This is a genomic window from Rothia nasimurium (genome assembly GCF_928381415.1).
GTDB lineage: Bacteria > Actinomycetota > Actinomycetes > Actinomycetales > Micrococcaceae > Rothia > Rothia nasimurium_H.
This window is the reverse complement of record NZ_CAKMSF010000002.1, coordinates 229,628-344,022: the sequence shown is the minus strand read 5'-3', so window position 1 is coordinate 344,022 and position 114,395 is coordinate 229,628. Positions and strand designations below refer to the sequence as shown.

The window sequence follows — 114,395 nt, the reverse complement described above, 5'->3', positions numbered from 1 at the left end:
GACCCTGCCACCACCGAAGACCGGCCCGCCTGCCAGAAGGCCGTCCGCACCGAGCGCGACAGCGCCAGGGGTACCCTTGCCAAAGAGGCTCTGAGTCTTAAAGCCGGGGTCAACGAAGACCTGGATATCGCCGGTGAAACTGAAACGGTCGATATCGGAGTCGTTAGAGACTACCGGGTGGATACCCAACATGGGCAGCTGCTGCTGCCACTCATCGATTTTGTCGATAACTTCGTGGCAGTGCCCGCAACCGGGGGAGACGAAGAAAAGCACACGGGCCTGCTGCAGGGCCAGGTCACGCAGGCTGGTTTGTTCGCCTGAACCGGCAGGCAGGGAGCGGTCCTCGTGGGGGTAGTAGAGGGGTGCGAAGGGGACAGGGGTACGGACGTACTCGCCCTCCTCATCCACGGGCGATTCAAGGGCCGGTGCGGGCTTCTCTTCCTCGGCAGCAGGAACCAGCTCAGAGCGGTAAATCGCCCAGAGGGTCAGCGAGGCCAGGCCGGCACCAATCACCCAGAGCCAACCGTTGGCGTCGAGGGCCAGGAGCATGGTCAGGGCTGAACCGCCGGTGGCCAGGGCCCCGATGAGGGCGCCGCAGGCAGCCAACAGGAGGGCCGTGTTACGAACCAGGGTGTAGACCGAGACGGGGGCGGTAGAAGCCGACCCGAAACAGTTACAGCTGGCGGTATTACCCTGAACCACAGCCCGTGCGATAACGGCCCAGTAACCAATAAAGAGCAGCAGGGCTGCTATAGCCGCAAGAATCTGGATAATGCCGGGGGCAAAGAAAAGGACGGCCGCCAGGGCCAGCTCTGCCCAGGGCAAGACCCTGGCAATCGGCTTAACCGGCAGCCACTGATCTAGCTTGAGATTGACGATAGCGGTAACCGTGCTGGAAGGCTCTTTAGCCTTGGCGTAACCGCTCACAGCCAGCGTCACAATAATGGTGAGCGTGCATAGCACTAGGGGAGTCATAGTCTGCTTTCATGCGAGTGAGGGAAGATTCTTTGATTTTAAGAGTACGTCTCTTTCTCACAGAATAGAGGGTGGACTACGCCACGCTGTATATAGGGCATCAGCCTGGTGCTGTTGAAGTGCGGTATTTTTGAAGTGTGCTATTTTCTGATCAGGATATCCGCAAAGAAATTGATGCCGGGCGAATTGCCCTAGAGCCCTACGACCCGTCAATGATTCAGCCCGCCTCGGTTGACGTGCGCATTGACCGCTTTTTCAGGCTCTTCGACAACCACAAGTACCCCTACATCGACCCCTCCCAGGCCCAGGAAGACCTCACCCGCCTGGTAGAGGTGGCACCCGATGAGCCCTTCATCCTGCACCCTGGCGAATTCGTGCTGGGTGCAACCTACGAGAAGGTGACCCTGCCCGATAATATTGCTGCCCGACTTGAGGGCAAGTCCTCCCTGGGGCGTCTGGGCCTGCTCACCCACTCCACCGCCGGTTTTATCGACCCCGGCTTCTCGGGCCATGTGACCCTGGAGCTGTCGAATATGGCGACCCTGCCGATTATGCTCTGGCCGGGCTCTAAGGTCGGCCAGCTTTGCTTCTTCCAGCTCACCAGCGCAACCGAGCACCCCTACGGGTCAGGAGCCTACGGCAACCGCTACCAGGGCCAGCGCGGCCCCACCGCCTCGCGCAGCTACCTGAACTTCCATAAGACCCTCATCCCTACCGATACCCCGACCAGCTAAAGGAGCCCCCTCATGCGCGGCCTGTTGCTTCACCCCGCAGACGTTCCGGTGCTGGTGGTCTTTGAGGACGCGTCGGACCGGCTCTGGGAGGACTCCTTACGTGCCTGGGGGTCCCTTGCACCGCAGATTATTGACCCCGTCGCGGATGCCGATGCGGAGGACGTCCGTCTGGTCGTGCTGAGCCAGCGTCCTTCCACTGAGGTTCTAGAAGCCTACCCGCAGGCTCTTGAGCTGACTTCCATTGACAGTTCAGACGAAGCGCTTGCCGCAGAGCGTCTGACGGTACATGTGACGATGCACCTGCTCAAGGCTCATGCAGGTAGTAAACATCTGCTGCATGCAGCTGTGCTAGGAGACGCTGAGAGTGGGCAAGCCGTGGGGCTGGTAGCTGCTTCTGGCACCGGCAAGACCACCGCAGCCAGCGTCCTGGGTGCTTCCCTTGCTTATCTCAGCGATGAGACAGCCGTGATCAACATCGATGATCTGAGCATTATGCCCTACCCCAAGCCCCTCTCGGTGATAGAGACGGCACATGCTCCGAAGGTGCAGTATGACCCGGCTCAACGGGGTCTCAAGGTCGCTGCGCCCGGTAGCACCTATACTCTCTCGCACCTGGTGATTCTTGACCGGGATAAGACCGGGAAGGCGCCGGTGAGTTGGGAACGCCTTCCGCTAGATGATGCCCTTTTTGCGATTATCTTACAGTCGTCCGGGGTGCAGCAGATGCCGCAAGGGTTGGGGGAGCTGGCCCGTCTCATCAACCGCGTGGGTGGAGCTATCAAACTGACCTACAGCGAGATTACTGAGACGCTCCCTTTCTTCCGAGACCTACTTGCGGGGCAGCTGGATATCCCGCCGCTTACCCCAGATTTCGAGTACCTGTGTACTCCTGAACCTGTCACTGATGGGCTAAGTAGCGAAAATCTTTATCAGCGGGTAGCTGGCACCGAGGGCCTGGCGGTGGAGGATAGCTTCTTGCTCACCACATCAGGTAGGCTCTCACGTATCTCTATCATCGGTTGGGATATTTGGTCTTTCTTAGAGACCCCCCAGCGTGCAGACGATATTTACGAGGCCATGATTGAGCTCTACGGGGACATCGCCCGCCTTGACTTTGACACGGCCCTGCGGGGCATGGTCGACGGGCAGATGCTCAAAGTTATCCGCCAACCTGATGCCCCTGAGGACGCCCCGCTCCCCGATACCCGAACCTAGGCCGGTCAGGGCTTACTTCCCTGCGGCCACCTGCGGGTCCTTAATGGGAATCATCAGGAGCAGGCCGGCCAGGAGCACGATGATGATGCCGACGATGCCCCAAATCTGGCTGCCCATGAGGGTGACGAAGATGCCGAAGAGGGCGGGGGCCAGGAAGCTGGCTGCACGGCCGGTGGTGGAGTAGAGCCCGTAGATTTCACCTTCCTGGCCTTCCTCGACCAGGCGACCCAGATAGGATCGAGCCGCTGACTGGGCCGGGCCGACAAAGGCGCACAGGGCGAGGCCGCAGACCCAGAACATGGTGGTGGACGGCCAGACCAGCAGGGGGACGGCTACTGCGATGAGGGCTACCAGCGAGAAGATAATGACGCGTTTGGGGCCAAAACGGTCGTCGAAGAAACCGCCCAGCATGGCCCCTGCCCCTGCCACGATGTTGCCGAAGATGGCAAAGATAATCACCTGGTTGGTGCTAAAGCCGAAGGAACCCGCCGCGAGGATGCCGCCGAAGGTAAAGATACCGTTGAGGCCGTCGCGGAAAACAGCGGACGACACCAGGAAGTAGAGGGTCGTGGGGGCCTGCCGGTAGAGCCTGACGACGGTGGCAAAAAGCTGTTTGTAGGAGGCGAGAACGCCGGTACGGGGGGCGTCCGGACGCACCGCCTGCGGCAGGGAGCGCACCTTGAGAATCAGGGGCAGGGAGAACACTAGAGCCCAGGCCGCCGAGAAGAGGGCCACGGCGCGGACGTTGAGGGCGCCGTCCTCCGTAATACCTATCAGACCGGGGGAGATGAACCCCACGAGCACAAGGAGCAGGGCTATAATGCCGCCAAAGTAGCCAGCTGCCCAGCCGGTTCCGCTCATTTTGCCGATGGTATCTCGGGTAGAGATAGTGGGCAGGATAGCGTTGTAGTTGACCACGGCGAACTCATTGACCAGGTTGCCCAGGGCCAGCAGGGCCACACCCCAGATAAGGTAGTCGGGGGAGGGGGCTACGAAGAAGCACAGGGCCATCAGAAGCACCAGGAGCAGGCTGTTGACGGTCAGCCAGAGGCCGCGGCGGCCGGTCACATCGGCCCGCTGGCCCGAGAGCGGGGCAAGTAGAGCGATGAAGAAACCTGCGATGGTGAGACCGGCGGAGAGGACGGCCGAGGTGTGCTCGGTGCTGCCAAAGCTGGAGCTGGTGAGGTAGACCGTGAAGACGAAGGTCGTCATGATCGCGTTGAAGCTGGCGTTGCCCACGTCCCAGAGGGTCCAGGCTAGGAAAGTGGAGCGGGAGGCCGGGGCGGTGGTGCCGGGGCTACCGGGTGCTGGTGTGGTCATGGCTATATGCTATCGGCCCGACCCCCGCTTTGGGCCCGTGAAACGGTTAAGTCAGGGTAAAAGTAAAGGCTGGTCCCCTTCAGTGAAGAAGGGAACCAGCCTTGGGTGAAGGTCTGTCAGCTAGGTTTAGACCTCAGCCTGGGAGCCGGAGCCAGCCTTTGCCTCAATCTTGTGCTGGGCGCGGGTGATGCTGACCTTGATGATGGTGCCGACCAGGCCGGTAATCAAAGACCAGAGGATGATGTCGCGCCAGCGCTCATCGTCATCGGGGTTGTTTGCGGGGGGTTCGTTGCCGGTGATCTTGGTCCAGGTGGCGCTCAGAATCTTGTTGGAGAGGGCCACGCCGCCGAGTGAAGCGGCGGTTCCTGCGATCTTGATGAGGGGGTTCATGAGGTTCCCTTTCGGTAGCTGGTGGATGCTCTAGAGAGAGCTGCTGGCACTAACACTATCAGTACTGTGTAAATGTGGGCAGTTGGCAGCTGCGTCTGTCATAAAACTTTGTATCTTTTCTTTGCTTCTCTGACCTGCCTATACTACAAAGGCGTTCAGAAGGAACGTCCGCCCACGGCGGAAACGACAGGGGAGCGCCCGCACGGGGCGCTGAGAGTGCACACGCAGACCCTCGAACCTGATCCGGTTAGTACCGGCGCTAGGGAGTCGAAAAGAGCGGCAGGTCTTTGCCTGCCGGTGCATGCCCCCTTTGCTGTATCACACCAAAGGAAGGCTTTATGTCTAAGAAAGCTGCGCTGACATGGCGCGTTAACGATATTGTTGTTGCTTCTGTGCTGGCGGTTGCCTGCGCCGTTCTGTTCTGGGCCTGGAACAATGGTGGCTACAACATGGCTCAAACTGCCCTGGCCCTAGCCCCCGAGTACGCTTCCCTGGTGGGCGGCACCTGGCTGATTGCGGGCGTCCTGGGTGGCTACATCATCCGCAAGCCCGGCGCTGCCCTCTATACCGAGCTTCTGGCTGCGGTGATCTCTATGCTGCTGGGCAGTAGCTACTCTGTGGCCATCATTCTTTCCGGCATTATTCAGGGCTTGGGCACCGAGTTGGTTTTCCTGCTCTTTGCCTACCGGGTCTGGAACCTGGGCACTGCCCTGCTGGCCGGTGCTTCTGCCGGGGCTTTCATGAGCATCTCTGAGCTTTTCATCTACTATGCGGGCGTTTTTGAGGGCTCCAAGGCTGTCACCTACGCGGTGTGCGGCATTATCTCAGGTACCCTGCTCGCTGGTCTGGTCTCCTGGCTGCTCACCCGCGCCCTGGTAACGACCGGTGTGCTGGACTCCCTGGCGGCAGGCCGCAATCGTAGTCGCCGTCGTGCCGCTTCACCCAGCCCCCGGGCTTAGGGCGGGAGCGGACGCGTGCAGGTAGAGCAGGGGGCCCGTTTTGTGGCCCGTGGATTCGGCTGGCATCACCCCGGGCGGGCCGACCCCGCTTTTTCGGGGCTGGACTTCGAGATCCCCCCGGGGCAGAAGGTGCTCCTGGTGGGCCCATCAGGTGCCGGTAAATCCACTCTCCTGCACGCTATGGCTGGCCTGCTAGTTGATGAGGACGGCGAGACCCAGCTAGGTGAGCTGACCGTTAACGGGCAGGCGCCCACCGAGGTTCGCGGGGTCTGTGGGCTTATGCAGCAGGACCCCGAAAGCTCGGTGGTGCTAGCTCGCGTGGGTGACGATGTTGCTTTCGGCCCCGAAAACCTGGGCGTGCCCCGGGAGGAGATTTGGGGGCGCGTGCAGTGGGCCCTCGACGCTGTGGGGCTAGGAAACCTGCCCCTTGACCGCTCTACGTCCGCTTTGTCTGGTGGCCAGAAACAGCGACTGGGCCTGGCCGGAATTTTGGCCATGCACCCTGGCGCCCTGCTGCTCGATGAACCCACCGCCAACCTCGATCCTGCCGGCGTGCTGGAGGTGCGCGACGCCGTCCTTGCTGCCGCCGCAGCATCGGGGGCAACCCTGCTGGTGATTGAACACCGAGTGGGAATCTGGGCTGAACACGTAGACCGCATCCTGGTCCTGGACGCCAAGGGCGGAATCAGCCATGATGGGCCCCCTCAGCAGGTGCTTGACCAAGCCCGCGAGCAGCTCATTGCCGGTGGGGTCTGGGTGCCCGGCTACCTGCCCCACCCGCCTCGTCAGGAGCAGGGAGCGGACGCCAGCCCCGGCTCCGGGGGCGCTCGCAAGAGCTTGCTCCTTGAGGCCCGTGACCTCAGCATTACTCGCCAGTTGCCAACCCGCCGTCAGCGGAAGGAGCGCTCCCGCGCTATCGCCGCGGGGCAGGTGCCCGCCCTTAACCTGCCGGTCGTTGCCCAGGGAATCAACCTGACCCTAGCGGCCGGGGAGCATCTGGCCCTGCTCGGGCCCAACGGGGCCGGTAAATCGACCCTGGCCCTGACCCTGGCTGGCCTGCTCTACCCCGCAGGCGGGCAGGTTCTGGCCCATGAGGCTTTGACCGGTTCCCTGTCAGAGCGTCACCGGGTGAGCGACCCTGCGAGCTGGCCGGCTGCTGAACTGGCTGACCGTATCGGCCTGGTCTTTCAAGAGCCGGAACAGCAGTTTCTGGCCCCCACGGTGCGTGCTGAGCTGGAGTTTGGCCCCAGGCACCTGGCCCGCGTCCGCAGAGAAAATCTTGATGAAGCCCAGCTGGCGGCCCGCACCGATCAGCTGCTTGCCCGACTGCGTCTGACCCACCTGGCCGATGCCAACCCCTTCACCCTCTCAGGCGGCGAGAAACGGCGCTTATCGGTGGCTACCGCTCTTGCTACTGAACCTGCCGTGCTGGTGCTCGATGAACCTACCTTCGGGCAGGACGCCACCACCTGGGCTGAGCTGGTCACCCTCATTAGGGAATTGCTCGACCGCGGGCTCACCGTTATTTCGGTAACCCACGACATTGACTATGTCGCTGCCCTGGGCGGTAGGCGTCTGACTCTGCAGAAAGCGGAACCCACTCATGGCTCTTGATCTTTTTGCCCTTGGCCCGGCCCATCGTAGCCGCGCCGGACAACTCAACGCCGGTACCAAGCTCCTGGCTACCTTTCTGCTGTCGATCGGCTTGCTCCTGATTAAAGACTGGGGCACCTCACTGGCCATCTTGGCACTTGAACTGGTCCTGCTCAAAGCCTGGGGTGTGCAGCCGTTCGCCCTGCTGGCCCGTTTCTGGCCCCTGCTGATTGGCACCCTGCTCACCGGCTGGTCCACCTCGCTGATCGCCGATAAAACGGGGGAGACGGTACTCCAGATGGGGTTCATCTGGATTACCACCGACTCCCTTGCCATGGGGATCTCCCTGATGGTTCGTGGCCTGGCCCTAATCTTGCCCAGCCTCCTGCTCATCACCACCACCGACCCCACCCACCTGGGCGACTCCCTAGCGCAGACGGCTAAACTACCGGCCCGCTTCGTCCTGGCCGCCCTGGCCGCCCTGCGCCTGCTAGGGCTCATGTTCAGTGAATGGCACACCCTGAGGCAGGCACGGCGGGCCCGCGGGCTAGGGGCAAGCGACTCCCTGCTCCGCCGCGTCCGCACCCTGGCCGGGCAGACCTTCGCCCTGCTGGTGCAGGCTATCCGACGGGGCACCCGCCTGGCTGTCACCATGGAAGCTCGCGGTTTCGGTGCCGGGCCCCGCACCTGGGCCCGCGTTCCCGTCTACAGCAGGGACGATTCAACCTTCCTGCTGTGCTGTCTGGGAACGCTCATCATCGGCTACGTGACATCGGGCCTTGCTGGCACCCTCACCTGGGTGTGGCAGTAAAAATATGACCTAAAAAGTCCAAAAATCTTTGAGAAAGCCCCACCGCCCGCGTTAGAGTGAAAGCGTGTACCCGGTCACCAGGCCCCACGCTGGATGACCTCGGGCCAACGACTCCGAGCCTCCGACCAGAGGGCTCGAAGAACGCTCGCATCGTACGCGGTGCTCGCATCAGGTGCTCCCGCCCCGCAGCCCCTAACGCCAGGTTGCCGCGGGAGCATCAGCGTTAAGGGTTAGGCTTGGAAGTATGACTACAACCGTTGTGATGCTAACCAAAGAAAACCCCGCCGGTGAGCTGGCTGACGCCACCGCCCCCCTCATCAACATCGAAGACCAGGGGCTGACCCGTGGCGACGGCGTCTTTGAAACCATGCTGGCCGCTAACCGCCGCGTCCGTAAATTTGAAGCCCACCTGACTCGCCTGGCCGGTTCCGCCCGCCTACTCGACCTGCCCCTGCCCGCTGAAGATAACCTGCGGGCTGCCGTGCAGCTAGCCGTCGACGCCGCTGCCCAGGGGCCCCAGACCGTGCTGGGTGAAGAGCACACCGTCAAAATCATCATCTCTCGCGGTACCGTTGAAGCCGGCCCCCACGCCTGGGTGACCGTGGCCCCGTCCTCACCCACGATTCTGCGTCAGCGCGAGCAGGGGGTGCGAGCTATGCTCCTGCCGCGCGGCCACGACCCGGCCGAAGACTCTGCCTATCCCTGGCTCCTGGCCGGAGCCAAGACCCTCTCCTACGCCATCAACATGTCGGTACTGCGCTATGTGGGCAAACACGGTGCGGACGACGCCATCTGGGTGACCGACGACCGCCGCATTCTTGAGGGGGCAACCTCCTCGGTGATCGTTGCCAAGACCGAGGGGCAGAAGAAGGTGCTCTACACTCCCGAACCGGCCCACGGTATTCTGCCCGGCACAACCCAGGGCGCTATCTTTGCGGGTGCTCGCGCCGCCGGGTGGGAGCTCGGCTACGGGCCCCTCTACCCCCAGGACCTGCTGGAGGCGGACGCCGTGTGGCTGGCGTCCTCGGTGCGTCTACTGGCGCCGGTTACCCACCTTAACGGAACCCCCGTGGCCACCGATAAGGAACTGACCGAAGAACTGCTGGGCTATCTGGCGCGCGGTTAACGGTGGGGTAGATACTCGCTAGGGCTTGGGTCGGTCGGTCGCGTAGTCGCTCTCGGCTCGCGGGGTAGTGGCCAGGCTCAGAGCGCTGAGGGCCGCAAACCCCACCATCGCGCAGGCCATGGGCAGGTAGGCGCTGCTACCGCCCAGGGCAACCAGGGGAGAAGCTAGGCCTCCCATCAGAGCCTGTACGGTGCCGAGCAGGGCGCTCGCGGAGCCCGCAATATGGCGGGCTTCGCCGAGCGCCAGGGCTGAGGCGTTACCAAAGACCATGCCGACCGAGGCTGTGAAGGCAAACAGCAGAACCATGGTGGGGACAAGCGAGGGGGTGCCCAGTAGGAAGTAGCCCAGCAGGAGCAGGCTGACGGTCAGCAGGGAGCTGGTGCCAACGACGAGGAGCTTGCGCAGGGCAATCTTGCCTACCAGGGAGGTCATCACGGTGGAGGCAAGGACGATGGCCAGGGAATTCAGGCCAAAGACGTATGTGAAGTGGGTTTCGCTCAGACCCATGACGTTTTGCAGCAGGTAGGGCGAGCCGGAGATATAGCTAAAGAGGGCACCGAAGGCCAGCACCATGGTCAGCATGAACCCCCGGTAGCGGCGGATTCGGGCCACCTCAATAATGCCGGCATAGGCTGAGAGCAGGGAGCCGGTGCGGCGCTTGTCTGCCGGTAGGGACTCCTTGATGAAAAAGAGAACCAGCACCAGGGAAATAGCGATAATGACGCTAATAACCTTGAAAATATCGCGCCAGGTACCGTGAGCCAGCACGAAGCCGCCGATGAGCGGGGCGGCGACCGGGGCGATACCGTTGATCATCATCATGATGCCCATCAGGCGGGCGGTCTGCAGACCGCTGGTGGAATCGGCCACGATAGCGCGGGCTAGCACCATGCCGATGGAGCCGGTAAAGCCCATCACGAAACGGGCCGCGATGAAGAGTTCAACGGTAGGGGCGAAAACGCAGACCAGGGCCGAGAGGGCACAGAGGGTTACACCGATAAGCAGGGGCAGACGGCGCCCGGTCTTGTCTGAAAGCGGCCCCACGATAAACTGCCCGGTGCCCATGCCCACCATGAAGGCGGTCAGGGTGAGCTGGGCGTAAGCGGTGGTGGTACCCAGATCAACCGCGATAGCCGGGAGTGCTGCCAGGTACATATCAATGGCGAGCGGGCCCACAGCCGTGAGCGACGCCAGGGTAATAATTGCAATCGGTGGTAGGCCCCGATCGGGTGCGGCGGCTGAGGTCATCGGTGGTGGGCCTTCCTCTGAGGGGCGGTTTTCAACCCGTCCATTCTACGCCCACTGGTTTCTTATTTGATAGGGAAACTAATGTGATGTTGCAGAAATGAAAAAATATGACCTACCGCTGAACATAGCGGACGCCCGCCCCCGCATAGGCGCTCGCGTAGGCTGCCAGCAGGTCGGCTTCTTGTTCTGCCCACATGTCCCAGTAGGGGCGGTAGGTTTCTCCGTCCCGGACTAGGGCCCGCTGCCTGCGGCGCGCGGTATCAAGCTCCACGAAAACACCCACATCGTGGGTACCGGTCAGGGCCCCTACCCCCTCAGCGATGAGCGCGCCGCCCGCCGCCTGCTGGGCAGCGGTAAAGGGGTGCGGGCCGGTTGCCTGAGAGCTACCCCAATCCCAGCCAAACCAGTGCGGGGTAGTCTCGGGGGAGCTGGCGCGTCCGTCCGCCACGGCCTCGGCAAGCTGCTGCCATACCAGGGCAGCTTGGGCCAGCCCGCTCCAGCCCTGATAGAGGTCTTCTAGATGAAAGACCTCGGCCGCGATACCTCGCTTGCTCAACCAGGTAGCCAGCTCAGCAGCCAGGGTGGTTTTACCCGACCCGCTGCGTCCGTCAATCGCCACCAGCAGCGGCCGCTCACCCCGCACCTGCTGGTGGGCCTGTGCCACCACCTCACCGAGCGAATCTAGCCCCGTTAGCTCAAGCACCCCGGCCTCCTTCGCCTTTGCCATAACTACTGCCCTCAGGCTACCGCACCGGGGCGCCCCTGCCCGCTTACCCGGCACAGGTTAACTGCTGTGGGTCTGGACCTGCTCGATGACTCCGGGCACGGCGTCCCGAATCATCTGGAAGGTCTCGTAGAAGTCGCTCATATCGCCGTACCAGGGGTCGTAGATGCCCAGCCGGTCAAGGGGCTGGTCTGCGACAGGCGGGTCGAACTCGCGCATGAGCCTAACCTTGGCCGCTGCCTCGTCGTTAGGGGCCATACGCTTAAGCGCCCGGTAATGGTTGGTGTCCATGGCTAGAAGCAGGTCGTAGCGGTCAAAATCGGCCCGGGTGAACTGCTGGGCTCGGTGGGAGCCGGTATTGATGTTGAGCTCATCGAGCACCTTCTTGGCTCGACGATCGATGGGATTGCCCTCTTCCTCATTGGAAATGCCGCTGGAAGCGACTTCTACGGCGAGCCCGGCTTGGGCGGCAGCTTGTTTGATAAGGTACTCGCCCATGGGGGAGCGGCAGATATTTCCGGTGCATACAGTCATGATTCGATACATGCTCACTATGTTCCCATGAAGCTTTCGGGAAAGGTGGGCGGGCAGAGAAGCTGAATAAAAAGTGGTAAAAAGTTCGCTCTAAGGCGGAAAAATAAGGGCAACCTGTGTATAGTCTTACAGGTACACACACTTGATGGTGGCTCTTAGGCAAGAAGGTTTGCCCGGTTCATACAGCAGTGAACTGAGAAGAGTAGCACCAGACACTCAGTTTCTTGAGTTCTTTCGAGATGACAAAAGCCCTGCAGGCCACACACCTGCGGGGCTTTTGCGTACTGCCTATAATGGGTGACATGAGTACCAGCACAACAGTCAACGACGACCGCCCTGAGGAACAGACCCCTAAACCTCGCCGCAGCAGGGGTAACCGCCTAGCTCTTGCCGCTCTACCGCTCATTTTCATTCTTGCGCCCTGGGTTCTAGCGCTGACTGCGCCTGAGCAAGTGGTGATTACTTCGATTCTGGTCGGCACCCCACTCGTCCTTGCGATTCTTGCCGCCTACGATGCGGCAACCTACCGACCTAATCTCACTTTCTGCCTGTTGGCCGCAGCCTGTATGTGGCTGGCTTCCAGGCTTTTTTATCCGGACGGAGCGGGCTGGTACGTTTGGGCGGTAATCATCATCTATATCGTGTCAGTCAGCCCCTGGCACAAAAAATTTGCGGACGAGTGGGGTACAAGTTCCGAGGGTAAAGAAGGCTCTGGAGGGAAAGAGTAATGCTCCGCTGGGAACTGCACCACCCTGTGGCAGGGCATCTGCTTCTGGAGCGTGGATCTGATGCCGAATTCATCGAGATCGACCCGGACTGGCCTATCAAAAAACCAGACGAGAAGTCACTGCACGCCCTTAACGAGTCTCCGGTAGGGGCAAAGATCCGTGAACGTATCGCCGAACGTATCGACCGGCCTAAGCAACGGGTGAGGGTGCTCGTTGACGGTGAAGTAGTGGGCCGGTATGACCATACTCCTACCAGCATTGCACTCAAGAAGAACCTTCTAGACGGAAAGTTCTCCCGGGCTAAGACCGCTGTTCCCACAGACCCCCAGCTTAAACTCACCACAAACTTTCTGGATGAGCTGCTGGTCGTGGCCTATAAACATGGGACAGCTAAGGAATATGTCGAGCTCGACGTGCCAGCCGGTAGCCGGTCAGAAGCCTACCGTGAGGCGCTTGAAAGAAGCCCCTCTCGACGGTTTGTTTTGCCCTTGCTGTTCGGTTTGGGCCGCTCTGCCTGGTTTCTCGCCATGCTGGTGCTTATGCCTGTGCTGGGTAGGGTAGTGCAGTGGCTAGTCGAACGTCTTCCCGATATAAATGCGCCCCAGATAGCCCTGCCTGTCCCAGAATTTACTCTTTCCCTGCCTGCCCCACCCCAGATAAGTCTGCCCGTTCCTTCCTGGCGCGTCCCCTGGCCTACTATTACTCCACCGGACTGGCTGCTTTTTCTTATGGAATACTCCAAAGCCTGGGTTCCTCTCGTCATCGGAATAGTCGCTGCAATTCTGGCTGTACGTAATGGGAAAAAATCTAAGCGCAGGAGGGCCGAGCTCGAAACTGACGGCAAAGAAGTCCAGAGATAGTACAGGGAAAACGCAAACACCGCGCGAAATATAATCAAGCTGACCATTTTCGCCGGTAAAGTTGGCTAGGACACACACTATCTGTATGAAGGATGAGATTGCCATGACTCAGCAGCCTACAAACCCTGAGCCCAACCTCCCTGGTGCAGGTCAGGCGGCGTCCGCCCAGGGGGTCCCACAGCCTGCGCCCGGCACCCAGGCACCCGATACTCTTATCGGCGGCCCTATGCCCCAACCTCCCGCTGACCCGAAAAAGAGAAACATGGGTCTGCTCATCGGCGGCCTGATGGCTATCGGTATTGCCATAGCTATTCTGGCTGGAATCTTCCTGACTGGCGCGTTTGGTGGGTCGAGTAAGGTCTCCAGCTACGACAAGTTTAAGGAAGGGATGCAGGAAGCCACAGCAGGCTCTGCCGCCTCTGTCTGTGCTGATAGCGGTGACACCATCTTGGAGTCAGCTCTTGAAGAGACTAAGCAACAGGGGGCTACCGATCTGGGTGTTGCCCCTGAAGATGTCAATATTTATATTTGCTCCCCGGCTGACTTGAGCAGCTTTGAAGGCATGATGGCTATTGACGATTCTTCGCCCCTCATTATGGGGTTCTACGTCAACGGTGCTTCAGTTGATGAGAATCAGGTTGCTGAATTTTCTCAGTCTGACTTTGAAGACGGCTGGGTTACCTATGGAGAGAACTGGATGGCTGTAGGTATGAACGCTGAAGAGAGCCTTAAGGCCAGCCTGCTCGATACCTTCAATGGTAAGGAAGCTGTGCTCAACTAAGACGTAGAGTCTCCGAAGTATCAGATCTGTCGGTACCCCCTTGTTGCGGGGTGCCGACTTTTTTTGTGTTCACTTTCAGGATTTTAAAAGGTGCGGACGCCGCCACCCGCCTTTGCCTTGCAAGGGCGGGGTGGGCGTCCGTCTACTCCCCACTAGCTTAAACTCTGACTGCGCAAAAAAGTTGAGTCTTTTTGACTCAACTCTGTTGACTTCTGCTCAAAACGTGGCAAACTAGATATCAAGACAAACGAGTTGAGCCTGCACGACTCAACTTGTTTGAAAGATGTACAGATAACCAAACCATAAGGAGTAAATATGTCACGTGCAGTAGGTATTGACCTCGGTACTACCAACTCAGTTGTATCAGTCCTCGAAGGCGGCGAACCCGTCGTCATTGCCAACGCAGAAGGCGCCCGCACCACCCCCTCCGTCGTAGCTTTCTCAAAGGACGGCGAAGTTCTAGTCGGTGACGTCGCCAAGCGCCAGGCCGTCACCAACGTCGACCGCACCATCGCCTCCGTCAAGCGCCACATGGGCACCACCTGGACCCAGGACATCGACGGCAAGGCATACACCGCCCAGGAAATCTCAGCCCGTACCCTCATGAAGCTCAAGGGCGACGCTGAAGCCTACCTGAACGACAAGGTCACCGACGCCGTCATCACCGTCCCCGCCTACTTCAACGACGCCGAACGTCAGGCCACCAAGGAAGCCGGCGAAATCGCGGGCCTCAACGTCCTGCGTATCGTTAACGAACCCACCGCAGCAGCCCTGGCCTACGGCCTCGACAAAGGTAACGAAGACGAACTGATCCTGGTCTTCGACCTCGGCGGCGGCACCTTCGACGTCTCCCTGCTCGAAGTTGGCAAGGACGAAGACGGCTTCTCCACCATCCAGGTCCGCGCAACCTCCGGCGACAACCGCCTGGGCGGCGACGACTGGGACCAGCGCATCGTCGACTTCCTGCTGGAGCAGGTCAAGTCCAAGACCGGCGCTGACCTGTCCAAGGACAAGATCGCCCTGCAGCGTCTGCGTGAAGCAGCAGAACAGGCCAAGAAGGAACTGTCCTCAGCAACCTCCACCAACATCTCCCTGCAGTACCTGTCCGTCACCCCCGAGGGCCCCATCCACCTGGATGAAAAGCTGACCCGCGCCAAGTTCCAGGACATGACCGCAGACCTGATCGAGCGCACCAAGAAGCCCTTCAACGATGTCATCTCTGAAGCCGGCGTCAAGGTTTCCGACATCGCCCACATCGTGCTGGTTGGTGGCTCCACCCGTATGCCCGCCGTCACCGAGGTCGTCAAGGAACTCTCCGGTGGCCGCGAACCCAACAAGGGCGTCAACCCCGACGAGGTTGTTGCCATGGGTGCAGCCCTGCAGGCAGGCGTGCTGAAGGGTGAGCGCAAGGACGTCCTGCTCATCGACGTCACCCCCCTCTCCCTCGGTATCGAAACCAAGGGCGGCGTGATGACCAAGCTGATCGAGCGCAACACTGCGATCCCCACCAAGCGCTCTGAAACCTTCACCACCGCTGAAGACAACCAGCCCTCAGTATCGATTCAGGTCTTCCAGGGCGAGCGTGAGTTCACCCGCGACAACAAGAACCTGGGCACCTTCGAACTGACCGGCATCGCACCCGCGCCCCGCGGCGTCCCCCAGATCGAAGTTACCTTCGACATCGACGCCAACGGCATCGTGCACGTCTCAGCTAAGGACAAGGGCACCGGCACCGAGCAGTCCATGACCATCACCGGCGGCACCTCCCTCTCCAAGGAAGACATCGACCGCATGGTCAAGGACGCCGAGGCTCACGCCGAGCAGGACAAGGCCCGCCGCGAGGCAGCCGAGACCCGCAACGCTGCTGAGAACACCGCCTACTCCATCGAGAAGCTCATCAAGGACAACGACGAGAAGCTGCCCGAGGACGTCAAGACCGAGGTTCAGGCCGACGTTGACGCCCTGAAGGCTGCCCTCGAAGGTGAAGACGATGACGCCGTCAAGGCCGCTTTCGAGAAGCTGCAGGCATCTCAGACCAAGCTGGGCGAGGCTCTCTATGCTCAGGCTCAGGCAGATGCAGCAGCCGGTGAGGGCACCAAGGCTGAGGACGACGACGTCGTTGACGCCGAAGTAATCGATGAAGAAGACGAGAAGAAGAACTAATCATGGCTGAGAACACCAACGAGCCCGTAGATAACCAGCCCGAGGGCGCCGACCCTCTGGAGGAAGCCTTCGCCGCCCCGGCTGCTGAAGGCCACCCCGAGCCCGAAGGTGTAGCTGCTGACGCTGCGGCAGATGAGGATTCTGCCGCAGCCGAGGCTGGCGAAAGTGCAGAGGCAGCTGAGAGCGCTGACGCGGCCCTGGCCGCCGAGCGTCTCGAGGATCTGCGCCGCCTTCAGGCCGAGTTCACCAACTACAAGAACCGCACCGCCAAGGAAAAGGACCAGCTACGCGATTTCGTTATCGCCGACCTGGTTGCCGCCCTGCTGCCCGTCATCGACGATATCGATGCCGCCCGCAAGCACGGCGACCTTGAAGAAGGCCCCTTCGCCGCGATTGCCAATAAGCTCGAAGAAACCCTGACCAAGCAGGGCCTTGAGCGATTCGGTGAGGTTGGCGAACCCTTCAACCCCCAGGTGCACGAGGCTGTACTGCAGCAGCCCACCAGCGAGGTTGAGCCTGACTCAGTCTCCATGGTCCTGCGCAACGGTTACAAGGTGAAGGACCGCGTGGTCCGCACCGCCCAGGTAGCCGTAGCGGTAGCAGAATAAGGACGCGGGCGGGCACCCGGCCTGATACGTCAGGCTGGGTGCCCGCCCCTTCTATCACCATCACCCCTAAAAGAGACACGATCTACCTCGGAAGGAGAGGCATATGGCGAGCGAAAACTGGCTCCATCAAGATTTTTATAAGGTACTAGGCGTAGCCGAGGATTCCTCCGAGGCAGATATCAAGAAGGCCTACCGCAAGCTGGCCCGCAAGTACCACCCCGACCAGAACCCCGGTGACGAGGCCGCTGAGAAGAAATTCAAGGAAGTCTCAGAAGCCTACGACGTACTCTCAGACCCCAAGCAGAAGGAAGAATACGACCAGATCCGTAAGTACGGCGCTGCCGGATTCGGCGGGGCTGGTGGCGGCTTCCCGGGTGGTTTCCCCGGCGGCGGCAACTTCAGCTACTCCACCAGCGGCGGCGCTGGCGGTATCAACATCGAAGACCTGCTCGGCGGCATGTTTGGTGGTGGTGGCTTTGGCGGGGCCGGACGCTCCGCCGGCAGTTTCCCTGGCGGTGCGGGTGGCTTCCCCGGTGGTGGCTTCTCAGCCCCCAAGGGTGAGGACGCCACCACCAGCGCCCGCATCACCATCCAGCAGGCCTACGACGGCGCTGAGGTCTCGGTCTTCCGCCCTGGCGGATCCCAGACCAAGGTTCGCCTGCCGCGCGGCGTCAAGGACGGCCAGAAAATCCGTGCCCGCGGTAAGGGGCACCCCGGTGCTGGTGGGGCAGGGGACCTGATCGTCACCGTCCGCGTGGACTCCCACCCCGTCTTTGACCGCGAGGGTGATAACCTGCTCGTGCGTGTGCCCGTCACCCTGGAAGAAGCCGTCAAGGGCGGCGTGATTGAGGCCCCCACCCTCGACGGCGGGAGCGTCAAACTCCGCCTGGCTGCCGGTTCACCGGCCGGGCGTAAGCTGCGTGCTAAGGGCCGCGGCTTCGTGACCAAGAAGGGCACCGGCGATATGCTGGTTATCCCTGAGGTGCAGCTGCCCACTAACCTCACACCCGAAGCTGAGGCAGCTCTCGACGCCTTCTTCGCGGTTGCGCCGCAGGCCAACCCCCGTGAGGACCTGCTGAGGAAAGCTGGTGACTAAGAATGGCTCTCGAATCTGACCGCCCGGTCTTCGTTATCTCTGTAGCTGCCGAACTGGCCGGTATGCACCCGCAGACCCTGCGCCAGTACGACCGGCTAGGGCTGGTGCAGCCCCAGCGCGCACCGGGGCGGGCCCGCCGCTACTCCGAGCGCGACGTGCAGAAACTCCAGGAGATTCAGGAGCTCTCCCAGTCCGGCGTCTCGCTCGAGGGTATCAAACGTATCATGCAGCTGGAGAACCAGGTGGAGGCCCTGCGAGCCCGCATGGGCGAGCTGCAGGCTGAAAATGAGGCCCTGCGCAACCGTCTGCAGGAGAACTCTCGCATCTTTGCTGCCGGAACCTCAGGTGGGGCTGTGCACCTGGCTCGGGGCAAGCGTCCTGCTGCCCGCCAGACCTCCCAGGCCGTGGTGCTCTACCGGCCGCGCTAAGTCCGCCCCTCGGTCTTGGCTGTAGCGATGGTTGCCATCAGCGCGAAAGAGATTCGCGCTGATGGCAACCATCGCTACATTCAAGACATGGGCTGACCACAGCACCACAAAAAACTTTCGGAATAAAGTAATATAGGCTGATGTTGAACCTCCTGTAAACGATCAACACAGCACCGAAAGGTAAACGAAATGACCAGCATCAGCACCGCCCCCGACCTGCGCCCCAGCCTGCCCAGCGTTGATAACACCGCCTTCCAGATGGGGCTAGACACCTTCGGCGACACCACCGCCGACCTGGCAGGCAACCGCCTGCACCACGCCCAGGTGATTCGCAATGTCCTTGAGCAGGGCCAGCTGGCCGACCGTGTCGGCGTTGACTTCTTCGGTATCGGTGAGCACCACCGTCCCGACTACGCCGTCAGCGCCCCCGACACCATCCTGGCGGGCCTGGCAACCTCCACAGAGCGCATCCACCTAGGTTCGGCCGTCACCGTCCTCTCCTCTGACGACCCCATCCGCGTCTACCAGCGCTTCGCCACCATCAACGCCCTCAGCAAGGGCCGCGCCGAAGCCGTACTGGGCCGCGGCTCCTTCACCGAGTCCTTCCCCCTCTTCGGCTACAAGCTTGAAGACTACAACTCCCTCTTCTCTGAGAAGTTTGACCTCTTCACCAAAATCATCACCCAAGAACCTCTCAATTGGAACCCCGGCAACCGCGAGCCCCTGGTCAACCAGGAGATCTATCCCAAGACCGAGGGTATTCTTAAGCACTGGCTGGCTGTTGGTGGCAGCCCCGAATCTGTTGCCCGCGCGGCCCAGTACAAGACCCCGCTCATGCTCGCTATCATCGGAGGCCCCGCTGAGCGCTTCAAGCCCTACACCGACCTCTACCGCCGAGCCAATGAGCAGCTAGGTAATGGTGATTTGCCTATTGCTGTCCACTCGCCCGGCCACATCGCCGAGACTGACGAAGAAGCCCGCAATCAGCTGCGCGAACACTGGATCGCTAACCGCAACAAGATCGGTGCTGAACGCGGCTGGGGTCCGGCAGGGGAGCGCGAATTTGAGCACGAAATTGAACACGGTGCCCTCTATGTGGGTTCTCCCGAAACCGTCGCCCAGAAGATTGCCGATACCGCCAAGAAGCTGGGCATCAACCGCTTTGATCTGAAGTTCTCTAATGGTGCTCTAGCCCATGAGCACTCCATGAACTCGATTGAACTCTACGGCACCAAGGTGATGCCGCGCGTCCGAGAGCTGCTGGCAGGTCACTAAACCCCAGCTGGCGAGACCAAATAGGGTCTGCCCCTCCCCGGCGATATAGTAGAAGAGCGCCCCACCGGCCATGCGGCTTGGTGGGGCGCTCGTTTCATCACGCCCGTCGCACAGGTTCCCTCACCCAAGCGACGAACCCAAGGAAAACACATGACCGTCCAAGACATCTTGAGTGCGATCAGCTCCCTGATTTGGGGGCCCTTCGTCCTGATACCCCTGCTCCTCGGCACCGGTATCTACCTCACCATCCGGCTGGGCTTTATCCAGCTCACAAAACTAGCCGTCGCCAACCGGCTAGCCTTCCTCGAACGCAAGGACGAGGACGCCCCCGGCGGCGACATCTCCCAATTCCAGTCCCTCACCACCGCCCTGGCAGCCACCGTGGGCACCGGCAACATCGTGGGTGTTGCCACCGCACTCTCTATCGGCGGCCCCGGCGCCCTCTTCTGGATGTGGATTACGGCTCTCTTCGGTATGGCTTCCAAATATTCCGAGGCCTTTCTCGGCGTGCGCTACCGCACCACCGACGCCAAGGGGGAAGTCTCCGGCGGCCCCCAGTACTACCTCCAGCGCGGCATCAAAGGCCCCCTGGGCAAATTCCTAGCCCTCTTCTTCGCGGTAGCCGCCGTGCTGGCGTCCTTCGGCATCGGCAATACCGCCCAGGGTAACTCCATTGCCCACAACCTTGAAGATACCTTCCACCTGCCCGCAGCCCTCACCGGCATCGTGCTGGCCCTCATCACCCTCTTCGTGCTGATGGGCGGTATCAAATCTATCGGGCGGGTAACCAGTGCCTTCGTGCCGGTTATGATCCTCTTCTATGTGGGCGGGGCCCTCTATATTCTGGGTGTGCACGCCGCTGACCTGCCCGCGGCCTTCGGCCAGATTTTTGCGGACGCCTTCACCGGCTCCTCCGCTGTCGGCGGCTTTGTGGGCTCCACCCTCATGTACGCCGTGCAGTACGGCGTGGCCCGCGGTATTTTCTCCAATGAATCCGGCATGGGCTCTGCCGCTATCGCCGCGTCAGCCGCCCAGACCACCCACCCGGTGCGACAGGGCATGGTATCGATGACCCAGACCTTCATCGACACCATCATCGTGGTCTCCTGTACCGGCCTGGTTCTGGTTGTCACCGGTATCTGGCACGCTAGCGACCCCGCAACCGGCGAGCAAATCTCTGCTTCCGTGATGACCAGCCAGGCCTTTGCCTCGGTAATAGGCCCCGCGGGAAGCTGGATCGTGACCATCGGCCTGGTGCTCTTTGCCTACTCCACCATTCTGGGCTGGGCCTACTACGGCGAACGCAACATCGAGCGCCTCTTTGGTCGCCGCGGCGTTACTCCCTACCGCCTTTTCTTCGCGGTGATCGTCTACTTCGGTTGCACCATGGAACTGACAGTGGCTTGGACCTTCTCAGACATCGCCAACGGACTCATGGCCATTCCCAACCTCATCGGTCTACTCCTCATGTCGGGGCTAATCGTTCGAGAGACCAAGTACTACCTGGCCAACGACCCCAAGCTCACCGCATCTAAGGCTGAGATCGACGCCTTTATGCAGGGGCACCCCGGAGCGATTGACTCCTACGAGAAAACGGGGCAGTAAGAAGACCCTCTACCTATAAAAGAGGCGGGTACCCGCACACCTATGGTGTGTTCGGGTACCCGCCTTTTTTACACAGCTAACGAATTTTTACCGACGAATGTAGGTCAGGTCGTGGGCCCGGCGGCCCGCCTCACCTGCCTTGCGTTCGAAGCTGGTGACCACGCGTCCGTCCCAGCGAGGGGCCCAGCCGCCAACAGGGTCTTCATCGGTGGTGTTTTCACCGGCGTGGGCATTGGTGAAATCGGGGTGGGCATCGAGTACCTCGCGCATGACCAGGGCGTATTCCTCCCAGTCAGTAGCCAGACGCCAGATACCACCGGGCTTAAGAACCCGGGCCACCTTATCTGCAAAGGCAGGGGAGACCAGACGACGCTTGTGATGGCGGGCCTTGTGCCAGGGGTCGGGGAAGAAGACCCAGAGTTCATCAACCGAAGACTCTTCGAGCAGGTTATCCAGCAGCTCGGGTGCATTAGCCTGGGCCACACGCACATTCTCAACCCCGGCCTGGCCCATCTTGAGCAGTAGGTCAGCGATGCCGGGGGTATAGACCTCAACAGCCAGGAAGTTAGCCTCGGGTACCTGGGCAGCCCGATTGACGATAGCCTCGCCCAGGCCGGAGCCGATTTCAACTACGAGAGGGGCGCCGGTGCGTCCATAGAGGGCCTGCTGATCAAAGACTGCGCCCTCAGCAACCGAGGTATCGCCGATGTTGCGGGGAAGGTCAAGCACGTGGGTGGGGGCGTAAGTATCCCAGGCCTTCTGGCGGCGGGCAGTCAGGCGGTCGCCGCGGCGGACGAACGAGTAGGGCTGACGGTGGAATTGTTCGGGCACGGGAGCGGTTAGGTCTTCGCCTGCCGCTGCACGCTCGGCCTTAGCGGCCAGGTCCTGCTTTTGCTTGTTGGTTTCCATAACTCTCCTTACGAGGTTGAAACAGATAAACCGGCGCGCACGGAAACGCAAAGTGCCGCCGGTAGGGGAAAGAAAGACTTCCCCAAGTATATCGTCACAGATAGACACCGGGGCAGGCTGAAAACAGCCTGCCCCGGTGGAGGGTCCCTGACGGTTCTACTTAGTAGATAACGCGGCCCTGGGTGACGCCCATGTGCTCAAAGTTATCGTCTGAATCGCCGTCCATCTCATCGATGACAGTAACTGCTACGAACAGCTCGTACTGGACGTTCCAGAAAGGGAAATTCACGTAATAGCGCAGGGGAATCTCTACGGACTCACCGGGCTGTAGGACGCCGGAGTAGGTCCAGGTAAAGGAGGGGGAACCCCAGCCTGCCTGTCCAGCGTACGCGAAGGTAACGAGCGGATCGCTTGAGTTAACGTAGGTACCGGCCCGGTTTGAACCGGTGGCGTCTGTAGCAACATCGTTCATGTCGGTCAGTAGGGTGCCGCTGGGGTTCACTGCGGGCACCGTACCAACGTTGGTGATGGTCATGGTGTTGGGGAAAGACGCGTAGGCAGCAACGTTGGTTCTTGTGGTCGGACCACGATAGATGGGGCTATCGTAGACCGGCTGAAAAGTTGACCAGTCCACAGTGGGATCAGAGAGCAGAATTGCTAGATCGGTGCGGGGGATCTCTTCGAAGCTCGCTGCGTAAGCGGGGATAGCACTGGTAGCCAGGACGGCAGGAGCAGCCCAGGCACCAGCCTTCAGTACGGTGCGGCGTTTGGGAGTGTGCGCAGTCATTGTGTGTGCTTTCTTGTTTAGGCGAAACGGCCTGCTGCAAGCAGACGGTCCATGTTTCGTTCTGCGATAGCAGTAATGGTTACGAAGGGGTTAACACCAATTTTGCCAGGAATCAGGGAGCCGTCCATAACAAAGAGACCGGGAACCCCCTTAACTTCACCGTTGAGGTCGGTGGTTTCACCGATGACGGCACCGCCGAGGGGATGGTAGGTGAAGTAGTCAGCGAAGGTCTTGCCGTCCTTGAAGAGACCCTTGTTGTAGCTGGTTCCTGAGTTAGCGGCGTTCATCTTATCCATGAAGGCCCTAGCTGCTGCAACGCCGGGGGCTGCCTTGGCAGAGTCCCAATCCAGTTCCATAGAGCCGGTTGAGTTGTTCCAGGTGAAGGTGCCCTTGTTGGGGTTGTTGGTGATAGCCAGGTAGAGGCCGATACGCATATCGATACCTGCGGGGAAGGGAGCCAGTTCGGCAAAGACCGAGTTGGTGGAGTTATCCCAGTTGGAGACGCCCATGGCGGGAATACCGGACTGGTAGCCGCCGGTCGCAGCGTTCATATTACGGGCAACCATGATATTGCCGTTGGGGCCCCAGTTGGTACCAAGGGTCGCGGGCAGGTTCTTGATGGTACCGAAGTTCTTGGCCTGCAGGAGCAGGCGGTTGGTACCGACGGAACCGGCGGCCATGATGACGCGGTCATAGACCTTCTTGGTGGTGCTGACCAGGTTGCCCTTGAAGTCGATGGTCTTCAGATCGAGAGTAAAGGTGCCATCGGCCTGCTGGGTAATGGAGGTTACCTCGGTCATGGCGGTCAGGTTGACCTTGCCGGTTGCGAAGGCGGTGGCAAGGATGGTCTTGGGCAGGGACTTCTTGCCGTAGTCGTTACCGAAGATGACCTGGCCGCCCAGGGCTGACTTGGGTACGCGGGCAAAGTTCTCGCGGCGCATGTAGTCCCAGTCGTAGACGTTGGGGACGAACTGGTGCTTGAAGCCGGCCTTGGCTGCCTGGGAGGCTGATACGCGTGAGAACTGGTACCACTTGGAGGTGCCTACGATATCGGTGGGGGGTGCTGCGACGCCCAGGTTGGCGTTGGCGCGGGGGAAGTAGGTTGCGTACATTTCAGCAGCATCAAGCTGGGGGAGGACCTGCTGGAAGTAGGACTGAATAGGGGTAACGGCCATGCCGCCGTTGGCGAGAGAGCCACCACCGACACCCTTACCTACGTAGACCTTCATGTTAGCGAAGCGCTCAACGCCGAGTACGCCGGCTGCACGGCCGATGGATCGGTTGACGAAGTCCATGCCTGCGATGCTTGAGAGGGGCATGTCGGTGCGGTTTTCGAACCACATGGAACGCTCGGTGGGGGAGGTCATCTGGTCAAACTTGTAGCCGTTTGACTTGGCTGCCATGTTTTCCCAGTCTGCACCCATCTCGATCATGTCGACGGTGTAGCCCTTTTCGGTCAGGGCGCGGGCGGCTACAGCGCCGCCGTAGCCGGAGCCGATGATAGCGATACGCTTCTGGCCGTTGGCGTGGGCGTTAGTGGTGGTTGCTGCGGTCAGAGCGGACGCGGCGGATGCAGCTGCGGTCAGCTTCAGGGCTGAGCGACGGTTTGGGGTAAATGACATGGGTGTGTCCTCTTCTAAAAGTACAGGTGCGAGACCGAGTGGGGTGACGCTCGTCAGCCTTGGGGGAGACCGCGAGAGCTTTGTGGGCTATTTCGTGAGTATTCTACGGAATATTTTCAGAATGCGAAAAGTCCTGTCCCCACTTTAGCGGTATTTTGGGTGCGCTTACGTCGCACGATGTAGGGGTAGGAGGGTCTATTACGTTCTTCTGTGCTGGAAAATTTATCGCCAGGAGCAGACGGCGTCGCAGTCCTGTCTAAATATGAAAGACATATAAAGAGGTGGGATGGTTTCCATATTTTTTCAAAAAGAAGTAATGCTTGATGAATCAAGGGAAATTTAAAAAGACAGCCTTTGGGTGCGCGGCTCCTTGCTCTTATTTTTAAAAACCATCTGTACTACTTCATGAGTCAAACTTGTGTGATGGATACGAAAAATTATTTTGAGCTGCTGGCCGAGTCGTCGATGGCTCGCGGGTCGGTGGGGGTGCCAAAAGTGGGCTTTGCCTGCTGAATAATGGGCAGGGAGCCGGTGTGTAGTGGGATGCTTCCCGTATTGACGTCGTCAATGGTGATGTCGTAAACCTCTGGCTGAGTGGACTGGGCGTCGTCAGCCAGCATTTTTTCGGTGATGACTTTAAGGCTGGTGGTATCGGGGTGTTCTAGAACCGGGTTCTTTTGGGTGAGGTCAACTTCATGATCGATTTGGGCGTCCAAGCCGCCCGGGTGGCCGTACATAAAGCTGTCGATGTTATCGACCGTTGCTTCGAAGTTGGGGTCGTGAGTGAGGTACTTTTTGGTTTCGCGGGCTACCAGGCCAGAGAGCAGTAGCAGGCCGATGAGGTTGGGGATGGCCATGAGGCCGTTCATGATATCTGAGAAAGTGAAAACCAGAGTGAGCGGGGCGATGGCGCCAAGCCCACAGACCAGGGCAAAAATCATCCGATAGCTAACGATAGCCTTGGCGCCACCACCGAGTGACTCTAGGGCGCGTTCGCCGTAGTAGGACCATCCGAGCACGGTGGAGTACCCCAGGAGGACCAGGCAGAAGGTGACGACGTAGCCGCCCCAGTCGCCGGGAAGACCGGTAGCAAAGGCAACTGATGTCGAGGTGGCTGGGTCATCACCTTGCCAAGCGCCGGTGGTTAGCAGAATGAAGCCCGTCATTGAGATCACCACGATGGTGTCGACGAAGGTCTGCGTCATGGAAGCTAGGCCCTGGCGCACAGGGTGGGAGGTGGTGGCTACGGCCGCTGGAATGGCCGCGGTGCCCATGCCAGATTCGTTGGAGAACAGGGACCGTTGGGCGCCGACCTGTAAGGCAAAAATCATTCCGGCACCGACAGCTCCTCCGAGGGCGCCTTCGCCGGTAAAGGCACCCCGCAGAATCATGGTGAAAACCTCTGGAAGCATATGGGCGTTGATGGCCACAATGTAGGCCCCAAACCCCAGGTAGAGCAGAATCATGAGGGGTACACAGAAGGCGGTTACCTTTGAAACCGTTTTAATGCCGCCGAGCAGGGCTGCTGCTGTTCCCAGGGTAAGGACACCCGCGGTGAGGTAGGGCGGAATGTTGAAGGAGTGCTCCAGGTTGGCTGAGATGGCGTTGGCCTGGGTCATGTTCCCAATGCCGAAGCAGGCGAAAACACAGCAGACAGCGAACATGGTAGCGAGGAATTTACCAAAGCGGTTGGGAATGCCTCGCTGGAGGTAGGCTTGCGGGCCGCCGGTGAGTTCGCCCATCTTGTCTCGATGGCGAAAGCGGACACCCAGAAAGCATTCGGCATATTTTGAAGCCATACCGAAAATGGCGGTAATCCACATCCAGAAAAGAGCGCCAGGGCCGCCGATGCTGAGGGAAAGCGCAACACCAACAATGTTGCCGGTGCCTACGGTGGCGCCGAGGGAGGTGCTCATGGCCTGGAAGGAGGATATTTCTCCTTTGGCTCCTTCCTGACGGGAGCGCCGTCCGAACTGCAGGCTCATGGCCTTGGTGAAGAGTCTCAGTTGAATGAGGCCTAGCCTGACGGTGAGGAAGATGCCGGTGCCAATGAGGAGGGGAAGGAGTAGAAAAGGTCCCCAGATGAAGCTGCTGGCTGTGTCGAGTGCTTCTTGTAGGGCGCCCACTCTTCTAACCCCTTCTTTCTCTGTGGTCTAACTCTCGTTAATTTATCATAAGGCTGATGATTAGCCTGCTTCCTGTTGGTTTATTAAGGATAGAAAAACCGCCTTCACTCCGTAGGGGTAAAGGCGGTTAGACAGAAGAGATCTGGGGTTACTACTTCTTGCTGGAGAAGAGTAGGGCCAGGCCTGCGCCGAGTAGTACGGCGTCCTTGGCCATTGCGGTGCCTTCCTGGGTGGGGCGTATGCCGTCTTCCTTGGTGAGCGAGTCAATGTTGAAGTACATGCTCAGAAGGCCTGCTGAGAAGGCGGTCAGGCCCAGGCCTGCCAGCTTTGCGGGGACGAACGGGGTCAGCAGGGTGGCGCCGAGCAGGGTTTCACTGGTTGCCAGTAGCTTGCCGAACTGCTTGTCAGAAAGCTTCGATACCTGGGGGACGCCGTTGGCAGCCATGCCCTTGAGGTGGCTGTAAGTCTCTTCGTCCATGGAGAGCTTGTTGATGCCCTGATCAAGAATAAGGGCACCAGCGGTGAGGCGGAGGGCGGCGTTAGAAAGCTTAGGCATGAGAATTCCTGTCCTAGTGGGGCTCGGCTGCGGTAACAAACCGAGAAATTTTGTTTCCGTGTAAACATTCTAGCGTGTGGAGAGCCACTTAGATAGTGGGATTAAGCGACTCTCAAGGGGGCAGCTATCAACATTAACGGAACAAATACCCCTGCTAGAAGGACTACACTTGAGCTGAACTATAACAAAATACCGGTCTGGAAAGGCGCGTTACCCCCTGTTCTTATCGAATATGAAGGGTCGCGTTCGCTCCTGGCAGGACTTTGACTCTTATAAGGGGGCGCTCATGGCTACAGCCGAGCACACACCTGATGCGCAGGCAACCGAAGGTCTGCAACGAGGTTTATCAAACCGTCATATCCAGCTCATCGCTATCGGCGGTGCAATCGGCACGGGCCTCTTCATGGGCTCAGGCAAGACCATCTCGCTGGCAGGCCCCTCCCTGCTCCTGGTCTACGCAATCATTGGTTCTGTTATTTTCTTGGTGCTCCGCGCTATGGGAGAGCTGTTGCTCTCCAACCTCAAGTACAAGACCTTCAACGATTTCATCACAGACCTGCTAGGCCCTAGTGTCGGCTTCCTTATGGGCTGGTCCTACTGGTTTACCTGGGTCGTCATCGGTGTTGCCGATATCATCGCCATCACCAGCTACGTTCATTTCTGGTGGCCTGACCTCCCCGCCTGGATTCCAGCCCTCTGCCTCATCGGCCTGCTGCTGGCCCTGAACCTACCTAGCGTGAAGAACTTCGGTGAAATCGAGTTCTGGTTTGCGCTGATTAAGATTGTGGCTATCGTCCTGCTCATTATCGTGGGCCTGGTGATGGTCTTTGCAGGTTTTACCTCACCCAACGGTGACAAGGCATCCGTGGCAAACCTGTGGAACGATGGGGGTTTCTTCCCCATGGGCGCAAGCGGCTTCTTTGCGGCCTTCCAGATCGGTATCTTTGCCTTCCTGGGAGCTGAGCTCATCGGCACCACTGCAGCTGAAACTAAAGACCCCACCAAGACCCTGCCCCGGGCCATCAACGCGGTGCCGGTGCGTATCATCGTCTTCTACGTACTGACCCTGGCCGTGATTCTCATGGTCACCCCCTGGCGCAACATCGACCCCAACCAGAGCCCCTTCGTTGAGATGTTCACCCTGGCAGGTTTGGGTTTTGCCGCCCACCTGGTGAACTTCGTGGTGCTCACCAGTGCGACCTCGTCCGCTAATTCGGGCATCTTCTCAACCTCCCGCATGATTTACGGCCTGGCGCAAAACGGCAGTGCCCCCGCCATCTTCGGCAAGCTCTCCAAAAACGGCGTGCCCCGCAACGGCCTCTTTCTGACCACCGTGTTACTTTTCTCAGGCCTGATTCTGCTCTATGCGGGTGACTCTCTCATTGCCGCCTTCACCCTGGTAACCACGGTGGCATCGGTGCTGACCGTTGTGACCTGGTCGCTCATCATGATCGCCTACCTCAAGTACCGCAGGACCCGCCCGGAATTGCACGAGGCGTCCGTCTACAAGCTGCCCGGTGGCGTCTTTACCTGCTACGCTGTGCTGGTCTTCTTTGTGGGCGTCATCGTGCTGCTCTTTATGTACGAAGACACCCGCCAGGCCCTGATCGCCATGCCGGTCTGGTATGCCCTGTTAGGTGCTGGCTGGTGGCTGATCTATCGCAAGAACCGCGGCCAGACCCTCACCGCCCGTGCCGAGGAGAAGTCCAAGCACCACTAGCCCGCAAAAGCTGACCTGTAAGCGGGCTGGTCAGGGCAGGTTGCTAGGACGCCCTGCATAGCCCGCTTTTCAGCGCTGGTGACAGTGAGCTGGTAGGCAGCTTTGACTGATACCTGCCGTGCCACATACTCGCAACGGTAGCCTGGCTGGGGGAGCCAGGCGTCCGCGCTCTTATCGGACTTCTCGGTATTGGCCGCCTGCCCCGCAGCCTGTAGGTTGAGAGGGTCGTTAGCGAGCAGGACGCGCTCTTCTGCACTCCACTGCCAGGCCCCCGAAGACCAGGCGTTGGATAGGGCCACTACATGGTCAATGGGGACAGCCTCACTGGTCTTAGGCCCGCGCGTAAAGTCGATAGTCTCAGCCGTATAGGGGTCGATAAAATTCCCCGAGAGAACGTAGCAGTTACTTGCAACGTCAAGATCGGTCAGGTCACGGGTGAGAATATCGTTGCGCTGATCGCAGCCATTGCGGTCAATATCGGCCCACGGGTCTCCGTACGCATCTCGCTTGTACCTGGCCTGGGCGTAGGGCTCAGCTACCGTCAGGGTAGCAAGCACCTCACTTGCTGTGGAATAGGTCTGCACCCCGGATCCAGCAAAACCGGTGCTCACGGCGGTGCCTGCCGGATTGAGCAAATCATCGAGGGCAGCGCGGACGTTCCACTCGTGAGAGCGCAACCAGAGCACACCACCCACCAGCAAGACCATAACCAACAGAAGGGCTAGCGCCCGCCGCAGCCCGCGGGGCAGATCCGCTACAAAGCGGACGCCCGCACGGATTTGGCGGTCACTGGGCGCAGAAAAACGGGGAGCGGACGGACGTTTACGGGAGGCACTCATAGGCAACCCATTCTAGCGCTGGGAGCTGGGCACCTCTCCCCTTAAAAATCGTCAATTGATATGAAACCGCTACCGGTCACCGGAACCATGGGGATAGATCCGGTACTGGGGTGGGCAGTATTCACCGAAAGGCTACCCGTCGGGTCATCTGACTGGTAGTAATCAGGGTGGTCACAGCCCATGCCCCGGTGCATGGCTTCAATGACGCCTTCTGCGGCGTCCGAAACCGACAGGAAATTTCGAGCCCAGCGGCCGCCCGGCGCGGGAGCCGTCCACCCGGCCTTTTCTAGCATCTCCGTATCAAGCTCCACTTCGATGGCCTCAAACTCGTCGGGGGACGTGAGCTCACAGAAGTAACCGGCAGGCGAACGGAAGATACTCACAAAGTTAGTGACGTCCTCCGTTTCCACTATCTCAGGAGAGAGGTAGTAGATCCGCAGTGAAAGGGTCCAGGGCAGTTCATCAAGACGCTGCTTAGTGACCGATAGGAGCTGCTGCCAGGCACGGGCGGTACGCTCACTCTCGGTCAGCACTTTTGGCTGTACCACGCCGATACCCTGGGCCTGAATCTCTTGAATGTTGAGAGGCTCGGTGGGGTCAACCGGGGGCTGGTTAATGGGGCGAGCTGGCAAAGCGGGTGAACCGCCTAAGGCCATCGCGTCGTTGAGCATCTGGCGGCCAGCCTGCAGAGCCAGGTGCCAAGAGCCGTACTTGGCTCGTACCGTACCTAGATGGGGCACGCGTCCGCTCCGGGTAGGGTCTTCAGCCCAGCTGCCGTAGAGCAGAACCGAGGGTTTACGGTCGTAGCGGATACAGTAGTTCAGGAACTCGCCCAGAGTATTGCGGAAGGTGCGCTCGCTCAGGGTGCCAGCCTCGAGTTTAATACCCTGACCCTCAGCATCCGGCGGGCAGGCCCCCACCTTGAGCAGGGCCTTGGACCAGGAACGGTCCCCCAGACGGTCCTCAATCAGTGCCCGGGACGGGGGCCAGGAGAAATCCCCGCGAGAGATATGGGCAATCTCCTGCGGCAGATGAGCGAGAAAGTCGTCGTAGGCCTGCTCTTCGAGCTCGGTATAGGGGTGTTCCGCCATGTATTTGAGGGCCGCACCGATACGCCCGACAATTCCGGCAATTGCCTCAGCGGGGACCGCAAAGGACTCCAGCATACGCGGAAGATCCTGGATGATGGTTGGGTCAAGACCTACCGCCGCGTATTCATAGTCGGGCTCAAAATCAAAACTGATAGCTACTGCGTACCAGATAGCCGAGGCCATGAGCACATTTGAGTGGGTTTGCCCCTGGCTACCGCTAAAGAGCCAGCGGCCAGAATGAACGGCCTGATCTAGTAGGTCGCGATCGATATCGGGGTAGAGCACGGACGCCCGGTGTACGGCTTCAGAGGACGTCCAGCCCATGCGCGCCAGGCCGCTTAACAGAGAATCGTAGCGTTCACAGAACTCTGTATAGGTAAGATCAGCTGCGTCTGGCACGGTGGTTCTCCAAAGCAAGGTTGAATAAGGGCGTGGTAGCGGTACAAGAGACTCGGCGTAGGTCTGGTGATGCCGGTGCCGAAAATATATACCCTGTATGACTACTACTTTATGTGGTGTTAACCCTCTCTGCCCACTGCAAGCGTAACTATTACACACAGGGTTGGTGGTACACGCTGTCTTATGTGAATCAGGTGACTAGAACGCTCTTTGAACCCAGGCCTCTTGCTGAACCCGGTCATAAAACCGGTATGAGAAACTAGAAACTATGACACACGCAGGCCCGGTAGCAGAACCCCACGCCCCCCTTCCCTCAATCGAGGAACGTATCGCTGTAGAACTCGGTGCTCGGGTTGACCAGGTGCGCTCGGCTGTAGCCCTGCTTGATGATGGGGCCACCGTGCCCTTCATTGCCCGCTATCGCAAGGAAGCCACAGGCGGGCTGGACGATGCCCAGCTACGCACTCTTGCTGAACGCCTGCGTTACCTGCGGGAACTCGAAGAGCGCCGGGCAGCTATTGTGCAGACCCTGCACGAGCGGGCCCTGCTCACCGACGAACTGGCCGCCGCGCTGGCGTCCGCGCCCACCAAAAACGAGCTCGAGGCGCTCTATGCGCCCCACAAAACCAAACGCAAGACCCTGGCTTTTCTCGCCCGTGAAGCCGGGCTGGAATCCCTGGTTGAAGATCTGCTCGAAGTTCCCTTTGCCCCCACTGCCGACATCGCTGACGCCTACGTTGAGCCTGAACTGGCCGATGCCGAACCCGGTACCGTTGAGGCTACCGTCGCCTCGGTCGACAACGCACTAGACGGAGCCCGGGCTATCTTGATTGAGCAGGCCATGACCGACCCCGCCCTGGCCGAAACCCTCCGCCAGCGCTTTGTACGCCGTGGCGTTATCACCTCCCGCCTGATTCCCGGTCAGCAGGAGGCCGGGGCGAAGTTCAGCGATTACTTCGAGTTCAACGAAGAAATCCGCCGTATCCCCTCCCACCGGGTGCTGGCCCTGCTCCGTGCCGAAAAAGAAGGGGCCGTGAAGGTCAGCTTCGATGTGGATGTGCTGCCCCCGGCCAAGTCCTCCCTCAAGGGTGCCGCCCGCGAAGCTGCTGAGATTCTGGCCGAAGAATACGACCGGGAACGCAGCTGGTATGAACGCACCGTAGCCGAAGCCCTCGGCATCGGTGCCCAGGTGCTCAACATGGTCTCCGACGAAACCATGGTGGTTGGCTGGCTGGCCAAGACCGTGCGCATTGCCTGGCGCCAGCGTCTGCTGCCCCGCCTGGCTGCTGAGGTCAGAACCTCCCTCTTTGAGCAGGCGGAAAAGGACGCCATCGCTGTCTTTGCCTCCAACCTGCGCGATGTGCTGCTGGCAGCCCCCGCTGGCTCCCGTACCACTCTGGGACTCGACCCCGGGCTGCGCACCGGCGTCAAGGTCGCCGTCGTTGGGCAGACCGGCCAGGTCCTGGCCACCGACGTTATCTACCCCCATGCCCCCCGAAACCAGTGGCAGGCGTCCCTCGATACCCTCACCCAGCTGGTGCGCGCCCACGGTGTAGAACTGATTGCTATCGGCAATGGAACAGCCAGCCGTGAAACCGACAAACTGGCTAGCGACCTCATCAAACAGTGCGCGGCTAACGGCTACCGGGGTCTTGAAAAAGTGGTGGTCTCCGAAGCGGGCGCCTCCGTCTACTCCGCCTCAGAACTGGCCAGCCGCGAACTACCCGGCATGGACGTCTCCCTGCGCGGGGCAGTTTCGATTGCCCGCCGCCTGCAAGATCCCCTGGCCGAACTCGTCAAAATCGAACCCCAATCGATCGGTGTGGGTCAGTACCAGCACGACGTCTCACCGGCAGCCCTCACCCGCGCCCTGGACGGCGTGGTCGAAGACTCCGTCAACGCTGTTGGTGTACTCGTGAACTCCGCCTCACCGGCCCTGCTTGCCCGAGTGGCGGGCTTCAACAAGACCATTGCCGACAACATCGTCACCTACCGCACCGAGCACGGCCCCTTTACCCGTCGTACCGACCTGCTCAAGGTGCCCCGTCTTGGGCCCAAGGCTTTCGAACAGGCTGCCGGCTTCGTCCGTATCACCGGCGGGTCCGAGCCGCTGGACGCCTCCGGCGTGCACCCCGAATCCTACGACCTGGCCCGCAGCATTGTGGCAGCAGCCGGTGGCTTCACCCAGGGTAAGGCCAGCGCAGAAAGCCTAGCTGCCCTCAACCCGCGCGACTTCACCAGCGAAACAGTTGGTCTGCCCACCGTTACCGACATCATCGCTGAACTTTCTGCACCCGGTCGCGACCCCCGCCCCACCTTCCGCACCGCCCGCTTCGAAGAAGGCATTGAAACTATCGCGGACCTCGTTCCCGGCATGATCCTGGAGGGAACCGTCTCCAACGTCGCCGCCTTTGGCGCCTTCGTCGACATCGGCGTCCACCAGGACGGCCTGATCCACGTCTCGCAGATGAGCCGCGAGTTCGTCTCCGACCCCCACACCATCGTCAAATCCGGCGATATCGTGCAGGTCCGTGTGGTTGAGGCCGACCCCGCCCGCAAACGTATCTCCCTCTCCCTACTTCTCGAAGAGCCAGAACCTAAGGCTCGCAAGACGAGAGGACGTCGGCGCCGCTAGATAAGGAATCCCCCCATGCACTCTCTCACCATGAACGATGGCCGCGTCATACCCCAGCTGGGCTTTGGTACCTGCCGTATCGCACCGGCTGCCACCGCAGCAGCAGTAGCAACCGCCCTCGACACCGGGTACCGTCACATCGATACCGCCACCATCTACAAGAATGAAGCGGGAGTGGGGCAGGCCGTGGCCGAATCTGGCTTACCCCGCGCTGAGCTCTTCGTGACCACCAAGCTCTGGAATACCGACCAGGGCTACGACACCGCTATCGAAGCGGCCGAACGCTCCCTGGAACTTCTGGGTCTGGACTACCTCGACCTCTACCTCATCCACTGGGCCCAGCCCGGTCTTGGTCGCTACCGGGCCTCCTGGGAAGCACTGGTCGAGCTGCGCGAGCGCGGGTTGGTACGCTCCATCGGCGTTTCCAACTTCACCGACACCCAGCTGGACCAGATTATCAGCGATACCGGCGTCACCCCGGTGGTCAACCAGATTGAACTGCACCCCTACCTGACCCAAACCCGCATGCGGGCAGAGAACTCGGCCCGCGGCGTCCTGACCGAAGCCTGGAGCCCCCTGGGCAACGGTCTGGTGCTTACCGACCCAACCCTGGAAGAGCTGGCAGGACGCCGCGGTATTGGGGTGGCTGAGCTGGTGCTGGCCTGGCAGCTGACCGTGGGCAACGTCGTGATCCCTAAGACCGAAACCCCGGCTCGTATGGCCTCCAACCTGGCGATGCAGGGAATGGAACTAACCCCTGACGAAATAGCGGCTATCGAAGCCCTGCACCGTAACCACCGCCTCGGCGGCGACCCCGCCGAAGGCGACCTGGGCGCCCCCGAATACAGCGACCGGCGCACGTTCACCCCTACCGAACAGGCTAGGGGCTAAGAGTAGGGAAGACTAGAGTGGGGTGTGACCGTGCATACGCGAAAGGACAAGATATGACTGAGTCACCCCGCCTCACCTTCAACGACGGCAACAGCATTCCCCAGCTGGGCTACGGCGTCTGGCAGGTAGAAAATGACACCGCCGAAAAGGTCGTCGGCCTGGCCCTTGAAGCCGGCTACCGCCACATCGATACCGCCAAAATCTACGGCAATGAAGAAGGCACTGGCAAGGCAATCGCTGACTCCGGCGTAGCCCGCGAGGACGTCTTCCTCACCACCAAGATCTGGAACGACGACCAGGGTTACGAGCAGACCCTCAAGGCAGCGGACGAGTCCCTGGCCCGCCTGGGTACCGACTACGTCGACCTGCTCCTGGTTCACTGGGCTAAGCCCTCCCAGGGTCTCTACACCGAGACCTGGAAGGCCCTGATTGAACTGCAGAAGCAGGGCAAGGCCAAGTCCATCGGCGTTTCTAACTTCCCCGAAGAGCAGCTGCGTGAAATCGTCGCTGAAACCGGTGTTGTGCCCGCTATCCACCAGATTGAGCTGCACCCCTACTTCGCCCAGGAGAACCTGCGCGAGGTCCATGCAGAACTGGGCATTGTCACCCAGGCATGGAGCCCCCTGGGCAACCGCTCTGACCTGCTGGATAACCCCGTGATTGGCGAAATTGCCAAGGCGCATGACGCCACCCCCGCCCAGGTTGTGCTGGCCTGGCACCGAGCCCACGGCATCGTAGCTATCCCCAAGTCGGTAACCCCCGAGCGTATCGTCTCTAACTTCGAGTCCCTGAACGTTGCCCTGACCGGCGACGAGGTTTCAAAGATTGACGCGCTCTCATCAGCTGAGGGCCGCATCGGCCCTGACCCGGCAGATATCGACTTCTAGTAAGGGCTACCCAAGGGGCAGAGCAGGGTCACAGCGAAGCTGCTGGCTCGGGGCTGGCGTGAATCGCTTGTGAGCGCTAGCGAACCAGCGAGAGGGTCGGCAGCGAGCGTGACCCTGCTAGCCCCTGACTAGCGCGACTTCTAGGAGTCAACGATAGGCTGCTGCCGTGTTTCGGGGATAGGCTCCGGTACATAGCGCCAGAGGGCAGGTGCCGCCAGCGTTGCTAGGGCGATGGTGACCATCACCAGGGTTCCGCCGATGACCGCAGCTAAGGGGGAGCCCACCAGCTCGGCGGCACCACCCACAAAGGCCATGCCCAGGTTGGGGCCGCCCGCAACCGTGATGATGAAGAGCCCCTGTAAGCGTCCGCGCAGGGCGTCGGGGGTGGCTACCTGAATAATGGTGGAACGGTAGACCGACCCCAGGGCGTCTGCCCAGCCCATGAAAGCCAGCGCCGCAAAAGCCAGGCTGAGCGGCAGTAGGTTTTCGGTGATGGAGGCGCTGGGCACCCGCCCCTCATAAGCCCAGGCGATGAGCCCGAAGGCGATAAAGCCCAGCCCCCACCCGGTATAGCTGAGGGTGAGGAAGCGCCCCTGGCGGCGGACGTCCTTAAGGAAGCCCGAGAAAGACACCCCGATCAAGGCACCCACGGGGCCGGCAGCTAGCAGCAGGCCGGCCCCGGCTTCACCGCCGCCGAAGGTCAGGGCCGCCAGGGCCGGGATGAGCGGGCGGGCTTGGGCGAAGAACATGCCGAGTAGGTCCACCACAAAGGTCATACCCACGACCGTGTTGCGCCGCACGAACCCCAGCCCCTCGCGGATCGAGGTAAGGACGGACGGACGCGCCGCCCCGCTCTGCTCCGGGAGCATGGCTGGGAGCCGGTAGAGGGCCCAGATGCCTACGGTCATCGCGAAAACGTTGATGGAGTAGGTGAGTTGGTAGCCGACGGAGGCTACGAGCAGGCCGCCGATGAGGGGCCCGGCGCTCATACCCAGGGTGCCTACCGACATCATGAGGGTGTTGGCTGCCGGGAGTAGGCGCGGTTTGATGAGGCGGGGGATAATGGCCCCGCGGGCGGACTGGTTGATGGGCTGGAGCAGGGACTCGGCGGCAATGAGGGCATAGAGCACCGCCACGCTGTGGATGTTGAGCCAGGCGTGTAGGGCGATGAGTACGGTGACGCCCCACATGCCGAGGGTTGCTGTGAGGGCGACCTTGCGCCGGTCGTAGCGGTCGGCGATCACACCACCGTAGAGCCCGCCAATGACCAAGGGAACCACCGATACCAGACCCACCAGGCCCACGGCCCCGGCGGAGCCTGTGAGCGCGTAAATTTCGAGGGCGATTGCCACGCTGGTGATGGCAAAGCCGATGGTTGAGAAGAGCCCGCCGAGCCAGATACGTCTGAAGTCGGGGGAGTAGGTGAGCGGGGTGAAGTCCATGAGAATCTTGCCCACGGTTAATCTCCTGTCTTCTCTGGGGCGGTGCCCTGCCCGGCGTCCGGTTCGGGGGCAGCCAGCAGGTCGCGGATTTGGGCGGCGGTGAGCTGGGAGGCAAAGAAGGCCCCTTCATCGACCACAGCATCAAAGAGGGCGGCCTTGGACTCCTTGAGTTCCATGACCTTCTCTTCGATAGTGCCCGCCGATACCAGGCGGTAGACCATGACGTTCTTGGTCTGCCCGATACGGTGCACGCGGTCAACAGCCTGCTGTTCGGCAGCCGGGTTCCACCAGGGGTCCATGATGAAGCAGTAGTCGGCGCTGGTTAGATTCAGGCCGAAGCCACCTGCCTTCAGGGAAATGAGGAAGACAGGGACGGTGCCCGCCTCAAATTCTTCAAGGAGCTCCCCGCGGTTGCGGGTGGAGCCATCCAGGTAAAGATAGGGGATGCCCAGGTCCGAGAGCCTTGCCGCGATTTTCTTCAGATAGCCGGTGAACTGGCTGAAAATCAGAGCCCGGTGGCCGTCGTGGATAATCTCGGGCAGGTTTTCTTCCAGGTAGTCCAGCTTAGAAGACTCCACCCCGGCGTAGCGTTCAGCATCAATGAGGGTGGCATCGAGGGCCAGACGGCGCAGGGTGGTGAGGGACTGGAAGATGGTGAAACGGTTCTTATCGATATCTTCCAGCAGACCCAGGATCTTCTGGCGCTCGCGCTGCAGGTGGGTGTCGTAGGCCCGGCGGTGGGCCGGGGCCAGGGGCACATCGATACGCATATCGGTCTTCTCGGGTAGGTCGGCGGCCACCAGTTCCTTGGTGCGGCGCTTCATGAGCGGACGGATGCGGCGGCGCAGCCTGCCCAGGGCCTTGGTTTCTTCACCGGATTCAATGGGGGTGGCGTAGACGTCCTTGAAAGCGCGGGCGGAGGGGAAGAGGCCGGGGGCGGCAATGGAGAACATGGACCACAGTTCCATGAGGTTGTTCTCCATGGGGGTGCCGGTCACCGCAATCTTGACGCGGGCAGGCAGGTCGCGGGCAGCCTGGTGGGCCTTGGTCTTAGCGTTTTTGACGAACTGGGCTTCATCGAGCACCAGCCCCTCGAAGGGCTGCTGGCTGCCCAGGTCAAAGTAGTGTTCTTCGTCGATGCGGAAGAGGGCGTAGCTGGTCACTACCACGTCGGCCGAGGCGACGGTATCGGCCAGGCGCTGCTTAGACTTCCGCACCGATTCTTCAACACCGACAACCCGTAAGGAGGGGGCAAAGCGTTTGATTTCCCGCACCCAGTTGGGCACCACCGATGTGGGGGCCACCACCAGGAAGGGTGCGGACGCATCCGCCTCGGCTTCTGCCTCATCCGGTTGCGGTGCTGCGCTCAGCTGCCCGGCGGCGTCCTGCCCCTTTTCCTGGGCGTGCAGGAAGAGGGCGATGGTTTGCAGGGTCTTGCCCAGACCCATGTCGTCGGCCAGTACGCCGCCTAAGCCGTGTTCCCAGAGGAAAGCTAGCCACTGGTAGCCCTCCACCTGGTAGGGGCGCAGGGTGGCCTGTAGGCCGGTGGGCACCTCGGCGGGGGAGTGGTCATCGAGGTTGAGTAGGGCTGAAACCTGCTCGTCCCAGGCGGCTACGGTCTGGGTTTCGGCGGCGAGCTCTTCGAGTTCCTCCCACAGGCCTACCTGGTGGCGGTTGATTTCGAGCGGCCCGGTTTTATCGGTGAGCTGGGCGGCTTCGCGCAACAGCTCTTGTAATTTCATGAATTCGGGCCGGTCAAGGGCAAAGTATTGGCCGTTGCCCAGGAGCAGGTGGGTTTGGCCCTTGGCCAGGGCAGCAACGACCTCTGAGAAGGCCACATGCCAGTCCCCGACCTTGATAGCGACGCCCAGCCCAAACCAGTCGCGGCGGCGGGTGTCGTCCACCGTGACGATGATTTCGGGGGCTTCGTCAAGCTCACGGAACTCAGGTTTCGGGCCCTTGATATCGACCCGCACACCCTCAATCTGCTCGTAGTCGGGCACATAGGTTTCGAGCAGGGTGCGGGTGCCCCAGTTCTCGGTGTAGTGGCGGGTGAAGGGCACGCCGGGGCGAATCTTCTTAACCTCTTTGAGCACCCGGTACTCGTGGGCGGTATCGCGCACATCGGCCCGGTCTTCGCCGGGGTAGCCCAGGGCATCGAGCCTGAGAAAGTCGCTGTCGTCGCCGGTGGGGTTGACCGGGTACTCCCAGTGCCAGGCGGTGTGGGCGGTGAAGGGCGGGCCCGGCTCGTCGAAGGCAATGCTCAGCACCAGGGTGGGCATACGGACGGCAGGCAGCTCAAGATCTTCGCTGCTCGTTGAGATGGGCAGTGCTCGGGTGAGGGCAGGGTAGTAGTCGGCGAAGAAAGCGGGGACGTCGGTAGCCGGCACGGTGACCGGCTCACCGGATATCAGGGATTCGGCAACCGCATCCAGCGGCTCAGCTAAGGGAATGAGCACCAGCTCGGAGTCGGCGGTGAGCCAGGAGGGGCGGTCCGCGGGCGCTACGTCCTCAGCCTGGGCAAGAGCCGAGGGCAGGGTGGACTCCCAGCGGGCTGCGGTTGCAGCCTTCACATAGGCCTCCTGGGCCGCCCCGCCCAGGGCGATAAAGCCCTGCCGGTTATTGCCCAGCTTGTGGGTAAAACTAGCGGGCAGGGTGTAGGCCCCCCAGCGGAGCAGGGGAGTCAGGCGCAAGGCATCGGCGGACGACCCCCGCTCGGGTACCGGTTCAAGGGCCAGTTCAACCTGGGGAGCGCTCGCGATAGTCAGACCGGTTTCTTTGCCGTCTAAGAGGACAGACAGACCCACCTCGCTAGCAGATTCCAGCATCTGCCAGAGCAGGGAAGAATCCACATTCGAGATAGAAGCCCAGTCGCGGTGGGAGGAATAGATGGACTGGGAGCCCCGAATCACCGCGTAAAACTCATTGAACCAGGCCGCGTGCTCGGGGAGCAGGCCGGTTCCCGCCGACCCGGCGGCAGAGCCCGAAAACTTCTCCCAGCTCAAACCGCCCTTAATCCACTTGCCGCGGGCACCCATCATCAGGGGCCGAGCTTCAAGCGATACGCGGGGCGCCCCGATGTTCTTGGTCCACCCGTACTTACCGGGCACCACCAGGCGCAAATCAAGGGCACCGGTCACCCGGTGGTTGCGGCTATCGTAGCTGGGGCGGGCAGCAAGAGAATGGGCCAGGGACCGCCGCCAAGCCGGCAGGGACTGCCCAGCCCGAGCACCGGCGTCCGCCTGCTCCTCGGTACCGGCACTCGCCTGCTCGCCCCGGTGTTCCCTCAGCAGATCTGCAGCCCGCTGCAGGCCCACCGTATCGGCCATCTCCAGGATCTCCTGCACCTTCTCGTCGGCGCTCGCTGTGGTCTTCCAGGTACTTGAGGACGCCGTCATAGCCCGCTTAGCCTTGGCCATACGGTCGATTGCGGTCAGCATCAGCGCCACCGCATGCTTGCAGTTATGGGCCACCGGGCAGGAACAGGTCGCCGAAAAAGCATAGGAGCCCGCGGTGACCTCCGCAGGGAAAGCCACCCGCGCGGTGTAGGGAGCAGAACCAGAGCCAGCCACCTGCCCCTCCAGCACCCGCGCCTGCTCGTCATAGGTGTAACGAATGACATTACCCTCCCGCATATACCGCTGCCCCCGCGTGTAGGCACCAGAGCCCACCTGCCGAATAATGGCGGGGGCTGTCACCGGGATTTCAGGGAAAGAAGTAGACACAGGCACACCTTCACAACAGAGCAAATACCTAGTCTTCTAGCGTATCGCACCGCCTTAGCCGCCGTGCTCACGGGCTGGTTCGTCACAGAAAGAAAAATTTCTGAGACCGGTGTTTACAGAAGCGTTGAGAGCGGGTTATGCTTTTACCAGCTTCAAGAGATTCAACTGTCAAGCTCCGACTTTGGTTGAACGCCAACCCCATGTTCACGGGTGGCTCGGATGACGAAGCGGTCTGCATCGCGCATATCAGCGCTGTTTGGTGCAGGCAAGAGCAAGTTTCGAAAGGAATGCGCACTTTACGCGCAACGACGGCATGTCAAACGCTCGACCTCACGCCCACCGTCCTCACATCACCGTTCAGAAGAACATCTCTGCTGCCTCTGTACCCGCCCGCGGCGGCTACACCGCAATGAGCATCCAGGACTACACCCGCATCTCCAACGAGCGCGGCGAATTCCTCAACTTCCTGCTGGCCCCCAACCCCAGCGGTATCCCTGCAACTGAGTACGGTGTTCTGAAAGCTGCATGAGCCAGGTAGGTCTGCTTCTCGATTCCGATGTCCTTGCCGAGATTCGCAAGGCCACCCCGCACCCGCAGGTAGTGAACTGCCTGCGCCGCCGCTCCTACCGCACCATGTACATCTCGGTGCTCAGCCTCGGTGAACTCAAGGGCCTCTACCCCTACCCAGAAACCGAACGCTGGCTCGCTGAGCTCATGGACCGCTTCGACTCCCACGTACTAGAAGTCGACGCGAAGGTATCACTGGAGTGGGCCGGACGCCACGCCGAGAAGCACCTCCACCTGGTGGGTGGGCAGCGCCCCGCCCCCCTCGCCACAGCAGCCCTTGAGGGCCTGATGGCTGCCACCGCGACCGTCCACCAGCTTGAGATTATTTCGAGCAAGGCCGAGATTTATAAGTCCTGGGGCGTCCCGGCGGTGGATCCCTGGGAAGACTAGACGTTATAGCTCTACTCCAGGGTTTTGCAGGCTCACGGGTTCCACAGGCTCACGCTCGATGGAGCCCAGCAGATTCCGAGCGCGCGAGGAAACAAATCTGCGGGCGGAATAGGCGCAAGCCTGACCCTCACGCCCCGCCTTACGGCGGATTCCGTTCGCTCTTGCGTGCTCGCGCGCTCGCACCCGCTCACTTCATCCGAGCCAGCAGCTTCGCTGTGAGCCTGCGGAACCTTATCTAATAGTCTCGCGTTCTCGCTATCGCAGCTGCCACCAGCCGGCGGGGTAGCACCCGTGCGGCTGCGACCGTTAGTTTGTAGGGTAAGGACGGCACACAGATCGGCTTACCTGCCGTGACCGCTGCGATACCTTCGGCAACGACCCGTTGGGGGCTCAGCCATAAAAAGTCTGGTAGGCGGGGCTCGCCCTGGCCCATGGCGTCGTGGAACTCCGAGCGGGTTAGGCCCGGGCATAGGGCTGTCACATGGATACCCCGGTGTGAATACTGTAGATGGGCGGATTCTGAGGCCACCACCAGGAAACGTTTAACTGCCGAGTAGGTGCCGCCGGGGGTAAAGGCTGCCACCGAGGCGACGTTAATAATGCGGCCCCGCCCGCGCGGCAGCATGGCAACAATCGCCGTGTGCATGAGCTGGAGCGGAACCCTGGCCAGCACATCGACCTGGTCTAGGTGGCGTTCTACGGGCGCTGCATCAAAGCTCTTGCCGAGCCCAAAACCCGCATTATTGACCAGTATCTCAACAGGGTGCTCAACCTGCTGTAGGCGCTCAACTAGGCGGGCGACGTCCTGCTCCACCAGCAAATCGGCAGGGATTACCTCAACGTCCACCGAGAATCTGTCGCGCAGCTGGCCTGCTAGGTTTTCTAGAGCCTCGGCCCGCCGGGCGGTGAGTACCAGGTTGTACCCGGCTTCTGCATACTGGCGGGCGAACTCGGAGCCGATACCTGCTGAAGCACCGGTAATCATCACATACGAAGTTTCACTGCTCATGGCTCCCACTCTACCGCCGGGGCGAGCTGGCCCGGTTATCTTCACCGCACTCTTACCCTGTATACCGGCGTCATCAGGCACACAACAGAGAAACATGACATGATGAAAGACGATGAATACCACCGCTCACCCCAAACATTCCCTCCCTATGCCCCTGTGGCTGCAGGGCTCAGTTGAACTTGCCCTCGTGGCGCTGGCCTCCTACCTCACCGTCGTCCTGCTCCTGGTGGCGGTCTGGTACACCAACGGCTTCAACAGCAGCGGTACCCTAGCCGGTGCTGTCTCTGTGGCCGGGCACTTGTGGCTGCTGGTTCACGGTGTGCCCCTGAACATGAATATCCCCGAGCAGGGGGTCTTCTCGGCGGTGACCGGAACCATGAGCCTGGTACCCCTGGGCCTCACCCTGATCCCCCTAGCCCTCTGCTACCGCTCCGGTCGCCGCCTGGCCCGCGCCAGCTACGAGGGCCAGTTCTGGCAGCCCCTGGCCGGTGGTCTTCTCGCCTACGCCGTGGTGGGCGCAGGGGTGAGCCTGCTGTCCACTAACGACTTCTTCTCCACCTCACCCGTCCTTGCTGCCCTGATACCCCTCTGGGTAGCTGCCCTGGGCATTATCTTGGGCGGGTACGCCGAATCGCGCTCGCTAGCCGCCATGATCGGTGTGAACGCGGCCGACTGGGTGAAGAAATTCAGCCAGTATTCCCGCTGGGCAGGCTCCTACGTCTGGGCCCTGCTGAGGGCGGCCCTGGTGAGCGTACTGGCCTTTGTGGCCGGTGGCGCCCTGCTGCTGGTGGTCACCCTCTTCTGGCACTGGGACGACGTCGTCTCCCTTTATCAGACCCTGCACGCTGGTGCCGTCGGCGGCCTAGCCCTAACCCTGCTGCAGCTGGGTTTGCTCGTGAACCTGGTGGTCTACTCCATGGCGTGGAGCTCCGGCGCGGGCTTTGCCCTGGGCACCGGCACCTCCGTTGACCTGACCGGCACCAACGTGGGGGTCATGCCCTCCCTGCCGGTGCTGGGGGCACTGCCGCACGCGTCCGAACCCTGGGGCTACCTGGCTCTTGCCGTGCCCCTAGCCGCCGGTGCCCTGGGCGGCTGGTGGTTCTTCCGCGAAGGCGAAAACCACTTTGACGAGTGGCTTTCCCTCAAGATTCGGTTCCGCTGGCTGTCCTGGCCCCTCTCTACCCTGGGGCTTGCCGTCCTGACCCTGCTGCCGACCTTCCTTCTGACCACCCTGCTGGGCTGGGCCGCTAACGGGTCGCTGGGGCTGGGACGCTTCACGGCGATCGGCCCGCACCCCCTCACCTTTGGGGCCTTCTCTGCCGTGCTGCTGGCGGCCGGTACCATGCTGGGGCTGGGCCTTGCCCACCTGCTGGTGCGCGACACCTCCGGTGAACTAGAGCGCTTTGCCCAGGCCAAGCCCACCCGCGAACAGAAGCGTGCCGCCCGCGCCGAGGCAAAAGCCCAGAAGGCAGCGGCCCGCGCCCAGCGCAAGGCAGAAAAGGCGGGGTCTGACCAGTCGGACGCCGCCCAGCCGGATGCCACCGAGCAGGTAGACGTAGAACCGGGTGAGCTAGAGAATCAGGACGCGGGTGGCAAGACCCCCGCAGAGGGTGGGTCGGTTGCGGCCTCCAGTGAGAAGGGCGCCGCTGCGCTGGCGCTGGCCCGCATCATGGCTGACCGTGAGCAGACCCAGCCGGCCGAGAGCGACGAGCCGGCCGAGAGCGATGAAGCTGCTCCTGAGACTGAGGAAGTAGCGCCTGAAAACGAAGCTGAAGAACCCGCATCTAGCGAAGCAGAAGCAGAGGCTACACCCGAGACTGAAACTGAAGAACCCGCTGTGCCCTTCCGGCCCGTGGTGAAGCGTCCTAAGTCCCTGCGTGCCCGCCGCCAAAAACGCCTTGAAGAGCTGGCAGAAGGTACGGGCAAGGACACTGAAGATTAGTAAGAGGTGGCCCAGACTCGCAGCGAAGCTGCTGGCTCGGGGCTGGCGTGAATCGCCCTTGTGAGCGATAGTGAACCGGGCGAGAGGGTCGGCAGCGAGCGTGAGTCTGGGCCACCTTTGCGGTAACTGCTCAAGACCTACTGCCCCATGAGCTGCTGCAGCAGGCCGTCGCTCATTTGCGAGGTGCACTGCTGCTGGCGGCTCAGGGTCACAGCCTGCTGCAGGCACTCCGCGTAGGCGATGGTGGCGTCCACAAAAATCAGCTGAACCAGCGCGGCGAAGCCCAAAAAGAGCGACCAGAGCATCACCATGACCATGAGCACTACCGAAAAAGCGGGAAACTTAGCCCCCACCATTTTCACCAGGGTCACCGTGGCAAGAGTGAAGGTCAGCACCGCCAGGGTCGCTGTTACCGCGGCAAACCAGCCCGGGTACGAGGTGCTAGCCACCGTAGCAACCATCGCCAAAAACGACAGGCGGGACCACACCTTGATATTCTCAAGCACACGGTCAGAGGGCAGCTGAGTGGAAGGACGCACAGTGTCAGACATACCTACCACCTTACCGCGCCCTGCCACCCGCCTCGCACAGCGCAAACTACCGGCGTCTCAGCATGAAAACGCGGCAGTGTGTTGGCGCTCGCATGCGATAAACTTTTCTGTATGCGCATTGTGGTGATGGTGTCCGGATCGGGCACAAATTTACAGTCCATCCTTGACTCCGTAGCAGCCGGCGACCTGAACGCCACGGTCCTGGCTGTTGGTGCCGACAAGCCCTGCCTGGGAATCGAACGAGCAGAAGCAGCCGGAATCGAGACCTTCCTCGTAGAACCTTCCAGCTACGACACCCGCGAAGCCTGGAACCGCGCCCTGGAAGAAAAAATTGCCAGCTACGGCGCCGACTACATCATCTTCGCAGGCTTCATGCGCATCGTCGACGCCCAGCTCGTTGACCGCTTCAAAAACCGCATCATCAACACCCACCCCGCCCTGCTGCCGTCCTTCCCAGGAGCCCACGGCGTGCGCGACGCCCTTGCCCACGGGGTCAAAGTCACCGGGCTCACCGTGCACCTGGTCGACTCCGGCGTCGATACCGGCCCCATCCTGGCCCAAGCCGCCGTCGACGTCCTCGATGACGACACCGAAGAAACCCTGCACGAGCGCATCAAGGTCAAAGAGCGAGTGCTCCTGGTAGAAACCATCGCCCGCCTGGCCCAAGACCTCAACGGCGAACCAGCCTAACCCACAAGTTTAGCCCCGCACCACGGGGCTGGGCCTAGGGTCGGGGCTCCTTACCAAAACGACTCACACCCACGTAACCACCTGCTGACCCGGCCCAACCCGGCAGCAAAAGAAACGGAGTTAATCTGTGAGTCTCATTGAGCTCGACCGCGTACCGCTCAAGCGTGCCCTCATCTCTGTCTACGACAAGACCGGCCTCGAAGACCTAGCAAAGGGCCTGCACGAAGCCGGCGTCGCTATCGTCTCCACCGGTTCAACCGCCTCCACCATCGCCGCAGCCGGCGTCCCCGTCACCGAAGTCTCCGACATCACCGGCTTCCCCGAATGCCTCGAAGGCCGCGTCAAAACCCTGCACCCCCGCGTCCATGCCGGCATCCTGGCAGACCGCCGCAAGCAGGAACACATCGACACCCTCAAAGACATGGGAATCGAGGCCTTCGACCTGGTCGTCGTCAACCTTTACCCCTTCGTTGAGACCGTAGCCTCCGGCGCAGACCAGGACGCCATCATCGAAAAAATCGACATCGGCGGCCCCTCCATGGTGCGCGCAGCAGCCAAGAACCACGACGCCGTCGCTATCGTCGTCGACCCCGCCAAGTACGGCCAGGTCGTTGAAGCCGCCAAGGCAGGTGGCTTCAACCTGGCAGAACGCCGCCGCCTGGCGTCCGCCGCCTTCGCCCACACTGCCGCCTACGACACCGCCGTTGCCACCTGGACCGCAGCCCAGTTCGAACAGGACGAAGACGCCAACTACTGGCCCCCCTTCGCCGGACTCGCCTTCGAACGCTCCGAATCCCTGCGCTACGGCGAAAACCCCCACCAGGCAGGCGCCCTCTACGTCGACCCCGCTGCAACCCCCGGCATCGCCCAGGCAGAACTGCTCGGCGGCAAGGCCATGAGCTACAACAACTACGTCGACGGTGACGCCGCCCTACGCGCCGCCTACGATTTCGACGAACCTGCCGTCGCCATCATCAAGCACAACAACCCCTGCGGCATCGCCATCGGCGCAGCAGACGCAGCCGACCCCATCGCCGACGCCCACGCCAAGGCCCACGCCTGCGACCCCCTCTCAGCCTACGGCGGCGTCATCGCAGCCAACCGCGAAGTCACCGCAGCCATGGCAGAAACCGTCAAGGGCATCTTCACCGAAGTCATCATCGCCCCCTCCTACGCCCCCGAAGCCCTGGAAATCCTGCAGACCAAGAAGAACCTGCGTATTCTCCAGCTGCCCGAAGGTTTTGCCCGCGATGCTATCGAATACCGTCAGGTATCCGGCGGTGCCCTCTTCCAGGACGCCGACCGCCTGCACGCCGACGGTGACAAGGTCGAAAACTGGCAGCTCGTCGCCGGTGACGCCGCCGACGAAGCCACCCTGGCCGACCTTGAATTCGCCTGGAAGGCCCTACGCGCCGCCAAGTCCAACGCCATCCTGCTCGCCAACGACGGAGCCGCCGTCGGCATCGGCATGGGCCAGGTCAACCGCGTAGACTCCTGCCGCCTCTCCGTCGAACGCGCCAACACCCTTGCAGAAGGTGCAGAACGCGCCCGCGGCTCCGTCGCAGCCTCAGACGCCTTCTTCCCCTTCGCCGACGGCCTCCAGGTACTCCTGGACGCCGGCGTCCGCGCAGTCGTGCAGCCTGGCGGCTCCATCCGCGATGAAGAAGTCATCGCTGCAGCCAAGGAAGCGGGAGTGACCATGTACTTCACCGGAAGCCGTCACTTCTTCCACTAGGCTCATCAGCACGACGGAGCGAATATACCTTCGCCAGCTGACCCTCTTGGGCTCGCGCTGGGCGCTCGCCCAGCCTCGTAAACTCGGCTGATTCCGTGCTCTCTTATGTGCTCGCTTGCTCGCACCCGAGCACTTCATCACGCCAGCCCCAGCCAGCTGGCTCCGGTATATTCGCTCCGCCTCTGGTAGAACTAGTAATTCGCAGTAAAAAGTCCGCCCCTCCACGTACGGAGGGGCGGACTTTTATCGTGTTATGTGAAGAACCCTACTGCTGCGCAGCTGCGTCCGAGATGCCGGTGAGGGCTTCAGCGAAGATGCGCTGCACATCGGTGGGGGAGGAAGCCATATGGGCCTCGCCACCGACGCTCTGGGCGATGGTGGTCAGGGCGTTCATATCCGCGTCCTCAGAGACACCAATCATGATGATGAAGACCGGGTTAGCCGGGTCCTGCTCCGCCTGAATGGTAGAAATCAGTTCTTCCTGGCTAATTGAACCATCATCAAAGTTTTCACCGTCGGTCAGTACAATCACGGCATTTACCGAACCGTAGGCGTAGTTCTCCTTAGCGGAGCGGAAGGCAGCCAGGGTGGTGTCATAAAGGGCGGTGAAGCCGTTGGGGTCAATGGTCGCGGCAATACCCGAGCCAGCCTCCTGTAGGAGCACCCGCTGGGTCTTACCGTCTACAGTTTCTTCAAAGCCACGCACGGGTACCAGCTCCTGGTAATCAGAAACAGAACCGTCGGGCAGAGTGAGGTCACGAGAGAACTTCCACAGACCCATAGAGTCACGGGCAGGGAAGAGCTGGGAGCCAGCTAGCACAGATTCAACGGTGATATCCATGCGGGACTTATCGGTACCTTCTACCGGCAGCAGCATAGAACCTGACGCATCGAGCACCACCAGAGCGTTCAGCGGCGCAGACTGCAGAGAGTAAGAGGTCCAAACCTGGGTGAGTACATCCTGGTTGCTGGGAGTCAGCTCCGCAAAGCTACCGACGCTGTATTCGCCTTCTAGCTCCTGGCCGTCCGCTGCGCGCAAGCCAGCAGCTGCCAGGGCCTGCTTGCCGTCCTCGCTACCCATGAAGTCGATGATTTGCTGGGCAGCCTCATCGATAGTGGTGTTATTGCTGGAGGACGCCTGGTAGAGGGGGTAGTTGAGGGCAAAAGAGCCGTCGCCGGGCACAGTTGCGGTCAGCCCGGAATCTGCGTGGGCTGAGGCATAGGCTGCGTAGTCAGCCTCGGTGACGATTGCGGCGTCCTTGGTGCCATTATCCACATCGGTCAGCAGCTCGGTGGCGCTCTGGGCAGCCTCGGTTACACCGATGCTCTGGGCACGCAGGGCGGTGCCGCCGGTGAGGTCCTCGACGCTGACGGTACCGGCTGATGCCTCAGAGATACCGCCGAGCAGGGCAGCGAAAGCTCCGGGGTCTTCCTTGGGGTCACCCATGCTGACGGTGTTTTCAGCCTTGAGGGCTTCGAGCCAGGTGCCGTAGCTGGTGTTATCTTCTGACACGATGACGCCGGGGGTCTGGGCAAGGGACTCCGCGAGGGGAGTCAGACCGGTGTTAGCTTCGCTCATGGCCAGCTCGGCGCGGGTGGTGGAGTCAGGAATCCAGAGGTTGGTGGTTGCCGTACCGCTGGTTGACTCGGTGAGCACATCACTGGCGGTCTTATCGGTGGTGATGTCGAGGGTGATGCAGGTGTCCTCGTCCACGGGCATAGCCTTCAGCGCTGCTGCCATAGGCTCGGTGGTGGCTACGGTGACGGCCTGGGTGGTTGAGCAGGCCGCCGGAACGGTCTGGCCGCTGGTGGTGGAGGGCTGCTTATCACCGGTGATATTGGTGTACGCAATAGCGCCGCCGCAGAGCAAAATCACGGCTGCAGCGCCGGTTGCAATCCACTTACGGCTGTTCTTCTTCTGCTTTTCAATACGCTCTTGACGGCGTGACTTGGCGTTATTCGCCATGTGACGGTGCCTCTTCCCTAATGCTGTGCGGTGGGGTGTGCGAGTGGGGGTCCCTCAGCAGGTGCGACTGATGAGGCACTCGCATGCGCGGCTAACTACTGCTGGGTAGCGCCGCTGGTTCGCCCTTTAGTGTAGCAAGAATGGGGTGCTGATGGCGGGGTTTATAGGACGGTGGTGGTGGGCTGCTGTGCTTTAAAATGGGAGGGTGCCGAAAGTCAGTGAAGAGTATATGCGTTCCCGTCGTGCCGAGCTTGTTGCGGCTGCCCGTGCTGTTTTTATGCAGAAGGGGTATCAGCAGGCGTCGATGAGCGAGGTGATTGCTGCCTCGGGCTTATCTGCAGGGGCGATTTATAACCATTTCTCGGGGAAAACAGAGATTATGGCTGCGGCTGCCCGGGTAGATCTCTCTCAGTTTGAGGTGCGCAGCGATGAACTACCCTGGGAGTTTGTGGAACGCTGCCTGGTGACCTTGCAGGCCGATGAGCAGCTGACGCGGTTTTTGGCGATTACCTGGGGAGAGGCCGTGACGGTACCTGAGGTCGCTGAGGTTGTTGATGAACAGCTGGGCCTCTTGCGTTCCCGCGTGGTGGCGAGCTACCGGGCCTGGGCTGCGACAGAACTAGATTTTTCCCCCTCGGAGCTAGAAACCTGGTTACAGATGCTGGGCTCGGCGGTCCTGTCTGTGCTGACCGGCTTTGTGGTGCAGGCCAGCACTGTACGCGACTTTGACGCCGAAAGCTACTTCGAATTTGCCCGCACTATTTTGCGGCAGGCCTAGCCTCCCCCTTTCCTACGCGGACGCCGGTGAGCAGCTCACCGGCGTCCGCGCAGCTTAAAAGCAGGGGTGGGTAAAAACCTGAAAATTGTCTCAAATCTGTCGGGGTAGCGGGCTCTCGCTAGCTAGGTCACATACACTTAAAAGTAGAGTGCGCTCACACGCGCCGCTCGGTTAAAGCATCACGTGATCTTCTGTATCCCCTCGTACAGACAGCAGAAGAAACTGATCCACCATACTCAAGGAAGTGGCATGACCAACCTTTCACCCAACGTCACCAACCTGCCCCTGGCCGAGGTAGACCCCGAGGTCGCTGAAGCCATTCAGCACGAGCAGGAACGCCAGCAGAACACCCTCGAAATGATTGCTTCAGAGAACTTCGCCCCCCGCGCTGTGCTTGAAGCTCAGGGTTCTGTTCTGACTAACAAGTACGCCGAAGGCTACCCCGGCCGCCGCTACTACGGCGGCTGCGAATTTGTTGACGTGGTGGAGCAGCTTGCTACCGACCGCGCCAAGGCCCTCTTCGGTGCTGACCACGCCAACGTGCAGCCCCACTCTGGCGCCCAGGCCAACAACGCCGTCATGCACGCCCTGCTGACTCCCGGTGACAAGATTATGGGCCTGTCCCTGGCCCACGGTGGTCACCTGACCCACGGTATGAAGCTCAACGTCTCGGGCAAGCTCTACGAGGTTGTTGCCTACGGCGTGGACGAAGAAACCGGCCGCGTGAACATGGACGAGGTCCGCGAACTGGCCCTGGCTGAGAAGCCCAAGGTCATTATTGCCGGTTGGTCGGCCTACACCCGTCAGCTGGATTTCGCTGCCTTCCGCGCTATCGCCGACGAAATCGGTGCCTACCTCTGGGTCGATATGGCCCACTTCGCCGGCCTGGTCGCTGCTGGCCTGCACCCCAACCCCGTCCCCCACGCCCACGTGGTGTCCTCCACCGTCCACAAGACCCTGGCAGGCCCCCGCTCCGGCTTCATCATGTGTGTTGAAGACCTGAAGAAGAAGATCGACTCGGCTGTCTTCCCCGGCCAGCAGGGCGGCCCCCTCATGCACGCTATCGCCGGTAAGGCCACCGCCTTCAAGATTGCTGCTTCCGACATGTTCAAGGACCGCCAGGCCCGCACCCTCGAAGGCGCCAAGATTCTGGCTGACCGCCTGAACCAGGCCGACATGGCAGAGGCCGGCGTTAAGGTCATCTCCGGCGGCACCGACGTTCACTTGGTCCTGGTTGACCTGCGCGACGCCGAAATCAACGGCCGTGAGGCAGAAGACCTGCTGCACGAAGCCGGTATCACCGTCAACCGTAACGCAGTGCCCAACGACCCCCGTCCGCCCATGGTTACCTCCGGCCTGCGCATCGGTACCCCCGCCCTGGCAACCCGCGGCTTCGATGCTGAAGCCTTCACCGAGGTCGCCGACATCATCGCCGAAACCCTTAAGCCCGGCGTCGACGTTGCAGCCCAGCGCGAGCGCGTCACCGCCCTGTGCGAGAAGTTCCCCCTCTACTCCGGTATCGAGGAGTGGTAAACATGCCGCAGATTCTTGACGGCACCGCTACCGCTGCCCAGATTAAGAGCGAACTCGCCGAGCGCGTAGCTACCTTGAAAGAAAAGGGTGTTACCTCCGGTCTGGCGACCGTGCTGGTGGGCGATGACCCGGCCTCCCGCTCCTACGTGGGCGGTAAGCACCGCGACTGCGCCGAGGTCGGCATTGCCTCCATCAAGGTGGAGCTGCCCGAGACCATCAGCCAGGAAGAGCTTGAAGCTGAGCTCGAAAAGCTGAATAACGACCCGGCCTGCACCGGCTACATCGTTCAGCTGCCCCTGCCCAAGCACATCGATACCAATCGCGTTCTTGAGAAGATTGCCCCCGAGAAGGACGCCGACGGCCTGCACCCCATGAACCTGGGTCGCCTCGTTCTCAACGTGGGTGAACCCCTGAACTCGCCCCTGCCCTGCACCCCTAACGGTGTGATTGAGCTGGTGGAACGCCACGGTATTTCGTGGAAGGGTAAGAAGGTCGCTGTGCTGGGCCGCGGTATTACCGTAGGCCGCCCCCTGGGCCTGCTGCTGACCCGCAAGGACGTCAACTCCACCGCTACCCTGGTGCACACCGGCACCGAGGACGTCAGCGCAGCCCTGCGTGATGCCGATATCATCGTGGCTGCCGTGGGCGTTGCTCATGCTGTGAAGGCTGATCAGGTCAAGGACGGCGCTATCCTGCTCGATGTTGGTGTCTCCCGTATCGAGGACCCCGAGACCGGCAAGAAGAAGCTGACCGGCGACATCTCACCCGAGGCCGCAGCTAAGGCCAGCTGGTACTCACCCAACCCCGGCGGCGTGGGCCCCATGACCCGCGCTATGCTGCTGGTCAACGTGGTAGAAACCGCAGAACGCCAGGCCGCCTAAGCCTAAGTGTCCACGAGAATCGCCGAGTGTCTACCAAGAGCGTATGCACTCGGCGATTCTCGTATGCACTCACGGAAAAAGAACTACCTCTTGACCTTTATCTCAAAGTCGTAGCGGTCGCCCCGGTAGAGGGTCTGGGTGCTTTCTACGGGCAGGCCGCGCACGGTGTAGCCCACTTTTTCAACGCGTAAGGCGGCCGCCCCGAGGGGAACCCCCAGCTGGGCTGCTTCTGCCTGGGTCAGGTTGGTCGCTACCACTCGCACGGTTGCGGTTTCTACCTGGAAGCCGGACGCCCGCATCTGGGCATCGAGCGAGGCAGACAGCTCGGGCTCCACATGGGAGAAGGCCTCGGGCAGGAAGTAGGCGGTTTCAAGAGCGATAGGGGAGCCGTCCGCCTGCCGCAGCCGCTGAATCTGGATCACCTTGGCACCGGCGTCCAGATTCAAATCGCGCTGAACCGCCAGCGGCGCCTCGATGAGGTGGCAGGTGAGGGTGAGGGAGTGGGGGCGGTGGCCGCGCGCGGCCATGTCGTCTGTGAAAGAGCGCAAGGACGGCGTCCGCATCGGGTGCTTGCGCGGGGCAACGTAGGTGCCTGACCCCTGCACATGGTAGATAAGACCGGCGTCAGCTAGTTCCCGTAGGGCCCGGCGGACGGTGTCGCGTGAGACGGAGAAGATATCCTGCAGCTGCCGTTCTGTGGGCAGGGGCATGTTCTCATCGGCCGGGCAGATATAGCGCTCTTCGATGAGCCTGGCGACCTGATGGTACTTCGTTTCACGTGATGAGGGCATCATGTACCCCACTTTACGCTTAAGTTGGGCCTGCGATTCAGCGCGGCCTGGCTTCCTTTGACATAATAGAGGTCATGCAGTCGAACGGTTCAGAAAAAACAGCACAAGAGCAGAACACTAAGGTCGTCCTCATTGGGGCGGGCATCGGCATGGCAATTCTCGTTGCCTTGCTGGCCTGGGCTATCGTCCAGTCAGCCCGCGAAGAGTCGGTGCTGGGTTGGATTCTGGCCGGTATTATCGCAGCCTGGCTGGGTATCGCAGCCTACCTTCTAGTGAACGTCAACCGTACCCTGGTCGCCCAGCGCAAGGCCTACGAGGAGCACGCCGTGAAGCGCGCTGAGTACGAGTCTGATGTGCACACCGAGAAGCTCGCTCACTCTTTCCAGATTTGCCTGGTGCAGTCAAAGGTGATTGCCGAGCAGCTTGAGGTCAACGACGAAAACTCCCGCGACATGATTGATCGCGCTATCGACACCATTAACTTCACCGCTAAGAACGGTATGGAACTGGCCCGTGAAGGGGCCTAAACACAGCGAAGGACGCCCCGTGAGCAAGTCACAGCAGACCACCCCCGAAGAAAACATCAAGGCTAAGATTCCCAACGCGGCAACCGGTGCGCCGCGCGCTTTCTCGGGCGCCCAGCCGTCCGCGGATTCCATGCACCTGGGTAACTACATCGGTGCGGTCAATAACTGGGTTGACCTGCAGAAAGACCATGAGTGCCTCTACTTCATTCCCGATATGCACTCGATTACCGTGCCCCAGGACCCTGCGGTTCTGCTGGAGCGCACCCGCAAGACCGCAGCCCAGTACATCGCAGCCGGTATCGACCCCGAGAAAACCCCGCTCTTCGTGCAGTCGCATGTGCCCGAGCATGCCCAGCTGGCCTGGGTGCTCAACTGCATTACCGGCTACGGTGAAGCTGCCCGTATGACCCAGTTCAAGGACAAGGCAGCTAAGCAGGGTACCGATAACGCCTCGGTGGGGCTCTTCACCTACCCCGTCCTCATGGCAGCAGACATCCTGCTCTACCAGGCCGACGTGGTGCCGGTGGGTGAGGACCAGCGCCAGCACCTGGAACTGACCCGCAACCTGGCCCAGCGCTTCAACTCCCGCTTTGGCGACACCTTTGTGGTGCCTGAGCCGGTTATTCTCAAAGAGACTGCCAAGATTTACGATCTGCAGACCCCGGATTCCAAGATGAGCAAGTCAGCAACCACCGATAAGGGCATTATCTGGCTGCTGGACGACCCCAAGAAGACCGCCAAGAAGATTAAGGGCGCAGTCACCGACGCCGGTAGCGAGATTACCTATGACCGCGAGAATAAGCCCGGTGTTTCTAACCTGCTGTCCATCTACTCGGCAGTGACGGGCAAGGCCATTGACGACATTGTCGCTGAATACGAGGGCAAGATGTACGGCCACCTCAAGGTTGACCTGGCTGAGATTGTGGTTGAAGAGCTGTCGCCCATTCGTGAGCGCGCCCTGGAACTCATGGACGACCCCGCTGAGCTCGACCGCCTGCTGGCTATCGGTGCCGGTAAGGCCCGTGAGATTGCCTCTGTGACCGTGAAGAACGTGTATGACGCGGTAGGCTTCCTGCCCGCTCTCTAAGAGTTAGACGATCTAACCTGGTGGCTTCTTCACCTACCATAGACCCCGACCGCAGGTACCTCAGCATTGTTGCTGAGGTACCTGCGGTGGTGTCTGCGTGCCTGGTCAGCTGGCGGGCGAGCCAGGGCCTCGTAGGCTCCGTTGCAGAAAGCTGCCACATTACGATTCTCATTAGTGAGGACGCCGGCGGCGACCCCCTGCGCTCCATTGAGCAGGTGGTGGCCGGCATCGGCCCCGTGCAGGTGGATCTGGGCCCAGCTGCTACCTTTGAGCCGGTTACCCCTGTAACCTACCTCCCCGTTGTTGCCGGGGCAGATAGGCTCACCCTGATTCATACAGCCTGCCAGAATGCGGTAGGGGAGTCCGTGTCACCTTTTCCCTACGAGCCGCACCTCACCCTAGCCAACCATGCCCCGGCCCCCGCCCTGGCGGCGTCCTTACGCGATTTTGCGACCCTACCACCCGCGCTTGCCCATTTCACCGTGAACCGGTTGACTGTCTACCGATTCAGCGCAGGCAGCTGGCAGCAGCTAGGAACAGTAAATCTATAGCAAAAGGCCCTGCTTCTTCGTGTCGTTGAACTAGCCTCCGATCCCACCACTGCGTCGAAGCATTTGCCCATGGGGAGGGAAGGGGTACCAAGTGCATACACCTCCCTTATGGTAGCGACAGTAAAAGAAAACGAACCCGGACGAGACCACCTCAGATTGTTCAACAATTGTTGCAGGTATGGCAGCGAACATACAAATGCATGAACTATCGTCTACCCCAGAACTGTACGAAAGTATATGTGGCAAGCTCTAACGCCTCACTAGAGTTTTTAGTGAAGGCGCAAGAGAAAGAAAAGCGAGGTGCGCAATGAACGGTCTCAAACTCCACGGGATTAGCCGCAGCTTCGGTGACCACAAGGTGCTGCAGGATGTAGATTTCGGCGTCCGTCGCGGTGAAATTGTTGGTTTCATCGGTGGTAACGGTGCAGGTAAAACCACCACCATGCGACTCATTCTAGGAATGCTTAACCCCACCGGCGGGCATATCACCTGGGACGGGAAGCCCATCTCAACCGAGAACCGCAGGTCAATCGGTTATATGCCGGAAGAGCGGGGCCTGTACCCCCAGATGAGTGTCAAAGATCAGATTGTTCACTTTGCTCTACTCGAAGGGAAAACCCTGGGGCAGGCGAAGGAAAAAGCTGACGAACTTATCGCTACACTGGGCCTATCGGGTCGAGAGAAAACCCTCGTCCAAGATTTGTCGCTAGGTAACCAGCAGCGAGTTCAGCTAGCTGTTTCCCTGGTTGGTAACCCAGAACTACTGGTACTTGATGAACCCTTCTCGGGGCTTGACCCCCTAGCTGTAGATACAATGGCTGGTCTTATCCAACAACAGGCAGCCCAGGGCGTGGGCATCCTGTTTTCATCGCATCAGTTGGAGCTTGTTGAGCGCCTATGCGACCGTGTCTGCGTACTTGATCGAGGCAGAGTGATGGCAGATGGTGCTGTCTCTGAGCTGCAAGATACTGATCAGACCCGGTGGGAACTAAAGTTTGATCGTCCGGCCGGAGAATTCGTTGCCGAACTATCGTTGGTCGCTTCCTTCCATATCGAATTCAAGATGAGCAACCAATCATCAGTTTTCATCACAGTTGATGGACGGGATGCAACCGTTCCCCAGGGCGTACTAGAAACTGCCACACGATTTGGAGGGCTGCGCAGTATTGAGCCTGTGCAACAGTCCTTGGGTGCACTCCTATCGCAGGATTATATTTCGTCGGGCCGCGGTATCACCCCTGCCCGTGAGACAGAGCTTGAATCGGCAGGTCAGACACGATGAAAGCTAAAGGCATGACCCAGCAGACTACCCAGCATGAAGTAGGTGAAAAATCAGTGAGCACTGCTTACCGTGAAATGTTAATCGTCATTCGACGTGAGGTTCTTACCCGCACCAAGAATAAGACCATCCTGCTAGCCACCGGGCTGCTTGCCCTGACTGTGGGTATTGGAGCAGGTGTTGGCGGTTGGTTCTTGCGGGAGAAAATGGGGGATGCTAGCTTCCAGCTGGATACCCGCCTGCTCTTTGCTACAGCGATGGTGAGTGCTTTGCTCAGCTCTCTTGTGTACTCATCCCAGAGCCTGACCTCTGGTGTTGTTGAAGAGAAGTCATCGAGGGTTGTCGAAATCCTCCTCACCAAAATCGGTGTTGTACCTCTGTTGGCAGGAAAGATGATTGGTATCGGCGCGATAACGCTGGTTCAGCTACTTCTTATTGGCGGCACTGGTCTGCTGGGTTTCACCCTCGTGGACGGGTGGTCACTGCTGGAGCTTGAAGTAGGCGCAGCTCTCTTGTGGTTCCTTGTATGGTTCTTGCTGGGCTACATCATCTTCGCAACCATGAACACGATTCTGGCGTCAACGGTCTCCCGGCAGGAGGACCTGAGTGCCGCAGTGATGCCGCTGTCGGTTTTGCAGATGGTTCTGCTGGTGGTCACTCTGTACCTGACACCCACCTATCTTGAAGAGGCTTGGCTTAGGGGGCTGTCATTCGTCCCGCTTTTCTCTTCCTACCTGATGCCTATTCGCTTTGGTCTGGACGGCGTGCAGACCTGGGAAATGGTGACCGCTGCCAGTATCGCTGGGGTAACTATTCCGCTGCTGTTCTGGGTGGCAACCCGTGTATACAGCAACAACGCTTTACGAACCGGCTCTAAGGTTTCGCTGCAACAATCATTTGCCTCAGACAACGGGGCTTAAAGCCGGGCTTTTGTCCGATTCATCTTCTGGGATTACTTGCCCATCACCATTGAAAGGAAAAATAACATGACTGCTTACAAGAACGAGACTACCTACCCCACTACCTCAAAGGGTACCTCAGCGGTTGGCCGCTGGACTCGTAGCATGGCGCTGGCCTTGGTTGGCGGCGGCGTAGGCTATGCGGTAGTAACCCTCTTTTTCTAAGTCGATAGAACTTTACTTGTAGTGGAGAAAATAGCGAAAGCGGAGAGATATTAGAAGTTCTAGAGAACGTAGCAAGGGCAGTTATTAGTATCCCTGAAACTTATAGTAGGACCGAATTTGAGCAGGTTAAACAGTTTGCTCTCAGTAATCTCAGCCGACCGCGTCTGGCACCCGATAATTTAGCAAGGTTTTTGACGCAGTACAGCGTGACGGGTTGGGGCGTTGATGCTTTACTAGATACACACCGCATCGACAGCCTTAGCCTGGAAAATCTTGCTCCAGCTCTCGCTGAGTTGGCCTACCCGATTGGAGCTGTTCTAGGGATTGACCTTGTTAAAAATAGTAAGTTTATGGATTTACCAGGTTCTTAGGTTAATGAGGTTGTGCTCAATAGCCTTAACCAGAATCTGAACTCTGTCGCGAACCTGCATTTTTTCCATAATTTTCACAAAACGCGCTTTAATCGTTGATTCAGAAACAAAAAGTTCTGCAGCCATCTCTTTATTATTCAAACCGCGTGCGAGAAGCTCAATAACCTCTATTTCTTTAGCGGTAAGAACAGACATGAGTTCCTCATCGGGGGAAATCTCAGTAGGAACCGACTGTTCAAGCCCCTGCACCACATAACGGGTTACCTCAGGGGATAGCACGGAGCCACCGCCGTGAACGGTATGAATTGCGCTGGTGACCTCTTCAGGGAGGGAATCCTTCACCAGATAACCTGAAGCACCGGCTCGTAAGAGATCAACAACATAGCGATCAGTGGCAAAGGTGCTCAGCCCCAATATTTTTATGTCAGGAAAAGAATGGTGAATATACTGGGTTGCCTCAACACCGTCCATCAGAGGCATCTGCATATCCATCAAAATCACATCTGGTTGCAAAGCCCTTGCCTGTGAAATCGCCAACTTGCCATTTGAGGCTTCCCCCACTACTTCCAGGCTTTCATCAGAGGAAAGATAATCCTTCAAAATATTACGAATGAGGGATTCATCATCTACAAGGAGGACTTTAACCATGAATGTACCTTCGCTACGTGCAACAAGCTAAAGCGTCAACTAAACCCTGGACATAGTTTTAGGCAGGGGGGAGGCTCACCTGGATTCTCCACACGCCGCCATCATCTTGATAAGACAATGTTCCGCCCAAGCCATGAAACCTAGCCTTCATTGATTCTAACCCGGTCAAAGATGAAGAAACGGGTTCGTTATGAGAGATAACGTTCTCTGAGGATAGCATGACGTTACGCTGCCCCACCGTAAGGTCAATTTTTACAGGCCCATCAGAGGAGCCATGCTTGAGAATGTTTGTTCCAATCTCGCGAGCTGTACGTCTTAGCGCCTGGCGAGATGCCAAAGGAATAAGGCTTACATCCCCATCAACGGTCAGCGTAACAGTAAAGCCTGCATTTTCTAGGGCATCAGATATTTTATGTAAATCGTGAGTCAGGGCTAGAGCCGATGTGGTTTCCCCTGAAAGAGAGGTGTCGCCCAGCAGCAAATTCTCTTCTGTCTGAGGAGCACTGGGCAGCTCGCCTTCAGGCGAGTCATTTTTCTCAGCTCTAAGGACAGTCACTAGCTTGCGAAGATCCTCGAGCGCTTGACTTGCAGAATCCCCAATTCCAGTCAGAATAGCGGCTGTGCTTTCTGGGTCCTTTGCGAACTGTGCACGCCGAGCCTGCATGGCGATAATAGTGACTTCATGCGCAACAATATCGTGTAACTCGTAGGCAAGGCGGGTGCGTTCCTCATTCCGTGCATGGAGCTGGGCTTCCTGAATAGAGATAATCTTTTGCTGGTCTTTTTCCCGCTGAAGCCGGAACCTTCTGAGTACTAGCCCTGTGATGTATGAAAAAACTGCTAATGACGTTGTTATGAACTGAGTATCCAATGTATTTGAACCCCAACCCGGATACACAACAAAAACACACAGGACAATACCGAATGCCACGACCTGACGTTTTGTAGCCAGGTAAGCGCAATACACAGGCACCAGAATTGACGCCGATGAGAACCCAGCCCAGACGAAACTGGAATCGTTATAAAGCACCGTGATGTTGGCAAGAGAAAAATACCAGCCATAAATTCCGGGCATGAGCCCAAAGCCCATCATAAAAACGGGTAGATAGGCAATCGCAATAGCCCATACACGATTCTGGGTATCTGTATTTTCGTAGACCCCCGAAGATAAATCGGCCGCAATAAAAATAAATACCAGGCAGATAAGCAGCCCCCTCAGGTAGGGGCCAAGGGGAAACCACTTCTTGCTGGAAGCACTATGGGGGCTTGTCGTCATGGGTTTATGCTATCACCCCTCGGGCAGTGCTACTTCGGAACGTATGAGTGTTAGTCACATATCCCTGACTTGCAAAGCCAACGAAAGAAAGTAGGAGACATGCTAGATGCTGAGGCGGGGGAAGCTTTAACATCAATATCCTGCGGCAAAGAAGCAGCCCGCGCAGGTGAAAAACTGAGGGTGAGAGCAACGGCGATGGAGGTAACTGCCAGTGTCTTACGGATATTCTTCATGGTTCGGAGTCCTTGGTGGTGTGAGTCAAACTGTTGTTCTGCTATCTATTGTGGAGTATTAGGCTCACGTAAGGGTATATACAAAAGTTCAGAAGTGGATTACCTATTGTTGTACTTAAGTTCAAGGTCTAGAGATTTTGTCTTCTGAACTAGCCTCCGAAAATTGAACTGAGTTAAATTCTAGACAATCAGGACCCTAAAGGCTTACCCCGATACTCCACCGGAGCCCAGGCCCTTCAGCCGCTCCTGAAAACGATTATTGTTATACCCCAAAAACATACTCATTAACAGCCGTGAAGAACTCCTCAACACCCGAAAAACGCCCCCGTGATACGTCTCAGCATTCAAATGCCCAAAAAAGTTCTCCATCACACCATTGTCATAGCAATTACCCTTGTGTGACAGCGGCATCACTGACCCACACAGCATTAGGCTCCTTGGGAGTGAAGTTACGGTTCGAGAGATTTTCAGCGATACAACTAACCTGCCCCTGATAAGAGCTGTACTTTTTACCTGCCCTGACCTTGTACTTCAGCCCTATCTGGTCCATGAGATTGTAGACGAGCTTGTGATTGACTTTCCACCCTAGGTGGCATAGTTCGGCAAGGACACGGCGGTAACTATACCGCCGTTTCGTTTTCTTAAAGATAGCTATAATGGCTTTCTTCAGCTGAGTATACACATCAGGATGATTTAGCCGTAACTGGTGGTAGAAGTATGTTGATCAGGCCAAACCTGCTGCTTGAAGTAAATTACTCAGATGGTGTTCTGACTTGAGGACGGCGATGATTTTGGCCTTTAGCCTCGCTGGTGGTTCCTCAAGTCCCGCAATTTTTTAGGCAGCAGGTGTTTTCTGCTTCTAGTTGCTCAATCCTACGGCGTAGCTTCTCTTCCTCTGTGAGTGTCTTCGGTTTGTATACTCCCTTGGGGCGTCCTTACGCGATTTTGCGAGCCTTCCGCCTGAGCTTTCGAATTTCACCATCGACCAGCTGACGGTCTACCGCTATCACTCAGGTAGCTGGCAGCAGCTGGGAACAGTGCGCCTTTAAACAATAGAAGCTTATTCATAAAGATCGGTGGAGCAGGCTCACAGCGAAGCTGCTGGCTCGGGGCTGGCGTGAATCGCTTGTGAGCGTCAGCGAACCAGCGAGAGGGTCGGCAGCGAGCGTGAGCCTGCGGAACCGCTTATGAATAAGCTTTATCGATAAAACGCTAGTGATCAGAGTCCACTTCGGTGGTGGTGACCAGTTCAGCGGTGCGGGAGATACCGTTAATCTCGTTGGGTACCTCGGGCAGGTCGATGCTGGCAAATACCTCGGCGGTGCCGTCCGCAATCTTCGCCAGGGAAACAACGTGTAGCTTCTTGGTGGCGGGGTCGGTGACGTAGGCGGTTTCGCCGTCAACCCAGATAGCGGGGCGGGGGTCCTGCCAGATTTCTGATTCGGTCCAGGAGTCCATGATGTCGACGGACCCCAGTTCGGTGCCGTCCTCAGCCCAGAAGCGGAGCTTGCCGTCGGTTGTCAGCAGCAGGTGGGAGCCTTCGGGGCCGCGGGCCAGTGAACGGAAGGTGTAGGAGACGCCTTCAGGTAGGGCGATTTTAGTGCGTTCCTTGGTGATGGTGTTGATCAGGGCGAACTGTTCGGGGCGTTCGAGCTCGGCGTCCTGGTCGGTTTTGTAGTCGGCAAGCACGATAGCTGAATCAGCTGAACCGGCCTGGTTGCCGGAACGGGAGTAGGGGTCTTCGGGGTTGGTGACCTTGGTGAAAGTGCCGTTTGCGTAGATGAGGGCGCCGTCCTGGCAGCCGACGGTGAAGGTGTCGTTAGCGGCGATCGCTTCGCCGTGGATGCCGGGGCAGTCGAGGTTTTCGGTGACAACCGAGCCGTCTGCGTTGATGATGGCTGCGCCGGTGCGGGCGTCCTCGGTGCCTACTGATACCAGGTACTGGTTATTTTCCAGGGGGATGGCCAGGCCGTGGTGGGCATCGGACAGGGTAATGGTTTCGGTGCTGACGCTGGTAGCGGTGTACTGATCAGCGCCGGTCAGGTCGGCGGGGGAGTAGACCTCGATGGTGCCGGTGTTGTCGGCGAACATGGCTGAGCGACCGTAGTCGGTGATGACGTGACCGGTACCGTCCGCTGCAAAGGATAGGGAGGTGAGAGCTGGGGTCGTGGTGTAGTAGTGGTCGTGGTCGCCGTGGGCCTGGGTCCAGGCGCCCATGTCGAGCATGGTGTAGGAGGAGCCGTCTGCTACCACCAGGTGACGGTTGTCGCCAGCGGGCTGCAAGCGTAGGAAGCCTTCTTTTTCGATGGTTTCGATGACTTCGAAGGTTTTGCCGTCCACTATCATGATTCCGCCGTCGTAGGTGAGGGCGATACGGGCTGAGGGGGTGGAGGCTTCGGTGATGGCAGCGCGCTCTGCGGTGGCAGTTGCGCTGGCCGATTCGGAGCTGCTTGAGCTAGCTGAGGGGGCGGACGCTGCCCCGCAGCCTGCAAGGGCAAGGGCGAGGGTGGCGCTGATGAGGGTGAAAAGGGGGCGAGAGGTGTTGTGCATGCCCACCAGTCTAAACTAAATGAGAATCATTTGCATAACGTGAGTGTCAAAAAGGCCCGCACCGGGAAAACGGTGCGGGCCTTTGTGTAACTCTGATGGGCTAGAGCAGGTTGTCCTGGCCAAGTTCTTTCAGGGTGTTGACGGTGTTTTTCACGCTCTGGGCGTCGTCGCGCACGGTGACAAGCAGGGCATCTGCGGTGTCAACGATAACAACATCTTCGATACCGATGACCGAAATCTTACGGCCGGTGTTGTTGACGACGATACCGGTGGATTCTTCGCTGATGACGCTGGACTTGTCGCCCAGTACGAAGAGGTCGTCACCGCTCTTTTCGATGTTGAGGCGGGCTACGGCGTCAAAGTCGCCTACGTCGTCCCAGCTGAAACGACCGGGAACCATGGCTACGTCACCGGCTGCTGCGGCAGGCTCAGCTACTGCATAGTCGATGGCGGTCTTGGGTAGGGTCTCCCAGAGACGGTTCATGCAGGCTTCACGTGCGGGGGTGTCCCAGGCGCGGGCGATTTCCATGATGCCGGCGTAGAGTTCCGGCTCGTTGGCTTCGAGGTGCTGCAGCATGAGGGCTGCAGGGGCCACGAACATGCCGGCGTTCCAGGTGTAGTCGCCGCTGGCTACGTACTCGGTTGCGGTGGCCTCATTGGGCTTTTCGACAAACTGTTCAACAGCAAGGACGCTGGGGGCGTCTTCCAGCCCCAGGTTCTGGGTGGCCTTGATGTAGCCGAAGGCGGTGGAAGGCTCGGTGGGTTCGATGCCGATGGTGACGATCTTGCCGGAGGCTGCGGCGTGTACGGCTTCGCGTACTACAGCCTGGAATTCTTCGACCGGGCTGATGATGTGGTCAGCGGCGAAGGAGCCAATGATGGCCTCGGGGTCGCGCTCGTGCAGAATAGCGCAGGCAAGGCCAATGGCTGCTGCGGAGTCGCGAGGTGAGGGTTCGAGTACCAGATCGGACCCGCGCAGCTCTGAGAGCTGCTGGGTGACGGCATTGGCGTGGGCCTGGCCGGTGACGACAAGGACGCCATCAGCTGCGAGGTCAACCAAGCGATCGTAGGTAGCACGGAGGAGGGATGAACCTGTCCCGGTCAGGTCAAGCAGAAATTTAGGTTCTACGGCGCGAGAGAGGGGCCATAGGCGGGACCCTACGCCGCCGGCCGGAATGAGGGGGTAGAACCGTTCAAGTGGTGTTCTCATTGTTTCTACAGTGTACCCAGAATTGAAGTCATAATGATGAAATCTTTTCCTTAAACTGTACGGCGCCGGTCACTTTTGACGGAAAACCTCACGGCGGCTTCCGCATGATAACGCCGATAGCTGGCTTAAGGGCATTAAAACCTTGCCTATTTCCCGGAAATACGGGGGTAAGAGATGGTGACACGGTGTAAGTAAGCAGCCCTAAAACCTGCTAATCTTGCTGTTGAGTAGAACACACAATACGTATGTTGCGTGGGCGCACAGATGGGCTCAACCTATCGGTGTGTCGTCTCGCATCACACAGGAGGTTATTCAGTGCCGAATACATCCAAGGGCACGCTGTACCGCGGCCGTGAAGGTATGTGGTCGTGGGTTGCCCACCGCATTACCGGTATCGCCATTTTCTTCTTCTTGCTGGTTCACGTGCTTGATACCGCCGTCGTCCGCGTCTCTCCCGAGGCCTACAACGCCGTCATGCACATCTACAAGAACCCCATCATGGGTCTGGGCGAAGCTGTTCTGGTAGCAGCTATTGTCTACCACGCTTTTAACGGTATCCGCATTATCCTGGTGGACTTCTGGAAGAACGGTGCCAAGAACCAGAAGGCTATGCTCTGGGGCGTCCTGGTGCTTTGGGCCGTCGTCATGGTTCCCTTCCTCGTCCGTCACTTCATGCTCGTCTTTGGGGGTCACTAAGACATGGCAACTCCTCTGAAAACCAAGATTTCGGTTCCCCGCAGCCGCGACAACACCGTATCGGGTGTCAAATACAACCGAGCCTCGTCCAAGCGCAACAACTTCGAGATGTTCGCCTGGCTTTACATGCGTGTCTCCGGTGTTCTGCTGGTCATTCTGATTTTCGGTCACCTCTTCGTCAACCTCATGATGGGCGAAGGCGTACACCGCATCGACTTCGGTTTCGTCGGCGGTAAGCTGGCTAACCCCTTCTGGCAGGTCTGGGATCTTCTGCTCCTGTGGCTGGCTATGCTGCACGGCGCTAACGGCATCCGCGTCATCATCGACGATTACGCAGAAAAGGACGGCGTGCGCTTCGCCCTGAAGGTAGCCCTCTTCCTTGCCACCGCTTTCGTGATTCTTCTGGGCACCCTGGTCATCTTCACCTTTGAGCCCTGCCCCGCCGGTGCAGCCGCAGACCTTCTGCCGTCCTTCTGCACCGCCCCGTAAGCTATTGGCGCTCTAGATTTTAGAAAGAAGCATTCACACAATGCAGGTACATAAGTACGACGTCGTTATCATCGGCGCAGGCGGCGCAGGTATGCGAGCCGCTATCGAAGCTGGCCAGCGCGTCCGCACAGCTGTGCTCACCAAGCTTTACCCCACCCGCTCCCACACCGGCGCAGCTCAGGGTGGCATGTGCGCCGCACTAGCTAACGTTGAAGAGGACAACTGGGAGTGGCATACCTTCGACACCATCAAGGGTGGCGACTACCTGGTAGACCAGGATTCAGCTGAGGTCATGGCTAAGGAAGCCATCGACGCGGTTCTTGACCTGGAAAAGATGGGTCTTCCCTTCAACCGTACCCCCGAGGGGCGTATCGACCAGCGTCGCTTCGGCGGCCATACCCGCGACCACGGTAAGGCCCCTGTGCGCCGCGCCTGCTACGCAGCAGACCGCACCGGCCACATGATTCTGCAGACCCTCTACCAGAACTGCGTCAAGCACAACGTAGAGTTCTATAACGAGTACTACGTGCTCGACCTGGTTATGGTTGAGGACGAGGACGGCGTCCGCCGCCCCGCAGGTGTTGTCTCCTACGACCTGGCTACCGGCGACGTCCACGTCTTCCAGGCCAAGAGCGTTATCTTCGCCTCCGGCGGCTGTGGCAAGATCTTCAAGACCACCTCCAATGCCCACACCCTCACCGGTGACGGCATGGCAATTGCCCTGCGCAACGGTATTCCGCTGGAAGACATGGAGTTCGTGCAGTTCCACCCCACCGGCCTTGCAGGCCTGGGCATCCTGGTTTCTGAGGCTGCCCGCGGTGAAGGTGGTATTCTGCGCAACTCCGACGGTGAACGCTTCATGGAACGTTACGCCCCCACCATTAAGGACCTTGCCCCCCGCGACATCGTGGCCCGTTCCATGGCGAACGAAGTTCGTGAAGGTCGAGGCTGTGGCCCCAACAAGGACTACGTCCTTCTGGACCTCACCCACCTCGAGCCCTCCCACATCGACGAGAAGCTCCCGGACATCACCGAGTTCGCTCGCACCTACCTGGGCGTTGAACCCTACACCGAGCCCGTCCCGGTTTTCCCCACCGCCCACTACGCCATGGGTGGCATTCCCACCAACATCAAGGCAGAGGTGCACTCCAACTCCGAGGACATCATCCCCGGTCTCTACGCTGCCGGTGAGGTCGCCTGCGTATCGGTTCACGGTTCTAACCGCCTGGGCACCAACTCCCTGCTTGACATCAACGTCTTCGGTAAGCGCGCCGGTATCTACGCAGCAGAATACGCAGCATCAGCTGACTTCCTGCCCGTCCCCGACGACGCCGCAGACGCCACCCTGGAACTGCTCAACCAGATCCGCAACGGCGAAGGTACCGAAAAGGTCGGCCAGCTGCGTAAGGAACTGCAGGATGTCATGGACGCCGATATGCAGGTTTTCCGCACCGAGGCGACCATCCACAACGCCGTCAACAAGATTGTTGAGCTTGAAGAGCGCTACAAGAACATCCAGATTCAGGATAAGGGTAAGCGCTTCAACCTCGACTTGCTTGAAGCAGTTGAACTGGGCTTCCTGCTAGAGCTTGCCAAGGTCATGTCGGTTGCTGCCCTGCACCGCAAGGAATCCCGCGGCGGTCACTTCCGCGAGGACTACCCCGACCGCGACGACGCCAACTTCATGAAGCACTCGATGGTCTACCTCGATGAGAACGCCGAGATGGAAGGCATTAAGGGTCTGCGTTTTGATACCAAGCCCGTGACCTTCACCCGCTACGAACCGATGGAGCGTAAGTACTAAAATGGCTGATTTTGAAGCACGTGAACCCGAATCCAAGGTTGAGCTGAAGTCTGAGTCAGGCGAAGCGGGCGCTATTCCCACCTTCGACGTGACTGTGCAGGTTCGCCGTTACAACCCCGAAGAGTCAGCAGAGGCCCACTGGGACGAATTCAAGCTGACCATGTACGGCACTGACCGTGTGCTCGATGCCCTGCACAAGATTAAGTGGGAGATTGACGGCTCGCTGTCCTTCCGCCGCTCCTGTGCCCACGGTATCTGCGGCTCCGACGCTATGCGCATCAACGGCCGTAACCGTCTGGCCTGCAAGACCCTGCTCAAGGATCTTGACCTGTCCAAGCCCATCACCGTTGAGCCCATCAAGGGTCTGCCCTGCGAGAAGGACCTCATCGTAGACATGGAACCCTTCTTCCAGGCCTACCGTGAGATTATGCCCTTCCTGGTCAACGACACCCACGAGCCGGAGCGCGAGCGCTACCAGTCCCAGGAGGACCGCGCCCGCTTTGACGACACCACCAAATGCATCCTCTGCGCCGCGTGTACCTCGTCCTGCCCCGTCTTCTGGACCGACGGCCAGTACTTCGGCCCCGCAGCTATCGTCAACGCCCACCGCTTCATCTTCGACTCTCGCGATGACGCCGGTGACATGCGTCTTGAGATTCTCAACGACAAGGAAGGCGTCTGGCGCTGCCGCACCACCTTCAACTGCACCGAGGCTTGCCCCCGCGGTATTGAAATTACCAAGGCGATTGCCGAGGTCAAGCAGGCTATCCTGGCCCGCTCCCTCTAAAGGTCGGTAGAAAGTCGCGCTCCACATCCCCTGTGGAGCGCGACTTTTTGTATGAGGGGCTACTCTATATACATGTCGTCCTATTCTTTTGCTGCAAGCTCCTTGGATCTGAGCTCACCCTTGTTTGCCCAGCGTCTGCGCACCCTGGTGCCAGAACTCATAGCATTTCGCCGCGAGGTGCATCAGAACCCTGAGCTGTCGTACCTTGAGAACAAGACGACCGAGCGTATTTTCCGTACCCTCACCGAGGCTGGGCTGGCGCCCAAGCATTTGAAGGGTACCGGCTGCTATGTGGACGTGGGGTCTGGCCCGATGGCCGCTGCCCTGCGCGCCGATATCGATGCCCTGCCGATCCAGGAAGAAACCGACCTGCCCTACGCTTCGCAGGTCGATGGTGTCATGCACGCCTGCGGTCACGATATTCACCAGACCGTCATGCTGGGGGTGGCTATTGCCCTGCACCGCCTTCACCAGGAGCTTCCCCTGGGCGGTACCGTGCGCATTATCTTCCAGCCCGCTGAGGAGCAGCTGCCCGGCGGGGCGGTGGACGTCATTTCCCAGGGCATCCTCGAGGGGGTGCCCCGCGCCTTCGCCCTGCACTGTGAACCCAAGGTTGACGTGGGTAAAATCGGTACCCGCATCGGTGCAATCACTAGTGCCTCCGACACCATCAAAATTACTCTCAAGGGCCGCGGCGGCCACACCTCCCGCCCGCACCTGACCGAGGACGTCATTTACGCCCTCTCCCAAATCGCGATCAACGTGCCTGCTGTGCTCTCGCGCAAGACGGACGTCCGCTCCGGTGTGCTGGTTGCCTGGGGGCAGATTGAGGCGGGGGTGGCTCCCAACGCTATTCCGTCCACCGCTTTTTTGGCGGGTACCATGCGCTGTCTGGATGCGGACGTCTGGAAGCAGGCCGGTGCCATGCTCGATGAGGTGGTTGACCAGATTGCTGCCCCCTACAACGTAGAGGTTGAGCTTGAGCACTACCGGGGGGTGCCGCCGTCCGTCAATACCGAAGATGAGGTTGCCATGATTGAGGCGGCCTCCCGCGCGGAGCTGGGGGAGGACTCCGTGGTGCTGGTGGAGCAGTCCATGGGCGGGGAAGACTTTGCCTGGATGCTCCAGGAGGTTCCCGGCGCCCTGATTCGTCTGGGCACCCGTGTGCCCGGTGGAGTGACCTACGACCTGCACCGGGGGGACTACGCGCCGGACGAACGCGCGATTGAGTACGGGGTGCAGGTTATGGCCGCGACCGCGCTGCGGGCTATCCGCTCGGAGCTGCCTCGCAGCTAACCTCCGGGAAGTTACCGGCTGGTAACTTTTTTCAGAAAATTTTTTGAGAGGGCAGGACGCCCGCTCCCGCTCCCGGGGGTGGCCTCCTGCCCTCTGTGATTAGCTCAAATACATATTCTGTGTGATTAAACAGCAGGAGCCTGTTGCGCGGTTCACGCTTTTTGAAGTAAATAGGGGGTGAATGGGAAGCTGAATCACACTAAGATGTGTTGTGTTACGCAAATTTTCTCTGAAAGCACCACTCACACACAGTTGGCGTAGACTATGCGCCGCCCGCTTTCAGGGCCGTACGAAAAGGACCTTCATGGCTTTCTCACGTAAGCACGTTGCATCCACCGGTTCCATCCTGGGTATCTCAGCCCTGCTGCTGTCAGCTTGTGGCGCAGCCCCCGAAGAATCATCATCAGCCTCTGGTGAAGCAACCGACTACCTGGGCTGCATTGTTTCTGACTTCGGTGGTTTCCAGGACAAGTCCTTCAACCAGAACTCCTACAAGGGTCTGCAGGATGCCGTCGCTGAATACGGTATCGAGCACAAGGAAGCTGAGTCCACCACTGAAACCGACTACGGCCCCAACCTCGACCAGATGGTTCAGTCAGGCTGTAACCTGACCGTTACCGTCGGCTTCGGCCTGGCAGATGCTACCAAGGAAGTAGCAGAAGCTAACCCCGATATGCACTTCACCATCGTTGACGATAACTCCATCGAGCTCGACAACGTGCGCCCCATCGTCTTCGACACCGCCCAGGCTGCCTTCCAGGCAGGCTACCTGGCCGCTGCCCAGACCAAGACCGGTAAGGTCGCAACCTACGGCGGCATGGAATTCCCCACCGTTACCATCTTCATGGACGGCTTTGCCCAGGGCGTTGCCTACTACAACGAGCAGAAGGGCGCCAATGTTGAGGTACTCGGCTGGAACACTGAGGCCCAGTCAGGCACCTTCACCGGTGACTTCGAAGACGCCACCAAGGGCAAGACCAACACCCAGAACTTCCTGGACCAGGGCGCAGACATCATTCTGCCCGTAGCTGGCCCCGTAGGTTCCGGCACCCTCGAAGCTGTCAAGGAATACAACGCCACCAGCCCCGAGAACCCCGCCTCTGTCATCTGGGTTGACGCTGACGGTGTTGAAACCAACCCCGAATTCCAGGACATCATCCTGACCTCCATCATGAAGAAGATGGACGCCGCTATCACCGAAACCATCAAGTCAGACATGGACGGTAACTTCACCTCCGACGCCTACATCGGCACCCTGGAGAATGACGGCGTTGGCCTGGCTCCCTTCCACAACTTCGAATCAGCAGTCTCAGACGAGACCAAGGCTGAGCTCGACAAGATCAAGGAAGACATCATCTCAGGTACCATCAAGGTCGAAACCGCAGGTACCCCCACCGCCTAAGCAGGTAGGTTAGCCTCGGGCTACTCACAACGGCTCACACCCTCAGCAACGAGAGGTGTGAGCCGTTTGTCTGGCCAGCGGCCCTGCTCTTGCAGACAGCCTTTAGGGTAGGAGCCTAAACCGCTAAACTAGGCACAAACACTCCTTCACTCTGCAGCCTGCACCAGGCCGTAGTGTGCGTCCGGTTCTCACACAGAAAGCCACCCCATGAAACTCGAACTGCGCAAGGTCACTAAACGCTTCGGTGACTTTACCGCGAACGATAGCATCGACCTTGTGGTCCGCCCCGGCACAGTACACTGCTTGCTGGGTGAAAACGGCGCGGGTAAGTCCACCCTCATGAACGTCATCTTCGGTCTCTATCAGCCCACCGAAGGCCAGCTGTTCATCGACGATCAGCCGGTTGAGTTCTCAGGCCCCTCAGACGCCATGGCAGCAGGTATCGGCATGGTGCACCAGCACTTTATGCTGGTCCCCGTCTTCACCGTTGCCGAGAACGTGGCCCTGGGCTCCGAATCCCTCAAGGGTGGCACCCTTGATCTTGAGACCACCCGCCGTAAAATCCGTGAGATTTCAGACCGCTACGGCTTTGCTGTCAATCCCGACGCCATCGTTGAAGACCTGCCCGTTGGCGTGCAGCAGCGCGTTGAAATTATCAAGGCCCTGGTGCGCGACGCAGAGATTCTGATTCTTGACGAGCCCACCGCCGTGCTCACCCCCGCTGAAACCGACCAGCTGCTGGGCATCATGGACCAGCTCCGCAAGGACGGCAAGTCCCTGCTCTTTATCTCCCACAAGCTTCGCGAAGTCCGTGAGATTTCAGATGACATCACCGTCATCCGCCGCGGCAAGGTAGTTGGTCACGCTGACCCCTCCATGTCGACCACTGAACTGGCCTCTCTCATGGTGGGTAAGGCCGTTCAACTAACCGTTGACAAGACTGAGGCTCAGACTAACCAACAGACCTTCGCCGTTGAAAACCTCACCCTAGTAGCCGATAACGGCGTGCCCCTGCTTAAGGACGTCAGCTTCACCGTCCACGGTGGCGAAATTCTCGCCGTTGCCGGTGTGCAGGGCAACGGCCAGACCGAGCTGGCTGAATCTATCATCGGCCTGCACCCCAAGGCCACCGGCTCCATGAAGCTCAACGGCACCGAGCTGCTGGGTATGACCACCAAGCAGGTCCTGCGTACCGGTGTCGGCTTCGTGCCCGAAGACCGTAGCAAGGACGGCCTCGTCGGCTCCTTCTCTATCTCAGAGAACCTGATCCTCGACCTCTTCGATACCAAAGACTTCTCATCGGCAGGCACCCTCAACCGTGCCAAGATCTCTGAAAACGCCGACCGGGCAGGTGCTGAGTTCGACATCCGCATGGGCTCCAAGGAGCACACCGCCTCGACCCTTTCCGGCGGTAACCAGCAGAAGATTGTCGTAGCCCGCGAGCTCTCCCGCCCCCTAGAACTCTTTGTCGCATCCCAGCCCACCCGCGGCGTTGACGTCGGCTCCATCGAGTTTATCCACAAGCGCATCGTCGAAGAACGCGACAAGGGCGTGCCCGTCATCATCGTCTCCACCGAACTCGACGAGGTTTACGGTCTAGCCGACCGCATCGCCGTCTTCTTCCACGGCGAACTCATGGGCATCGTCCCGCCCAGCACACCCCGCTCCGTGCTCGGTCAGATGATGGCAGGAGCCACCTACGAAGAAGCCCTCGCAGCAGCCGCAGAACACGAAGAAGAAGCCCCCAGCGCTTCCCACGCCAAGCACATGGCCACCACCCCCGAGACCCCCTGGGCAGAAGGAGAAGAGAATGAGCGAGCATAAGCCCGCAACCCCGCAGGTAGACCCTGCCCTTGCTGCCGATACAGCAGTTAAAACCCCGCCCCAGGACGTCCCCTCCCAGCTGGTGGCAACCGAGAAGCCCTCAACCTTCGCCCGCATCGCAGGCGGCAACGTCGGCCTCTCCATCGGCGCAGCCCTGGCAGCCTTCATCGTCGGTGGCCTGCTGATTGCAGCAACCGACCCCGCCACCCAGAAAGCGGCCTCCTACTTCTTCGCCCGCCCCATGGACACCATCAGCGCGGGCTGGACTGCTGCCTACGAGTCCTACCTGGCCCTGCTACAAGGCGCTATCTACAACCCCAACGGTAAGAGCTTCGTTCAGCAGATTCGCCCCATCACCGAAACCCTGACCGTAGCCACCCCGCTCATCTTCGCGGGCCTGGCCGTAGCCCTCTCCTTCCGAGCAGGTCTCTTCAACATCGGTGCCCAGGGCCAGATTATCCTCGGTGCTATCGTCTCCGGCTGGGTTGCTCTCAACGCCGGCCTTCCCGCCATTATCGCCCTCCCCCTGGTAGTCCTCGGCGGCATCCTAGGCGGTGCAATCTGGGGCGGTATCATCGGTGTCCTCAAGGCTAAGACCGGTGCCCACGAAGTCATCCTGTCCATCATGATGAACTACATCGCGGCCAACCTGCTGGTCTACCTGCTCAAGACCCCCCTGCTCCAGCGCGAAGGCAGCTCCAACCCCATCTCCGAAAAGCTGCCCGAAAACGCAGTCTTCCCCCAGATTCTGGGCCCCTCCTTCCGCCTCCACCTGGGCTTCATCCTCGCCATCCTGGCCGTCCTCTTCATCAGCTGGCTCCTGAACCGGTCCACCATCGGCTTCCGCCTGCGTGCAGTTGGCGCTAACCCCAACGCCGCCCGCACCGCAGGTATCTCGGTTGCCTCCGGCTACATCATCGTCATGGCGATCTCCGGCGCCCTCGCAGGCCTCGGCGGCACCGCCCAGGTCGCAGGTACCGAAAAGGTGCTCACCACCGGCATCGCAGGTACCCTAGGCTTCGACGCCATCACCGTAGCACTGCTCGGACGCTCCACCCCCTGGGGTACCTTCTTCGCCGCCCTCCTCTTCGGTGCCTTCCGCGCAGGCGGCGTCTCCATGCAGGTCGCCACCGGCACCTCCATCGACATTGTTCTCGTGCTCCAGGCCCTCATCGTCCTCTTCATCGCCGCACCTCCGCTGGTCCGCGCCATGTTCCGCCTGCCCGACCCCACCGGCAAGCCCAAGAAAAAGAAGTCAGCTAAGAAGAAGGTCGTGGAGGCATAACCATGAGCGTCACCGCAACTCCCGAAACCACCGCCAGCACTTCAGAAGAAAAGCTGGTCGTCAAAAACTGGAAGAACCCCATCATCTACGGGGTACTCGCCGTCATCGGCACCCTGCTCATCGCCCTGCGCGCCCCCAAGAGCACCATCAGCATGAGCATCAGCGACGGCGTCAGCTGGTTCTCCGCCGAACCCCTGAACATCAACCCCCAGGTCTATGGCTGGGTAGCCTCCATCGTCATGCTGGCCCTCGCAGGCTACGCCCTGGTGACCACCAACGCCGGCAAGACCCTGGGCCGCTGGGTAGCCCCCCTCTTCTGGTTCGCCTTCGCCTCCGGCCTACTCATCTGGGCCATCGGCTCTACCGCTAAGCCAGAACTCTCCCTGGTCTCCCTGCTCAACGGCGCCGTGCTGCTCTCCATCCCCATGATCTTCGGCTCCATGGGCGGCCTGCTCTGCGAGCGCTCCGGCATCGTCAACATCGCCATCGAAGGCCAGCTCCTGCTGGGCGCCTTCTCAGCGGTCCTGGTAGGTTCCATCACGAAGAACGCCTGGGCAGGCCTCCTTGCAGCCATGATCGGCGGCATGCTGGTCTCAGCCCTGCTGGCCCTCTTCTCCATCAAGTACCTGGTCGACCAGGTCATCGTGGGTGTCGTGGTCAACGTCCTGGTCTCAGGTCTCACCGGCTTCCTCTTCAGTCGCGTCCTCGAACCCAACGCGTCCACCCTCAACTCCGCACCCAAGCTGCCGGCCTTCGCCATCCCCGGCCTCTCCGAAATCCCTGTTCTGGGCCCCGTCCTCTTCAACCAGAACGTACTGGTCTACCTCATGTACATCGTGGTAGCCGTCATCTGGTTCGCCCTCAACAAGACCCGCTGGGGCCTACGCACCCGCGCCGTCGGCGAACACCCCAAGGCCGCCGACACCCTGGGCGTCAACGTCAACCGCCTGCGCGCCACCAACGTGCTGCTGGCCGGTGCCGTAGCCGGTATGGGCGGCGCCTTCTTCACCCTGGTCTCCGTATCCTCCTTCAACTCCGACATGACCGCAGGCCAGGGCTACATCGCCCTCGCCGCCCTCATCTTCGGCCGCTGGACCCCCATCGGAGCCCTCTCCGCCGCCCTCCTCTTCGGCTTCTCCCTCAACCTGCAGTTCGTCCTCTCCATCCTGGGCACCAGCGTGCCCACCGAACTGCTCGCCATGCTGCCCTACCTGGTCACCATCTTCGCGGTAGCCGGTCTGGTGGGCCGCTCCCGCGGCCCCGCCGCAGTGGGCAAGCCCTACATCAAGGAGTAGGTCCGGACGGACGCGTGGCCGCCCCGCTTGCACAGCAAGGGGCGGCCACTGCCGTCTTAAAGGTTCACGCGTATGGGGTGGAGATGGACGCCCCTTCGCCGACTAACCTTCTCAAGCTCGCCCTGGAGGGCTCGCTTGATTCATGCCAGCCCCAGCCAGTCGGCTACCGGGGCGTCCACCTCCACCCCGTCCTTGCACAACATATACGAGGAAAGAGACCAATGACTCCACTCACCATTGACTGGGACCAGCTCACCGCTGCCGCCACCGCAGCCCTAGCGAACTCCTACTCGCCCTACTCCAACTTCGCGGTTGGGGTCGCTGCCCTGACCACCGACGGGCGTATCATTACCGGCGCCAACATCGAAAACGCCTCCTACGGGCTCACCCTCTGCGCCGAATGTTCGCTGATTTCCGAGCTCTTCCGCACCGGCGGCGGCAAGCTTGCCGCATTTGCCTGTGTTGATAAGGACGGCAACGCGCTTATGCCCTGTGGCCGCTGCCGTCAGCTGCTCTACGAACACAGCACCCCCGGAATGCTCCTGCGCTCAACCAGCGGAGTGCTCACCATTGAGCAGATGCTGCCCGACGCCTTCGGCCCCGACCGCCTAGCTGCCCCCTAGCGTCCTCATCTTTCCCGTTCACCGACCGCTTTGCAACGGCCACGCCCCGGCGCGAACTGGCATACTGGAAGATAAGACCAAAGAACACAAGAACACAGAGCAGGGGAGCGAAGCTGCACCCTGCCGGGAAGGTGAGCGCTTGAGCACCGAAGCTTTCGACGCCGTAGACATTATCCGCACCAAACGTGACCACGGAACCCTCACCAACGAGCAGGTCGACTGGGTCATCGACGCCTACACCCGCGGCGTCGTAGCCGATGAACAGATGAGCGCCCTGGCCATGGCTATCTTCCTTAACGGCATGAATCGCGACGAAATTGCCCGCTGGACTGACGCCATGATCCGCTCCGGCGAACGCATGGATTTCTCCTCCATCATTGGCCCCGGCAAAAAACTCGCTACCGCAGACAAGCACTCCACCGGTGGCGTGGGCGATAAAATCACCCTGCCCCTGGCCCCGCTGGTTGCCGTCTACAACGTGGCTGTACCCCAGCTTTCCGGCCGCGGCCTGGGGCATACCGGCGGTACCCTCGATAAGCTCGAAGCGATCCCCGGCTGGCAGGCCAACATCTCCAACGAAAAGACCCTCGATATTCTCGGCACCGTGGGTGCTGTTATCTCGGCGGCGGGCACCGGCCTCGCCCCCGCCGATAAGAAGCTTTATGCTCTGCGCGACACCACCTCCACTGTCGAGGCTATTCCGCTCATTGCATCGTCCATCATGAGCAAGAAAATTGCCGAGGGCACCGATTCTCTGGTGCTGGATGTCAAGGTCGGTTCCGGTGCCTTTATGAAGGACGCAGCCCGCGCCCGCGAACTGGCAGAGGTCATGGTTGAGCTGGGTCAGGGTGCCGGTGTAAAAACCAGTGCCCTGCTGACCAACATGGATACTCCGCTGGGGCTGGCCGTTGGCAATGCCAATGAAGTTGCTGAATCTGTTGAGGTTCTCGCCGGTGGCGGGCCCGCCGATATCGTTGAGCTGACCGTCGAGTTGGCCCGCGTCATGCTCAAAAATTCCGGTATTGACGCTGACCCGGCCGAGGCCCTTGCGGACGGTCGCGCTATGGATAAGTGGCGCGAGATGATTTCCGCCCAGGGCGGTGACCCCGATGCAGCCCTGCCCGAGGCCCGCGAGACCCACACCGTCTACGCTGACGCAAGCGGCACCCTAACCCGCCTGGACGCTTTGGCCGTGGGTGTGGCGTCCTGGCGCCTGGGCGCAGGCCGGGCTCGCAAGGAAGACGCCGTGCAGCTGGCAGCGGGTATCAACCTGCACGCCAAGCCCGGCGACACCGTCACCGCAGGTCAGCCCCTGATGACTCTGATGACCGACACCCCCGAACGCTTTGAACGAGCCCTGGAATCCCTCAAGGACGCCTGGACTATCGGAGGCGATTACACCCCCACCGACCTGATCCTGGATAGAATCAACGCGTAAACCTACCTTCGCCCCTGCAAGAAAAGAGAAGAACCGTGGGCCTATTTAGCCGCAAAAAAACTCAGGAACCTGCACCTGTAGAGAGCTCCACTCAGCGGGACGTCCTGGCAACCAGCCTTGATGCCGAGCAGGCCGCTACTACTCAGACTGCTGAAACAGCCGCTCCTGCCAGTGGGCAGTTTGCCCCCACCGGGCTGGGCGCAGGTGAGGGCCTCAAGGCCGTCGTGAAGCTCATGCGTGCCAAGGCAGATGGCCAGGTGACCCTGAATCTGACCCAGAACGCCAACGACATGAAGTACACCCTCTACCAGCGCGGCCAGGAAGTTGAGTCTGGTCTGGTCACCCCCGGTAGCGAGTGGTTCCAGGCCGTGGCTGACCTCTACGTTGAGGAAGAAAAGAGCGAGCGCGGCGCCTGGAACCGCGCCCTGATTGTGGTCAACCCCGCCATTGGCAGCGATGCGGCTGTGCACGCTTCTTTCATGAACACCGCCACCAGCAAGACCCACAACCTCAACTATGCCCTGGATATGGGCGCTACCCCCGCCCCGCAGGCTACCAAGACTGAGCAGACCGGTGAGGCTTTGCAGACGACCGAGTCCCAGCAGAGCGCCGAGGCTCAGCAGGTTGCTGAAGTTGAGAAGGGTCAGGACGCCGCCCCCGCCTCAGCTGTCGCACCGGCAGGTACGACTCAGGGTGAGACCGCTGCCCAGGCTGAGGACCGCATGAGCCGTATCTCGGCTCGTCTGGCTCAGGAAAAAGCCGCACAGGAGCAAGCTGGACAGGCCGAAGCAGCGAAGGCAGAAAATTCCGCTGATGAAGTCTCAGATACCGCTGAGGAAGTGACTGTAGAGCCTGCGAAGGAAGAAGCCGTGGAAGAGACCTCCGCGGTAGCAGTAAGCTCTGCTGGGGCAGTTGCTACTGAAGAAGTTGCAGCCGAGGAGAGCCCTGCCGATGTAGCTCCTGCAGCAGATTCCGCTAGCCAGCAGGGCGCTGTGTCCGCCGCAGCTGCCTCAAACTACCCGGCTACTGCCCGCGTCCGCTCAGAAGCTGACGCTGAAGCTCCCGCTGAAACCTCAGCCGAGGCTCCGACCGATAGCTCAGCCGAGGCAGCTGCCGGGCAGGAAGAGCAGGAGGCCCACCAGCTCCCTGCCCACCTGGACGACAGCGAATTCGAGACCGAGGACCAGCCCCAGGCCTCTGCCGACCCGGCCCAGGCTAGCAGCCTGCCCGCGTCCGCACCGACCCTGGACGCCCCCATGACCAGCACTAGCGTGGACATCGCCCCCTCCTACGCCGAGCACAGCCAGCCCAAGCCCTCTGCCACCAAGAAAGCCAGCGGCAATCTGGTGCTCACCGAGGCCGAGGTTGTCTCCCGCTTTGCCCCGGCCTACGAAGCCCTCTTTGGCGCTACTGGCACCGCCCGCGATGTCTCCACCGTGCTGATTCGCGTTCGAACCCTGGGCTCCTACTACGATGCCCTGACCCACGTGCGCCGCAACGGCTTCTGGGAACAGGTACGCACCTTCGACCTGATCCCCGAAGAAACCCTAGCGATTCTGCAGCTCAAGGCCGATTCCTACAAGGAAGGCCACGGCTCGCCCCTCGCCATCAATATCCGCTTCACCCCCGGCACCCCCGTTGAAGCCACCTTCGACTACGCCGATGAAGAGGCCTTTGTGCGCTACCCTGAGCACCTGCCTGCCCAGCAGTACGTAGAAGAGCTGCGCATGTTCCCCCGCACCGGTGAGAACATCCCGGCCCACATGAATGAGGCTCTGGCCTCCTGGACCTTCTAGGCCAGCACCCACATTCTCTATCTCCCCGCCCCGAAAGAGCCCCGGCCTTTTCGGGGCGGGCCACTACCGAAAGAGCTTTCCCCGTATGACCGCTCCCGCGCCCACCCTGACCTGGCTCCAAAAGCTGCCCAAAGTCTGCCTGCACGACCATCTTGACGGTGGACTGCTCCCCGAGACCCTCATCGAGCTAGCCGATCGGGTAGGCCACACCCTGCCCACAACCGACCCGCAGGAACTGGGGGAGTGGTTCAAACAGGCAGCGGACTCCCGCTCCCTGGCCCGCTACCTCGAAACCTTTGAGCACACGGTGGCCGTCATGCAGACCGAAGAAAACCTGCGACGAGTCGCCCGCGAGCATGTGCTGACCCTGGCCGCCGACGGCGTCATCTACGGTGAGGTGCGCTGGGCCCCCGAGCTGCACCAGCGCGGCGGGCTCACCATGGCCCAGGCTGTTGAAGCGGTAGCCGACGGGCTCATGGACGGCATGGAACAGGTAGCTCAGGCAGGCGGACGCATACTGGTCAACCAGATTCTGTGCGCCATGCGCCACCAGAACAACTCCCTGGAGGTCGTCAAAACCGCCCTGGCCTACCGGGCCCTGGGCGTGGTGGGCTTCGACCTGGCCGGGCCTGAGGACGGCCACCCTACCTCATCCCATGCAGAAGCCCTGAACCTTGCCGCCGAGCATTTCCTGCCCGTCACCCTGCACGCCGGTGAAGCCTTCGGCCTGGCCTCTATCCGCGAGGCCCTGGTCACCGGCCGTGCCCTGCGCCTGGGCCACGGCGTCCGTATCACAGAAGACATCACAGCCCGCACCCTGGCAGAGATTGACCCCGATGGCTCCCTCATGCCCGGGGCTGACCCAGCCCAGACCATCCTGCAACTGGGGGAGGTCGCCGAAGCCGTCAAAAACCGCCGTATCGTGCTGGAAACCTGCCCCTGCTCCAACCTGCAAACCGATGCCGCTGAAAAGGCCAGCAATGTGGGGCGAAAGAAAGACTTTGAACCGGCGCTCAGCCACGACGAGCACCCGGCAGCCCTACTCCTGCAGGCCGGGTTCGCCGTAACCATCAACCCCGATAACCGCCTGATGAGCGCCACCAGCATGACCCGCGAATTTGCCGAGCTTGCCAAGCACCAGGGCTTTGGCCTGCCTGAATTCTTCGAGGTCACCTACAACGCTATCAACGGGGCCTTCTGTTCCTTCGACGAAAAACAGGCCCTGCTCACCAGCGTCCAGAGCGCCTACGGGCAGCTAGCCCTCCAAGAGCAGGGCCAGGCAGGGGCTGACCAGGAAGAGCAGCGCGGCGCATGACCCGGCCCAGACAAGAGCACCCCGCACCCTTACCAGAACCCGGTGACCTCGGGGGCAGCTTCGAGCACCTGATGGAGCTCATGCAGACCCTCCGCAGCCCCGACGGCTGCGCCTGGACGTCCGCCCAAACCCACGCGTCCATCATGCACTACCTCATCGAAGAAACCTACGAGGTAGCCGAAGCCGTTGAAGCCCCCGGCGGGGTCAACCTGCCCCTGCTGCGCGAAGAACTCGGGGATGTGCTGCTCAACGTCATCTTCCACGCCACCATGGCCGCCGAAACCCCCGCCGCGCAGGGCGGCTTCACCATGCAGGACGTCATCGACGGGCTCGCCGCCAAACTGGTGCGCCGCAACCCCCACGTCTTCGCATCCACCGACCAGGGCAACGAAAAGCTCAGCGCCGCCGACATCTACGACGCCTGGGACCAGCTTAAAAAAGCCGAAAAACCCGAACGCACCGGCCCCTTCGACGGGCTCCCGCCGGCCCTGCCCGCGCTCGCCCTCGCCGCCAAGGTCGATGAAAAAGCAGAGGCTGCCGGGGTTGACCTTACGGGCGCGGACGCCGGTGGGCAGCTCCCAGCCTTCGTCAACGAGCAGGAGCTGGGCGCCTACCTCTACAAGCTGGCAGCCTCCGCCCGCACCGCCGGGCTCGATGCGGAACGGGCCCTGCGGACCTATGTGCAAGGGCTAATTCGCGACTGATACGGTGGGGGCGGGCAGAAGAGCACCGCCACCCCACCAGCACCGCCATAAGGTAGTTGTGACCCGTTGGTCAGAATCCCACAAAACCTCAGAAGTGCTGAAGAAAACCGTTGGAAATGTTGAATTCCTGTGTGCTTATGTGGGTTTTTTGGTAGACTGGGGGCATAAACGCGCGCGGGCTCCACGGCCCGATCAGCAACCGGCTGTAGCGCTATATAGCCATTTTCATTTCTCATCCTTCAAGGAGCATTTTCATGGCTTTGATTACCGCAGTTCACGCTCGTCAGATTCTTGACTCACGCGGCAACCCCACCGTTGAGGTTGAGGTTCTGCTCGAAGACGGCGCTTTTGGCCGCGCAGCAGTTCCCTCAGGCGCATCCACCGGTGAGTGGGAGGCCGTAGAGCGCCGCGACGGCGACAAGGCTGTTTACCTGGGCAAGGGCGTTCTCGGCGCTGTCTCTGCAGTGATTGAAGAAATCGCTGAAGAGGTTATCGGCATCGACGCAACCGACCAGCGCGCTGTTGACGCAGCCATGATCGCCCTGGACGGCACTAACAACAAGGGCAAGCTCGGCGCAAACGCTATCCTCGGCGTTTCCATGGCCGTTGCTAAGGCAGCGGCTGAGTCCTCAGACCTGCCCCTCTACAAGTACCTGGGCGGCCCCAACGCTCACGTCCTGCCCGTTCCCATGATGAACATCCTCAACGGTGGCTCACACGCTGACTCCAACGTTGACATCCAGGAATTCATGATCGCCCCCATCGGCTTCGACACCTTCTCCGCTGCCCTGCAGGCTGGCGTTGAGGTATACCACGCTCTCAAGAGCGTTCTGCACGACCGTGGCCTGTCCACCGGTCTGGGCGACGAGGGTGGCTTCGCTCCCAACCTCGACTCCAACGCTGCAGCTCTTGACCTGATCATTGAGGCTATCGAGAAGGCCGGCTACAAGCCCGGTGAAGAAATCGCCCTGGCTCTCGACGTCGCTTCTTCTGAGTTCTACAACGACGGTGCCTACGACTTCGAAGGCCAGAAGAAGTCCGCAGCTGAAATGTCTGCCTACTACGCTGACCTGGTTGCTAAGTACCCCCTCGTTTCCATCGAGGACCCCCTGGACGAGAACGACTGGGACGGCTACAAGACCCTCACCGCCGAAATTGGCGACAAGGTTCAGATTGTTGGCGACGACCTCTTCGTGACCAACCCCGAGCGTCTGGCTCAGGGCATCGAGGGTGGCGCTGCTAACGCCCTGCTCGTGAAGGTAAACCAGATTGGTTCACTGACCGAGACCTTCGACGCTATGAGCATGGCTCAGCGCAACGAGTACCGCTGCATGGTTTCCCACCGTTCCGGTGAGACCGAGGACGTCACCATCGCTGACCTGGCTGTTGCTACCAACGCCGGCCAGATCAAGACCGGTGCTCCCGCCCGTTCCGAGCGCGTTGCTAAGTACAACCAGCTGCTGCGCATCGAAGAAGAGCTCGGCGATCAGGCTGTTTACGCAGGCAAGGGTGCTTTCCCCCGCTTCGCAAAGTAGTCTGCCCACTCTCTAAGGTAAGAGAGTAAGGACGCCCGTGCCCCGGCCAGGTTGCCCCTGGCCGGGGCACTGCCCTTTAAGGGCGAAGGCAGGAACCGTTCAGCGGGTGCCCAGTTCAGGCGGTAAAATAGGAAAATCACGGACGAGAGGGCAGGAAGAGCACTTATGGCACGCACACCGGGTAAGAAACCCAACCCCATCGCAGCCTTTTTTGGCTTCGGCCTGGGGAAGCCGGCGTCCGCCCCCTCCCGGGAAAAGCAGGCCAAACCCCGCCGTGCCCGGGCAGCTAAGCCCCTGCGCGCCGAGACCACCGCAGAAACCCCCTCGCAGGAGCTGGGCACTCCGGTAGCTGCCCACTCCTTCAGCGGGCACTTCATCACCTTCGCCATCGTGCTGGTGATTATCGCCCTGTCGGTCTACACCCCGCTGACCTCCTTCATCCGCCAGCAAAACGAAATCAACGACGCCAAGGCCAGCATCGCCGCCCTACAAGCCGAGCAGGACTCACTAAACGCCCAGGTCAGCTGGTGGCAGGACGACAACTACGTCAAACAGCAGGCCCGCAGCCGTCTCTTCTATGTACAACCGGGGGAGACCCCCTACCTGGTGGTAGGCGTGGACTCCACCAGCGAGCTGGCGGACGACACCAGCGCGGCCGCTAAAACCGCCCCAGAAGACTCCTGGACCACCAAACTCTGGGGCTCCCTGCAGCTGGCCGCCGAAGACACCTCCGTCAGCAGCCCGAGCCCCGACGCCTCAAGCAGCCCCAGCGCCAGCCCCTCAGCTAGCTCTAGCGCTACCGCCACCAACCGCTAGCGCCGTTAGACTAGAGAAACCAGCACCATCTTCTAAGGACACCATGACCACACCAGCGAGCACCGACCACCAGCCCCACGGCTTCGGCGTCACCGCCGAAACCCTCACCCCCACCGAGCTTGACCTGAAAGTGCTCTCAGCCCAGCTGGGGCGCACCGTGCGCGATGTCGTGGAAATCCCGGCCCGCTGCGTCTGCGGCAATCCCCTGGTCGCCGCCACCGCCCCGCGCCTGGCCAACGGATCACCCTTCCCCACCACCTTCTACCTGGCCCACCCCGTCATCACCGCCGCAGCCTCCCGCCTCGAAGCGGAGGGCGCCATGTACGAGATGACCGATGAAGTCACCGACGACGAGAGCAAGGCAGCCGCCTACCGGGGCGCCCACGAGAACTACCTGGCAGAGCGCGAACGTATTCGCGTCAAGGCCGGTCTAGAAGAAGTACCCGAAATTGAGGGCGTTTCAGCCGGTGGCATGCCCACCCGCGTCAAGTGCCTGCACGCCGTGCTCGGCCACACCCTGGCCGTTGGCCGCGGCATCAACCCCTACGGCGACGCAACCCTCGACCTGATTGCCGAGTGGTGGACCTCCGAAACCTGCCACTGCGACCCCGCCTGGCGTAACTAGTCGCCCACCGGCGTCCGCCCCCATACATCACCTATACCTGCCCTACGAGTCACCGGGAGTAACCATGCGCGTTGGCGCTATCGACTGCGGAACTAACTCAATTCGCCTGCTCATCGCCGAGGCCGAAGCCACCGAAGAGGGCTTTGTGCTCACCGACCTTGAGCGTCGCATGAAAATTGTGCGCCTGGGCAAGGGCGTGGACGCCACCGGCTGGCTGGCCAAAGAATCCCTGGAACGCACCTTTGCCGCGGCCCGCGAATACGCCGACCTGCTGCGCGAGTACGGGGTAGAGCACGTACGCTTTGCCGCCACCAGCGCCACCCGGGACGCGGGCAACCGCCAGATTTTCATCGACGGGATCCGCGAGATTCTTGGGGTAGAACCCGAGGTCATTACCGGCCGGGAAGAGGCAGAACTGTCCTTTGCCGGTGCCGTCTCGTCGGTGGGCAATACCGACGAGATGACCCTGGTGATTGACCTGGGCGGCGGCTCCACCGAGTTCGTGCTGGGAAACAAGGACGGCCTGGCCGCAGCTCGTTCGGTTGATATCGGCTGCGTGCGTATGACCGAACGCCATATTAGCTCCGACCCTGCCAATGTCACCCAGGTTTCCCGCGTCATTGCAGATACCGACCGGGCTATTGCAACCGCAAGTGCCTCCGTTGACCTATCGGCGGCCCGCCGCGTTGTGGGCGTGGCGGGAACCGTCACCACCGTGGCAGCCCACGCGATGGGGCTTGACGCCTATGACCCCGAAAAAATCGACCGCGCCGAGATCGCCATTAAGGACATCTCCCGGGCCGCTGCCGATATGGTCGCTATGACCAGCGCCGAGCGTGCCGCCCTGCCCTACATGCACGAGGGCCGGGTGGACGTCATCCCTGCAGGGTCGGTTGTCTGGGCCCGCATCGTTGAGCGCATCAGCGCCCTCACCGGGGGAGCGGTCACCAGCGCTATCGCTTCAGAAAAAGACATCCTCGATGGTCTGGCCCTGTCGGTTGCCGAACGTGCCAGCCGCTAGGAGCCGTCCATGGCCTTTCGGCGACTTCCCACCGGCACCGCCCTGCTCGCAAGTAGCCTGGCTCTAGCCACCGCCCTGACGCTCGGTGCCCTCCCTGCCCGAGCCACCACGGCGAGCCCCTCGGCTAGCACCAGCGCCAGCCCCACAGCCAGCGCTTCAGCTACGGCGACGTCTAAGGCTAGCGCCAGCCCCAGTGCCCTGGCCTCGGTGCCCACCATCGCTGCACCAAAGGGCGACTCTATCCGTGCCCGCCAGTACTGGCTGACCCAGTACGGCTTTACCGACCTGTGGAAGCAGACCACGGGTAAGGGGGTGACGGTGGCTGTGATCGATACCGGTGTGGACGGCACCCACCAAGATCTCACCGGTAACGTGGTGAGCGGCTACGATGCCTCGACCGGAACCACCAAGAACAAGGGCTGGAAGGGCCTGGGCGTTGAACCCGAACACGGCACCCTGGTTGCCTCTGTGATTGCAGGCCACGGCCACGATGACGGCATCACTCCCGCTAATTCCGGCGAACCCGGCGAGTCAGCCGGCATGATCGGGGTAGCACCCGATGCCACCATTTTGCCTATTGCCCTAGAACTCGGTACCACCGGTGCCACTACCCGCTCGGTCGATGAGCAGATTCCCGATGCCGTGCGCTACGCCGTCGACCAGGGAGCAGATATCATCAATCTGTCTGTTGGATCCGATAAAACCAGCTGGCCCCAGTCCTGGGACTCAGCCTTTGCTTACGCCGAAGAAAAAGGCGTCATTATCATCGCTTCTGCCGGCAACCGCGGTGCCGGCCTCACCCAAGTGGGCGCCCCCGCTACCATGCCCGGGGTGCTGACCGTCGGCGGCGTCGATAAGAACAAGCAGGATTCCTGGTCCTCATCCTCCCAAGGCATCTCTATAGCGGTATCTGCTCCCAGTGAGTCCATGATCGGCGCTATCCCCAACAACAAGTACGCCACCTGGTCGGGCACCTCAGCGGCCGCTCCCATCGTCGCCGGTCTTGCTGCCCTCATCATGGAGGAATACCCCGACCTAACCGGCAACCAGGTGATCCAGCGCATCATAGCTTCCAGCGACGATGCAGGGGCGGACGGACGCGACGCCCTCTACGGCTACGGCATCATCAACCCCAAAGCCGCCCTGGCCAGCTCCACCCCGGACGACACCGACACCAACCCGCTCGGCTCCATGAGCGACTGGATCAACGTCCACCGCAAAAACACCGCCTCAGCTGCGCCCAGTGCCAGCGAAACCCCCGTGCACCAGGTCGGCGAAACCATCACAGAAGCAGCCGCCCCCACTCCCGTCCGCCCCGTTGAAGACTCCGGCATCCTACCCTTCATCGTGCTCGCCGCCTTCGCCCTCTGGGTCGGCATCATCACCTTCGGCTCCATCCACCAGCTCACCAACATCATCAAACGCAGCCGTCGCCGCTAGCCCGCGCCCACCTCATCTAGCCTTCATCAAATCTTCACCCTGCTCTGAAAGGCTAGACACCGGCAGGGCAAGAAACGCTCACAGCAAATACACCGCCCAAAACTATGCTTAAACCCCGCAAAAGTGGCAATATAAGCATGGAGACTTTTTGCCGGAACACCGGCACTACACCAACAGGAAGTTAACTCGCATGGCATTCAACAAGATTGCACAGGACCGCCCCCGCGTCCTCATCGTCGGCGGCGGCTACGTCGGCTTCACCGTCGCAAAGAAGATCCAGAAGGTCATCAAGGAGTCCGGCGGCGTCGTCACCGTTGTCGACCCCAACCCCTACATGACCTACCAGCCCTTCCTCCCCGAAGTAGCTGCAGGCTCCATGGAAGGCCGCAACGCCACCGTACCCCTGCGCCAGCACCTGCGCGACTCAGAAATCATCGGCGGCCGCGTCGTAGCAATCAACCACGCTACCAAGACCGCAACCATCGAACCCATCAACGCCGGTGAAACCTTCGAACTGACCTACGACGAAATCGTCCTGGGCGCAGGCGCCGTCACCCGTGCCTTCCCCATCCCCGGCCTAGCCGAGGTAGCCATCGGCATGAAGACCGTTGAAGAAGCAGTCTCCGTCCGCAACTGGGTACTCGAGCGCATCGAAATCGCCTCCCTCACCACCGACGAGGACGAGCGCCGCCGCGCCCTCACCTTCGTCATCGTCGGCGGCGGTTTCGCAGGCGTCGAAACCATCTCCGAACTTGAAGACATGGCCCGCAAAGCCGTCAACCGCAACGACCGCCTGCGCATCTCAGACCTGCGCTTCGTCATGGTCGAAGCAGCCCCCCGCATCATGCCCGAGGTCCCCGCAGACCGCGCCGAAAAGGTTGTCGCTGAACTGCGCGCCCGCGGCATCGAGGTCCTGCTCAACACCTCACTCTCCGACGCCACCGACGGCCACCTGCAGCTCATCAACATGGGCGACAAGTCACCCGCCGGTGAACTCGACACCGACACCCTGATCTGGACCGCCGGCGTCGCAGCGTCCCCCATGCTCAAGGACACCGACTTCCCCATCGACGAGCGCGGCCGCGTCCGCGTACAGGCCGACCTGCGCGTTGCAGGCGATGAGGGCATCATCGAGGACGCCTGGGCAGCAGGCGACAACGCAGCTGTACCCGACCTCTCCGGTGGCGGCGTCGGCGGCTTCTGCGTCCCCAACGCTCAGCACGCCTCCCGCCAGGCCCTCAAGCTGGCAGAAAACCTGCTGGCCAAGCGCCGCGGCGAAGCACTGACCGACTACTACCACGAGACCATCGGCGTCGTTGCCGGCCTGGGCCTGTGGAAGGGCGTAGCTAACTTTAAGGGCAAGACCATCGGCGGCCCCATCGCCTGGCTCATGCACCGCGGCTACCACGGCACCGCTATCCCCACCACCGAACGCACCGCACGCGTCATGGCCACCTGGGCACTCAACCAGATCTTCGGCCGCGACACCTCATCAATCCGTCACCAGCGTTCACCCCGCCGCGCCTTCCAGCAGGCTACCGGCACCGCACCCGAAAAGACCAAGGCAAAGCTCTAGGAACTTTTCTGGTATAAAGGTATAAGCGAAAGCGCTCGCCGGGTGAGGCCCGGCGGGTGCCCGCTCAAGGCCCTATAGCCCAATTGGCAGAGGCAGAAGACTTAAAATCTTTGTGTTCCGGGTTCGAGTCCCGGTGGGGCTACAAAAATGGAGAGTACGTCAAGCGCAAAGCGCAGGCGTACTCTCTTTTTTGTAGCCTGGCGTTCAAAATCGCCACCGATGTGGCGATTTTAGCCAGCTGAAACTGTGCTGACGCCATAATGCGCGTAGCGCAGACATGCCATTTATTTTTAGCCAGTTATACCACCCCATACTTTTTCTCTTGACCCCGAGATAATCTATAGGGTCAAGAGAGAATGAGTAGGGTGAACTTCTAGGTTCGGGAAAAGGACGCTGCGGCAGTAGTAGCTGCGGCTCCTAGGGTTTTCGATAGAGTAGAAGCTATGAAGACACCTCATCTCTACGCTGTTGATCTCGATGGAACCCTGCTCACCGATCACAAAACCTACAAGCACGAGCAGCTAGACCGCGTCCTGACCCTGCTAGCTGAACAGGGCTCCTACCTGGCGGTAGCAACCGGCAACCAGATGCCAAAAATCGAGGAATACCTGGCCGGGTATGAACACCACAAGAATCTGTACTACATCGCAGAGAACGGTGCCATTATTCATAACCAGGGCACCGACTTAGCCCTGTGGGGTTTTAGCCCTGACCTGGTAAACCAGGCACTGACGGCTCTCGAAAATTTCCCCGCCCTGGGCATTATTCTTTCCTGCCGTCACCACTCTTTTGTTCCCAGCGACCGACTAGCGACCATCGCCGGACGCGTGCACGAACAAGTCACCAAGGTCGGCATTGACCTGCCCGGCTGGGACCCTGAAAACCCCATCACCGCGATTCGTCCTTTCTACCCCAACGTAGAAGCCATCGACGACCCCACCACCATCACCGAAACTATCGTCAAGATCGCCCTGAACGCCGACCCGGATGAGGGAATCTACGAGACCATCGAAAAGCTGCACGATGCCCTACCTGAAGGAATCGCAGCGACCTCCAGTGGCTTCGGGGCTATCGACCTGATTCTGGACGGCAACCACAAGGGCCACGGCCTGGCCTGGCTAGCTGAGCACCTGGGGCTGAGCGCCGAACAGACCACGGCCTTTGGCGACTCTGGCAACGACCTTGAAATGTTCCGCTACGCCGGGCGCGCTATCGCCATGGAGCACTCCGACCCGGCCCTCGCCCCGGTCACAGACCTAACCATTGGCTCCAACAACGACGGAGCCGTCCTCGACTTCCTCGAAGCCGAACTCACCGCCTAACCTCAGCCGCTCACGCCCTGAGAAAAACGGGAAGAAAAGCCGACCAAGATTCGGTAGGGTAGAGTACAAGACTTTTACCACGACTACTTATTACCACTAGGAGACAACAGCCGTGGCAGGTAACCCCCTGATCAACAACATGACCAAGCCCGCTGGCGACCCCCGCTTCGGGCAGTTCGGTGCTGGCGGCACCACCACCGCCAACCCCTACGGCCAGCAGGCCCAGAACCCCTACGGGACCTACCAGCAGGGTAGCTACACCCAGCAGGCCCCCTACGGGTACGAGAACCAGCAGGTATCAGCTGGCCAGCTCAACGACATGTACAACGCTGGTACCGCCGGCCCCGTCGATACCAACCGCATCACCATCAACGACATCATCATGAAAACCGGCCTGAACCTGGGCCTGGTGGTAGTGGGCGCTGTACTCGCCTGGTACATGCCCATCCTCATGTTCGTTGGTTTCATCGGCGGCCTGGTACTGGGCTTCGTCAACGCCCTGAAGAAGAAGGTCTCACCTGCCCTGGTCATGACCTACTCGGTCATGGAAGGCCTGCTGGTTGGCGGTATCTCTCGCATGTTCGAGGCTTCCTACCCCGGTATCGTGCTTCAGGCAGTCATGGCAACCGTTATTGTCTTTGCTACTATTCTGGCGCTCTACAGCTCCGGAAAGGTGCGGGCAACCCCCAAGATGACCCGCTTCTTTATGATTGCGACGATTTCCTACGCTGTCTTCTGCCTTATCAACCTCGTAGCCTCACTCTTCTTCGGCTTCAACGCACGCGGCGTTGAGGTTATGGGCATCCCCCTGGGCCTAATTATCGGTCTCTTCGCCGTGCTGCTGGCCACCTACTCCCTGCTGCTCGACTTCACCCACGCCTCTGAAGCTATCAAGATGGGTGCTCCTGAGCGCGAATCATGGCGTATCGCTTTCGGTCTGATCGTGTCACTGGTCTGGCTCTACATCGAGATTCTGCGTATTCTCTACTACGTTCGAGCTATGGCAGACGACTAAAACCTAGACTCCTTCTAGAGCGCTAGAGATAAAATCCTCGCCCGGGGCAGAAGCAACTGTGCTTCTGCCCCGGGCGAGTTTCGTCACGCTTATGCCCGGGATACGAGCTAGCGCGGGGCAGATAGTAAGGAAACGTGGGAAGATAGAAAGTATGAGTGTCACTATTCCTGAACCCCCTGCCCGGCAGACCGCATCTGACCGTCAGGTGCCCTTTGCCCTGCAGATTGCAGCAGCCTGGTCTTGGCGTCTGATGATTGTGGGCATTGCAGCCGCAGCTCTCTACTGGATGCTGGCTAAGATCTCCCTCATCGTCATTTCGATTATGATTGCGGCCCTGCTGGCCGGTCTCATGTCGCCGGTTGTCTACTTCCTCCGTCGCAACCGAATCCACGCCGGTATCGCTACCGCAATTACTGAACTGGGTCTTATCGCCGGTGTCATTGGTCTACTAGCGCTGGTAGGCCAGCAGTTGACCGCTGGTTTCTCATCCCTGTCTGACCAGGTTGTCGAGGGCTGGAACCAGATTGTTGCCATGCTCAACAACCTGCCTATCGACCTGGGGGCAGACAAGATTGACCAGTACATCAGCCAGCTGGTCACCACCTTGCAGGACAACACCTCCAGCATCCTCAACGGGGTAGCCAGCGTCGGTTCTACCGCAGCCGATATCGGTACCGGCATGGTAATTGTTCTCTTCACTCTCATCTTCTTCCTCATGGAAGGTGAACGGATCTGGCTCTTCATCGTCAAGCTCTTCCCCCGCAACGCCCGCCGCGCTGTCAACGGTGCTGGCCGTCGTGGCTGGACCTCACTGGTTTCCTATGTGCGTGTGCAGGTCTTCGTGGCCGCCGTTGACGCCATCGGTATTGGCCTCTCAGCCTTCTTCCTGGGCGTACCCCTGGCGCTGCCCCTGGGCGTCCTGGTCTTCCTGGGCTCCTTCATTCCCGTCGTTGGTGCGCTGCTGACCGGTGTTATCGCCGTCCTGCTAGCCCTGGTCGCTAACGGCCTGGTCAACGCCCTTATCATGCTGGCCATGGTGCTGATTGTGCAGCAGATTGAATCCAACATCCTTCAGCCTCTGGTGATGGGCAAGGCAGTTGCCCTGCACCCCCTGGCCGTCGTCATCGTTGTGGTCGCAGGCTCCATGCTCTACGGCATCGTCGGCGCTCTCTTCGCCGTGCCCGTCCTGGCCGTGGTCAACACCGTGATCCGCTACCTGGCTGGCCGCGAATGGGAGCACGACCCCCATATTCGCGAGGAGGAGTTCCTCTACCCCCACGAGATTAAACGCCGCGAGAAAAAGGCCATCGCTGAGAAGGTCAAGGAACGCCTCAACCGCATTAAGGAAGCCGAAAAAGCCGATGAAGATGCTCTAGAGGCCACTAACAACGGCGCCCAGAAGTAAGAGACAAGACGAGGTAACGATGCAAGAAGCACCCGCCCCGGTTGAGCTCCCCGTGAGCCTAGGCCAGATTGAAGATGCCGCCCGCCTACTTGACGGCGTTATCGAACGCACCCCCGTTGCTCACTCGCGAGCCCTGAGCGAGCAGATTGGCTCGGAGGTCTTCCTTAAATGTGAGAACCTGCAGCGCTCTGGCTCCTTCAAGGTACGCGGTGCCTATGTGCGCATGGCTAAGCTCACCGAGGCTGAAAAGGCCGTGGGTGTGGTGGCAGCATCGGCAGGCAACCATGCCCAGGGCGTAGCCCTGGCCGCCTCTCGTCTTGGCATCGCCGCCCGTATCTACATGCCCCAGGGTGCGGCCCTGCCCAAGATTGCAGCGACCCGCAGCCACGGGGCCGAGGTCGTGCTACACGGCGTGAACGTGGACGAAGCCCTGGCAGAAGCCAAGCGCTACGCCGAAGAAACCGGTGCTGTCTTTGTGCACCCCTTCGACAACGAAGACATCATCGCAGGCCAGGGCACCCTGGGCCTAGAAATCCTGGAACAGGTTCCGGACGTTGACACCATCTTGGTGGGTGTCGGCGGCGGCGGCCTGCTGGCTGGGCTCTCCATCGCGGTGCGCTCGCTGGAAGAAAAGCTGGGTAAGAAAATCCGCATCATCGGCCTCCAGGCTGAGCACGCGGCAGCCTACCCGCCCTCTCTCGCGGCAGACGCACTGGTACCCCTGAAAAAGGTCTCTACCATTGCGGATGGCATCGCGGTGGGCCGCCCCGGCCAGCTCCCCTTCACCATCATCAAGAACCTGGTGGACGACGTGCACACCGTCTCTGAAGACGAAATTGCCCGCGCCCTCATCTTCCTGATGGAACGCAACAAGCTGGTCGTTGAACCGGCAGGCTCGGTCTCTGTAGCGGCACTGATGAGCGGCTCTCTCAAAGAAAAGTACGGCGACCTAGGCACCACGGTCTGCCTGCTCTCGGGAGGCAACATCGACCCCATGCTCATGCTCAAGGTGATTCAGCGAGGCCTGTCGGCTGCGGGTCGCTACATGACCATCAAGCTCATGCTCAACGACCGCCCCGGCGAGCTCACCACCATCTCCCGCATCATCTCGGAGCACGACGCCAACGTCACCGGTGTGGACCACACCCGACTGGGTGGCGCCCTCTCCATGGGCGATGTCTCCATCACCATCGACATGGAAACCAAGGGCGTAGAGCACTGCCAGGAAGTCATCGCGGCCCTAGAAGCTGAGGGCTACAAGCCGATTGTGGTTTACTAAAAGATTTCTGAGACGCAGAATATTTGCCTTTGCCTGCGACCCTCTCACCGGTTCGCTGCGCTCACAAGTGATTCACGCCAGCCCCGAAAGCCAGCAGGCTGCCGGCAAATATCCTGCGTCTAAATCTTGCCCCTCAACGCAAACTGAAGCCCGGGCGTCCTTTCCCTCCTTCGAGGGGCGGACGCCCGGGCTTCGGTTTATCTACCGGCGGGCAGGTTTAGCCCTGGAAGGGCTTAGCAGAGACAATCTTGACAGGGATCTGCTTGCCGTTGGGGGCCTCGTAAGAAAGCTCGTCACCCACCTTGTGGCCGTTAATGGCGGCACCCATGGGGGACTTCTCCGAGAAGACCTGTAGGTCGGAGCCACCGACCAGGGTGTCGGCTACTTCGCGGGAACCGAGCAGGAAGGTCATGGTCTTGCCGGCGATATCGGCTTCAACGACCATGCCGGGCTCAACTACGCCGTCATCGGCTGCGGGCTTGTCTGATACCTGGGCGGTTTCGAGCAGGTGCTGCAGCTGCTTGATGCGGCCCTCGTTCTTGCCCTGCTCTTCGCGGGCTGCGTGGTAGCCGCCGTTTTCCTTGAGGTCTCCCTCGTCGCGGGCCGCTGAGATACGGTCGATGATTTCCTGGCGGTAGGGGCCGGAGAGGTGCTCAAGCTCAGCCTTGAGCTTGTCGTAGGCTTCCTGAGTGAGCCAAGCGCCTTCGTTTTCTGCCATGTGTTTACTCCTTGTTAGCAAGGCCCCGAAACCGTTGTGGCTGGGGACCCTGTATGCGGACGGGGCTAGAGAGGGCCCCGTGTAAAAGGTCAGTCGTGAGCCTAGTCTACCCATAGGCGGGGTAAGCTCCCTAACTTTACCCCTAGAGAGAAAGGGCTTTAATCAACCTTCCAGCAGCTATCGACGGTGGCTGTGGTTGCTTCGCCCAGTACCCTGAACTGCACGGTCTGCACTGAAATGCCGTTGCCGTTTTCATCGGCGTAGGGGCCAATCGCGACTTCTTTCCAGCCGACGGGGGCACCCGAGGTGTTAAGGGCCTTGACTGCGCAGACCGCGGTATCCTCGGCCCGTTTGCTGACCTCAAAGGTAACTGAGACTTCATCAGCGCTGGTGAGGGTAAAACCAACATCACGGCCGGTGGGATCATCGCTGGAGTCCGACTGTACCCAGACCACAAAGGCGATGCCCACCAGTACAGCTACCAGGGTCAACCCGTACCAGAACCACTGGGGTAGGGCAGCACGCTGGCGGGTCGTGCCATAACGGGCAGATAGGTCAGGGGCGGTCATCAAGCCCACACCTTTCATACGGGGTAATAGAGAAAATGAGGAGCCCCACCACGCCAGGTAGAATTGACCAGTGTCTTTGAATGCGGGTTCCTTCCTCATTTACGATACCCCAAACATTACTCGAGCCACCTTCGCACTAATGGAGTTTTGCATGAGCAACACTGAATCACCCGCACCCGGCTTTGACCCCTCCCTGCTAGCGCCGCTCAAGGACGACTACACCGGCCTGCGTATTCTGGCAGTCCACGCCCACCCCGATGATGAGTCCTCAAAGGGGGCCTCAACCATGGCAGCCTACGTGGCCCGCGGGGCCCGCGTGATGGTGGCGTCCATGACCGGTGGCGAACGGGGAGACATCCTCAACGAAGCGGTCAAGAGCAACCCGGCTGCCCACCGCGATTTGGCGGGCGTCCGCCGTCTTGAGATGAAGCGAGCCGCAGCCGTGCTGGGTATTGAGCACCGCTGGATCGGTTTCGTCGATTCGGGCCTACCCGAGGGTGACCCCCTGCCCCCGCTGCCCTACGGTTCCTTTGCCAGCCTGCCGCTTGAGCAGGCGTCCGCCCCGCTCGTGCGCCTGGTGCGTGACTTCAAGCCCCACGTCATCCTCACCTACGACGAAATCGGCGGCTACCCCCACCCCGACCACATCATGACCCACCGGGTCTCCATGGAAGCCTTCGAGAAGGCGGGGGACGCGGACGCCTACCCCGGCACCGGTGAGCCCTGGCAGGTGTCCAAAATCTACTACGACCGGGCCTTCAACTACGACCGCATGCTGGCCTTCCACCACTATCTCGAAGAAGCAGGCCTGGAGTCACCCTTCGCGCAGTGGATTGCTATGTCAATGGAAGAAGACATTGAGGGGCACCGCCCGCCGGTCTCCCGCCACCAGACCACCACCCGGATCTCATCGGCAGACTTCTTTGAGAAACGAGATGAGGCCCTGCACGCCCATCAGTCCCAGGTCGCCCCGGACTCAGCCTTCTTTGCCGTCTCTCCCGAGATGCAGCGTAAAATCTGGCCTTTCGAAGACTACGTGCTGGCCCACAGCCGGGTGAAGAGCGAGGTGCCGGAAACCTGCTTCTCAACCGGTATCGACTACCGCTCCTAAAGAGCAGGAAAGGCCCAGCCCCACCGCGTAGAATAGGGGTGACCGCCTAAAGGCGGCCCCTGCGCCCCAGACCCAGACCAGAGGAAACCTTGACAGTGTCAGCCCTGATTCCTGTATCTCTTACGATTCTTGCAGCCGAAGCGACCCCCACCGTCATTACCACGGTCAACCCCGACGGGTCCTTCCGCGGCTCACCCGGTATCGTGGGCTTCATCGTCACTTTCTGCCTGGCAATCGCCATCGTGCTGCTGGGGCTAGATTTGACCCGCCGCGCTCGCCGTCTGCGCTACCGCAGTGAATACGCCATTGCCCGTGAGGCTGAGGAACGGGCAGCCGCTGAGGCTGCGGCTCAGGGGAAAACCGAGGAGCCCGTTCACGCCACCGTGCGCGATGAGGCAGTGGTGGCTCAGGATCATCTGCGCCGCCCCCACTAGTTTCTTCGAGAAGATAAACTCAAGGACGCCCTACCCTACCCGGGTGGGGCGTCCTTTAGTTTGAAGGTCACGGGGTGCGTCTATACAAAGATGCAGAACATGACGGCAATGTAGTGCTGGATGAAGCCGAGCACGGTAAAGACATGGAAGAGCTCGTGGAACCCGAAAATATGCGGGGCCATAGCGGGTCGCTTGGTGCCGTAGAAGATAGCGCCGATGATGTAGCTGGCCCCGCCGGTGGCGATGAGAATAGTGGCGACGGGTGAGACCTGCCAGAAATCCCCCAGGTAGAAGACCGCCATGAGCCCCATGACAACGTAGATGGGGGTGTAGAGCCAGCGGGGAGCCCCGGTCCAAAAGACTCTGAAGAGGGTGACCGACAGGGCGCAGCCCCAGATACTCCAGAGCAGCACTGCCTGCTGAGTGCCTTCTAGGAGGGTAAGGGCCACCGGGGTGTAAGTACCCGCAATGAGCAGGGTGATGTTGGCGTGGTCCAGACGTTTGAGCAGCATGCGGGTCTTAGCTGACCAGAAGCCCCGGTGGTAGATGCCGGAGATGCCGAAGAGTAGGACGCCGGTGAGGGCAAAAATGGCGCAGCCAATCCCCACCAGGCCACCGCCGGAGAGGGCAATCAGCACGATGCCGGCGATAAAGGCCACGGGCGCGAAACCCGCATGAATCCAGCCCCGCAGCAGGGGCTTACCGTTCTCGCGGTAGAAGTCGATGACTTCACGCTGAACATCGGTGAGCCGGTCAAGGACGCTCGGGTGGGGTGTAGTTGAGGAGCCGGTGGTCTGGGAGCGGTGAACACGTGAAGCCATATATTTAGTATGGCAGTTCAAAATAAGTGCGGTCTAGGGGGTAGCTAGAAGCTGAACCTGAGGGCAGCAGCCCAGGGCAGCGTCCGCCTAACCACCGCAGACGAGGCTAAGGAGCCTACCCGCCCCGGTCTTACAGGTAGAATGAGCAGGTAAGAACCCCGGCCACCTTCAGACCAGGAGCAGCACATGAAGCTACCGCAGCCACTGTACACGGTGTATGAGCGGTCCCTGATTTCTGGGATTCCAGCGGAGAAACTGCCCCAGCATATCGGTGTGCTGGTTGATGGTAACCGCCGCTGGGCTGCTCTGCTGGGGGAGAGCACTAAGCACGGCCACGAGGCCGGTGCTGCCCGTATTATCGAATTTCTGGGCTGGTGTACGGAGCTCAAGATTCCGATGGTCACCCTCTATATGCTCTCGACCGAGAACCTCAAGCGTAGCAGTGATGAGCTCAATGATCTGGTTGAGGTTATTGAGGGGTTCGTGGGAAAGCTAGCTGCCAGCGGTCTAGCCCGCATTCGCCCGGTGGGTCAGCTCGAATCTCTACCTACCAGCCTGCGCTCTGCTTTCGAGGTGGCCGTTGAGCAAACAGCGGCTGTGAGCGGCTTACAGGTCAATATCGCTGTTGGCTACGGTGGGCGCCAAGAGATTACGGACGCCGTGCGCGGCCTACTGCGAGAAGCAGCAGCTTCGGGGGATAGCCTGGAAGAACTTGCAAAGAGCCTGACCAGTGACGATATTTCCCGCCACCTCTACACCAGTGGCATGCCCGACCCCGATCTCTTAATCCGCACTTCTGGTGAGCAGCGTCTCTCTGGCTTTATGACCTGGCAGTCGGCCTACTCCGAGTTCTATTTCTGCGAGGCCCTGTGGCCGGACTTCCGCCGGGTTGATTTTCTGCGGGCCCTGCGCGACTATGCTCAGCGTCAGCGTAGGTTCGGCTCTTAATAGTGGCCGGGAGCAAATGTGCTCGAACAGATATATAACCTAGCAGTAGAGGGTCTGGGCGGACGCTGGCAGTCGGCTCTTGCCTGTGTGCTCCTGGTCTGGGTGGTGGCGTGCTACCTGGTAGCAGCTACCCGTCTGTGGGTGATTGATGTGCGTGAGCATCGTCTTCCTGACCGTATTGTCCTTCCCCTCTACGCCCTGCTGGGCCTACCCCTCTTTGGGGTGATCCTACTAGCTTCCCCCGACTCCTTTGCCCAGGCTAGGCAGACAGCCTACGGGTCAGCGGTGATGTTTGGTTTTTACGCGCTCATGCGCCTAGCATCTCGCGGGGCACTTGGACTAGGCGATGTAAAACTGGCCGGGGTACTGGGCCTGCTCTTGGCCTATTTCTCGCCCCTGAACCTGCTCTGGGGCAACCTGCTTATTTTCCTCACCGGCGGGCTATATTCTCTAGCGCTCATAGTGACTCGTCGCGCTACCGGCCGTACCCACATAGCCTTCGGTCCCTTCATGCTGTTAGGCACCACCATCGCTCTTTTCTTCCCCGCCACTTAACTAGCCAAGCGCGGTCTGCTGCCACGGGCGTCCGCGCCGGCCCCCATTACACGAAAGGACACTATGCCTACCCCACCATTCATTACCGACCTGCGGGCTAAAATCGGCTCCGACATGCTCTGGCTCTCTGGTGCTACAGCTGTAATTCAGAGGGACAACGGCGATATTCTGCTGGTCCGTCGCAGCGACACCGGGGCCTGGACGCCGGTCACCGGCATCGTCGACCCCGGCGAGAACCCCGCCCTGACCTGCCTGCGCGAAGCTGAAGAAGAAGCGGGCGTCATCATCGAGGTGGTGGGCTTTGCCCAGCTGAAAGCCGACCCGCCCATGACCTTCGGCAACGGGGACCGCTGCCAGTTTCTGGATCACACCTTCTACTGCCGCTATGTATCGGGGCAGGCCCGGGTGAATGATGAAGAGTCGAGCCAGGTGCAGTGGGTGCCGGTGGAGAAACTCGCCGACTACTGTAGCGAACGCATGCTCGATAGAATCGACGCCGCCCTGCACTGGCAGAACGGCGCCCGATTCGATTTAGAAGCGCGGTAGCTAGGCTTCGGCTGAGAGCTTCCGCAGCAGCTCAACCAGCATGGTGCGCTCAACGGGGGTCAGTTTCTCGGCCCACACGGTTTCAAGCTGGTTCTGCTGGGCAAAGATAGAGCTGACGAAGTCGGTACCGGCGGGGGTGAGCTCAACAAGGGTGCCACGCCCGTCCTCGGGGTCCTTAGCCTTGGTAATCAACCCCTTGGTCTCTAGGGGCTTGCTGATGTTTGAGACAGCAGCCCTGGTCATGCCGGTGATATTAGCCAGGGAACTAGCGGACGTCGCCCCCGAGTTCCAGAGGGCAAAAAGCACCCGGTAGGCAGCCCAGGAGCTACCGGCAGGGCGGTGCACTTTCGACTCAAAATCGTGGGTGATGGCCACAGATGCGCGGTTTAGCGACATGGCAAGCAGGGTAGCGTCAACATTGACGGGTTCCTCTAAACCACCGAGGTTCTCGGTGACCTGGTCGATGAAAGACCAGTAAGTGTGGTTACGGGATGATGGTTCCATTCCTTAAGCCTACTCACTGGGCGGCTGTGAGGGAAAAATAAGCCGCCTATTACAGGTATAAACCGTGGCGGTCACGCTATCCATTGGTCTACTCTTGACCGACATGGCGCCGGGGGCTAGTCTCTAAGAAAATCATGAGATAGCCGGTGCAGCGACGCTGCTGCAGAAGGAAGAAACATGCAGACCCACAACAAGGACGTTGTCATTATCGGTGCTGCCCGCACCCCCCAGGGCAAGATTATGGGGGCCCTTTCATCGTTGAGCGCCGTTGAACTGGGCACCCGGGCTCTGGCTCAGGCGCTCAAGGCCAGCACTCTAGCCCCTGAACAGGTTGAAGCTGTGATTTTTGGCCAGGTGGTTCAGGCCGGTGCGGGGCAGAACCCCGCCAAACAGACCGCAAGTGCTGCCGGTATCCCCGTGGCTACCCCTGCGGTGACGGTCAATAGCGTTTGCCTCTCGGGTCTACGCGCGGTGATAGATGCCGCCCGGCTGATTCGCTCGGGCGAGGTTCAGGTCGCTGTGGCGGGCGGCCAGGAGTCCATGTCTCGTGCCCCGTTCTTACTGCCGGATTTCCGTGCGGGCAGGGTCTTCGGTGCTACCAGCGTGCTCGATGCCGTTGAGCGTGATGCCCTCACCGATGCCCAGAGCGGGGAGTCGATGGGCGTGCTGACCGAGGGGTCTAACGCCCGTTTTGAGGTGACCCGCCAGGAGCAGGACGCCATCGCGGCCGCTTCCCACCAGCGGGCCCACGCCGCGGCGTCCGCCGGGCTTTTTGAGGCCGAAATTGCCCCGGTGCAGGTGAAAGGACGCAAGGGGCAAGTCACCGAGGTCAGGGCGGATGAAGGAGTGCGCGAGGGAACCACGGTCGAGGTACTCGCTCAACTGCCGCCTGCTTTTGAGCAGGGCGGCACGATTACCGCGGGGAATGCCTCCCCGCTCTCTGACGGGGCAGCGGCCCTGGTGCTCTCAAGCCGCGAATTTGCTGAAGCAAACGGAATCAAGCCGCTGGCCACCGTCCTCGCCTGGGCTAATACCGCTGGCCCCGAGAACGTGCTGCACTATCAGCCCTCCCGCGCTATCGCCGCTGCCCTTGACAGAGCCGGGCTAACCGCGGCCGACCTAGACCACGTGGAAATCAACGAGGCCTTTGCAGCGGTCTCTGCGGTCTCTGCCCGTGAACTCGGTCTTGACCTGCAGAAGGTCAACCCCCACGGTGGTGCTATTGCTCTGGGACATCCGGTGGGAGCGTCCGGCGCCCGCCTGGTGGTTCATGCCGCTCACGCCCTCAACCAGAAGCCCGATGCTACCTACGCGGCTGTGGCCCTGTGTGGTGGCGGTGGCCAGGGTGATGCCCTGATTCTTCGCGCAGACTAATCTCTTGTACTACGAGGTTAAAACAGGTGGGACCCGCAGAACGGGCCCCACCTCTAGTTGTATGAAAACTGGTTTAGGTGAGCTGACGCCAGGCGCTAGCGTTGCGCAGATTAGAACGAGCCATTGCTACAGCTTCACCGGCCCCGCGATTGAGGGCAATTTTGGAGAGCGAAGTCGCAAACCCAACAATCTGTGAGGCTTCCACCTCGGGCGGCATAGAGAGCGCGTTGGGGTCGGTAATAACCTCAACGAGGGACGGGCCTCGGTGGGCTAGGGCATGAGAGAGCGCCTTTTCCAGTTTCTGGGGGTCGGTAACGCGCTCTGCCTCAAAGCCCATGGCGGTGGCGATGGCAGCGTAGTTGGTATCGGGCACATCAACTCCGTAGTCCTCGAAGCCCTGAACTAGCTGCTCGAGCTTGACCATGCCGAGGGTGGAGTTGTTGTAGACCACCACGGTGAGGGGCAGGCTATACATGCGGGCGGTGAGCAGGTCGCCAAGAAGCATGGAGAGACCCCCGTCGCCCGACACCGAGATAACCTGACGATCCGGGGCAGCAACCTGAGCGCCAATGGCGTGAGGGAGGGCATTAGCCATGGAACCGTGCAGGAATGAACCGAGTAGCTCACGCTTGCCGTTGGGCGTGATATAGCGGGCCGTCCACACGTTGCACATGCCGGTATCTGCTGTGAAGATAGCATCGTCGGCGGCGAGCTCATCCAGGATCGCCGTAGCGTATTCGGGGTGGATAGGGCCCTTCTTCGAGGGCTTCTTGGTATAGGCACCCACGACCTTGGTCATGATTTTTTCGTTCTTCTTGAGCAGGCGCTCAAGGAAGGAGCGATTCTTCTTGCGCTTGATAAGAGGCAGGACGGCCCGCAGGGTCGCTGCAACATCAGCCTCAACCAGCAAGCTCACGTTGGTGCGGCGACCCAGTACCTGGGCGGAGCGGTCAATCTGGATAGTGTCGGTATCGGGTAGGAACTGATCGTAGGGGAAATCGGTGCCGAGCAGGAGCATCAGGTCTGCTTCTTTAAGGCCCTCAGCAGCCTCACCGTAGCCCAGAAGCCCGGTCATGCCCACATCGAAGGGGTTGTCGTACTGGACGTACATTTTGCCCCGCATGGAGTGACCCACCGGCGCGGCGGCGGCATCGGCCAGGGCAACCAGCTCATCGTGGGCTCCCTTAGCCCCGATACCTGCAAAGATAGCGACTTTGTCTGCGGCATTGATACGGTTGGCGATGTCGTGGACGGTTGCCTGGTCGGGGGTCATGGTGCCGCGGCGCATGTCGCCCCAAGCGGGTACGTAGTCTACGGCGTCCTCGGCAGCAATGTCGCCAGGGATTGAGACAACAGCAACGCCGCGGTTGGCAACCGCGTGACGCATGGCAGAGTTCATGATGCGCAGAGTCTGAGCGGGGTTAATGGCCATCTCTGAGTAGCTGGAGCACTCGGCAAAGAGGCGGTCAGGGTGGGTTTCTTGGAAGTAGCTGGTGCCGATTTGTGCTGAGGGGATGTGGGAGGCGATAGCGAGGACGGGCGCGCCAGAGCGGTGCGCGTCGTAGAGACCGTTAATGAGATGGGTGTTGCCGGGGCCGCAGGACCCTGCACAGACGGCGAGTTTACCGGTAACCTGTGCTTCTGCGGCTGCGGCAAAAGCCGCGACCTCTTCGTGGCGTACATGAATCCAGTCGATGCCGCCCTTAGCAGAGCCGCCGCTGGCACGGACTGCATCAACGATGGGGTTGAGGGAGTCTCCCACCACGCCGTAGATGCGCTCTACGCCGGCGTCTATGAGTTGCTGGATGAGTTGATCAGCGAGTTTCACGGGGCAACCTTTCAATAATCTGTACCCTTACTTTTCTACAGTCTACTCCTATCGATCTTGCTTTTGTTTATTCTTGAACTATCTATGTGGTCACGCGCCCCTGAGTGCTAGTTCACAAGAGAGGCGCACAAAGGGCGGGCTTCCCGTAGAGGGAAACCCGCCCTTTGCGTGCTCGGATGCTGGGAGCGTCCTTTGCTTGGTAGCTTTAGAAGTTACCCAGCATCTTGGTGACGTCCAGGGCCTCATCTAGCTGGGCCTCGGTGACTTCACCGCGCTCAACATAACCCAGGGCGATGACGGCCTCGCGCACGGTGGTCTTGTTGGCCACCGAGTACTTGGCGATCTTGGCTGCCGCCTCGTAGCCGATCAGCTTGTTCATGGGGGTGACGGTTGAGGGGGAGGCCTCAGCCAGGAAGCGGGCCCGCTCCACGTTGGCTTCCAGGCCGTCAATCATCTTGTCTGCCATGACGCGGGAGGTGTTGGCCAGCAGGCGGATGGACTGGAGCAGGTTGGCAGCCATGACGGGGATACCCACGTTTAGCTCAAAGGCACCGTTGGTGGAAGACAGGGCGATGGTGGTGTCGTTACCGATCACCTGGGCACAGACCATAATGGCTGCCTCACAAATCACGGGGTTGACCTTGCCGGGCATGATGGAGGAACCGGGCTGCAGGTCGGGGATATGTAGCTCGCCCAGGCCGGTGTTGGGCCCTGATCCCATCCAGCGAATATCGTTGTTGATCTTCATGAAGGAGTAGGCGATATTGCGCAGCTGCCCTGATGCCTCAATCAGGCCATCGCGGTTGGCCTGGGCCTCAAAGTGGTTGCGGGCCTCGGTCAGGGGCAGGCCGGTTTCTTCAGCCAGCAGTTCAATGACGCGGGCGGAGAAGCCGTCGGGGGTGTTAATGCCGGTGCCCACGGCGGTGCCGCCCAGGGGGACCTCGGCGACGCGGGGCAGGGAAGCGTGGATACGCTCAACACCGTAGCGCACCTGGGCTGCGTAGCCGGAGAACTCCTGACCCAGGGTGACGGGGGTGGCGTCCATCAGGTGGGTGCGGCCGGACTTGACGACGTCCTTGAACTCCACAGCCTTGCGCTCCAGGGACTCGGCCAGGTATTCCAGGGCCGGGACCAGGTCCTTGAGCAGGGCCTCGGTGGCAGCCACATGCACAGAGGTGGGGAAGACGTCGTTAGAGGACTGGGAGGCATTCACATGGTCGTTGGGGTGGACCTCGACGTCCTGGCCCTCCAGGGCCTGGTTAGCCAGGGTCGCCAGCACCTCGTTGGTGTTCATGTTGGAGGAGGTGCCGGAGCCGGTCTGGAAGACGTCGATGGGGAAGTGCTCATCGTAGTCACCAGCAGCTACCTTATCTGCAGCATCGCGGATAGCGGCGGCGCGGGTAGCATCAAGAACACCCAGCTCCTCATTGGCGCTCGCTGCTGCCTTCTTGATGAGGGCGAGGGCGCGAATGTGGGCAGACTCCAGTGTCTGGCCTGAGATGGGGAAGTTTTCGACGGCACGCTGGGTCTGGGCGCGGTAGAGGGCATCTACGGGTACGCGGACCTCACCCATGGTGTCGTGTTCAATGCGGTATTCAGTGTTTTCTGCCATACCGACTAGTCTAATACGCCGCCGTGACGGCTGTCGCATTGGGTGCTAAAAATGACGCGCCAGCAGGCTGCCTGCCCGAGGACCGTACCACCAGGGCAGATAGCGGTTTTAGACGGTAATGAGCGGTGAGGAGGAGTAGACCAGGTCGGCCTTGCCGTCGGCCAGGTGGTAGAAGACGCCGATGACGGCCAGGGAGCCGTCCTCGATACCTTCACGGATAATCCCGGACTGCTCAGCAATACGGGCCGCTGTCTGGCGGGTATGTTCAATGACCATGTCGTTGATAGAGGCACCTTCGGGCAACTCCGGTGAAATAACTGACGGCAAGATACCCTCCACCAGGTTGCGGATAAACCCGCCGGGCATTTCACCCTCGACCAGGGCCTTATGGGTTGCGGTAATAGCGCCACAGGAGTCGTGGCCCAGCACCATAATCAGCGGGGTCTTGAGCTCACCGCTGGCGTATTCCAGGGAGCCGAGGACGGCGTCGTCCAGCACCTGCCCCGCCGTACGTACCACAAAGGCATCGCCCAGACCGAGGTCGAAAATGATTTCTGCTGCCAGGCGGGAGTCGCCACAACCGAAAATGGCGGCGAAGGGGTGCTGGCCAGCTACGAGTTCAGCACGACGGGCGGCGTCCTGATGGGGGTGGGAGCGGTTGCCCTCCACAAAGCGAGCATTGCCTTCAACAAGGCGTTCCCATGCCTGGACAGGGGTTTCGATAGCGGTCATAGCTGACGTCCTTTCGCAGTGGCTTAGGTCTAACCTAGCAACCTGCCAGCCCCAAGACCTGTGTAAGGTGAATTACATTTTTGTAAGGACGCCGGTGGGCGGCTTACTGAATTCCGCTTGAGGGAGTAGGAGAAGCCGTGGAAGTAGGAGCCTTCATGTAGGCAACAGTAGCCTCAGCCAGAGCCTGGAACTCGGCTGCCTCAGCTTCGCCCTTGAGAATGACGGTGGTGCCGTCCACCTCACCGATGTAGAAAGTGGTGATCTTGTCTTTATCGTCAGCATCGACGAGGGAGCGCACGTCCCAGTCCACGCCACCAGCTTGCACCGTAGCCTCGGGTACCGCCTGCCCCACTGTTTGCGCAATCCAGGTTGGGTTGGTGTCCTGCGCCTGAATCAGCTCAATAAAGTCACTGGTAGGGGTCACCTGGCCGGTGGACCAGTAGTTGATGCCGTCTGCCTGGCCGGTGTTCCAGCGGGCGTAGTTGTAGTGCCAGCCTTCCTGCTCGGCGGCTGCAACCGGGTAGCCTGCCTGGGCGCTGGCCTCGTAGGCAATCACGGGGAGGTCAACGGTGGGCCGGTAGGGGTTCTTGTTGGGCTGGGGCATCAGCCAGATCACCGGTAGTAGCAGCAGCACCATGACGATCATCGAAATCACCATATTGCGGGCGGGCGCATTGATACGGGCAGCCTGTTTTTCGGTAATCTGCGGGACGACCTGCTCTGGGGTGTCCGGGGCCTGGGTTTCAGGGGCGGACGCCTGTGGCAGGGGCTGGTTGCTGGGGTTAGTCGATGAAGTCACGCCTTCTATTCTGGTCTAAAGGGGGCGCCCTGTGCCACTTGCGAGCGAGAATTGCCGGCATCATCTGTGTCAAGTAGGGGCGCACCGGCCCGTAACACGGCGGGGAAGCGAGTAGTCTAGAGGGTGGAGGCTGAGCGCCCTGCGCAGGGAGCCAGCTGGCACTGTTGGAAGCTACTCGAAGGTGAGTCATGTCAAACGTAAGCAACGAAGATCGTAACCTGGCGCTGGAACTGGTGCGCGCAACCGAGGCTGCCGCTATTGCCTCGGGCCCGCTGGTGGGCGCAGGCGACAAGAACATGGCGGACGGTGCTGCTGTTGATGCCATGCGCGCTCGCCTTAAGACCGTGCACTTCAACGGCACCGTGGTGATTGGCGAGGGTGAGAAGGACGAGGCCCCCATGCTCTTCAATGGTGAGCAGGTGGGTGACGGGTCGGGTGCTAAGTTCGATGTGGCCGTTGACCCGATTGACGGTACCCGTCTGACTGCCCTGGGTATGGATAACGCTCTCTCTGTTATCGCGGTAGCTGAAGGTGGCACCATGTTTGACCCCTCGGCTGTTTTTTACATGGAGAAGCTGGTCACCGGCCCCGAAGCCGCCGACATGGTAGACCTGCGCCTGCCGGTTAAGCAGAACCTGCACCTGGTTGCTAAGGCCAAGGGCACCAGCATCAGCCAGCTCACCGTTTGCGTGCTGGACCGCCCCCGTCACGCCAAGCTGGTTGAAGAAATCCGTGCCACCGGTGCTCGTACCCGCATGATTCTTGACGGCGACGTTGCGGGCGCTATCGCTGCTTGCCGTGAGGGCACCGGTGTGGACCTGATGATGGGAACTGGTGGTACTCCCGAGGGTATTGTGGCTGCCTGCGCTATCAAGGCCACCGGCGGTATTATTCAGGGGCGCCTGGCCCCTATTGATGACGCCGAACGCCAGAAGGCCCTGGACGCTGGCCACGACCTGGATGCGGTACTTACCACCGATGAGCTGGTCACCACCGATAACTGCTTCTTCGCCGCAACCGGCATCACCGACGGCAAGCTCTTGCGCGGTGTACGCTACGGCCGTGACACCGTCACCACCCAGTCCCTGGTCATGCGTTCCAAGTCAGGCACCGTGCGCCTGATTGAGGCCGAGCATAAGCTCTCCCGCTACTCAGCTATGATTGCCGGAACCATGAACAAGTAGGGTCCTGGAGTAGATTTAGAGTCGAATACCAGAAGATTGAGCAGGTGTTCCCGAAAGCCGACTGGCTGGGGCTGGCATGAATTGGGCGAGCGCCCAGCGCGAGCCCAAGAAGGTTAGTCGGCGAAGGGAACACCTGCTCAATCTTTTACTTACCGATACGCGCGCGAACCTGCCCGACAGCGTCCTTGGCCTTGGGGAGCAGGGTGCCGGTGGCGAACTTCTTGCCCTGAGCTAGGGCTTCGCGGCCTGCGCGGATGCCCTGGTAGGCCTTGTAACCAGCGGTTGAGACGGGCAGGTCCCAGGTGCCGGGGTAGGCTACTGAGGTGCCGCCGAAGGACTTCTTGAACTTGGTGAAGCCTGCCCACTCGTGGTTGGGGTCGTCGTTGGGGGCGATTCCGAAGAGGTCCATGTAGCTCAGGCCCTTTTCTTTGGCATCGAGAATAATGGTGGAGAGCAGCGGGTTTCCCACCTGTAGTTTTCGGTGTTCGAATGAGGTTGCCGCATGGGCGTAGACGCGGGTGTCGTCTGAATCGTAGGTGAGGGAGGCACCGATAGGTTGGCCATCTACCTTAGCGATGAACAGGGTAGCGGCGTCCGCGGGCATAAGCACCTGAGCAACTCTGGTGAGGTAGTCGTCCTGCTGACGGTTGAAGCCAGCACGACCGGCGGTTTCGTCGAGATACTTGAGCAGAATCTTTATATCTGCGGGGTTCTGGGACTTTTCGAAGGTTACACCCTTCTTGTGGATATTGCGGTGCAGGTTGCGGTTGGTCGATTTCATGTCTTTCAGAATCTGATCTTCAGATTGGGTGAGATCAATAATCTGAGTGTGTGAGGGCTGCACCTGGCGGGGTGAGAGGGTGAATCCGCGGGCGGCGAGGAAGGCTTCGCCGCTCTGGGAACCCCAGATTGCGTCATTGATGGGCTCAATGCGGATGAACCAGCATTTGTTGTCGGTTGCTACGCGTTTCATATCTGCGATGGCTGCGTCGAAGGCGGCAGCGCTGTCGGCTTCGGGCCCGTAGGGGGCGTAGAGGTAGCGGCCGGTGGAGCCGCCTTCAAGAGTGGCCATGTAACGCCAGCCTTTACCTTCGCCACGGAAGACCTGATGGCCGTTGGCTTCTTGAAGCTGGGCCCAAATATCTGACTGCAGAATTGTACTCATGGGCACCAGCTTACCGTTTTGCTGTAGGTCGTGGGGTTAGGGGACCGAGCAGGTACCGTTCTCGCTGAGTTCTGAGGTGAGCTGCGCGCGGTAGGCGGCGGTTTCAATCACGTCGAGGCCTGAGGGGCCGGACGCTGCTGAGCCGGTGCTTGAGGCAGCTGCGGTGGTGACGGTGGGCTGGATGCCTGAGGCTGAGTCTGCAATGACCTGCTGGACTGCGGTGTGGAGCTGGTCGAAGTCGGGGTAGGTGGGGAAGAGGGTGTCGAAGTAGGGTGGGCCTGCTGCGAACTGGATCAGGTCGTAGTTTTTGGATTTGAGGGCAACATCACCGAGGGCTGCGAGGCCGCTTTGGGGGATGTTGGTTTCGATGACCTGTTCGCCTGCGGCGGTGATGTCTGCGAATTTGGTGAGTACGTTGGCGGGGTCGAGCTGCTTGAGCATAGCTGCCTGTACGCAGCGCTGGCGGGCTTGACGGTCGTAGTCTGAGGCCCCTTCGCGGGAGCGGGCGTACCAGAGGGCGTGGAAGCCGTCGAGGTGCTGTACGCCGGGCTCGATGTAGTCGTCGATGGGGTTGGGCAGGCCGGTAATTTCGTTGGTGCCGCCGCCGATGGGAACGTAGCCACCTACGTCGATGGTGATGCCGCCCAGGGCGTCGATGAGCTGCTCAAAGCCCGACATATCAATGAGGATGTAGTTCTCAACGGTGATACCGAGGACGCCGGAGACAGCGTCCATGGTTGCTTCGGCGCCGGGGTCGTCGGCTCCGGGGTAGAGGTCAGCGTAGTCGGCGGTGACGGTGGGGTAGAGGGCGTTGAGGATGCATTCGTCACCGCAGTCGAAACCAGTCGGGTAAACCTCCCAGAGGGGAGAGCCGTCTTCAAAGATGGCGTTTTGTAGGTTGCGGGGTACTGAGATGGTGATGGCCTGACCGGTGGCTGCGTCGATGGATACCACGGTCATGGAGTCGGGGCGGCGGCCCACGCGGTCGGCGCCGGCGTCCCCGCCCATGAGCAGGATGTTGTAGCGGCCGTCCTGTTCCTTGATGGGGGTGCCGCCGGCGAAGATGTTGCCGAGTGCACCGCGCCCTACCCAGGTGATGTAGGCGGCGTAGCCTAGCCCGCCACCGGTGAGGGCGATGCAGGCGACGAGGGCAAGAGTGACCAGTGGTTTAGAGCGGCCTTGGAGCAGGCCGGGTCGAATGGCACGCAGGGTTGCTAGGAAGAGGTAGACCCAGCCAATAGCTAGGCCCACAAGGGCCGCCGCCACAAGTAGCAGTACCCAGGTATTGGTGACCAGGGAAAGCACTAGGGTGCGGCGGAGCGTCCAGAGTAGTAGTAGAGCTAGCACAAGACCCCAGACAGTGAAGGTAACCTTTAGTGCCCGGCGCCCCAGAGTCTTCTGCCCGGTCAGTAGTTGGGCAGAGCCCGGGAGGAAGAGGGTGAGCAGGAGTAGGAGCCAGGCCCGGCGGGTACGGACGGATGCCGATGCCGCTTCGGGGTGCCGCAGCGGGTCGGTGTAGGTGGGGTCTACCAGGTGCTGGCCTCGCCCCCTGATACCCGTGATAGGGGCTGCGGAGCGTGGGCGCTTGCGCTCACCGGACATGTGTTTGCCTCCCTGGTGTGGTGGGGCCTGAAAAATAACCGAGTGTGGTTGAGTAGCTTGAAATCTACTCAACCACACTACTGAAAGAAGCTGGGCGCTCCCGGGGTAGTCTTCCTGAACTTGCCGAAGGGGCAGGCCGGAGTGCCCGGTATCGGGTTAGGGAGCGTAGGGGGTCTTCTGCTGGCCGTCTTGCTCGTCGTTGTGGGCCGGGGCTGGTGCCGCCTGGGTGGGGCGGGGTGCGGCGTCCTCATCGAGTTCTGCCTTGTGCTCTTCGACCTTGGCGCGCAGGGCTGCGCCTTTGTCCATGGCGGTCTGGCGCAGGGAGGCGGCGAAGTCTACGAGGTCGGCCCGTACCTGGCGGGCAAAGCCGTCGCTGCCTGAACCGAGCATACGCAGAGCCAGCAGGCCGGCGTTACGGGCGCCGTTGATGGAGACGGTAGCTACGGGCACTCCGGCGGGCATCTGCACGATCGAGAGCAAGGAGTCCATGCCATCCAGGGACTTGAGCTTGACCGGAACACCGATCACGGGCAGGGGAGTAACGGATGCCAGCATACCGGGCAGGTGGGCTGCACCGCCGGCACCGGCGATGATGACGCGGATACCGCGGTCTGCTGCTTCACGCCCGTAGGCAATCATGTCTTCGGGCATACGGTGGGCTGAGACCACGTCTGCCTCGTAGGGGATGCCGAATTCTTCGAGTACTTCAGCGGCTGCTTCCATGACCGGCCAGTCTGAGTCTGAGCCCATCACGATGCCGACAATGGGGTTATTGGAGTCGTAGGGGGAGGTCATGTTGCTCCTTGAAGGTAGGGGTGGTGCGGACGCCCGCCCCACCTGGGTAGGGCCGGGCTAGTCCCGCGGGGTTAGGGGGTGGAGGGGCCGTCGGTGAGCAGGGAGGCTGCTGCGGTAGCCTGCTGGCGGAGGGCGGGTAGCTCGTTGGCGGGGCCGGTCATATTGATGTGCCCAATCTTGCGGCCGGGCTTGACTGCCTTGCCGTAGTAGTGGACCTTGGCTGCCGGGTAGTCTTCCATGAGCTGCGGGTAGACGCCGAAGATATCGTCGTTGGTGCCGCCCAAGAAGTTCTTCATCAGGGCGACCTCGCCCTTGATGTCGGTGCTACCCAGCGGGTAGTTAGCAACGGCCCGCAGGTGCTGCTCAAACTGGCTGGTGACTGAGCCGTCCTGGGTCCAGTGGCCGGAGTTGTGGGGGCGCATGGCGAACTCGTTAATGAGGAAGCCCGCCTCAGAGCCGGGAACTTCAAAGAGTTCAGCGGCCATGACGCCGGTAACACCCAGTTCGGTAGCAACCTTGAGGGCGGCGGCCTGGGCGGCTTCTGCTACCTCGGGGGAGATACCGGGGGCAGGGGCAATGACCTCGTCACAGACAGAGTTTACCTGAATGGACTCAGCGACTGGCCAGGCCATCACCTGACCTGAATCTCGGCGGGCTACCAGGGCAGAGAGCTCGCGGGTAAAAGGAACCTTTTCTTCTACCAGCAGGGCTGAAAAATCGGTGCGGTCAGGCAGTTGCTCAAACCAGGGGGTTGACTTAGCGCGGGCGTCCTGCTCATCATCGAGCACCATCACGCCCTTACCGTCATAGCCGCCCCGCGGGGTCTTCAACACAACCGGCCAGCCGCCCTCCTTGCCGAAAGTAAGCAGCTCATCGAGGGTACGAACCTCGGCCCAGCGGGGGTTAGGCAAACCCAGGCGGTCAACAGCCTTGCGCATCTCAATCTTGTCCTGGGCGTGAACCAGGGCAGCGGGGCGGGGCTGTACGTTAACACCCTCATCCATCAGACGCTGCAGAAAATCGGTGGGCACATGCTCATGATCAAAGGTGAGCACATCAACCTCACGGGCAAAAGCTGCCAGAGTATCGTAGTCCCGGTAGTCACCCACCGGTGCCAAGGGCACCGCCCGGCGGGCGCAGACGTCCTCGCTTTCAGCCAGAATACGAAGGTCGAAGCCAAGCTCGGTAGCGGCGGGCGCCATCATGCGCGCCAGCTGGCCGCCACCCACAACACCAATTTTTGGTCCAGTCATAGGGTAAGTCACAGTCACTAGGCTACCTGGGCACACGGTGCTTGTAAAAGCCCCAGCTACATGCTGAACAGGCACCGCCATGCCGGGCTATCTCCCAGGTAATGCTCCGCTATCTGTGAGCAAAACACTACCCCGGTAAGCGGGCTGGCAGCAGGGCTGCGCCTGTACTATGTCAACAGAATAAGACCTGCTCCCCAGTTCAGTCGGTGCGTCAAGACGTTCCCTGTCGAACTTATACCAGTTCCCGCCGGGAGGGGCCCCGCACCATACGACGAGGGAGAGAAACTATGAGCGCACTCAAACAGCGTCTAGAGACCCTGTGGCACAGTCACGGCCGGGAGATAGCCCAGTTCCTGAGCGTCGGTGGCCTGGCCTTCATCATTAACTCGGTGATTTATTGGACGCTGATGCATTCCATCTTGTCCGACGGGCACGCCAAGGCTAAGGTCGTAGCCGGTATTGTCGCCACCATCTTCTCCTGGGTAGCAAACCGCCTGTGGACCTTCCGCGAAAAACGCACCGGTAACAAGGTACGCGAGGCCATTGAATTCGGCATCGTCAACGCCATCGGCATCGGCATCGAGGCATCCTGTGTGCTCTTTAGCCTCTACGTACTGGATCTGACCAGCCCCCGGGCGTCCTTTATCTCGGGTACCATCATTGGCACCATCTTGGGCACTATCGTGCGCTACTTCCTGTACAAGTTCTGGGTCTTCTCTCAGAGCAGGAGCTATAACGGCGATAAGACCTCCGAAGAAAAGCGGGCCGAGCTGATCGAAGAGGCCACCAAGATTATGACCGGCTCCCTGCCTATCGTTGAGAAGGCAGAGACCGGGCCCGTTCGTCGCCCAAAACTCGACTAAGACGCTCCTGCTCCCAGGCTACTGCCGGGTCGAGAACCAGAGCTGCCCGGCCTGAAGCCATGACCGCCAGGGTCTGCTCTAGATAGGCGGCATCGAAGTGCTCCCCCGGAACCTGGAGGGCAGCTACCTCAGGCTCGTGTTTAGCGCCCAGGGCTCTCGCCTGCTCGGTAAGCTGCTCCATTAGCTGGCCATAGCTGGTGCCCTCCCAGGCATGCCCCTCTGCTGCTGGGGCAGCCCATCCCACATAGACGTCGGGGTGGGACCTCACCTCAGCGGCATAATCAAGTACCTCAGACGGCAACTGTCCCATAAACCGGGGTGCCAGCGGCTCGGCGGCGACAGCCAACAGGTATTCTTCCTCGGCATCCTCTAACTCTGACGTATCAAAGGCGGCGCGGACGTCCGCCCCCGCCTGCTGCCCCCAGGCCAGGGTTGCCCCGACCCGCAGGCCAGCTGCTGCCAAAACCAGCGACCGCCAGTGCAGGCGCTGGGGGAGCGCTAGCAGGGAGCCGGGCTCAACCTCGCACTCATCGACCAAAAAATTAGCGGTCTTTGCAACCCAGTTGTCAAAAACCCGGCCCGAAAGCTCAATCCGCTCACCGGGAGCCGAATACCAGAGCAGGGCAGGGGATTGGCGCTGAGCCAAAAGAGCCATGAACTGCGGAAAAGAAGAACCGACCTGGGAAAATGAAGCTGTCATGCTCCCTACTCTAGGGCACCGCTCGCTTTGCAGCCAGAAGGGGTCGGCTGAGGTAAATGCATATACCACAGAGAAACGCAAATTATTGTGAGAGAATCTCGTATGAAGAAGATTTTTTTAATCTCAGCTTGACGAACAGCCCATTACACGCGTGTAATTAGGTGCAGGGAATTTTTTATTCTGTCCTCAATTTGGGATATGAAAGGGAAGACTATGGGCCTCCACAGCCGCCTACCTCAGGGCGCTGCAGGGCGCACGCCTGACGTGGCCCAGTACCACACTATGCACTCTGCCCAGTACTTAGAAGACCAGGCAACTGCCTTGCTCAATGCCGCTGCTCCTAAGAGCCGTGGCCGGGCTAGCTCACTCGCCAGTAGCTCAGCTACCGATATGTTCTCCACCGACTCCGACGCCCTCTCCCTCTGGCAGCAGGCCGCCGGCATCTACAGCACAGACGGTGACGACGGGGAACTCTCCTGGCAGGCAGATGCCCTCTGCGCCCAGACCGACCCCGAGGCCTTCTTCCCTGAAAAGGGCGGATCAACCCGCGACGCTAAGCGAGTATGCAGCGAATGCCCCGTTCGCGAAGCGTGCCTAGAATACGCCATGGAAAACGACGAGCGCTTCGGTATCTGGGGCGGTTTATCAGAGCGTGAACGCCGCCGCCTCCGCAAGCAAGCTATCTAAGAAAGAAGGGCTTGATTCATGGCAATCACCCGCCAGTGCTCACGCCAGACCTGCCAGCGTGAGGCTATTTTCACGCTCACCTACGCCTACGCGCAGTCAACCGCAGTGATTGGCCCCCTGTCTGTGCACCGGGAACCCCACGCCTATGACCTGTGTGAGTTCCACGCCGACCGTCTCACCGCCCCCCAGGGCTGGGATGTTGTGCGTCTGGACGCCCCCGCTGCCCACCCCGAGGCAGAGCAGCAGGATGAGGCGTCCTATCCACCCCTACGCTCGGTCTAAGACCTGAGCCGATACAGCCCGTTGGTCCTAAGCT

General features: G+C 60.4%; 105 protein-coding genes, 1 tRNA gene and 2 riboswitches (1 of these 108 cut by a window edge). Of the genes, 68 read left to right on the top strand and 38 right to left on the bottom strand.

Features of this window, described 5'->3' with window-relative positions; genetic code table 11:
• Positions 1–975: the 5' portion of a MauE/DoxX family redox-associated membrane protein gene (locus tag L7A20_RS03425; protein ID WP_237222412.1), read on the bottom strand. Its footprint begins 129 nt before the window's first position; 975 of the gene's 1,104 nt are visible here — the first part of the coding sequence; its start codon is at positions 973–975; its stop codon lies beyond the left edge, outside the window.
• 137 nt (positions 976–1,112) lie between these two features.
• On the opposite strand from L7A20_RS03425, the gene dcd reads away from it, so the two are divergent.
• Positions 1,113–1,709 carry a dCTP deaminase gene (gene dcd, locus L7A20_RS03420; protein ID WP_135011219.1) on the top strand — a complete coding sequence of 199 codons (597 nt, stop codon included), beginning with the start codon at positions 1,113–1,115 and terminating at the stop codon, positions 1,707–1,709.
• A gap of 12 nt (positions 1,710–1,721) precedes the next feature.
• Entirely contained in the window at positions 1,722–2,924 is a 1,203-nt protein-coding gene (locus L7A20_RS03415; RefSeq protein WP_237222411.1) for a hypothetical protein, read from the top strand.
• Between the two features lie 12 nt (positions 2,925–2,936).
• Here the strand turns inward: L7A20_RS03415 and L7A20_RS03410 are convergent, their stop codons facing one another.
• Positions 2,937–4,244 carry an MFS transporter gene (locus tag L7A20_RS03410; protein WP_237222410.1) on the bottom strand — a complete coding sequence of 436 codons (1,308 nt, stop codon included), beginning with the start codon at positions 4,242–4,244 and terminating at the stop codon, positions 2,937–2,939.
• A 126-nt stretch (positions 4,245–4,370) separates the two neighbouring features.
• Entirely contained in the window at positions 4,371–4,634 is a 264-nt protein-coding gene (locus L7A20_RS03405; protein ID WP_237222409.1) for a DUF4235 domain-containing protein, read from the bottom strand.
• Between the two features lie 178 nt (positions 4,635–4,812).
• Positions 4,813–4,917, top strand: a riboswitch (TPP riboswitch).
• 55 nt (positions 4,918–4,972) lie between these two features.
• On the opposite strand from L7A20_RS03405, the gene L7A20_RS03400 reads away from it, so the two are divergent.
• From L7A20_RS03400 to L7A20_RS03385, 4 genes are all read left to right on the top strand, one after another.
• Positions 4,973–5,593: an ECF transporter S component gene (locus tag L7A20_RS03400; protein ID WP_237205708.1), complete on the top strand. Its 621-nt coding sequence runs from the start codon at positions 4,973–4,975 to the stop codon at positions 5,591–5,593.
• A gap of 15 nt (positions 5,594–5,608) precedes the next feature.
• On the top strand, positions 5,609–7,207 hold the full coding sequence (locus L7A20_RS03395; protein ID WP_237222408.1) for an ABC transporter ATP-binding protein: 1,599 nt from the start codon (positions 5,609–5,611) through the stop codon (positions 7,205–7,207).
• Positions 7,197–7,997 carry an energy-coupling factor transporter transmembrane component T family protein gene (locus L7A20_RS03390; protein ID WP_237222407.1) on the top strand — a complete coding sequence of 267 codons (801 nt, stop codon included), beginning with the start codon at positions 7,197–7,199 and terminating at the stop codon, positions 7,995–7,997. The genes L7A20_RS03395 and L7A20_RS03390 overlap by 11 nt, the downstream gene beginning before the upstream one ends.
• Positions 7,998–8,241: 244 nt before the next feature.
• The gene (locus tag L7A20_RS03385) at positions 8,242–9,123 is read left to right on the top strand and encodes an aminotransferase class IV (protein WP_237222406.1); all 882 of its coding nucleotides are present in this window, start codon (positions 8,242–8,244) and stop codon (positions 9,121–9,123) included.
• A gap of 18 nt (positions 9,124–9,141) precedes the next feature.
• Here the strand turns inward: L7A20_RS03385 and L7A20_RS03380 are convergent, their stop codons facing one another.
• The 3 genes from L7A20_RS03380 to L7A20_RS03370 all read right to left on the bottom strand — a co-directional run bounded on the left by L7A20_RS03380 (position 9,142) and on the right by L7A20_RS03370 (position 11,629).
• A complete protein-coding gene (locus L7A20_RS03380; RefSeq protein ID WP_237222405.1) occupies positions 9,142–10,371 on the bottom strand; it encodes a multidrug effflux MFS transporter in 1,230 nt (409 codons plus the stop codon).
• Between the two features lie 112 nt (positions 10,372–10,483).
• The gene (locus L7A20_RS03375; protein ID WP_237222404.1) at positions 10,484–11,098 is read right to left on the bottom strand and encodes a hypothetical protein; all 615 of its coding nucleotides are present in this window, start codon (positions 11,096–11,098) and stop codon (positions 10,484–10,486) included.
• Positions 11,099–11,155: 57 nt separating this feature from the next.
• Positions 11,156–11,629: a low molecular weight protein-tyrosine-phosphatase gene (locus L7A20_RS03370; protein ID WP_237222403.1), complete on the bottom strand. Its 474-nt coding sequence runs from the start codon at positions 11,627–11,629 to the stop codon at positions 11,156–11,158.
• Between the two features lie 302 nt (positions 11,630–11,931).
• Between L7A20_RS03370 and L7A20_RS03365 the strand changes: the two genes are divergently transcribed.
• From L7A20_RS03365 to L7A20_RS03325, 9 genes are all read left to right on the top strand, one after another.
• Complete coding sequence (locus L7A20_RS03365; RefSeq protein ID WP_237222402.1) at positions 11,932–12,357, top strand: hypothetical protein; 426 nt, start codon at positions 11,932–11,934, stop codon at positions 12,355–12,357.
• Positions 12,357–13,217, top strand: coding sequence for a hypothetical protein (locus tag L7A20_RS03360; protein WP_237222401.1), 861 nt, complete (start codon positions 12,357–12,359; stop codon positions 13,215–13,217). The genes L7A20_RS03365 and L7A20_RS03360 overlap by 1 nt, the downstream gene beginning before the upstream one ends.
• A 103-nt stretch (positions 13,218–13,320) precedes the next feature.
• Positions 13,321–13,998: a hypothetical protein gene (locus L7A20_RS03355; protein WP_237222400.1), complete on the top strand. Its 678-nt coding sequence runs from the start codon at positions 13,321–13,323 to the stop codon at positions 13,996–13,998.
• Positions 13,999–14,313: 315 nt separating this feature from the next.
• Complete coding sequence (gene dnaK / locus L7A20_RS03350; protein ID WP_237222399.1) at positions 14,314–16,161, top strand: molecular chaperone DnaK; 1,848 nt, start codon at positions 14,314–14,316, stop codon at positions 16,159–16,161.
• Between the two features lie 2 nt (positions 16,162–16,163).
• On the top strand, positions 16,164–16,769 hold the full coding sequence (locus L7A20_RS03345; protein WP_237222398.1) for a nucleotide exchange factor GrpE: 606 nt from the start codon (positions 16,164–16,166) through the stop codon (positions 16,767–16,769).
• Between the two features lie 103 nt (positions 16,770–16,872).
• Entirely contained in the window at positions 16,873–17,865 is a 993-nt protein-coding gene (locus tag L7A20_RS03340; RefSeq protein ID WP_237222397.1) for a DnaJ C-terminal domain-containing protein, read from the top strand.
• Positions 17,866–17,867: 2 nt separating this feature from the next.
• On the top strand, positions 17,868–18,293 hold the full coding sequence (locus tag L7A20_RS03335; protein WP_237207531.1) for a heat shock protein transcriptional repressor HspR: 426 nt from the start codon (positions 17,868–17,870) through the stop codon (positions 18,291–18,293).
• Between the two features lie 189 nt (positions 18,294–18,482).
• Positions 18,483–19,568: an LLM class flavin-dependent oxidoreductase gene (locus L7A20_RS03330; protein WP_423817420.1), complete on the top strand. Its 1,086-nt coding sequence runs from the start codon at positions 18,483–18,485 to the stop codon at positions 19,566–19,568.
• A 150-nt stretch (positions 19,569–19,718) separates the two neighbouring features.
• Positions 19,719–21,173 carry an alanine/glycine:cation symporter family protein gene (locus L7A20_RS03325; protein WP_237222396.1) on the top strand — a complete coding sequence of 485 codons (1,455 nt, stop codon included), beginning with the start codon at positions 19,719–19,721 and terminating at the stop codon, positions 21,171–21,173.
• An 87-nt stretch (positions 21,174–21,260) separates the two neighbouring features.
• Here L7A20_RS03325 and trmB read toward each other — a convergent pair whose 3' ends face one another.
• The 5 genes from trmB to L7A20_RS03300 all read right to left on the bottom strand — a co-directional run bounded on the left by trmB (position 21,261) and on the right by L7A20_RS03300 (position 27,173).
• Entirely contained in the window at positions 21,261–22,082 is an 822-nt protein-coding gene (gene trmB, locus L7A20_RS03320) for a tRNA (guanosine(46)-N7)-methyltransferase TrmB (protein ID WP_237222395.1), read from the bottom strand.
• 160 nt (positions 22,083–22,242) lie between these two features.
• The gene (locus tag L7A20_RS03315) at positions 22,243–22,869 is read right to left on the bottom strand and encodes a hypothetical protein (protein ID WP_237197025.1); all 627 of its coding nucleotides are present in this window, start codon (positions 22,867–22,869) and stop codon (positions 22,243–22,245) included.
• A gap of 17 nt (positions 22,870–22,886) precedes the next feature.
• Positions 22,887–24,491 (bottom strand): GMC oxidoreductase, encoded by a 1,605-nt coding sequence (locus tag L7A20_RS03310; RefSeq protein WP_237222394.1) that lies wholly within the window; start codon positions 24,489–24,491, stop codon positions 22,887–22,889.
• Positions 24,492–24,928: 437 nt separating this feature from the next.
• Positions 24,929–26,617 (bottom strand): sodium:alanine symporter family protein, encoded by a 1,689-nt coding sequence (locus tag L7A20_RS03305; RefSeq protein ID WP_336603565.1) that lies wholly within the window; start codon positions 26,615–26,617, stop codon positions 24,929–24,931.
• 151 nt (positions 26,618–26,768) lie between these two features.
• Complete coding sequence (locus tag L7A20_RS03300; RefSeq protein WP_237198796.1) at positions 26,769–27,173, bottom strand: hypothetical protein; 405 nt, start codon at positions 27,171–27,173, stop codon at positions 26,769–26,771.
• Positions 27,174–27,459: 286 nt separating this feature from the next.
• Between L7A20_RS03300 and L7A20_RS03295 the strand changes: the two genes are divergently transcribed.
• Positions 27,460–28,893 carry an amino acid permease gene (locus L7A20_RS03295; RefSeq protein ID WP_237222393.1) on the top strand — a complete coding sequence of 478 codons (1,434 nt, stop codon included), beginning with the start codon at positions 27,460–27,462 and terminating at the stop codon, positions 28,891–28,893.
• Here the strand turns inward: L7A20_RS03295 and L7A20_RS03290 are convergent.
• Both L7A20_RS03290 and L7A20_RS03285 read right to left on the bottom strand, forming a co-directional pair.
• Positions 28,890–29,732: an HNH endonuclease family protein gene (locus L7A20_RS03290; RefSeq protein ID WP_237222392.1), complete on the bottom strand. Its 843-nt coding sequence runs from the start codon at positions 29,730–29,732 to the stop codon at positions 28,890–28,892. The two genes, L7A20_RS03295 and L7A20_RS03290, sit on opposite strands and share 4 nt — an antisense overlap.
• Before the next feature lie 41 nt (positions 29,733–29,773).
• A complete protein-coding gene (locus tag L7A20_RS03285; protein ID WP_237222391.1) occupies positions 29,774–31,222 on the bottom strand; it encodes a hypothetical protein in 1,449 nt (482 codons plus the stop codon).
• A gap of 268 nt (positions 31,223–31,490) precedes the next feature.
• Between L7A20_RS03285 and L7A20_RS03280 the strand changes: the two genes are divergently transcribed.
• From L7A20_RS03280 to L7A20_RS03270, 3 genes are read left to right on the top strand one after another with little or no spacing between them, the layout of a single operon-like run.
• Positions 31,491–33,857, top strand: coding sequence for a Tex family protein (locus tag L7A20_RS03280; protein ID WP_237222390.1), 2,367 nt, complete (start codon positions 31,491–31,493; stop codon positions 33,855–33,857).
• A 15-nt stretch (positions 33,858–33,872) separates the two neighbouring features.
• A complete protein-coding gene (locus L7A20_RS03275; RefSeq protein WP_237222389.1) occupies positions 33,873–34,748 on the top strand; it encodes an aldo/keto reductase in 876 nt (291 codons plus the stop codon).
• Between the two features lie 53 nt (positions 34,749–34,801).
• Positions 34,802–35,635: an aldo/keto reductase gene (locus tag L7A20_RS03270; protein ID WP_237222388.1), complete on the top strand. Its 834-nt coding sequence runs from the start codon at positions 34,802–34,804 to the stop codon at positions 35,633–35,635.
• Positions 35,636–35,775: 140 nt separating this feature from the next.
• Here L7A20_RS03270 and L7A20_RS03265 read toward each other — a convergent pair whose 3' ends face one another.
• Entirely contained in the window at positions 35,776–37,092 is a 1,317-nt protein-coding gene (locus tag L7A20_RS03265; RefSeq protein ID WP_237222387.1) for an MFS transporter, read from the bottom strand.
• Between the two features lie 2 nt (positions 37,093–37,094).
• Positions 37,095–40,802, bottom strand: a complete 3,708-nt coding sequence (locus tag L7A20_RS03260; RefSeq protein WP_237222386.1) for a DEAD/DEAH box helicase — start codon at positions 40,800–40,802, stop codon at positions 37,095–37,097.
• Between the two features lie 150 nt (positions 40,803–40,952).
• Positions 40,953–41,080: riboswitch (SAM riboswitch) on the top strand.
• Positions 41,081–41,115: 35 nt separating this feature from the next.
• On the opposite strand from L7A20_RS03260, the gene L7A20_RS03255 reads away from it, so the two are divergent.
• Together L7A20_RS03255 and L7A20_RS03250 are read left to right on the top strand one after the other, a co-directional pair.
• On the top strand, positions 41,116–41,331 hold the full coding sequence (locus L7A20_RS03255; RefSeq protein ID WP_237222385.1) for a nuclease PIN: 216 nt from the start codon (positions 41,116–41,118) through the stop codon (positions 41,329–41,331).
• On the top strand, positions 41,328–41,759 hold the full coding sequence (locus L7A20_RS03250; RefSeq protein ID WP_237207544.1) for a plasmid stabilization protein: 432 nt from the start codon (positions 41,328–41,330) through the stop codon (positions 41,757–41,759). Before L7A20_RS03255 ends, L7A20_RS03250 begins: the two co-directional genes overlap by 4 nt.
• 235 nt (positions 41,760–41,994) lie before the next feature.
• Here the strand turns inward: L7A20_RS03250 and L7A20_RS03245 are convergent, their stop codons facing one another.
• Positions 41,995–42,768, bottom strand: a complete 774-nt coding sequence (locus L7A20_RS03245) for an SDR family NAD(P)-dependent oxidoreductase (protein WP_237207545.1) — start codon at positions 42,766–42,768, stop codon at positions 41,995–41,997.
• A 112-nt stretch (positions 42,769–42,880) separates the two neighbouring features.
• On the opposite strand from L7A20_RS03245, the gene L7A20_RS03240 reads away from it, so the two are divergent.
• On the top strand, positions 42,881–44,710 hold the full coding sequence (locus L7A20_RS03240) for a DUF6350 family protein (protein ID WP_237207546.1): 1,830 nt from the start codon (positions 42,881–42,883) through the stop codon (positions 44,708–44,710).
• 137 nt (positions 44,711–44,847) lie between these two features.
• Here the strand turns inward: L7A20_RS03240 and L7A20_RS03235 are convergent, their stop codons facing one another.
• Entirely contained in the window at positions 44,848–45,261 is a 414-nt protein-coding gene (locus tag L7A20_RS03235) for a hypothetical protein (protein ID WP_237207547.1), read from the bottom strand.
• A 111-nt stretch (positions 45,262–45,372) separates the two neighbouring features.
• Here L7A20_RS03235 and purN point away from each other — a divergent pair, with 111 nt between their 5' ends.
• A complete protein-coding gene (gene purN, locus L7A20_RS03230) occupies positions 45,373–45,951 on the top strand; it encodes a phosphoribosylglycinamide formyltransferase (protein WP_237198808.1) in 579 nt (192 codons plus the stop codon).
• Between the two features lie 127 nt (positions 45,952–46,078).
• Positions 46,079–47,686 carry a bifunctional phosphoribosylaminoimidazolecarboxamide formyltransferase/IMP cyclohydrolase gene (gene purH / locus L7A20_RS03225; RefSeq protein ID WP_237222384.1) on the top strand — a complete coding sequence of 536 codons (1,608 nt, stop codon included), beginning with the start codon at positions 46,079–46,081 and terminating at the stop codon, positions 47,684–47,686.
• 265 nt (positions 47,687–47,951) lie between these two features.
• Here purH and L7A20_RS03220 read toward each other — a convergent pair whose 3' ends face one another.
• Positions 47,952–49,652, bottom strand: coding sequence for a substrate-binding domain-containing protein (locus tag L7A20_RS03220; RefSeq protein ID WP_237222383.1), 1,701 nt, complete (start codon positions 49,650–49,652; stop codon positions 47,952–47,954).
• 229 nt (positions 49,653–49,881) lie between these two features.
• On the opposite strand from L7A20_RS03220, the gene L7A20_RS03215 reads away from it, so the two are divergent.
• From L7A20_RS03215 to L7A20_RS03205, 3 genes are all read left to right on the top strand, one after another.
• Positions 49,882–50,430, top strand: a complete 549-nt coding sequence (locus tag L7A20_RS03215; RefSeq protein ID WP_237196988.1) for a TetR/AcrR family transcriptional regulator — start codon at positions 49,882–49,884, stop codon at positions 50,428–50,430.
• Positions 50,431–50,679: 249 nt separating this feature from the next.
• Positions 50,680–51,963, top strand: coding sequence for a serine hydroxymethyltransferase (gene glyA, locus L7A20_RS03210; RefSeq protein WP_237222382.1), 1,284 nt, complete (start codon positions 50,680–50,682; stop codon positions 51,961–51,963).
• Positions 51,964–51,965: 2 nt separating this feature from the next.
• Entirely contained in the window at positions 51,966–52,844 is an 879-nt protein-coding gene (locus tag L7A20_RS03205) for a bifunctional methylenetetrahydrofolate dehydrogenase/methenyltetrahydrofolate cyclohydrolase (RefSeq protein WP_237222381.1), read from the top strand.
• A gap of 83 nt (positions 52,845–52,927) precedes the next feature.
• Here L7A20_RS03205 and L7A20_RS03200 read toward each other — a convergent pair whose 3' ends face one another.
• Complete coding sequence (locus L7A20_RS03200) at positions 52,928–53,638, bottom strand: GntR family transcriptional regulator (protein WP_237222380.1); 711 nt, start codon at positions 53,636–53,638, stop codon at positions 52,928–52,930.
• 71 nt (positions 53,639–53,709) lie between these two features.
• Between L7A20_RS03200 and L7A20_RS03195 the strand changes: the two genes are divergently transcribed.
• The 6 genes from L7A20_RS03195 to L7A20_RS03170 all read left to right on the top strand — a co-directional run bounded on the left by L7A20_RS03195 (position 53,710) and on the right by L7A20_RS03170 (position 58,203).
• Complete coding sequence (locus tag L7A20_RS03195) at positions 53,710–54,162, top strand: hypothetical protein (RefSeq protein WP_185173464.1); 453 nt, start codon at positions 53,710–53,712, stop codon at positions 54,160–54,162.
• A gap of 19 nt (positions 54,163–54,181) precedes the next feature.
• Positions 54,182–55,249, top strand: a complete 1,068-nt coding sequence (trpS, locus tag L7A20_RS03190; RefSeq protein WP_377126000.1) for a tryptophan--tRNA ligase — start codon at positions 54,182–54,184, stop codon at positions 55,247–55,249.
• A 20-nt stretch (positions 55,250–55,269) separates the two neighbouring features.
• Positions 55,270–55,800, top strand: a complete 531-nt coding sequence (locus L7A20_RS03185) for a 2'-5' RNA ligase family protein (RefSeq protein ID WP_237222379.1) — start codon at positions 55,270–55,272, stop codon at positions 55,798–55,800.
• A 307-nt stretch (positions 55,801–56,107) separates the two neighbouring features.
• Positions 56,108–57,082, top strand: coding sequence for an ABC transporter ATP-binding protein (locus L7A20_RS03180; RefSeq protein ID WP_237222378.1), 975 nt, complete (start codon positions 56,108–56,110; stop codon positions 57,080–57,082).
• Between the two features lie 11 nt (positions 57,083–57,093).
• A complete protein-coding gene (locus L7A20_RS03175) occupies positions 57,094–57,999 on the top strand; it encodes an ABC transporter permease (protein ID WP_237222377.1) in 906 nt (301 codons plus the stop codon).
• 66 nt (positions 58,000–58,065) lie between these two features.
• Positions 58,066–58,203: a hypothetical protein gene (locus tag L7A20_RS03170; protein WP_237205675.1), complete on the top strand. Its 138-nt coding sequence runs from the start codon at positions 58,066–58,068 to the stop codon at positions 58,201–58,203.
• 356 nt (positions 58,204–58,559) lie between these two features.
• On the opposite strand, the gene L7A20_RS03165 is transcribed toward L7A20_RS03170, so the two are convergent.
• The 6 genes from L7A20_RS03165 to L7A20_RS03150 all read right to left on the bottom strand — a co-directional run bounded on the left by L7A20_RS03165 (position 58,560) and on the right by L7A20_RS03150 (position 64,491).
• Positions 58,560–59,222 (bottom strand): response regulator, encoded by a 663-nt coding sequence (locus L7A20_RS03165; protein WP_237207554.1) that lies wholly within the window; start codon positions 59,220–59,222, stop codon positions 58,560–58,562.
• Positions 59,223–59,280: 58 nt separating this feature from the next.
• Positions 59,281–60,498, bottom strand: coding sequence for a sensor histidine kinase (locus L7A20_RS03160; protein WP_237207555.1), 1,218 nt, complete (start codon positions 60,496–60,498; stop codon positions 59,281–59,283).
• 437 nt (positions 60,499–60,935) lie between these two features.
• Positions 60,936–61,100, bottom strand: a complete 165-nt coding sequence (locus tag L7A20_RS12075) for an IS3 family transposase (RefSeq protein ID WP_423816786.1) — start codon at positions 61,098–61,100, stop codon at positions 60,936–60,938.
• Positions 61,101–61,119: 19 nt separating this feature from the next.
• On the bottom strand, positions 61,120–61,413 hold the full coding sequence (locus L7A20_RS12070; protein ID WP_423816784.1) for an IS3 family transposase: 294 nt from the start codon (positions 61,411–61,413) through the stop codon (positions 61,120–61,122).
• 530 nt (positions 61,414–61,943) lie between these two features.
• Positions 61,944–63,281, bottom strand: coding sequence for a hypothetical protein (locus L7A20_RS03155; RefSeq protein ID WP_237196977.1), 1,338 nt, complete (start codon positions 63,279–63,281; stop codon positions 61,944–61,946).
• A 100-nt stretch (positions 63,282–63,381) separates the two neighbouring features.
• Positions 63,382–64,491 carry a mannose-1-phosphate guanylyltransferase gene (locus L7A20_RS03150; RefSeq protein ID WP_237187243.1) on the bottom strand — a complete coding sequence of 370 codons (1,110 nt, stop codon included), beginning with the start codon at positions 64,489–64,491 and terminating at the stop codon, positions 63,382–63,384.
• Between the two features lie 315 nt (positions 64,492–64,806).
• Between L7A20_RS03150 and sdhC the strand changes: the two genes are divergently transcribed.
• The 25 genes from sdhC to ilvA all read left to right on the top strand — a co-directional run bounded on the left by sdhC (position 64,807) and on the right by ilvA (position 93,279).
• Positions 64,807–65,187 carry a succinate dehydrogenase, cytochrome b556 subunit gene (gene sdhC, locus L7A20_RS03145; protein ID WP_237196975.1) on the top strand — a complete coding sequence of 127 codons (381 nt, stop codon included), beginning with the start codon at positions 64,807–64,809 and terminating at the stop codon, positions 65,185–65,187.
• 3 nt (positions 65,188–65,190) lie between these two features.
• Positions 65,191–65,676 carry a succinate dehydrogenase hydrophobic membrane anchor subunit gene (locus L7A20_RS03140; protein WP_237187241.1) on the top strand — a complete coding sequence of 162 codons (486 nt, stop codon included), beginning with the start codon at positions 65,191–65,193 and terminating at the stop codon, positions 65,674–65,676.
• Positions 65,677–65,716: 40 nt separating this feature from the next.
• Positions 65,717–67,480 (top strand): succinate dehydrogenase flavoprotein subunit, encoded by a 1,764-nt coding sequence (gene sdhA / locus L7A20_RS03135; RefSeq protein WP_135011169.1) that lies wholly within the window; start codon positions 65,717–65,719, stop codon positions 67,478–67,480.
• A gap of 1 nt (position 67,481) precedes the next feature.
• A complete protein-coding gene (locus L7A20_RS03130; RefSeq protein ID WP_135011168.1) occupies positions 67,482–68,267 on the top strand; it encodes a succinate dehydrogenase iron-sulfur subunit in 786 nt (261 codons plus the stop codon).
• Positions 68,268–68,339: 72 nt separating this feature from the next.
• Positions 68,340–69,563, top strand: coding sequence for an amidohydrolase (locus L7A20_RS03125; RefSeq protein WP_237222376.1), 1,224 nt, complete (start codon positions 68,340–68,342; stop codon positions 69,561–69,563).
• A gap of 304 nt (positions 69,564–69,867) precedes the next feature.
• The gene (locus tag L7A20_RS03120; RefSeq protein ID WP_237222375.1) at positions 69,868–70,965 is read left to right on the top strand and encodes a BMP family lipoprotein; all 1,098 of its coding nucleotides are present in this window, start codon (positions 69,868–69,870) and stop codon (positions 70,963–70,965) included.
• 207 nt (positions 70,966–71,172) lie between these two features.
• A complete protein-coding gene (locus L7A20_RS03115; protein ID WP_237222374.1) occupies positions 71,173–72,789 on the top strand; it encodes an ABC transporter ATP-binding protein in 1,617 nt (538 codons plus the stop codon).
• Positions 72,776–74,074, top strand: a complete 1,299-nt coding sequence (locus L7A20_RS03110; protein ID WP_237196964.1) for an ABC transporter permease — start codon at positions 72,776–72,778, stop codon at positions 74,072–74,074. The genes L7A20_RS03115 and L7A20_RS03110 overlap by 14 nt, the downstream gene beginning before the upstream one ends.
• Before the next feature lie 2 nt (positions 74,075–74,076).
• Entirely contained in the window at positions 74,077–75,369 is a 1,293-nt protein-coding gene (locus tag L7A20_RS03105; protein ID WP_237222373.1) for an ABC transporter permease, read from the top strand.
• A gap of 221 nt (positions 75,370–75,590) precedes the next feature.
• Positions 75,591–75,992, top strand: coding sequence for a cytidine deaminase (locus L7A20_RS03100; RefSeq protein WP_237196959.1), 402 nt, complete (start codon positions 75,591–75,593; stop codon positions 75,990–75,992).
• 139 nt (positions 75,993–76,131) lie between these two features.
• Entirely contained in the window at positions 76,132–77,430 is a 1,299-nt protein-coding gene (locus tag L7A20_RS03095; protein WP_237196958.1) for a thymidine phosphorylase, read from the top strand.
• 35 nt (positions 77,431–77,465) lie between these two features.
• Complete coding sequence (locus L7A20_RS03090) at positions 77,466–79,226, top strand: hypothetical protein (protein ID WP_237222372.1); 1,761 nt, start codon at positions 77,466–77,468, stop codon at positions 79,224–79,226.
• 85 nt (positions 79,227–79,311) lie between these two features.
• On the top strand, positions 79,312–80,541 hold the full coding sequence (locus tag L7A20_RS03085) for an adenosine deaminase (RefSeq protein WP_237222371.1): 1,230 nt from the start codon (positions 79,312–79,314) through the stop codon (positions 80,539–80,541).
• Positions 80,538–81,245 (top strand): MazG nucleotide pyrophosphohydrolase domain-containing protein, encoded by a 708-nt coding sequence (locus tag L7A20_RS03080; protein ID WP_237222370.1) that lies wholly within the window; start codon positions 80,538–80,540, stop codon positions 81,243–81,245. Before L7A20_RS03085 ends, L7A20_RS03080 begins: the two co-directional genes overlap by 4 nt.
• A gap of 254 nt (positions 81,246–81,499) precedes the next feature.
• Complete coding sequence (gene eno / locus L7A20_RS03075) at positions 81,500–82,780, top strand: phosphopyruvate hydratase (RefSeq protein WP_135013140.1); 1,281 nt, start codon at positions 81,500–81,502, stop codon at positions 82,778–82,780.
• Between the two features lie 165 nt (positions 82,781–82,945).
• Positions 82,946–83,596 (top strand): FtsB family cell division protein, encoded by a 651-nt coding sequence (locus L7A20_RS03070; RefSeq protein ID WP_237222369.1) that lies wholly within the window; start codon positions 82,946–82,948, stop codon positions 83,594–83,596.
• A 43-nt stretch (positions 83,597–83,639) separates the two neighbouring features.
• Complete coding sequence (locus tag L7A20_RS03065) at positions 83,640–84,221, top strand: DUF501 domain-containing protein (protein ID WP_237222368.1); 582 nt, start codon at positions 83,640–83,642, stop codon at positions 84,219–84,221.
• A gap of 64 nt (positions 84,222–84,285) precedes the next feature.
• Complete coding sequence (locus L7A20_RS03060; RefSeq protein ID WP_237205931.1) at positions 84,286–85,242, top strand: Ppx/GppA phosphatase family protein; 957 nt, start codon at positions 84,286–84,288, stop codon at positions 85,240–85,242.
• Between the two features lie 9 nt (positions 85,243–85,251).
• Entirely contained in the window at positions 85,252–86,682 is a 1,431-nt protein-coding gene (locus L7A20_RS03055; protein ID WP_237222367.1) for a S8 family peptidase, read from the top strand.
• Positions 86,683–86,872: 190 nt separating this feature from the next.
• On the top strand, positions 86,873–88,258 hold the full coding sequence (locus L7A20_RS03050; RefSeq protein ID WP_237222366.1) for an NAD(P)/FAD-dependent oxidoreductase: 1,386 nt from the start codon (positions 86,873–86,875) through the stop codon (positions 88,256–88,258).
• Between the two features lie 68 nt (positions 88,259–88,326).
• Positions 88,327–88,400, top strand: a tRNA-Leu gene (locus L7A20_RS03045).
• A gap of 301 nt (positions 88,401–88,701) precedes the next feature.
• Positions 88,702–89,580, top strand: a complete 879-nt coding sequence (locus L7A20_RS03040) for an HAD hydrolase family protein (protein WP_237222365.1) — start codon at positions 88,702–88,704, stop codon at positions 89,578–89,580.
• Between the two features lie 112 nt (positions 89,581–89,692).
• The gene (locus L7A20_RS03035) at positions 89,693–90,595 is read left to right on the top strand and encodes a Bax inhibitor-1/YccA family protein (RefSeq protein ID WP_237222364.1); all 903 of its coding nucleotides are present in this window, start codon (positions 89,693–89,695) and stop codon (positions 90,593–90,595) included.
• Positions 90,596–90,746: 151 nt separating this feature from the next.
• On the top strand, positions 90,747–92,000 hold the full coding sequence (locus L7A20_RS03030) for an AI-2E family transporter (protein ID WP_237222363.1): 1,254 nt from the start codon (positions 90,747–90,749) through the stop codon (positions 91,998–92,000).
• Between the two features lie 19 nt (positions 92,001–92,019).
• The gene (gene ilvA, locus L7A20_RS03025; RefSeq protein ID WP_237222362.1) at positions 92,020–93,279 is read left to right on the top strand and encodes a threonine ammonia-lyase; all 1,260 of its coding nucleotides are present in this window, start codon (positions 92,020–92,022) and stop codon (positions 93,277–93,279) included.
• A gap of 217 nt (positions 93,280–93,496) precedes the next feature.
• Here the strand turns inward: ilvA and greA are convergent, their stop codons facing one another.
• Together greA and L7A20_RS03015 are read right to left on the bottom strand one after the other, a co-directional pair.
• Complete coding sequence (greA, locus tag L7A20_RS03020) at positions 93,497–93,997, bottom strand: transcription elongation factor GreA (RefSeq protein ID WP_237187219.1); 501 nt, start codon at positions 93,995–93,997, stop codon at positions 93,497–93,499.
• Positions 93,998–94,155: 158 nt separating this feature from the next.
• The gene (locus tag L7A20_RS03015; RefSeq protein WP_237222361.1) at positions 94,156–94,566 is read right to left on the bottom strand and encodes a DUF4307 domain-containing protein; all 411 of its coding nucleotides are present in this window, start codon (positions 94,564–94,566) and stop codon (positions 94,156–94,158) included.
• A 151-nt stretch (positions 94,567–94,717) separates the two neighbouring features.
• Between L7A20_RS03015 and mca the strand changes: the two genes are divergently transcribed.
• Together mca and L7A20_RS03005 are read left to right on the top strand one after the other, a co-directional pair.
• A complete protein-coding gene (mca, locus tag L7A20_RS03010; protein ID WP_237222360.1) occupies positions 94,718–95,677 on the top strand; it encodes a mycothiol conjugate amidase Mca in 960 nt (319 codons plus the stop codon).
• Positions 95,678–95,766: 89 nt separating this feature from the next.
• Positions 95,767–96,111 (top strand): hypothetical protein, encoded by a 345-nt coding sequence (locus tag L7A20_RS03005; protein ID WP_237196812.1) that lies wholly within the window; start codon positions 95,767–95,769, stop codon positions 96,109–96,111.
• A gap of 80 nt (positions 96,112–96,191) precedes the next feature.
• Here L7A20_RS03005 and trhA read toward each other — a convergent pair whose 3' ends face one another.
• On the bottom strand, positions 96,192–96,932 hold the full coding sequence (gene trhA, locus L7A20_RS03000) for a PAQR family membrane homeostasis protein TrhA (RefSeq protein ID WP_237196808.1): 741 nt from the start codon (positions 96,930–96,932) through the stop codon (positions 96,192–96,194).
• A 186-nt stretch (positions 96,933–97,118) separates the two neighbouring features.
• On the opposite strand from trhA, the gene L7A20_RS02995 reads away from it, so the two are divergent.
• From L7A20_RS02995 to L7A20_RS02985, 3 genes are all read left to right on the top strand, one after another.
• Positions 97,119–97,880 (top strand): isoprenyl transferase, encoded by a 762-nt coding sequence (locus tag L7A20_RS02995; RefSeq protein ID WP_237196807.1) that lies wholly within the window; start codon positions 97,119–97,121, stop codon positions 97,878–97,880.
• Positions 97,881–97,898: 18 nt separating this feature from the next.
• Entirely contained in the window at positions 97,899–98,435 is a 537-nt protein-coding gene (locus L7A20_RS02990) for a prepilin peptidase (RefSeq protein ID WP_237196805.1), read from the top strand.
• Positions 98,436–98,498: 63 nt separating this feature from the next.
• Positions 98,499–98,981 carry an NUDIX hydrolase gene (locus L7A20_RS02985; RefSeq protein ID WP_237196803.1) on the top strand — a complete coding sequence of 161 codons (483 nt, stop codon included), beginning with the start codon at positions 98,499–98,501 and terminating at the stop codon, positions 98,979–98,981.
• On the opposite strand, the gene L7A20_RS02980 is transcribed toward L7A20_RS02985, so the two are convergent.
• Complete coding sequence (locus tag L7A20_RS02980; protein ID WP_237196801.1) at positions 98,982–99,485, bottom strand: MarR family winged helix-turn-helix transcriptional regulator; 504 nt, start codon at positions 99,483–99,485, stop codon at positions 98,982–98,984. It abuts the gene before it with no gap.
• A gap of 177 nt (positions 99,486–99,662) precedes the next feature.
• On the opposite strand from L7A20_RS02980, the gene L7A20_RS02975 reads away from it, so the two are divergent.
• On the top strand, positions 99,663–100,859 hold the full coding sequence (locus L7A20_RS02975; RefSeq protein WP_237196799.1) for an acetyl-CoA C-acyltransferase: 1,197 nt from the start codon (positions 99,663–99,665) through the stop codon (positions 100,857–100,859).
• A 73-nt stretch (positions 100,860–100,932) separates the two neighbouring features.
• On the opposite strand, the gene L7A20_RS02970 is transcribed toward L7A20_RS02975, so the two are convergent.
• The 4 genes from L7A20_RS02970 to L7A20_RS02955 form a co-directional block, all read right to left on the bottom strand.
• A complete protein-coding gene (locus L7A20_RS02970) occupies positions 100,933–102,687 on the bottom strand; it encodes a pyruvate dehydrogenase (RefSeq protein ID WP_237222359.1) in 1,755 nt (584 codons plus the stop codon).
• A gap of 205 nt (positions 102,688–102,892) precedes the next feature.
• Positions 102,893–104,299: a class II fumarate hydratase gene (locus tag L7A20_RS02965; RefSeq protein ID WP_237187209.1), complete on the bottom strand. Its 1,407-nt coding sequence runs from the start codon at positions 104,297–104,299 to the stop codon at positions 102,893–102,895.
• A gap of 108 nt (positions 104,300–104,407) precedes the next feature.
• Positions 104,408–105,031, bottom strand: coding sequence for a carbonic anhydrase (locus tag L7A20_RS02960; RefSeq protein WP_237222358.1), 624 nt, complete (start codon positions 105,029–105,031; stop codon positions 104,408–104,410).
• A gap of 103 nt (positions 105,032–105,134) precedes the next feature.
• On the bottom strand, positions 105,135–105,830 hold the full coding sequence (locus tag L7A20_RS02955; RefSeq protein WP_237222357.1) for a DUF4245 domain-containing protein: 696 nt from the start codon (positions 105,828–105,830) through the stop codon (positions 105,135–105,137).
• Positions 105,831–106,018: 188 nt separating this feature from the next.
• On the opposite strand from L7A20_RS02955, the gene glpX reads away from it, so the two are divergent.
• Positions 106,019–107,014 (top strand): class II fructose-bisphosphatase, encoded by a 996-nt coding sequence (gene glpX, locus L7A20_RS02950; protein ID WP_237222356.1) that lies wholly within the window; start codon positions 106,019–106,021, stop codon positions 107,012–107,014.
• A gap of 145 nt (positions 107,015–107,159) precedes the next feature.
• Here the strand turns inward: glpX and L7A20_RS02945 are convergent, their stop codons facing one another.
• The 4 genes from L7A20_RS02945 to L7A20_RS02930 all read right to left on the bottom strand — a co-directional run bounded on the left by L7A20_RS02945 (position 107,160) and on the right by L7A20_RS02930 (position 111,829).
• On the bottom strand, positions 107,160–108,179 hold the full coding sequence (locus tag L7A20_RS02945) for a lipid II:glycine glycyltransferase FemX (RefSeq protein ID WP_237222355.1): 1,020 nt from the start codon (positions 108,177–108,179) through the stop codon (positions 107,160–107,162).
• A gap of 36 nt (positions 108,180–108,215) precedes the next feature.
• Positions 108,216–109,781 carry an LCP family protein gene (locus L7A20_RS02940; protein WP_237222354.1) on the bottom strand — a complete coding sequence of 522 codons (1,566 nt, stop codon included), beginning with the start codon at positions 109,779–109,781 and terminating at the stop codon, positions 108,216–108,218.
• A gap of 156 nt (positions 109,782–109,937) precedes the next feature.
• Positions 109,938–110,576 carry a 5-(carboxyamino)imidazole ribonucleotide mutase gene (gene purE / locus L7A20_RS02935; protein WP_237222353.1) on the bottom strand — a complete coding sequence of 213 codons (639 nt, stop codon included), beginning with the start codon at positions 110,574–110,576 and terminating at the stop codon, positions 109,938–109,940.
• A 71-nt stretch (positions 110,577–110,647) separates the two neighbouring features.
• Positions 110,648–111,829, bottom strand: coding sequence for a 5-(carboxyamino)imidazole ribonucleotide synthase (locus tag L7A20_RS02930; protein ID WP_237222352.1), 1,182 nt, complete (start codon positions 111,827–111,829; stop codon positions 110,648–110,650).
• A gap of 287 nt (positions 111,830–112,116) precedes the next feature.
• Between L7A20_RS02930 and L7A20_RS02925 the strand changes: the two genes are divergently transcribed.
• The gene (locus tag L7A20_RS02925; RefSeq protein WP_237222351.1) at positions 112,117–112,692 is read left to right on the top strand and encodes a GtrA family protein; all 576 of its coding nucleotides are present in this window, start codon (positions 112,117–112,119) and stop codon (positions 112,690–112,692) included.
• On the opposite strand, the gene L7A20_RS02920 is transcribed toward L7A20_RS02925, so the two are convergent.
• The gene (locus L7A20_RS02920) at positions 112,640–113,392 is read right to left on the bottom strand and encodes a TIGR03089 family protein (protein ID WP_237222350.1); all 753 of its coding nucleotides are present in this window, start codon (positions 113,390–113,392) and stop codon (positions 112,640–112,642) included. The two genes, L7A20_RS02925 and L7A20_RS02920, sit on opposite strands and share 53 nt — an antisense overlap.
• Before the next feature lie 213 nt (positions 113,393–113,605).
• Between L7A20_RS02920 and L7A20_RS11975 the strand changes: the two genes are divergently transcribed.
• Complete coding sequence (locus L7A20_RS11975; protein WP_272878584.1) at positions 113,606–114,079, top strand: WhiB family transcriptional regulator; 474 nt, start codon at positions 113,606–113,608, stop codon at positions 114,077–114,079.
• A gap of 18 nt (positions 114,080–114,097) precedes the next feature.
• Complete coding sequence (locus tag L7A20_RS02910) at positions 114,098–114,361, top strand: DUF3499 domain-containing protein (protein WP_272879207.1); 264 nt, start codon at positions 114,098–114,100, stop codon at positions 114,359–114,361.
• Positions 114,362–114,395: the final 34 nt, after the last annotated feature.

What these genes read in the sequence shown, in the direction of transcription:
- L7A20_RS03415 (WP_237222411.1), top strand. Translation starts at nt 1,722, where the DNA reads ATGCGCGGCCTGTTGCTTCACCCCGCAGACGTTCCGGTGCTGGTGGTC.
- L7A20_RS03410 (WP_237222410.1), bottom strand. Translation starts at nt 4,244, where the DNA reads ATGACCACACCAGCACCCGGTAGCCCCGGCACCACCGCCCCGGCCTCC.
- L7A20_RS03405 (WP_237222409.1), bottom strand. Translation starts at nt 4,634, where the DNA reads ATGAACCCCCTCATCAAGATCGCAGGAACCGCCGCTTCACTCGGCGGC.
- L7A20_RS03400 (WP_237205708.1), top strand. Translation starts at nt 4,973, where the DNA reads ATGTCTAAGAAAGCTGCGCTGACATGGCGCGTTAACGATATTGTTGTT.
- L7A20_RS03390 (WP_237222407.1), top strand. Translation starts at nt 7,197, where the DNA reads ATGGCTCTTGATCTTTTTGCCCTTGGCCCGGCCCATCGTAGCCGCGCC.
- L7A20_RS03385 (WP_237222406.1), top strand. Translation starts at nt 8,242, where the DNA reads ATGACTACAACCGTTGTGATGCTAACCAAAGAAAACCCCGCCGGTGAG.
- L7A20_RS03380 (WP_237222405.1), bottom strand. Translation starts at nt 10,371, where the DNA reads ATGACCTCAGCCGCCGCACCCGATCGGGGCCTACCACCGATTGCAATT.
- L7A20_RS03375 (WP_237222404.1), bottom strand. Translation starts at nt 11,098, where the DNA reads ATGGCAAAGGCGAAGGAGGCCGGGGTGCTTGAGCTAACGGGGCTAGAT.
- L7A20_RS03370 (WP_237222403.1), bottom strand. Translation starts at nt 11,629, where the DNA reads ATGACTGTATGCACCGGAAATATCTGCCGCTCCCCCATGGGCGAGTAC.
- L7A20_RS03365 (WP_237222402.1), top strand. Translation starts at nt 11,932, where the DNA reads ATGAGTACCAGCACAACAGTCAACGACGACCGCCCTGAGGAACAGACC.
- L7A20_RS03360 (WP_237222401.1), top strand. Translation starts at nt 12,357, where the DNA reads ATGCTCCGCTGGGAACTGCACCACCCTGTGGCAGGGCATCTGCTTCTG.
- L7A20_RS03355 (WP_237222400.1), top strand. Translation starts at nt 13,321, where the DNA reads ATGACTCAGCAGCCTACAAACCCTGAGCCCAACCTCCCTGGTGCAGGT.
- dnaK (WP_237222399.1), top strand. Translation starts at nt 14,314, where the DNA reads ATGTCACGTGCAGTAGGTATTGACCTCGGTACTACCAACTCAGTTGTA.
- L7A20_RS03345 (WP_237222398.1), top strand. Translation starts at nt 16,164, where the DNA reads ATGGCTGAGAACACCAACGAGCCCGTAGATAACCAGCCCGAGGGCGCC.
- L7A20_RS03340 (WP_237222397.1), top strand. Translation starts at nt 16,873, where the DNA reads ATGGCGAGCGAAAACTGGCTCCATCAAGATTTTTATAAGGTACTAGGC.
- L7A20_RS03335 (WP_237207531.1), top strand. Translation starts at nt 17,868, where the DNA reads ATGGCTCTCGAATCTGACCGCCCGGTCTTCGTTATCTCTGTAGCTGCC.
- L7A20_RS03330 (WP_423817420.1), top strand. Translation starts at nt 18,483, where the DNA reads ATGACCAGCATCAGCACCGCCCCCGACCTGCGCCCCAGCCTGCCCAGC.
- L7A20_RS03325 (WP_237222396.1), top strand. Translation starts at nt 19,719, where the DNA reads ATGACCGTCCAAGACATCTTGAGTGCGATCAGCTCCCTGATTTGGGGG.
- trmB (WP_237222395.1), bottom strand. Translation starts at nt 22,082, where the DNA reads ATGGAAACCAACAAGCAAAAGCAGGACCTGGCCGCTAAGGCCGAGCGT.
- L7A20_RS03315 (WP_237197025.1), bottom strand. Translation starts at nt 22,869, where the DNA reads ATGACTGCGCACACTCCCAAACGCCGCACCGTACTGAAGGCTGGTGCC.
- L7A20_RS03310 (WP_237222394.1), bottom strand. Translation starts at nt 24,491, where the DNA reads ATGTCATTTACCCCAAACCGTCGCTCAGCCCTGAAGCTGACCGCAGCT.
- L7A20_RS03300 (WP_237198796.1), bottom strand. Translation starts at nt 27,173, where the DNA reads ATGCCTAAGCTTTCTAACGCCGCCCTCCGCCTCACCGCTGGTGCCCTT.
- L7A20_RS03295 (WP_237222393.1), top strand. Translation starts at nt 27,460, where the DNA reads ATGGCTACAGCCGAGCACACACCTGATGCGCAGGCAACCGAAGGTCTG.
- L7A20_RS03290 (WP_237222392.1), bottom strand. Translation starts at nt 29,732, where the DNA reads ATGAGTGCCTCCCGTAAACGTCCGTCCGCTCCCCGTTTTTCTGCGCCC.
- L7A20_RS03280 (WP_237222390.1), top strand. Translation starts at nt 31,491, where the DNA reads ATGACACACGCAGGCCCGGTAGCAGAACCCCACGCCCCCCTTCCCTCA.
- L7A20_RS03275 (WP_237222389.1), top strand. Translation starts at nt 33,873, where the DNA reads ATGCACTCTCTCACCATGAACGATGGCCGCGTCATACCCCAGCTGGGC.
- L7A20_RS03270 (WP_237222388.1), top strand. Translation starts at nt 34,802, where the DNA reads ATGACTGAGTCACCCCGCCTCACCTTCAACGACGGCAACAGCATTCCC.
- L7A20_RS03255 (WP_237222385.1), top strand. Translation starts at nt 41,116, where the DNA reads ATGTCAAACGCTCGACCTCACGCCCACCGTCCTCACATCACCGTTCAG.
- L7A20_RS03250 (WP_237207544.1), top strand. Translation starts at nt 41,328, where the DNA reads ATGAGCCAGGTAGGTCTGCTTCTCGATTCCGATGTCCTTGCCGAGATT.
- L7A20_RS03245 (WP_237207545.1), bottom strand. Translation starts at nt 42,768, where the DNA reads ATGAGCAGTGAAACTTCGTATGTGATGATTACCGGTGCTTCAGCAGGT.
- L7A20_RS03240 (WP_237207546.1), top strand. Translation starts at nt 42,881, where the DNA reads ATGAATACCACCGCTCACCCCAAACATTCCCTCCCTATGCCCCTGTGG.
- L7A20_RS03235 (WP_237207547.1), bottom strand. Translation starts at nt 45,261, where the DNA reads ATGTCTGACACTGTGCGTCCTTCCACTCAGCTGCCCTCTGACCGTGTG.
- purN (WP_237198808.1), top strand. Translation starts at nt 45,373, where the DNA reads ATGCGCATTGTGGTGATGGTGTCCGGATCGGGCACAAATTTACAGTCC.
- L7A20_RS03220 (WP_237222383.1), bottom strand. Translation starts at nt 49,652, where the DNA reads ATGGCGAATAACGCCAAGTCACGCCGTCAAGAGCGTATTGAAAAGCAG.
- L7A20_RS03215 (WP_237196988.1), top strand. Translation starts at nt 49,882, where the DNA reads ATGCGTTCCCGTCGTGCCGAGCTTGTTGCGGCTGCCCGTGCTGTTTTT.
- glyA (WP_237222382.1), top strand. Translation starts at nt 50,680, where the DNA reads ATGACCAACCTTTCACCCAACGTCACCAACCTGCCCCTGGCCGAGGTA.
- L7A20_RS03205 (WP_237222381.1), top strand. Translation starts at nt 51,966, where the DNA reads ATGCCGCAGATTCTTGACGGCACCGCTACCGCTGCCCAGATTAAGAGC.
- L7A20_RS03200 (WP_237222380.1), bottom strand. Translation starts at nt 53,638, where the DNA reads ATGATGCCCTCATCACGTGAAACGAAGTACCATCAGGTCGCCAGGCTC.
- L7A20_RS03195 (WP_185173464.1), top strand. Translation starts at nt 53,710, where the DNA reads ATGCAGTCGAACGGTTCAGAAAAAACAGCACAAGAGCAGAACACTAAG.
- L7A20_RS03180 (WP_237222378.1), top strand. Translation starts at nt 56,108, where the DNA reads ATGAACGGTCTCAAACTCCACGGGATTAGCCGCAGCTTCGGTGACCAC.
- L7A20_RS03175 (WP_237222377.1), top strand. Translation starts at nt 57,094, where the DNA reads ATGACCCAGCAGACTACCCAGCATGAAGTAGGTGAAAAATCAGTGAGC.
- L7A20_RS03170 (WP_237205675.1), top strand. Translation starts at nt 58,066, where the DNA reads ATGACTGCTTACAAGAACGAGACTACCTACCCCACTACCTCAAAGGGT.
- L7A20_RS03165 (WP_237207554.1), bottom strand. Translation starts at nt 59,222, where the DNA reads ATGGTTAAAGTCCTCCTTGTAGATGATGAATCCCTCATTCGTAATATT.
- L7A20_RS03160 (WP_237207555.1), bottom strand. Translation starts at nt 60,498, where the DNA reads ATGACGACAAGCCCCCATAGTGCTTCCAGCAAGAAGTGGTTTCCCCTT.
- L7A20_RS12075 (WP_423816786.1), bottom strand. Translation starts at nt 61,100, where the DNA reads ATGGAGAACTTTTTTGGGCATTTGAATGCTGAGACGTATCACGGGGGC.
- L7A20_RS03155 (WP_237196977.1), bottom strand. Translation starts at nt 63,281, where the DNA reads ATGCACAACACCTCTCGCCCCCTTTTCACCCTCATCAGCGCCACCCTC.
- L7A20_RS03150 (WP_237187243.1), bottom strand. Translation starts at nt 64,491, where the DNA reads ATGAGAACACCACTTGAACGGTTCTACCCCCTCATTCCGGCCGGCGGC.
- L7A20_RS03140 (WP_237187241.1), top strand. Translation starts at nt 65,191, where the DNA reads ATGGCAACTCCTCTGAAAACCAAGATTTCGGTTCCCCGCAGCCGCGAC.
- sdhA (WP_135011169.1), top strand. Translation starts at nt 65,717, where the DNA reads ATGCAGGTACATAAGTACGACGTCGTTATCATCGGCGCAGGCGGCGCA.
- L7A20_RS03130 (WP_135011168.1), top strand. Translation starts at nt 67,482, where the DNA reads ATGGCTGATTTTGAAGCACGTGAACCCGAATCCAAGGTTGAGCTGAAG.
- L7A20_RS03125 (WP_237222376.1), top strand. Translation starts at nt 68,340, where the DNA reads ATGTCGTCCTATTCTTTTGCTGCAAGCTCCTTGGATCTGAGCTCACCC.
- L7A20_RS03120 (WP_237222375.1), top strand. Translation starts at nt 69,868, where the DNA reads ATGGCTTTCTCACGTAAGCACGTTGCATCCACCGGTTCCATCCTGGGT.
- L7A20_RS03115 (WP_237222374.1), top strand. Translation starts at nt 71,173, where the DNA reads ATGAAACTCGAACTGCGCAAGGTCACTAAACGCTTCGGTGACTTTACC.
- L7A20_RS03110 (WP_237196964.1), top strand. Translation starts at nt 72,776, where the DNA reads ATGAGCGAGCATAAGCCCGCAACCCCGCAGGTAGACCCTGCCCTTGCT.
- L7A20_RS03105 (WP_237222373.1), top strand. Translation starts at nt 74,077, where the DNA reads ATGAGCGTCACCGCAACTCCCGAAACCACCGCCAGCACTTCAGAAGAA.
- L7A20_RS03100 (WP_237196959.1), top strand. Translation starts at nt 75,591, where the DNA reads ATGACTCCACTCACCATTGACTGGGACCAGCTCACCGCTGCCGCCACC.
- L7A20_RS03085 (WP_237222371.1), top strand. Translation starts at nt 79,312, where the DNA reads ATGACCGCTCCCGCGCCCACCCTGACCTGGCTCCAAAAGCTGCCCAAA.
- L7A20_RS03080 (WP_237222370.1), top strand. Translation starts at nt 80,538, where the DNA reads ATGACCCGGCCCAGACAAGAGCACCCCGCACCCTTACCAGAACCCGGT.
- eno (WP_135013140.1), top strand. Translation starts at nt 81,500, where the DNA reads ATGGCTTTGATTACCGCAGTTCACGCTCGTCAGATTCTTGACTCACGC.
- L7A20_RS03070 (WP_237222369.1), top strand. Translation starts at nt 82,946, where the DNA reads ATGGCACGCACACCGGGTAAGAAACCCAACCCCATCGCAGCCTTTTTT.
- L7A20_RS03065 (WP_237222368.1), top strand. Translation starts at nt 83,640, where the DNA reads ATGACCACACCAGCGAGCACCGACCACCAGCCCCACGGCTTCGGCGTC.
- L7A20_RS03060 (WP_237205931.1), top strand. Translation starts at nt 84,286, where the DNA reads ATGCGCGTTGGCGCTATCGACTGCGGAACTAACTCAATTCGCCTGCTC.
- L7A20_RS03055 (WP_237222367.1), top strand. Translation starts at nt 85,252, where the DNA reads ATGGCCTTTCGGCGACTTCCCACCGGCACCGCCCTGCTCGCAAGTAGC.
- L7A20_RS03050 (WP_237222366.1), top strand. Translation starts at nt 86,873, where the DNA reads ATGGCATTCAACAAGATTGCACAGGACCGCCCCCGCGTCCTCATCGTC.
- L7A20_RS03040 (WP_237222365.1), top strand. Translation starts at nt 88,702, where the DNA reads ATGAAGACACCTCATCTCTACGCTGTTGATCTCGATGGAACCCTGCTC.
- L7A20_RS03030 (WP_237222363.1), top strand. Translation starts at nt 90,747, where the DNA reads ATGAGTGTCACTATTCCTGAACCCCCTGCCCGGCAGACCGCATCTGAC.
- ilvA (WP_237222362.1), top strand. Translation starts at nt 92,020, where the DNA reads ATGCAAGAAGCACCCGCCCCGGTTGAGCTCCCCGTGAGCCTAGGCCAG.
- greA (WP_237187219.1), bottom strand. Translation starts at nt 93,997, where the DNA reads ATGGCAGAAAACGAAGGCGCTTGGCTCACTCAGGAAGCCTACGACAAG.
- L7A20_RS03015 (WP_237222361.1), bottom strand. Translation starts at nt 94,566, where the DNA reads ATGACCGCCCCTGACCTATCTGCCCGTTATGGCACGACCCGCCAGCGT.
- mca (WP_237222360.1), top strand. Translation starts at nt 94,718, where the DNA reads ATGAGCAACACTGAATCACCCGCACCCGGCTTTGACCCCTCCCTGCTA.
- trhA (WP_237196808.1), bottom strand. Translation starts at nt 96,932, where the DNA reads ATGGCTTCACGTGTTCACCGCTCCCAGACCACCGGCTCCTCAACTACA.
- L7A20_RS02995 (WP_237196807.1), top strand. Translation starts at nt 97,119, where the DNA reads ATGAAGCTACCGCAGCCACTGTACACGGTGTATGAGCGGTCCCTGATT.
- L7A20_RS02985 (WP_237196803.1), top strand. Translation starts at nt 98,499, where the DNA reads ATGCCTACCCCACCATTCATTACCGACCTGCGGGCTAAAATCGGCTCC.
- L7A20_RS02980 (WP_237196801.1), bottom strand. Translation starts at nt 99,485, where the DNA reads ATGGAACCATCATCCCGTAACCACACTTACTGGTCTTTCATCGACCAG.
- L7A20_RS02975 (WP_237196799.1), top strand. Translation starts at nt 99,663, where the DNA reads ATGCAGACCCACAACAAGGACGTTGTCATTATCGGTGCTGCCCGCACC.
- L7A20_RS02965 (WP_237187209.1), bottom strand. Translation starts at nt 104,299, where the DNA reads ATGGCAGAAAACACTGAATACCGCATTGAACACGACACCATGGGTGAG.
- L7A20_RS02960 (WP_237222358.1), bottom strand. Translation starts at nt 105,031, where the DNA reads ATGACCGCTATCGAAACCCCTGTCCAGGCATGGGAACGCCTTGTTGAA.
- glpX (WP_237222356.1), top strand. Translation starts at nt 106,019, where the DNA reads ATGTCAAACGTAAGCAACGAAGATCGTAACCTGGCGCTGGAACTGGTG.
- L7A20_RS02945 (WP_237222355.1), bottom strand. Translation starts at nt 108,179, where the DNA reads ATGAGTACAATTCTGCAGTCAGATATTTGGGCCCAGCTTCAAGAAGCC.
- L7A20_RS02940 (WP_237222354.1), bottom strand. Translation starts at nt 109,781, where the DNA reads ATGTCCGGTGAGCGCAAGCGCCCACGCTCCGCAGCCCCTATCACGGGT.
- purE (WP_237222353.1), bottom strand. Translation starts at nt 110,576, where the DNA reads ATGACCTCCCCCTACGACTCCAATAACCCCATTGTCGGCATCGTGATG.
- L7A20_RS02930 (WP_237222352.1), bottom strand. Translation starts at nt 111,829, where the DNA reads ATGACTGGACCAAAAATTGGTGTTGTGGGTGGCGGCCAGCTGGCGCGC.
- L7A20_RS02925 (WP_237222351.1), top strand. Translation starts at nt 112,117, where the DNA reads ATGAGCGCACTCAAACAGCGTCTAGAGACCCTGTGGCACAGTCACGGC.
- L7A20_RS02920 (WP_237222350.1), bottom strand. Translation starts at nt 113,392, where the DNA reads ATGACAGCTTCATTTTCCCAGGTCGGTTCTTCTTTTCCGCAGTTCATG.
- L7A20_RS11975 (WP_272878584.1), top strand. Translation starts at nt 113,606, where the DNA reads ATGGGCCTCCACAGCCGCCTACCTCAGGGCGCTGCAGGGCGCACGCCT.
- L7A20_RS02910 (WP_272879207.1), top strand. Translation starts at nt 114,098, where the DNA reads ATGGCAATCACCCGCCAGTGCTCACGCCAGACCTGCCAGCGTGAGGCT.